Annotated in this window: 94 protein-coding genes, 4 tRNA genes and 1 pseudogene (1 of these 99 running past the window's edge); 53 read left to right on the top strand and 46 right to left on the bottom strand. The window is 62.1% G+C overall.

The features are described from left to right. The first annotated feature begins 174 nt into the window (after positions 1–174). The 4 genes from FZZ90_RS07150 to aroC are packed head-to-tail and all read left to right on the top strand — an operon-like array spanning position 175 to position 3,547. Entirely contained in the window at positions 175–1,155 is a 981-nt protein-coding gene (locus FZZ90_RS07150; RefSeq protein ID WP_226425004.1) for a hypothetical protein, read from the top strand. 44 nt (positions 1,156–1,199) lie between these two features. Next, positions 1,200–1,958 (top strand): aspartyl/asparaginyl beta-hydroxylase domain-containing protein, encoded by a 759-nt coding sequence (locus FZZ90_RS07145; RefSeq protein WP_226425003.1) that lies wholly within the window; start codon positions 1,200–1,202, stop codon positions 1,956–1,958. Further along, positions 1,955–2,413, top strand: coding sequence for a cupin domain-containing protein (locus tag FZZ90_RS07140; RefSeq protein WP_226425002.1), 459 nt, complete (start codon positions 1,955–1,957; stop codon positions 2,411–2,413). Before FZZ90_RS07145 ends, FZZ90_RS07140 begins: the two co-directional genes overlap by 4 nt. A gap of 39 nt (positions 2,414–2,452) precedes the next feature. Then, positions 2,453–3,547: a chorismate synthase gene (gene aroC / locus FZZ90_RS07135; protein ID WP_226425001.1), complete on the top strand. Its 1,095-nt coding sequence runs from the start codon at positions 2,453–2,455 to the stop codon at positions 3,545–3,547. Between the two features lie 19 nt (positions 3,548–3,566). Here aroC and FZZ90_RS07130 read toward each other — a convergent pair whose 3' ends face one another. The 5 genes from FZZ90_RS07130 to FZZ90_RS07110 all read right to left on the bottom strand — a co-directional run bounded on the left by FZZ90_RS07130 (position 3,567) and on the right by FZZ90_RS07110 (position 8,773). Further along, positions 3,567–4,034, bottom strand: coding sequence for a hypothetical protein (locus tag FZZ90_RS07130; protein WP_226425000.1), 468 nt, complete (start codon positions 4,032–4,034; stop codon positions 3,567–3,569). Between the two features lie 62 nt (positions 4,035–4,096). After that, positions 4,097–4,741 carry a bifunctional 4-hydroxy-2-oxoglutarate aldolase/2-dehydro-3-deoxy-phosphogluconate aldolase gene (locus tag FZZ90_RS07125; protein ID WP_226424999.1) on the bottom strand — a complete coding sequence of 215 codons (645 nt, stop codon included), beginning with the start codon at positions 4,739–4,741 and terminating at the stop codon, positions 4,097–4,099. Between the two features lie 28 nt (positions 4,742–4,769). Continuing rightward, complete coding sequence (gene ftsH / locus FZZ90_RS07120) at positions 4,770–6,620, bottom strand: ATP-dependent zinc metalloprotease FtsH (RefSeq protein ID WP_226424998.1); 1,851 nt, start codon at positions 6,618–6,620, stop codon at positions 4,770–4,772. Between the two features lie 44 nt (positions 6,621–6,664). Beyond that, entirely contained in the window at positions 6,665–7,837 is a 1,173-nt protein-coding gene (gene sat / locus FZZ90_RS07115) for a sulfate adenylyltransferase (protein WP_226424997.1), read from the bottom strand. Positions 7,838–7,942: 105 nt separating this feature from the next. Next, positions 7,943–8,773 (bottom strand): photosystem II manganese-stabilizing polypeptide, encoded by an 831-nt coding sequence (locus FZZ90_RS07110; protein ID WP_226424996.1) that lies wholly within the window; start codon positions 8,771–8,773, stop codon positions 7,943–7,945. A gap of 120 nt (positions 8,774–8,893) precedes the next feature. Between FZZ90_RS07110 and FZZ90_RS07105 the strand changes: the two genes are divergently transcribed. Continuing rightward, positions 8,894–9,199, top strand: coding sequence for a hypothetical protein (locus FZZ90_RS07105; RefSeq protein ID WP_226424995.1), 306 nt, complete (start codon positions 8,894–8,896; stop codon positions 9,197–9,199). Here FZZ90_RS07105 and coaBC read toward each other — a convergent pair. Next, positions 9,172–10,458 (bottom strand): bifunctional phosphopantothenoylcysteine decarboxylase/phosphopantothenate--cysteine ligase CoaBC, encoded by a 1,287-nt coding sequence (coaBC, locus tag FZZ90_RS07100; protein ID WP_226424994.1) that lies wholly within the window; start codon positions 10,456–10,458, stop codon positions 9,172–9,174. The genes FZZ90_RS07105 and coaBC overlap by 28 nt on opposite strands. Then, positions 10,448–10,669, bottom strand: coding sequence for a DUF2555 domain-containing protein (locus FZZ90_RS07095; RefSeq protein ID WP_038551345.1), 222 nt, complete (start codon positions 10,667–10,669; stop codon positions 10,448–10,450). The genes coaBC and FZZ90_RS07095 overlap by 11 nt, the downstream gene beginning before the upstream one ends. Positions 10,670–10,714: 45 nt before the next feature. On the opposite strand from FZZ90_RS07095, the gene FZZ90_RS07090 reads away from it, so the two are divergent. From FZZ90_RS07090 to FZZ90_RS07070, 5 genes are all read left to right on the top strand, one after another. After that, positions 10,715–10,787 (top strand) — tRNA-Ala (locus FZZ90_RS07090). A gap of 8 nt (positions 10,788–10,795) precedes the next feature. Next, positions 10,796–10,933, top strand: a complete 138-nt coding sequence (locus tag FZZ90_RS07085; protein ID WP_226424993.1) for a hypothetical protein — start codon at positions 10,796–10,798, stop codon at positions 10,931–10,933. A 44-nt stretch (positions 10,934–10,977) separates the two neighbouring features. Further along, positions 10,978–11,178, top strand: coding sequence for a hypothetical protein (locus tag FZZ90_RS07080; RefSeq protein WP_011363323.1), 201 nt, complete (start codon positions 10,978–10,980; stop codon positions 11,176–11,178). A gap of 224 nt (positions 11,179–11,402) precedes the next feature. Further along, positions 11,403–11,735: a DUF565 domain-containing protein gene (locus tag FZZ90_RS07075; protein WP_226424992.1), complete on the top strand. Its 333-nt coding sequence runs from the start codon at positions 11,403–11,405 to the stop codon at positions 11,733–11,735. Positions 11,736–11,806: 71 nt separating this feature from the next. Next, positions 11,807–13,321, top strand: a complete 1,515-nt coding sequence (locus FZZ90_RS07070) for an NAD(P)/FAD-dependent oxidoreductase (RefSeq protein WP_226424991.1) — start codon at positions 11,807–11,809, stop codon at positions 13,319–13,321. Here the strand turns inward: FZZ90_RS07070 and FZZ90_RS07065 are convergent. Together FZZ90_RS07065 and FZZ90_RS07060 are read right to left on the bottom strand one after the other, a co-directional pair. Continuing rightward, positions 13,261–14,310 (bottom strand): aspartate carbamoyltransferase catalytic subunit, encoded by a 1,050-nt coding sequence (locus FZZ90_RS07065; RefSeq protein ID WP_226424990.1) that lies wholly within the window; start codon positions 14,308–14,310, stop codon positions 13,261–13,263. The genes FZZ90_RS07070 and FZZ90_RS07065 overlap by 61 nt on opposite strands. Beyond that, a complete protein-coding gene (locus FZZ90_RS07060) occupies positions 14,307–14,948 on the bottom strand; it encodes a DNA-3-methyladenine glycosylase (protein WP_226424989.1) in 642 nt (213 codons plus the stop codon). Before FZZ90_RS07060 ends, FZZ90_RS07065 begins: the two co-directional genes overlap by 4 nt. A gap of 28 nt (positions 14,949–14,976) precedes the next feature. On the opposite strand from FZZ90_RS07060, the gene FZZ90_RS07055 reads away from it, so the two are divergent. Genes FZZ90_RS07055 through gatC form a run of 4 tightly spaced genes read left to right on the top strand, consistent with a single transcriptional unit; the run spans position 14,977 to position 17,015 of the window. Then, on the top strand, positions 14,977–15,708 hold the full coding sequence (locus FZZ90_RS07055; protein ID WP_226424988.1) for a queuosine precursor transporter: 732 nt from the start codon (positions 14,977–14,979) through the stop codon (positions 15,706–15,708). A gap of 41 nt (positions 15,709–15,749) precedes the next feature. Continuing rightward, on the top strand, positions 15,750–15,893 hold the full coding sequence (locus FZZ90_RS07050) for a hypothetical protein (protein ID WP_173402180.1): 144 nt from the start codon (positions 15,750–15,752) through the stop codon (positions 15,891–15,893). Between the two features lie 43 nt (positions 15,894–15,936). Further along, positions 15,937–16,725: a creatininase family protein gene (locus FZZ90_RS07045; RefSeq protein ID WP_226424987.1), complete on the top strand. Its 789-nt coding sequence runs from the start codon at positions 15,937–15,939 to the stop codon at positions 16,723–16,725. After that, a complete protein-coding gene (gene gatC / locus FZZ90_RS07040; RefSeq protein ID WP_226424986.1) occupies positions 16,722–17,015 on the top strand; it encodes an Asp-tRNA(Asn)/Glu-tRNA(Gln) amidotransferase subunit GatC in 294 nt (97 codons plus the stop codon). Before FZZ90_RS07045 ends, gatC begins: the two co-directional genes overlap by 4 nt. A gap of 7 nt (positions 17,016–17,022) precedes the next feature. On the opposite strand, the gene crtR is transcribed toward gatC, so the two are convergent. Next, the gene (gene crtR, locus FZZ90_RS07035) at positions 17,023–18,054 is read right to left on the bottom strand and encodes a beta-carotene hydroxylase (RefSeq protein WP_226425045.1); all 1,032 of its coding nucleotides are present in this window, start codon (positions 18,052–18,054) and stop codon (positions 17,023–17,025) included. A gap of 54 nt (positions 18,055–18,108) precedes the next feature. Then, positions 18,109–18,190, bottom strand: a tRNA-Leu gene (locus FZZ90_RS07030). Between the two features lie 54 nt (positions 18,191–18,244). On the opposite strand from FZZ90_RS07030, the gene FZZ90_RS07025 reads away from it, so the two are divergent. Both FZZ90_RS07025 and ileS read left to right on the top strand, forming a co-directional pair. Further along, positions 18,245–18,739, top strand: coding sequence for a Ycf66 family protein (locus FZZ90_RS07025; protein WP_226424985.1), 495 nt, complete (start codon positions 18,245–18,247; stop codon positions 18,737–18,739). A gap of 27 nt (positions 18,740–18,766) precedes the next feature. Then, the gene (gene ileS / locus FZZ90_RS07020) at positions 18,767–21,691 is read left to right on the top strand and encodes an isoleucine--tRNA ligase (protein ID WP_226424984.1); all 2,925 of its coding nucleotides are present in this window, start codon (positions 18,767–18,769) and stop codon (positions 21,689–21,691) included. On the opposite strand, the gene FZZ90_RS07015 is transcribed toward ileS, so the two are convergent. Beyond that, a complete protein-coding gene (locus FZZ90_RS07015) occupies positions 21,676–21,969 on the bottom strand; it encodes a hypothetical protein (protein ID WP_226424983.1) in 294 nt (97 codons plus the stop codon). The genes ileS and FZZ90_RS07015 overlap by 16 nt on opposite strands. Further along, positions 21,969–22,580, bottom strand: coding sequence for a DUF3177 family protein (locus FZZ90_RS07010; protein ID WP_226424982.1), 612 nt, complete (start codon positions 22,578–22,580; stop codon positions 21,969–21,971). The genes FZZ90_RS07015 and FZZ90_RS07010 overlap by 1 nt, the downstream gene beginning before the upstream one ends. A gap of 69 nt (positions 22,581–22,649) precedes the next feature. Here FZZ90_RS07010 and FZZ90_RS07005 point away from each other — a divergent pair, with 69 nt between their 5' ends. Genes FZZ90_RS07005 through FZZ90_RS06990 form a run of 4 tightly spaced genes read left to right on the top strand, consistent with a single transcriptional unit; the run spans position 22,650 to position 26,950 of the window. Then, the gene (locus FZZ90_RS07005; protein ID WP_226424981.1) at positions 22,650–23,945 is read left to right on the top strand and encodes an FIST N-terminal domain-containing protein; all 1,296 of its coding nucleotides are present in this window, start codon (positions 22,650–22,652) and stop codon (positions 23,943–23,945) included. 24 nt (positions 23,946–23,969) lie between these two features. After that, a complete protein-coding gene (trmB, locus tag FZZ90_RS07000; RefSeq protein ID WP_226424980.1) occupies positions 23,970–24,674 on the top strand; it encodes a tRNA (guanosine(46)-N7)-methyltransferase TrmB in 705 nt (234 codons plus the stop codon). Between the two features lie 9 nt (positions 24,675–24,683). Then, positions 24,684–26,000 (top strand): IctB family putative bicarbonate transporter, encoded by a 1,317-nt coding sequence (locus FZZ90_RS06995; RefSeq protein WP_226424979.1) that lies wholly within the window; start codon positions 24,684–24,686, stop codon positions 25,998–26,000. After that, entirely contained in the window at positions 25,997–26,950 is a 954-nt protein-coding gene (locus FZZ90_RS06990) for a BadF/BadG/BcrA/BcrD ATPase family protein (RefSeq protein ID WP_226424978.1), read from the top strand. Before FZZ90_RS06995 ends, FZZ90_RS06990 begins: the two co-directional genes overlap by 4 nt. Here the strand turns inward: FZZ90_RS06990 and glmM are convergent. Next, positions 26,937–28,331, bottom strand: coding sequence for a phosphoglucosamine mutase (gene glmM / locus FZZ90_RS06985; RefSeq protein WP_226424977.1), 1,395 nt, complete (start codon positions 28,329–28,331; stop codon positions 26,937–26,939). The genes FZZ90_RS06990 and glmM overlap by 14 nt on opposite strands. 348 nt (positions 28,332–28,679) lie before the next feature. Between glmM and FZZ90_RS06980 the strand changes: the two are divergent. Continuing rightward, positions 28,680–30,353: pseudogene (locus FZZ90_RS06980) on the top strand (transglycosylase SLT domain-containing protein); the annotation flags it as partial. A gap of 93 nt (positions 30,354–30,446) precedes the next feature. Here the strand turns inward: FZZ90_RS06980 and FZZ90_RS06975 are convergent. Then, positions 30,447–30,950, bottom strand: a complete 504-nt coding sequence (locus tag FZZ90_RS06975; protein WP_226424976.1) for a hypothetical protein — start codon at positions 30,948–30,950, stop codon at positions 30,447–30,449. A 63-nt stretch (positions 30,951–31,013) separates the two neighbouring features. Here FZZ90_RS06975 and FZZ90_RS06970 point away from each other — a divergent pair, with 63 nt between their 5' ends. Both FZZ90_RS06970 and thyX read left to right on the top strand, forming a co-directional pair. Beyond that, positions 31,014–31,589 carry a thioredoxin domain-containing protein gene (locus tag FZZ90_RS06970; RefSeq protein ID WP_226424975.1) on the top strand — a complete coding sequence of 192 codons (576 nt, stop codon included), beginning with the start codon at positions 31,014–31,016 and terminating at the stop codon, positions 31,587–31,589. A gap of 44 nt (positions 31,590–31,633) precedes the next feature. Then, positions 31,634–32,356: an FAD-dependent thymidylate synthase gene (thyX, locus tag FZZ90_RS06965; protein WP_226424974.1), complete on the top strand. Its 723-nt coding sequence runs from the start codon at positions 31,634–31,636 to the stop codon at positions 32,354–32,356. A 12-nt stretch (positions 32,357–32,368) separates the two neighbouring features. Here the strand turns inward: thyX and dcd are convergent, their stop codons facing one another. Together dcd and FZZ90_RS06955 are read right to left on the bottom strand one after the other, a co-directional pair. Next, positions 32,369–32,962 (bottom strand): dCTP deaminase, encoded by a 594-nt coding sequence (gene dcd, locus FZZ90_RS06960; RefSeq protein ID WP_006849961.1) that lies wholly within the window; start codon positions 32,960–32,962, stop codon positions 32,369–32,371. Further along, positions 32,962–33,561, bottom strand: coding sequence for a cob(I)yrinic acid a,c-diamide adenosyltransferase (locus tag FZZ90_RS06955; protein ID WP_226424973.1), 600 nt, complete (start codon positions 33,559–33,561; stop codon positions 32,962–32,964). Before FZZ90_RS06955 ends, dcd begins: the two co-directional genes overlap by 1 nt. A 145-nt stretch (positions 33,562–33,706) precedes the next feature. On the opposite strand from FZZ90_RS06955, the gene rph reads away from it, so the two are divergent. The 4 genes from rph to FZZ90_RS06935 are packed head-to-tail and all read left to right on the top strand — an operon-like array spanning position 33,707 to position 36,841. Next, on the top strand, positions 33,707–34,450 hold the full coding sequence (gene rph / locus FZZ90_RS06950; RefSeq protein WP_226424972.1) for a ribonuclease PH: 744 nt from the start codon (positions 33,707–33,709) through the stop codon (positions 34,448–34,450). Between the two features lie 58 nt (positions 34,451–34,508). Continuing rightward, positions 34,509–35,225, top strand: a complete 717-nt coding sequence (gene ntcA, locus FZZ90_RS06945; RefSeq protein ID WP_006850810.1) for a global nitrogen regulator NtcA — start codon at positions 34,509–34,511, stop codon at positions 35,223–35,225. Positions 35,226–35,252: 27 nt separating this feature from the next. Beyond that, the gene (locus FZZ90_RS06940) at positions 35,253–36,404 is read left to right on the top strand and encodes a DUF3084 domain-containing protein (RefSeq protein ID WP_226424971.1); all 1,152 of its coding nucleotides are present in this window, start codon (positions 35,253–35,255) and stop codon (positions 36,402–36,404) included. Then, a complete protein-coding gene (locus FZZ90_RS06935) occupies positions 36,401–36,841 on the top strand; it encodes a resolvase (RefSeq protein ID WP_226424970.1) in 441 nt (146 codons plus the stop codon). The genes FZZ90_RS06940 and FZZ90_RS06935 overlap by 4 nt, the downstream gene beginning before the upstream one ends. On the opposite strand, the gene FZZ90_RS06930 is transcribed toward FZZ90_RS06935, so the two are convergent. The 4 genes from FZZ90_RS06930 to psbH are packed head-to-tail and all read right to left on the bottom strand — an operon-like array spanning position 36,825 to position 38,154. After that, positions 36,825–37,082 (bottom strand): DUF3146 family protein, encoded by a 258-nt coding sequence (locus tag FZZ90_RS06930; protein WP_226402302.1) that lies wholly within the window; start codon positions 37,080–37,082, stop codon positions 36,825–36,827. The two genes, FZZ90_RS06935 and FZZ90_RS06930, sit on opposite strands and share 17 nt — an antisense overlap. Next, positions 37,082–37,699: an aminoacyl-tRNA hydrolase gene (gene pth, locus FZZ90_RS06925; protein ID WP_226424969.1), complete on the bottom strand. Its 618-nt coding sequence runs from the start codon at positions 37,697–37,699 to the stop codon at positions 37,082–37,084. The genes FZZ90_RS06930 and pth overlap by 1 nt, the downstream gene beginning before the upstream one ends. Positions 37,700–37,713: 14 nt before the next feature. Continuing rightward, a complete protein-coding gene (locus tag FZZ90_RS06920; protein WP_226424968.1) occupies positions 37,714–37,944 on the bottom strand; it encodes a TatA/E family twin arginine-targeting protein translocase in 231 nt (76 codons plus the stop codon). 9 nt (positions 37,945–37,953) lie between these two features. Next, positions 37,954–38,154 (bottom strand): photosystem II reaction center phosphoprotein PsbH, encoded by a 201-nt coding sequence (gene psbH, locus FZZ90_RS06915; protein ID WP_226402308.1) that lies wholly within the window; start codon positions 38,152–38,154, stop codon positions 37,954–37,956. An 84-nt stretch (positions 38,155–38,238) separates the two neighbouring features. Between psbH and psbN the strand changes: the two genes are divergently transcribed. Next, on the top strand, positions 38,239–38,379 hold the full coding sequence (psbN, locus tag FZZ90_RS06910) for a photosystem II reaction center protein PsbN (protein WP_011363291.1): 141 nt from the start codon (positions 38,239–38,241) through the stop codon (positions 38,377–38,379). On the opposite strand, the gene FZZ90_RS06905 is transcribed toward psbN, so the two are convergent. Next, positions 38,367–41,306: a glycoside hydrolase family 38 C-terminal domain-containing protein gene (locus FZZ90_RS06905; RefSeq protein ID WP_226424967.1), complete on the bottom strand. Its 2,940-nt coding sequence runs from the start codon at positions 41,304–41,306 to the stop codon at positions 38,367–38,369. The genes psbN and FZZ90_RS06905 overlap by 13 nt on opposite strands. A 64-nt stretch (positions 41,307–41,370) precedes the next feature. Between FZZ90_RS06905 and FZZ90_RS06900 the strand changes: the two genes are divergently transcribed. Both FZZ90_RS06900 and FZZ90_RS06895 read left to right on the top strand, forming a co-directional pair. Further along, the gene (locus FZZ90_RS06900; protein ID WP_006042333.1) at positions 41,371–41,490 is read left to right on the top strand and encodes a photosystem II reaction center protein I; all 120 of its coding nucleotides are present in this window, start codon (positions 41,371–41,373) and stop codon (positions 41,488–41,490) included. Between the two features lie 137 nt (positions 41,491–41,627). Next, positions 41,628–44,432 (top strand): DUF3769 domain-containing protein, encoded by a 2,805-nt coding sequence (locus tag FZZ90_RS06895; RefSeq protein ID WP_226424966.1) that lies wholly within the window; start codon positions 41,628–41,630, stop codon positions 44,430–44,432. Here FZZ90_RS06895 and FZZ90_RS06890 read toward each other — a convergent pair whose 3' ends face one another. The 7 genes from FZZ90_RS06890 to FZZ90_RS06860 form a co-directional block, all read right to left on the bottom strand. Beyond that, positions 44,433–44,876: a pentapeptide repeat-containing protein gene (locus FZZ90_RS06890; RefSeq protein ID WP_226424965.1), complete on the bottom strand. Its 444-nt coding sequence runs from the start codon at positions 44,874–44,876 to the stop codon at positions 44,433–44,435. It abuts the gene before it with no gap. Positions 44,877–44,940: 64 nt separating this feature from the next. Next, positions 44,941–45,555 carry a 3-isopropylmalate dehydratase small subunit 2 gene (locus FZZ90_RS06885; RefSeq protein ID WP_226424964.1) on the bottom strand — a complete coding sequence of 205 codons (615 nt, stop codon included), beginning with the start codon at positions 45,553–45,555 and terminating at the stop codon, positions 44,941–44,943. Next, positions 45,555–46,973 (bottom strand): 3-isopropylmalate dehydratase large subunit, encoded by a 1,419-nt coding sequence (leuC, locus tag FZZ90_RS06880; RefSeq protein ID WP_226424963.1) that lies wholly within the window; start codon positions 46,971–46,973, stop codon positions 45,555–45,557. The genes FZZ90_RS06885 and leuC overlap by 1 nt, the downstream gene beginning before the upstream one ends. Positions 46,974–46,999: 26 nt before the next feature. Beyond that, positions 47,000–48,259 (bottom strand): competence/damage-inducible protein A, encoded by a 1,260-nt coding sequence (locus tag FZZ90_RS06875; protein ID WP_226425044.1) that lies wholly within the window; start codon positions 48,257–48,259, stop codon positions 47,000–47,002. Continuing rightward, on the bottom strand, positions 48,252–49,394 hold the full coding sequence (locus tag FZZ90_RS06870; RefSeq protein WP_226424962.1) for an MraY family glycosyltransferase: 1,143 nt from the start codon (positions 49,392–49,394) through the stop codon (positions 48,252–48,254). Before FZZ90_RS06870 ends, FZZ90_RS06875 begins: the two co-directional genes overlap by 8 nt. A gap of 115 nt (positions 49,395–49,509) precedes the next feature. After that, positions 49,510–50,799, bottom strand: a complete 1,290-nt coding sequence (gene glyA / locus FZZ90_RS06865) for a serine hydroxymethyltransferase (protein WP_226424961.1) — start codon at positions 50,797–50,799, stop codon at positions 49,510–49,512. A 94-nt stretch (positions 50,800–50,893) separates the two neighbouring features. Further along, positions 50,894–50,967: transfer RNA gene (locus FZZ90_RS06860), tRNA-Arg, on the bottom strand. A gap of 88 nt (positions 50,968–51,055) precedes the next feature. Between FZZ90_RS06860 and FZZ90_RS06855 the strand changes: the two genes are divergently transcribed. The 3 genes from FZZ90_RS06855 to FZZ90_RS06845 are packed head-to-tail and all read left to right on the top strand — an operon-like array spanning position 51,056 to position 51,925. After that, a complete protein-coding gene (locus FZZ90_RS06855) occupies positions 51,056–51,301 on the top strand; it encodes a hypothetical protein (protein WP_226424960.1) in 246 nt (81 codons plus the stop codon). Between the two features lie 42 nt (positions 51,302–51,343). Continuing rightward, positions 51,344–51,634, top strand: coding sequence for a DUF3181 family protein (locus FZZ90_RS06850; RefSeq protein ID WP_226424959.1), 291 nt, complete (start codon positions 51,344–51,346; stop codon positions 51,632–51,634). 27 nt (positions 51,635–51,661) lie between these two features. After that, on the top strand, positions 51,662–51,925 hold the full coding sequence (locus FZZ90_RS06845) for a cytochrome-c oxidase (RefSeq protein WP_114988123.1): 264 nt from the start codon (positions 51,662–51,664) through the stop codon (positions 51,923–51,925). Here the strand turns inward: FZZ90_RS06845 and murJ are convergent. Beyond that, entirely contained in the window at positions 51,912–53,519 is a 1,608-nt protein-coding gene (gene murJ / locus FZZ90_RS06840) for a murein biosynthesis integral membrane protein MurJ (RefSeq protein WP_226424958.1), read from the bottom strand. The genes FZZ90_RS06845 and murJ overlap by 14 nt on opposite strands. Before the next feature lie 68 nt (positions 53,520–53,587). Between murJ and sfsA the strand changes: the two genes are divergently transcribed. The 4 genes from sfsA to FZZ90_RS06820 all read left to right on the top strand — a co-directional run bounded on the left by sfsA (position 53,588) and on the right by FZZ90_RS06820 (position 57,909). Continuing rightward, positions 53,588–54,352: a DNA/RNA nuclease SfsA gene (sfsA, locus tag FZZ90_RS06835; protein ID WP_226424957.1), complete on the top strand. Its 765-nt coding sequence runs from the start codon at positions 53,588–53,590 to the stop codon at positions 54,350–54,352. 103 nt (positions 54,353–54,455) lie between these two features. After that, positions 54,456–55,928 carry an ammonium transporter gene (locus FZZ90_RS06830; RefSeq protein WP_226424956.1) on the top strand — a complete coding sequence of 491 codons (1,473 nt, stop codon included), beginning with the start codon at positions 54,456–54,458 and terminating at the stop codon, positions 55,926–55,928. A gap of 111 nt (positions 55,929–56,039) precedes the next feature. Beyond that, positions 56,040–57,239 (top strand): 4-hydroxy-3-methylbut-2-enyl diphosphate reductase, encoded by a 1,200-nt coding sequence (locus tag FZZ90_RS06825; RefSeq protein WP_226424955.1) that lies wholly within the window; start codon positions 56,040–56,042, stop codon positions 57,237–57,239. Positions 57,240–57,300: 61 nt separating this feature from the next. Further along, positions 57,301–57,909, top strand: coding sequence for a DUF1997 domain-containing protein (locus FZZ90_RS06820; protein ID WP_226424954.1), 609 nt, complete (start codon positions 57,301–57,303; stop codon positions 57,907–57,909). Positions 57,910–57,916: 7 nt separating this feature from the next. On the opposite strand, the gene FZZ90_RS06815 is transcribed toward FZZ90_RS06820, so the two are convergent. Then, on the bottom strand, positions 57,917–58,375 hold the full coding sequence (locus FZZ90_RS06815; RefSeq protein ID WP_226424953.1) for a DUF4079 domain-containing protein: 459 nt from the start codon (positions 58,373–58,375) through the stop codon (positions 57,917–57,919). 54 nt (positions 58,376–58,429) lie between these two features. Further along, positions 58,430–59,992 (bottom strand): bifunctional phosphoribosylaminoimidazolecarboxamide formyltransferase/IMP cyclohydrolase, encoded by a 1,563-nt coding sequence (gene purH, locus FZZ90_RS06810; protein ID WP_226424952.1) that lies wholly within the window; start codon positions 59,990–59,992, stop codon positions 58,430–58,432. 56 nt (positions 59,993–60,048) lie between these two features. On the opposite strand from purH, the gene FZZ90_RS06805 reads away from it, so the two are divergent. After that, complete coding sequence (locus tag FZZ90_RS06805) at positions 60,049–60,621, top strand: alpha/beta hydrolase (RefSeq protein WP_226424951.1); 573 nt, start codon at positions 60,049–60,051, stop codon at positions 60,619–60,621. Here the strand turns inward: FZZ90_RS06805 and FZZ90_RS06800 are convergent, their stop codons facing one another. Further along, positions 60,622–60,990, bottom strand: coding sequence for a DUF3155 domain-containing protein (locus tag FZZ90_RS06800; protein WP_226424950.1), 369 nt, complete (start codon positions 60,988–60,990; stop codon positions 60,622–60,624). It abuts the gene before it with no gap. Positions 60,991–61,330: 340 nt separating this feature from the next. Here FZZ90_RS06800 and FZZ90_RS06795 point away from each other — a divergent pair, with 340 nt between their 5' ends. Then, on the top strand, positions 61,331–62,452 hold the full coding sequence (locus FZZ90_RS06795; RefSeq protein ID WP_226424949.1) for a sensor histidine kinase KdpD: 1,122 nt from the start codon (positions 61,331–61,333) through the stop codon (positions 62,450–62,452). Here the strand turns inward: FZZ90_RS06795 and cobS are convergent. Continuing rightward, positions 62,412–63,182, bottom strand: coding sequence for an adenosylcobinamide-GDP ribazoletransferase (gene cobS / locus FZZ90_RS06790; protein WP_226424948.1), 771 nt, complete (start codon positions 63,180–63,182; stop codon positions 62,412–62,414). The two genes, FZZ90_RS06795 and cobS, sit on opposite strands and share 41 nt — an antisense overlap. Positions 63,183–63,211: 29 nt before the next feature. On the opposite strand from cobS, the gene tgt reads away from it, so the two are divergent. Together tgt and FZZ90_RS06780 are read left to right on the top strand one after the other, a co-directional pair. Then, entirely contained in the window at positions 63,212–64,330 is a 1,119-nt protein-coding gene (tgt, locus tag FZZ90_RS06785) for a tRNA guanosine(34) transglycosylase Tgt (protein ID WP_226424947.1), read from the top strand. 31 nt (positions 64,331–64,361) lie between these two features. Continuing rightward, entirely contained in the window at positions 64,362–64,505 is a 144-nt protein-coding gene (locus FZZ90_RS06780) for a photosystem II reaction center protein K (RefSeq protein ID WP_025362038.1), read from the top strand. Positions 64,506–64,509: 4 nt separating this feature from the next. On the opposite strand, the gene FZZ90_RS06775 is transcribed toward FZZ90_RS06780, so the two are convergent. Beyond that, complete coding sequence (locus FZZ90_RS06775; protein ID WP_226424946.1) at positions 64,510–65,244, bottom strand: WecB/TagA/CpsF family glycosyltransferase; 735 nt, start codon at positions 65,242–65,244, stop codon at positions 64,510–64,512. A gap of 48 nt (positions 65,245–65,292) precedes the next feature. On the opposite strand from FZZ90_RS06775, the gene FZZ90_RS06770 reads away from it, so the two are divergent. Further along, positions 65,293–68,469: a glycoside hydrolase family 15 protein gene (locus tag FZZ90_RS06770; protein ID WP_226425043.1), complete on the top strand. Its 3,177-nt coding sequence runs from the start codon at positions 65,293–65,295 to the stop codon at positions 68,467–68,469. 15 nt (positions 68,470–68,484) lie between these two features. Here FZZ90_RS06770 and FZZ90_RS06765 read toward each other — a convergent pair whose 3' ends face one another. The 4 genes from FZZ90_RS06765 to FZZ90_RS06750 form a co-directional block, all read right to left on the bottom strand. Continuing rightward, the gene (locus FZZ90_RS06765; RefSeq protein WP_226424945.1) at positions 68,485–69,492 is read right to left on the bottom strand and encodes a Gfo/Idh/MocA family protein; all 1,008 of its coding nucleotides are present in this window, start codon (positions 69,490–69,492) and stop codon (positions 68,485–68,487) included. Positions 69,493–69,529: 37 nt separating this feature from the next. Beyond that, on the bottom strand, positions 69,530–70,813 hold the full coding sequence (locus tag FZZ90_RS06760; RefSeq protein WP_226424944.1) for a hemolysin family protein: 1,284 nt from the start codon (positions 70,811–70,813) through the stop codon (positions 69,530–69,532). A gap of 13 nt (positions 70,814–70,826) precedes the next feature. Beyond that, positions 70,827–70,899: transfer RNA gene (locus FZZ90_RS06755), tRNA-Ile, on the bottom strand. A 12-nt stretch (positions 70,900–70,911) separates the two neighbouring features. Next, positions 70,912–71,412: a hypothetical protein gene (locus FZZ90_RS06750; protein ID WP_226424943.1), complete on the bottom strand. Its 501-nt coding sequence runs from the start codon at positions 71,410–71,412 to the stop codon at positions 70,912–70,914. A 56-nt stretch (positions 71,413–71,468) separates the two neighbouring features. Here FZZ90_RS06750 and pyrE point away from each other — a divergent pair, with 56 nt between their 5' ends. Together pyrE and FZZ90_RS06740 are read left to right on the top strand one after the other, a co-directional pair. Further along, positions 71,469–72,041, top strand: coding sequence for an orotate phosphoribosyltransferase (pyrE, locus tag FZZ90_RS06745; protein WP_226424942.1), 573 nt, complete (start codon positions 71,469–71,471; stop codon positions 72,039–72,041). Beyond that, positions 72,038–72,832, top strand: coding sequence for a glycine cleavage T-protein (locus FZZ90_RS06740; RefSeq protein WP_226424941.1), 795 nt, complete (start codon positions 72,038–72,040; stop codon positions 72,830–72,832). Before pyrE ends, FZZ90_RS06740 begins: the two co-directional genes overlap by 4 nt. On the opposite strand, the gene FZZ90_RS06735 is transcribed toward FZZ90_RS06740, so the two are convergent. Next, a complete protein-coding gene (locus FZZ90_RS06735; RefSeq protein ID WP_226424940.1) occupies positions 72,814–74,289 on the bottom strand; it encodes a TM0106 family RecB-like putative nuclease in 1,476 nt (491 codons plus the stop codon). The two genes, FZZ90_RS06740 and FZZ90_RS06735, sit on opposite strands and share 19 nt — an antisense overlap. A gap of 53 nt (positions 74,290–74,342) precedes the next feature. Between FZZ90_RS06735 and FZZ90_RS06730 the strand changes: the two genes are divergently transcribed. The 6 genes from FZZ90_RS06730 to FZZ90_RS06705 all read left to right on the top strand — a co-directional run bounded on the left by FZZ90_RS06730 (position 74,343) and on the right by FZZ90_RS06705 (position 81,305). Next, on the top strand, positions 74,343–75,806 hold the full coding sequence (locus FZZ90_RS06730; RefSeq protein WP_226424939.1) for a phosphoglucomutase/phosphomannomutase family protein: 1,464 nt from the start codon (positions 74,343–74,345) through the stop codon (positions 75,804–75,806). Beyond that, on the top strand, positions 75,803–76,384 hold the full coding sequence (gene rdgB / locus FZZ90_RS06725; RefSeq protein WP_226424938.1) for an RdgB/HAM1 family non-canonical purine NTP pyrophosphatase: 582 nt from the start codon (positions 75,803–75,805) through the stop codon (positions 76,382–76,384). Before FZZ90_RS06730 ends, rdgB begins: the two co-directional genes overlap by 4 nt. A 69-nt stretch (positions 76,385–76,453) precedes the next feature. After that, a complete protein-coding gene (locus FZZ90_RS06720; protein WP_226424937.1) occupies positions 76,454–77,491 on the top strand; it encodes a class I SAM-dependent methyltransferase in 1,038 nt (345 codons plus the stop codon). Next, positions 77,491–78,546 carry a Glu/Leu/Phe/Val dehydrogenase dimerization domain-containing protein gene (locus FZZ90_RS06715; RefSeq protein ID WP_226424936.1) on the top strand — a complete coding sequence of 352 codons (1,056 nt, stop codon included), beginning with the start codon at positions 77,491–77,493 and terminating at the stop codon, positions 78,544–78,546. The genes FZZ90_RS06720 and FZZ90_RS06715 overlap by 1 nt, the downstream gene beginning before the upstream one ends. Then, the gene (locus tag FZZ90_RS06710; protein WP_226424935.1) at positions 78,543–79,733 is read left to right on the top strand and encodes an FAD-dependent oxidoreductase; all 1,191 of its coding nucleotides are present in this window, start codon (positions 78,543–78,545) and stop codon (positions 79,731–79,733) included. Before FZZ90_RS06715 ends, FZZ90_RS06710 begins: the two co-directional genes overlap by 4 nt. 18 nt (positions 79,734–79,751) lie before the next feature. After that, positions 79,752–81,305, top strand: coding sequence for a BCCT family transporter (locus tag FZZ90_RS06705; protein WP_226424934.1), 1,554 nt, complete (start codon positions 79,752–79,754; stop codon positions 81,303–81,305). A gap of 12 nt (positions 81,306–81,317) precedes the next feature. Here FZZ90_RS06705 and FZZ90_RS06700 read toward each other — a convergent pair whose 3' ends face one another. The 5 genes from FZZ90_RS06700 to fabI all read right to left on the bottom strand — a co-directional run bounded on the left by FZZ90_RS06700 (position 81,318) and on the right by fabI (position 86,180). Beyond that, positions 81,318–82,019, bottom strand: a complete 702-nt coding sequence (locus tag FZZ90_RS06700) for an SIMPL domain-containing protein (protein WP_226424933.1) — start codon at positions 82,017–82,019, stop codon at positions 81,318–81,320. Between the two features lie 119 nt (positions 82,020–82,138). After that, entirely contained in the window at positions 82,139–82,702 is a 564-nt protein-coding gene (locus FZZ90_RS06695; RefSeq protein ID WP_226424932.1) for a hypothetical protein, read from the bottom strand. Positions 82,703–83,229: 527 nt separating this feature from the next. Beyond that, entirely contained in the window at positions 83,230–84,699 is a 1,470-nt protein-coding gene (locus tag FZZ90_RS06690) for a carotenoid oxygenase family protein (protein ID WP_226424931.1), read from the bottom strand. A 60-nt stretch (positions 84,700–84,759) separates the two neighbouring features. Beyond that, a complete protein-coding gene (hisB, locus tag FZZ90_RS06685; RefSeq protein ID WP_226424930.1) occupies positions 84,760–85,368 on the bottom strand; it encodes an imidazoleglycerol-phosphate dehydratase HisB in 609 nt (202 codons plus the stop codon). Positions 85,369–85,397: 29 nt separating this feature from the next. After that, positions 85,398–86,180, bottom strand: coding sequence for an enoyl-ACP reductase FabI (gene fabI / locus FZZ90_RS06680; RefSeq protein WP_226425042.1), 783 nt, complete (start codon positions 86,178–86,180; stop codon positions 85,398–85,400). A gap of 83 nt (positions 86,181–86,263) precedes the next feature. Between fabI and FZZ90_RS06675 the strand changes: the two genes are divergently transcribed. Further along, positions 86,264–87,175: an FAD-binding domain-containing protein gene (locus FZZ90_RS06675; RefSeq protein WP_226424929.1), complete on the top strand. Its 912-nt coding sequence runs from the start codon at positions 86,264–86,266 to the stop codon at positions 87,173–87,175. Between the two features lie 14 nt (positions 87,176–87,189). Next, positions 87,190–87,630 carry a hypothetical protein gene (locus FZZ90_RS06670; protein WP_226424928.1) on the top strand — a complete coding sequence of 147 codons (441 nt, stop codon included), beginning with the start codon at positions 87,190–87,192 and terminating at the stop codon, positions 87,628–87,630. On the opposite strand, the gene FZZ90_RS06665 is transcribed toward FZZ90_RS06670, so the two are convergent. After that, positions 87,612–88,130: a hypothetical protein gene (locus tag FZZ90_RS06665; protein WP_186514519.1), complete on the bottom strand. Its 519-nt coding sequence runs from the start codon at positions 88,128–88,130 to the stop codon at positions 87,612–87,614. The two genes, FZZ90_RS06670 and FZZ90_RS06665, sit on opposite strands and share 19 nt — an antisense overlap. Before the next feature lie 57 nt (positions 88,131–88,187). Here FZZ90_RS06665 and FZZ90_RS06660 point away from each other — a divergent pair, with 57 nt between their 5' ends. Next, positions 88,188–88,274, top strand: partial view of a thioredoxin family protein gene (locus tag FZZ90_RS06660; protein ID WP_226425041.1) — the start only. It continues 507 nt past the right edge of the window; 87 of the gene's 594 nt are visible here — the first part of the coding sequence; the start codon lies at positions 88,188–88,190; the stop codon falls past the right edge of the window.

Below are 88,274 nucleotides of genomic sequence, written 5' to 3'. Positions count from 1 at the left end.
TGTGGCTCTGCAGGCTCCTGCCATCGGTTGATCTGGAATCAACCTGTTCCTTCTGGAACAGCCAAAACGATTCAGATCAACTGAATCGGAAAGCCCCCTCCTCGGAGGGGGCTTTTTGTTGGGCTTGCTCTTCCTATCGTTCCAATCTCTTCACAGAGGACTTCTCGATCTGGCATGGAGAACAACGCCAGAGAACTCATCGCCCAGCAGGCTGAAACAGCCATCGCCAATCAACAGTGGAGTCGTCTGCGCTTCATCGGCAATCGTTTTGAACGAGCGGGCTGCTACAGGGATTGCTGGTTGGCGCTGACGCAGGCATCGGAAGCAACCACCCATCACCAACTGCCGATTTGGCCAGGCCCAGATGTGAACTGCGGCGGCGTTCTTGTACTGCCCACCACAAGGGATCTGGGAGACGAGTTGAGGATCCTCAGATTTGTCGGAGATCTCAAGGCACACGTCGATCAGGTCGTCGTCTTGAGCGATCCACGGCTCCACCCACTGCTCAAAAGAAGCTTCCCTGGTGTGGTCTGCTGCGATCCATCGGAAATCCCAGACTCGGAAATCCCAGACAATGCCGAGCTCTCTCACATGGCAGCCCAAGAGCGTTTGGCCTATTGGTTTGGATCCGATCAACAACAGCTGCAGGACGCCTTCCGCCCACTAACAGCACCCATCACCTCAAGGCAGAGCCCCAAGGGCATCGGCATCAGCTGGTTTTCCAAATCCAGAAACAAGACCTTGCCTGCCGTCGAAGACTGGGCATCAGCGCTTAAGAACATCCGCCAACCACTGCAGTCCCTGCAATATCTAGAAAAACCAGCACGCATCCGAGCATTGCGGGAGTTGAGCGGTCAACGCATTCGCTCCTCACAACCCATCGACCAGATGCTCGATCTGGATGGGTTTGCCAGACAAGTCGCGGGAGTTCGTGGAGTGCTCACCATCAGCAACACCACCGCACATCTGGCGGGGGCCTTAGGCATTCCCTGCGTTGTGATTCTCGACAATGGCTCGATCACCAACTGGCCCGATCAGGGTGAAACAACCCCGCTCTATCCCTCAACACGACTGATCCGCCGCGGCAGCGATGACTGGGCCACAACCCTGCGCCGAGGCTGGCGCACACTGAGAGCCTTGATCCCACCCCAGTAGGGAATCAGCATGCAAAGCTCCTCGATCAAAAGAGCCGGCACAGCGTGAGCAGCCCAAAGGCGAAGCGGAAACAACGCAGCCCCATCCAACGCGTGATCCGCTGGGGTCCATGGCACTACCGCTTCTGGCGTGAGGTCGCACGCTGGTGCTACGAGCAATCGCTGCACAACCCTGCGGTCGTTCCAGCGGACGTCGGCTTCCCGGCCCATCGGGAACTGTTGGAGTCGTACCAGCAGATCCGCCAGGAAACCCTGGAAGTAGCCCTCTCGGGGCGCTTGCCCGCTAACCACGAAATCATGCAGCAACAGCGCACGCTGTATGAATTCGATCGCAAGATCTGGGGGATGCTGCCCTTGAGGGGCTATGGCTACAACTACCCCGCCAATCAGGCGCTGATCCCTTCGTTGCGGAGCTTTCTGCAGCATCACCCCGATGTGGTTTCCGCTGCCGTGAGCCTTTTCCCCCCTGGCAAGGTTCTACGGCCCCATAAAGGCCCGTTCAAAGGGGTGTGGAGATATCACCTGCCGTTGTATGTGGAGGATTTTGGAGAGGGGCGCAGTTCCTGCGAACTGACGATTGATGGGCAGAGCTACTACTTGCAGGAAGGTGAAGGATTTCTCTGGGACGACACCTTCATGCACTCCGCCATCAATCGCTCCAGCCAGCCCAGGGTGGTGTTGCTGTTCGACGTCTTTCGCAAGGACCAGCCGTTTTGGCTGATCGGCATGAGCTGGATCTTCCTGTGGGTGGCTCAGATCTGGCAGCACGTGCAGGACATGCGCCAGCGTGCGGGTCTGCAGTGACTCAGGTACAAACCCTGATCGAGCAACTCGGCTTGATGCCCCATCCGGAGGGGGGCTGGTACCGCGAGTTGCATCGGAGCCCAGACCGGGTTCAACGCCACGACGGTGCCGAGCGTTCTGCATTGACGGCGATTCTTTTTTTGCTGCCCGCCGATGCCGTCAGTTGCTGGCATCGAGTGATCGGTGCTGACGAAGCCTGGACGCACATTGATGGGGCAACGCTGGAGCTCTTTCAGTGCCAAGCCGACGGCACAGGGCTGCAACGTGATGCTTTGGATGCATCCAACCCCGTCAAGGTGGTTCCCGCCAACGCCTGGCAGGCGGCAAGGAGTCTGGGTGCTTACTCCCTAGTGAGCTGTTGTGTGGGGACTGGGTTTGACTTCTGTGATTTCGAGATGGCCCGGCAGCAACCCACGACAGAACGCCCGAAATTGCCCCATCCGGAGTTGATCTGAACCGATGGCTTCGTAGCCTCACCACATCGATCAATGGCCATGGGCAGCAGCTTCGGCGACCTCTTCCGGATCAGCACCTTCGGTGAATCCCACGGGGGAGGGGTGGGTGTGATTGTTGAGGGCTGTCCACCACGGCTCAACCTCAGCGTCGAGTCGATTCAGGCCGAACTGGATCGACGCAAGCCAGGCCAAAGCCACATCACCACCCCGCGCAAGGAAGCGGACCAGGTGGAAATTCTCAGTGGCCTGCTGGATGGCGAAACCACGCTTGGCACCCCGATCGCCATGGTCGTGCGGAACAAGGACCAACGACCCGGGGATTACAAGGATATGGCGGTCGCCTTCCGGCCATCCCATGCCGATGCCACTTACCAGGCGAAATATGGAATCCAGGCACGCAGCGGTGGGGGACGTGCATCAGCGCGGGAAACCATCGGCCGTGTTGCTGCAGGTGCGATCGCCAAGCAGCTGCTGAAACAAGCAGCAGGAACTGAAATCCTGGCCTGGGTGAAGCGGATCCACACCATCGAAGCCTCCGGCATCGACCCGCAGCGAGTTCAGCTGAACGATGTGGAGGCCAACATCGTTCGGTGTCCTGAGCCAGCGATCGCCGAGCGGATGATTGAGCGCATCGAAGCCATTGGCCGTGAGGGTGATTCCTGCGGAGGGGTTATCGAATGCGTGGTGCGCCATCCCTCGATTGGTCTGGGCATGCCGGTGTTCGACAAACTCGAAGCCGACCTCGCCAAAGCTGTGATGTCGTTACCGGCCACCAAGGGATTTGAAATTGGTTCCGGTTTCGATGGAACGCTGTTGAAGGGCAGCGAGCACAACGATGCCTTTCTGCCGAGCGACGATGGTCGGCTGAAGACCGCCACCAACAACTCGGGTGGCATCCAGGGAGGGATCAGCAATGGTGAGACGATTGTGATCCGGGTGGCCTTCAAGCCAACGGCCACGATCCGCAAAGAGCAGCAGACCATCGATTCCGATGGCAAGGCAACCACACTCGCGGGGAAAGGACGACATGACCCATGCGTTCTGCCTCGGGCCGTGCCGATGGTTGAGGCGATGGTGGCACTCGTTTTGGCTGATCACCTGCTGAGGCAGCAGGGGCAATGCAGCCTTTGGTGAGCACCACCCTCAAGTCAGATCAAACGGAACCCACCGCTGAACTGGCGTTGGAGCTCAACGCCGCTGCGGCCGATTTCGTCTTTGCCGCGCTGCGGGTCCGGGTGCGGCGAGCGGGCTTTTTGCTGGCCTGAGCCTTGGCTGAGGCTGGTTTCTTGGCAGCCATCGTTTTCTTCACTGTCCGGCGCGCACGACCGGTCGCCCCGCGGCTGCGATGACTCAACACCAGGGCCCACTCCTCGTCACTGAGGGTGGATGGCTTGCTGCCATGGGCATAGGACAGCTTGGCCGCCTTCTCGATGTCCTTGATCAGATTCGTCCAGGACGTGGCAAAACGCTTGTCGGACTGCGATTTCGCGCCGCTTTCCACCAGGGTCTCCACAACCCCTGCAGCCGAAACCTTCTTGCGCCGGCGATTGAAAATCTCTTTCTGAAGCTGAGCGATCAGGGCATCGGCCTTGTCGCTGAGCTTGATCGTGAGCTGCGACATGACGCAGTTAGATAGCTATCTCATCTGTAGCATCTTGGACGCACGTCGACCAGTTGTTGGCATCAGCACTGGCTTGTCGATTGATGCAACCAGTCGAGAAGTGCCTGGAAGGCAGGCGGCGAACCCACCACCCTGCGGCCCAAAGCCACAGCGCCATGCCCAGCCTCCAGCCATACAGGGAGATCGCCCACCTCGAGACCTCCAGCGGCAATCACAAAGGGCAGGGGGCCGAGGGGCGCCTGCAAGCGCCCCCAATACCCAGGCCCAAGGTTGACGGCAGGAAACAGCTTGACGACACGACAGCCAAACTGCATGGCTTGATGCACCTCCGTGGGGCTGAAGACCCCAGGCACCAGCAAGACCCCAAGCTCTCGGGCCTGCTCCACAAGCTCCGGGCACCAGAGAGGCGCCATCGCATAGCTGAGGTCAAGCCGAGATAGGTCGTTGAGCGCCTTGGTGACCATCACCGAGGCCGCTCCCAGATTCAATTCAGGGCAATGGTCCTGCACCCGCTGCATGAACCCCATCCAGCCTGGCTGGTCAAGCCAGGCCACCTCGAGATGTCGCAGTCCTGCAGCATGAAGCTGCTGCACTTGCCCCAACAAGCCAGATCCCGAACCTGACGCCACAAGGTCGTCAGGCTCAGGCCGAATCACCAATAAAAGAGGCTGATGCTGCAGGGATGCCACCAAGAGCTCCTGCCGCACCAGCCAAGGGCTGGAAGACGAATTGAAATCAGACGTATTCGGCGACCCGGACGTCACGTTTGATCAGCAGCTCCTGAAGCTCTTCAGCATCAACAGTCTCCTGCTCAACGAGCATTTCAGCCAATTCATCCAGAACGGCTCGGTTGTCGGCAAGAACCTTGGTGGCGCGCTTGTAGGCCACATCCACCAGCTCAGACACCTCTTTGTCGATCATCGCGGCGGTTTCCTCAGAAAAGTCACGCTCCGCAGCGATGTCGCGTCCAAGGAACATGCCACCTTGCGCACGCCCAAGAGCAACGGGACCCAGTTCGTCGCTCATTCCGAAGCGGGTGATCATCTGACGCGCCGTTGAAGCAACCTGCTGAAGGTCGTTGGAGGCACCAGTGGTGACCTCGTCTTCGCCGTAGACAATCTCTTCAGCCACCCGGCCACCAAGGGCAACGGCCATTTGGTTCTGGAGGTAGGCCCGTGAATAAAGGCCCGATTCCATCCGCTCTTCACTGGGGGTGAAGAAGGTCAGACCGCCAGCGTTACCGCGGGGAATGATGGAGATCTTCTGAACCGGGTCGTAATCCGGCATCAGAGCACCCACGAGGGCATGACCAGCCTCGTGATAAGCAACCAGGCGGGCGCGACGCTCGCTCATCACGCGGTCCTTCTTCTCAGGACCCGCCATCACCCGTTCAATGGCATCACTGATCTCGTCGTTGCTCACTTCAGTGAGTTCGCGACGGGCCGCAAGGATGGCGGCTTCGTTGAGAAGGTTGGCCAAATCAGCGCCGGTGTAACCCGGTGTCCGACGGGCAACCTTGTCGAGATCGACGTCCTTGGCGAGGGTCTTGCCGCGGGCGTGGACTCCGAGAATCTGTAGACGTCCGGAATAGTCAGGGCGATCAACAGTGACTTGACGATCGAAGCGACCTGGGCGCATCAGAGCGGCATCAAGCACGTCCGGGCGGTTGGTGGCCGCCACAATGATGATGCCGGTGTTGCCCTCGAAACCATCCATCTCCGTCAGGAGCTGGTTCAGCGTTTGCTCGCGCTCGTCGTTACCACCGCCAAGGCCTGCTCCACGCTGACGACCAACGGCGTCAATTTCATCGATGAAGACGATGCAGGGAGCGTTTTTCTTGGCTTGCTCGAACAGGTCACGAACACGGCTGGCGCCAACGCCAACGAACATCTCGACGAATTCTGAGCCAGAGATCGAGAAGAAGGGAACACCTGCTTCACCAGCCACGGCCTTAGCCAGAAGGGTTTTACCGGTGCCGGGAGGTCCCACAAGCAGAACGCCTTTGGGGATCTTGGCACCGACGGCCGTGAAGCGATCAGGATTCTTGAGGAAGTCGACCACCTCGGTCAACTCAAGTTTTGCTCCCTCAATGCCGGCCACATCTGTGAAAGTCACCTGAGTGGAGGGCTCCATCTGAACCCGAGCCTTGCTCTTGCCGAACTGCATGGCGGGGTTTCCGCCGCCGCCGCCTTGGGCACGCCGGAAGAGGAAGAACAGTCCGCCCAACAGAAGGATTGGGAAGATCAGGCTTCCGGCAGCCTGCTGCCAGCCAGGGGTCTGACGGGAGGGCTGCACAGCGATATCGACGCTGTGTTCGGTCAGCAAACCGAGCAGCTCACGATCGGGAGCCAGGTTGACCTGGGCACGACGGCCGTCGTTTTCAACCACCTGAGCGGTGCCCTGATCCGGAGAAATCAGCACACGGCTGATTTGGTCATCCTTCACCGCCTCAACGAACTCGCTGTAGCGGATGGTGTTCACCTGGGGCTGGCTACCACCGCCGCCACCAATGAACGCTGGTGCAATCACAACGATCGCCAAGACCAAAAGGGCCCCGAGACCGATATTTCGCCAACGCTTGTTCACAGGTCGCCTCGTAGATGAAGGAATGTTAAACCGGTTCTCAGCCTTCAGGAGGCGCGGAGCACCTCAACCACGCTTTTGAAGGCGAACCATTCGGGAATCTCCTCACCACCGCGAAGCATCTTGCGGAACTGAGTGCCGCTGAGTTTCTTCACGTGCAGGCCACGGGCTTCGGCATGCTCCGCCGTCACATAGCCCTCTTCCTGGGTGTAAACGAGGTTCAGGGAAGGAACCGTCTCCATCGTGAGCTCGGGAGCGCACTCCTTAGCGAAGTTCTGCGCGTCGTAAGGGCCGTAGAAGTCATCACCGGTCAGAGACGATTTGCAGCCGGCCATATCGCGGCCGATGATGAAGTGGGTGCATCCGTAGTTGCGGCGGATGATCATGTGCTGGAGAGCTTCACGCGGGCCTGCCATGTGCATGGCGTAGGGCAGGTAGGCCCAGCGAATGCTGTCGTTGTTCACTTCGGCCGCCAGACGCTCATAGGTCTGGAAGCGAACAGCACCAGGGATGTCGTCCTGCTGGGTGGGACCACAGGTGGGATGGACGAGCACCACGGCCTTATCACTCACGTTCTGTGCATGCAGGGCACGGGTGAACAGTTCGTAGTGAGCGCGGTGAATGGGGTTGCGGCACTGGAACGCCACCACGTCCTCGCCTTCGGGCAGGCCAGCACGCACCTCAGCCGGGGTCTTGCAGGGGAACACCCGCTCGGGCAGAGCAAGACCCTTGAGGCTTCCACCCAAGTAGAAGCACTTGCGCTCCATAGTGATCATCCGAACCGCAGGGTGCTCGATGGAGGTGGTGCCGTAGCAGCCCTTGGCTTCAGCCACTTTGTTGGGTTCCCACTTGTCCTCCACCTCGAGGACCGCCAGATCCTGGCCCTTGTAAGTGAGCAGCAGCTTGTCACCCACCACAACGTCATCGCGGTCGGTGTCCATCACGATCGGCAGACCGAACAGCTGGCCCGCAGCCAGACGATGACCACTGACCACAGCGTCGTAGTCCTCCTGGTGCATGAAGCCACGCAGAGGAGAGAAGCCACCAACGCAAAGCAGCTCCACATCACAGGCGTTGCGATCGGAACACTCGATCGTTTTGGTCGCGGTGGCTTTCACAGCGGCACGATCCGCCTCGGCCACCATCAGATCGACCAGCGTTCCGCCGTAGGGAGCAATCACACCGGATCGCTGGGCGGGAGCGGAAGCACTGGCGGTCATGACTTCAGGGAAAGATCGGGCGATTCTCCCAGATCGCCGGAGGATTGCAATGCGCCACAAAAAAGGGGGCCTGAGCCCCCTTGCAACCTGTTGTGATGAGCCTGATCAGGCCTCTTCAAGGCGGCCGTAGAGATCACCAGTGATCTTGATGTCGACCACTTCACGACCACCCATGTCGGAGTCGGAGGGTTGGATAGCGCTGAACACACCAGCGAATTCACCGGTTTCAGGATCCACCTTGGTGATGGAGAGACTCATGGTTCCCACTCCATCGATGTAGCGCTTGTTGTTGTCCTTCTCGAGTTGCTCGTCATCACCGCCGTGTGCCACAAGGCCTTGGGCGTACTGAACACCGGTGGTCAGAGCCCGTCCCTTGGGATCGATGAAGTTGCTAGTGCGGTAGCTGGGGGTGCGATAGGTGCCTTCAAAATCAGTGCTGGTGGTCAACGCCGAGCCATCAGCAGTTGCATTGAGAGACTTGCTGGAGAAGGTGAAGGGGAACTCCTCGCCACCGGGCACCAAAACGGTGATCGGCTGGAAGTCGATGCCGCCTTTCTCCTGGAATTGCAATCCAGATTCCGTCACCTTCAGATCCCCAAAAACTGAATCAAGGCTGGAGGTGTAACGGGTCAGGATCTTGCCCTCAACAAACTCAGCCTGCTGACGAATGTTCTTGGGCTCCTCCTTCGCATAAACCTGAACGGGGTGCATGCAGATCTCACGCAGCTCGTAGCTGCCACCGGCCGTCAAAGGAATCGAGCCACGAGCTGAGTCCCCAATCGTGGGGCAATCGTTGGCTTTGCCGGTGTTGTGGATGTCGTCGTAGGTGACATTGGATCCACCACGCTGAACGGCTTCACTGTCGCCACTACAGGCCGTGGTGAAGAACGCGAGGCAGAGCGCCAGCACGACGGCCAGCAGAGGACGAATGCGCATGGAAGGAGCCAATCGGCTGAACGCTAATGGGGACGGAATGCCGTCAGATCCGGATCCTACAGGGCGAAAAATGACGTCAGGGCTAGCCTTTTGCAGCTCTCAACAACTTGTCGAAAGCGCGTGACATCCAACGATCCCGATTCGACCCAGGCCCGGATGGCTCCGGCACTGGCCGCCCTGGGCGAGATAGCAGAGGAGTTGAGGGGAAATCCAGAAGCACTCCTCACCCTGCTGCGTGAGCTTGAAGCCCTGCATCGGCACGTTCAGGACGGTCCGTTCCGCCAAAGCCTTCCTGAAAACCGCCAGAAATTGTTCACACTTCTGCAAGGGATGGAGAAAAACGGCGGTTGGCCCTACATCCCCAGGCTTCAGCTGCGCACATTCATCGACCTGCTCGGTCAGGACTCCATCGACGCCGCGGCCTGATCCCGAACCTTCATCAGAGCATCAAGCAACTGATGGGCCAAGGAGAGCTTTGCAGTCACAGGCAGCTCCAGTCTCCAACCGTCTCCCAGCAACCAGCCCCCATTGGGTTGGTTCCCAAAGCCCTGACCGTCACGGTCCACGGGATTCACCATCATCAGATCGCAGCCCTTCGACAGCCGCTTGCTTTCAGCCCGCTCCAGCAAATGGGCGTCACTGCCTGTGAGCGCTGAGAAGCCAAGAACCAACTGTCCAGGACGGCGTTGGCGGGTCAGGTTCGACAGCAGGTCAGGCACCTCGGCCCAACCGGAGGTCAGAGCCTGCTGCAGCTCCAGCTTGGCCAGTTTGCCTGGAAGATCAGCATCCCTCCGCAGGTCAGCGACGGCAGCAGCCATCACGAGCACATCCGATCGGGGCTGAGCCAACTCCAGAGCCGAACCAAGTTCAGCGGCATTTTCCACCGCAGTGCACTGCAGGCCCTCAAGCCAAGCGTCGGGGAGATCCAATGGACCATGCACCAAATGAACGGTGGCACCCCGGAAGCGTGCCGCCTGCGCCAGCAGCACCCCCATTCGACCGCTGCTGCGGTTGCTCAGGAAACGGGCCGGATCAATGGACTCTTGGGTCGGTCCAGCCGAAACAAGAACAGACATCCCCGACCAATCAAGGGTCACGTCGAGAGTGCCCAAGCCGCGGCTGAACACAGACGCAGCCGCCAACTCAATCAACAGCGGATCGGCCATACGCCCATCGCCGACGCGATCGCAGGCCAACAGACCGGACGCCGGCAACAGGGGGACCACCCCAGGAAAGGATTGGATCTGCAGCCAGTTGCGTTGCACCGCAGGGTGGCGCCACATGGCCGTGTTCATCGCCGGAGCCGCAATGACCGGAGCTTCCGTTGCCAAAAGAACGCTGGCGAGCAGCCCGTCCGCTGAACCCTGGCTCCAGCGGGCCAGGCTGCTGGCACTTAGGGGCGCGACGATGGTCAACTCCGCCCACTCCGCCAACTCGATGTGCAGCGGCCTCGACGCAGCCGGGTTCCACTGGTCTGCTTCGAGGTAACAGCGATGACGACTGAGGCTGGCAAGCGCGACGGGGCTCACCAAGGCAGCACCACTTGTGGTCACGAGACAGCGCACCTCAGCGCCGGCCTTGATCAGCGCACTGACGAGCAAAGGCGTCTTAACAGCAGCAATGCTGCCGCTGACGGCCACCAGCACACGCCGCCCGCGAAGTGGCGACCCCTGCTCAGTCTTCATCAAAAGGTTCTTGGTCCACCAAATGGTGGTAAGGAAGGATCAGCTCAGGCCTGTGGATGGCCAGCGCCCGAAGCAGGTGCCAATCCGAAAGGCTGTCGAAAGGAGAGGGGTAGTCGTCCTCTTCGAGACGGCGGGCGAGCTCAGCCGTCGACGCCTCGTCAAAAGCCTCCAGCCGTTCCTGCGTGAGCATCGAGCCGTCCTCAGACGCCATTGCTTGCAGTTTGACGCAGGCCGTGCCGGCTAGCGTTGACTCACCGGGGAATTAGCTCAGTTGGTAGAGCGCTGCGATCGCACCGCAGAGGTCAGGGGTTCGAATCCCCTATTCTCCACTGCGATTTTGCGTCGTCGCCTGCCACTGATTGGCTTATTTGCCCTTGTGGTGTTCAGCACCGTGGCACGACCATCAGCCCTGCTCACCTTCACGTTGCTCGCTGCAGCCGGTGCGATAAGTCGCGCACCATCACGCCGCACCTGACCCACCATGAGGTAAAAGGGGGTTATTGAACTCCCCCGTAGCCGATGTCGCAATCGAAGCGCGAGCAGGTCGTGAGCCACCTGCGCTACATCCGCCAAGAGCTGCGTGAGATGCACCAGGGAGTGATGGAAGACGGCCTTCTTCCCGAAGCAGGCGAAGTTCGGGGAGTGATGGCACAAATGGAAGCGCTGCTGGAGCTCCTCGAAGGCAAAGCGTCCAGAAAGGCGAAAGCTGAGTCCAAATAACTTTCGGCGCAAGCCGTTGTCAAAGCCCACAACTCTGGCTTTGCTTCGCCAATCCCCATCACCTGGCCCGGGCTTGCCCCGGGTTTTTTATTGAAATCTCCTATCCGTAGTGTCTGATGCCTGCAGATTGTCCAGGGGTGGTGTAAACAGGTGATGGCAGGGGCATGGCCGGGTGATGGGGATCACTGGTTTCGACCCTGCCTCTTCCCCCTGAAACCTGTGCCGTGCGACGGCTTCAATCCACCCGGCTGCAAACCAACGTTGGCGCAGCACTTGAAAGGCTGGATCACTGGGCACGCAATCCCTGGCGACGATTGTCCTTACTGGCCCTTGCCGGCCTAATTGGCTTTTTGATCGGTAGCGCCATCACATCAGTCTCAGGCGTTCTCGCGCAGATGGACCCCGTCGCTGCCCTGCTGGTGGTGCTTGGCACTGAATTCACGATTCGGCGACGACGCAGTTCCGAACCATCCCTGAAGTTGCCCCAACAACTGTTGGATCTTGGTCGCATCGGCTTTCTCTATGGCCTCTTTCTCGAAGGGTTCAAGCTGATCTGAAGCAGAACCGTTCAAAACAGCCAACCAAGAATGCAATCCATACCCTTCGGAAAGAATCTGGTGGGCTGCAGATGGCAAGCAACCATTACTTTCTGGAGCTTGAACCGCCAGCGGAGCGGTTGCGTCATGCGCCGCATGTGGTCATCGTTGGCGGCGGCTTTGCAGGGGTGCATGCCTGCAAGGCCCTGGCCAAGGCCGATGTGCGCATCACCCTGATTGACAAGCGCAACTTCAACCTGTTCCAGCCCCTGCTTTATCAGGTGGCCACTGGTTTGGTCTCAAGGAGTGATGTGGCCACGCCTCTGCGCGAACTGGTGGGCAAACAAAAGAACGTGCAGGTGCTGCTGGGGGAGGTCACCACGGTGAACCCCGAGGGCAAACAGATCGTCTTCAATGGCAAGGCCTACAGCTACGACCATCTGGTCCTGGCAACAGGATCGGGGAGCACCTATTTCGGCCACGAAGACTGGCGGACCTTTGCGCCCCCGATGAAAATCCTCGAGCACGCCGAGGAAATACGCCGCCGTCTGCTGATGGCGATGGAGCAGGCAGAGCAGACGCCCAACCCCGAGGCACGCCAGTTTCTGCAAACGGTTGTGATCGTTGGTGCCGGCCCCAGCGGCTGCGAGATGGCTGGCGCTGTTTCCGAGCTGATGCGGTGGGCCTTAAACAATGCCTTCAAGCAGCTGGATCCCCAGAAAACACGAATCGTGTTGGTGGACCCCGGCGACAGGGTGCTCAGAGCAATGCCAGCGGAGCTCTCAGAGGCGGCCCTCAAGGGCCTCGGGCGCGATGGCATCGAATACATGCCTCAGGGTCGCGTCCAAACCATGCGGCCCGGGGAAGTTGTGATCGGTGGGCCCACTGGAGACGTTCGAGTCCAGGCAGCAACGGTGATCTGGACCGCTGGAGTGAAGGCGTCCCATTTGGGGCAGAAGCTGACCGAGGCCACGGGTTGCGAGGTCGATCGCGGTGGGAGGGTCATCGTCAACTCCGATTTCTCGATACCGAACCATCCCGAGATCCGCATCGCCGGTGATCTCTGCAGCTATAGCCACACCGTGAATGGCAAGCCGCTGCCGGGCATGGCAGCTCCCGCCAAACAGGCCGGCACGTTCATCGGCATGGACATCGCTGCGATCGTCGCCAGACGTTCCCGCCCCACCTTCCGCTACTTCGATTTCGGCAGCATGGCTGTGGTGCACGCCAGTGCGGTCGCCGACCTGCATGGCTTCAAAGTTTCCGGACGCCTAGGCCTGCTGCTATGGGCCATCGTTCACCTGGCCTTGATCCCCAACCGAGAGAACCGGATCACCTTGAGCATCAAATGGCTGTACGCCCTGGCGACCCGGCAACGGGCCTCGATTCTGCTAACGGGCATGCCAAGCCAGCATCTGGCCCTTGATGCTGAGGATGCCCACTTCCCGATGGCCAGCGGCAAAGGTCCCTCCATCGCCGAACCCGATGCCGCCCTCAAGGCAGCGATGGATTACTACGCTCATCAACTCAGTGGCCTCCCTCAAACTCAGGAGCTGCTCGACACCAAGGAGGCTTCAGTCGCGGATTCAGAAGCTGCCATCAAATAAAGCAAGGCCATCCGAGTGGGAACACCATTCCTGACCTGCTCTTCCACCAGGCTGACGCGCGGGTCATCCAAGAGCGACCCACTCAATTCGACGCCGCGATTGACCGGGCCGGGATGCAGAACGGGAACGTTCTCACCGCAGAGCTTCATGCGCTCATGGCTTAATCCGAAATCGCGGTGGTAGCGCTCCAGACTGGTCAGCAACTGCTGGCCCATCCGTTCCTTCTGAAGCCGCAGGGTCATCACAGCATCGGCGCCCGGCAGTGCATGCTCCAGGCGCCGCACCACGCTGACCTTGCCCCGTTGCGGGACAGGGTCCTTCAGCAGACCTGGGGGCGGCGCATCCACGAAGCCCGCGAAATCCTCCGGAACCAGGCTGGGAGGACCGCACAACACCACATCCGCTCCACAGGCCGTTAAGGCCCAGAGATTCGAACGGGCCACCCGCGAGTGAAGGATGTCTCCAACAATCACAATCCGGCGTCCTTGCAGGGCCTCCGGCATGGGGTGCTGAGGAGAGAAAAAGCGGGCAAGCGTGAGCAGATCCAGCAGTCCCTGACTGGGATGGCTATGAAGTCCATCGCCCCCATTGAGCACCACGGTGCGCTCACCCATCTGCTGCAGGTCCAGCGCCAGCTGCTGTGGCACACCAGTGGAACGGTGGCGCACCACCAACACGTCGGCCCCCATGGCCACGTAGGTGCGCGCCGTGTCGAGAACGCTTTCCCCTTTGCTGAGCGAGCTGCTGGAGGGTGAAAAGCTCATCACGTCTGCGGACAAACGCTTGGCCGCCAACTCAAAACTGCTGCGGGTTCGGGTGCTGGGTTCAAAGAACAGCGTTGCCACCAAACGTCCCTGCAAGGCGGGAAGTTTCCGGGCACCGGTGATCGGAAGCGAACGAAACCGCTGAGCCAGCTCAAGCACCGCCGCAAAGTCTTCTCGCGCAAACGACGCGAGATCAAGAACGTGACGATGCGGCCAGCCACTCATGACGACGGCTCCTGCGATGGCGACCAGCACTGTGCCCTGGGCGGCATGCGATCACCCCGAGCTCGCCTGCTGACACTGCGACTGCTCCGCAGATACCAGCGCCATGGGGTTGCAGCGCCCTGGGTGATGCCAATCCGCGTGGTTGTCACAAGATCCTGGCTGGCAAACGTGTCTGACCTTGGGGCCATCCACACCTCATGTTCGCCCGTCACCGGACGGCTGTCATCACGTCGATCAAGCCCGAAACGACGTGCCAGCAAGCCGGGCCCTGCCCCAACCCTCTCGGGTTCATCGGGCAGAGCAACGGCACGCAGCAACACACCATTGGCCCAGTCGCCCCGATCGGTGACCACGTTCACGCAGTGGTGGATGCCATAGCTGACATACACATAGAACCGCCCTGGCTCACCGAACAGGGTTTCGTTTTGCGGTGAACGGCGGCGGTAACCATGACAAGCAGGGTCGTCCTGGGAATAGGCCTCGGTTTCAACGATCACGCCCCAGAGCAGGCTGCCGTTGTCTTGGCGTTTCACCAACCTGCAGCCCACCAGATCAGGACCCACGATCTGAGCCGGACGGGCAAAAAAATTGAGCGGAAGCGAGACGAAATCGATGACAGGCTGCCGGCTGGCGGCCACGCTTGTTCCAGCTTGAACTTTGCAGGCTGTGGACAGCAACCTCCAGGCACGGCGTGATGGGGTGTTTCTGGTGCTGGCGGGCCTCTTCCTCGGGACCCTGGGCATGCTCAACATCCTGGGGCTGACGCGCTTCCTTCAACTGGGCAGCATTGGCGGCTGGCCGATCGTTGTGGCTGTCGGCGCACTGCCCTATCCGATCACGTTCCTCTGCACTGACCTGATCAGCGAGATCTGGGGAGAACAGAAAGCCAATCAAGTGGTGTGGGTCGGGCTGCTGCTCAACGGCTGGGTGCTGCTGATCCTTTGGCTTGGGGGCGTGCTGCCCGTCATGGACGGCAGTGACGACAGCACCTTTCGCACGATTCAGCAGCTCAGCTTCGGTTCGATTGGCGCCTCGATGGTGGCTTATCTCTCAGCGCAATTCGTGGATGTGCGGCTGTTTCATTTCTGGAAACGGCTCACCAAAGGCAAAGCCCTCTGGCTGCGCAACAACGGCTCCACCCTGGTGAGCCAGCTGGTGGACACCAGTGCAGTGGTGCTGATCAGCCATTACGGCGCCCATGTGCTTCCTGTACAGCCGGAACGGTCCGTGCTGCCGCAGCTGCTCAGCTTCATCGGCAGCGGCTACCTGTTCAAAGTGCTGGCAGCGCTGACCGACACACTTCCCTTCATCTGGCTCACCGGATGGCTGAGGGAGTGGCTGGAGATTCCCGGAGAAGGACGGGAACTCACAACAGAACCCACATCACCGATGCATTAGCGGTGCATCCACGCCAAGCTGAGCTCAGTTCAGGCCCGGTGATGGACGCAGCCACCTCCAGCTTCAACCTCGGCACAGTGCTTCTCGCGAGCGTTGTGCTGTTCCCCTTGGCCTGCCTGTTCTTCGGAACCCGCGGCGGCTACTACAACACCGATCAGTACGACGGCAACGGCACCGCCCACTGATCGGCTGGAGTTGAGCGATCATCAGGGCATTGGTTCAGCCTGAATGACCGCTGCAACTCCCGGCCCTGTCGACAGCACGGAAGCCATTCGCCTCGCCCTGCGCAGTTGGCCTGAGGTGGAGAGCTACCTCCAAGGCTGCAAGGGGGTGATCATTCCCCTGGGATCCACCGAACAGCACGGCCCCACGGGCGCCATCGGCACCGACGCCCTCACCGCCGAAGCGGTGGCCCTTGAAGTGGGACGTCGCACCGGCGTTTTGGTCACCCCAGCCCAGGCCTTCGGCATGGCGGAACACCACCTTGGTTTCGCGGGAACGATGAGCCTGCAGCCGGCAACGCTTTTGGCCGTTCTGCACGACCTGGTGTTGTCCCTGGGCCGGCATGGCTTCGAACGGGTGTTCGTGATCAATGGCCACGGCGGCAACATTGCGACGGCCAAAGCCGCCTTTGCCCAGGCCCACGGCACCGCCACCACCCGCAATCTCCCCGTTGCCCCGCAGCTGCGTTGTCGGCTATCCAACTGGTTCATGGCCGGTCCCGTGATGCGCCAGGCGCGCGAGCTGTATGGCGACAAAGAAGGCCATCACGCCACCCCCAGCGAAATCGCTGTCACCCTCGCCGTGGAGCCGAGCTTGCAGACCAAGCAGCGACCGCTGCCCGACCCCGCTCCGGCAGGCCCCATTCATGGACCTGACGACTTCCGTCGCCGTCACCCCGATGGACGCATGGGATCCCACCCCTCCTTGGCCACCGCCCAGCACGGTGACGACTTGCTGGAGACAGCCGCCACCGCGTTGAGCGAGGATCTGCGCACGTTCCTCGGCGAGTCATGAGCCAGATTTCCAGCGACGACGTCCGCAAGGTGGCCCATCTCGCCCGTCTTGATCTACCCGAGGACAAGATCGCGACCTACACCGGTCAGCTCGAGTCCATCCTCGAATACGTAAGTCAGCTCCAGCAGGTGGACACCGAAGGCGTTCCAGAAACCACCCGAGCTGTGGAGGTGACCAACGTCACCCGGGCCGATGGAGTGCAACCGACCCCCGTTCGGGAGGACATCCTCAACCAGGCACCGCAAAGGGAGGGTGACTTCTTCCGGGTTCCGAAAATCCTGGCCGACTGAACGCGACTCAGCGGGACACCCAACGCTTGGGCTCGGTTTTGATCGCGATGCGGTCAACGAAACCAAGCCAGTGGCGGCGCAGACCCCGTCCCGGCATGAAACGGGCTGCTCGCCTCATCTTTCCGCTACGGCGCTTGTGGCTGCGCACTCCCACAAGGATGTCGTAGAGGAAGTTGTACCCATCCCGGCGGGTTTCAAAAATGCCCAACCGTTGGGGTGATCCCTTGGAATCGAGCAGAGGCTTGGTGGCCTCGTAGGCCGGTTTGTATTCGAACCAGGGAATGGATGGCCAGAGGTGATGAACCAGGTGATAGTTCTGCCCCATGATCAGCCAATTCATCAGCCTGCCGGGGTAGATGCGGGCGTTCGTCCAGCGGTTGCGAGAGGTGAACGGCCGATGCGGGAGGTAGTCGAAGAACAAACCCAGCGTCACTCCGACCATCAAGGCAGGCGCAAACCAGCAGTTGAAGATGAACGGCAGAAAGTCAAAGCGTGCCGCCGCCAGAACGATCACCAAAAAAATGCTGCGCTCCAGCCCCCACTGCATCAACTCCCAGCGGCGCCAAAGACGACGCTGAAAGAAAAACCACTCGTGATAGAAAAATCTCGGAGCGATCAGCCAGAGCGGCCCGAACGTGCTGACGATGTGATCCGGATCGTTCTTCGGGTCATTGACATGGGCGTGATGCTCAAGATGCACCCGCGTGAAGACGGGAAAGCTGAACCCGAGCAACAGCGCCGAGCCATGGCCCATGGCCTGATTGATCCATCGATTGGGATGGGCCGCGTTGTGGCAGGCGTCATGAATCACCGTCCCTTCTAGGTGCAGCGCCAAAAAGCCCGTGCACAGCAGCAACGGCAGGGGCAAAGCCGCCACAAACCAGCCCCAGATGGTCAGAGCCGCCAGGGCATAACCGCCAAGAAAGAGCCCAACAGTGGGGTTCCAGACGGCCGGTGGATCAACGAATTCGCGCGGAACCGATCGGTAGCCCACTCCAACCGGACGAGGCTGCTGTTGTTGAGCAGTGCTCTGGTGCATCCGGAGGTCAGGCAACAAGTCTGTATAGATCCCGAACCACGGTAGAGAAAGGAATGCCCACCGGGGGACTTGAACCCCCACGACCAAAGCCACTGGTACCTAAAACCAGCGCGTCTACCAATTCCGCCAGGTGGGCAACACCCTGACTTTAGAGATCGCACCAGAATGGAAGCAGACCGCCACACCACGGATGCTTGCGACCCTCAGCGGCGATCTGTGCCTCCTGCTCGGCCTGGCACTCCTGCTGCTTCCCCTTTTAGCCGTTGAACTCAGCCGCCCCCGCGATGGCGTCTGGGGCGCGGTGGTGTTGCTGCTGGGTCTCGTTTTGGTTACCAGCACGGACCGGCTGCGGGGAGCGCCGATGCTTGCTGTTCTCTTCGCCGGCCTGTTGATCGCACGCTTGGGCTCCGAGGTCGGACAGGCCCGCTGGAACAGCCTCAGCGAAACCGAGCAACAGCGGTTCACCTCACTCGATCATTGGCGCACAAGCCTTCAACAACTTTTGATCACCACAGGCCGGGTGGGCGAGGGCATTGGCGGCATCGCCAAACAACTCAAACCGGCCGGGAAATCAGGGGTTACGGGCAAAAAATGGGTGCGTCCCGAGTCCCCTGAAACCACTGACGAAAGCGACGCCGCATCAGCCGAAGCAAACGAGGTCACATCTCCAGAGGGCGAAGACTGATAATCCCGAGGCCAGAGCAGGGACCCCGTGAGCAAGGAGACGCGCGACGCCGCCGCTGAGGAACGTCCCTCCTATAAACCCACGCTCAACCTTCTGCAGACGGGATTTGGCATGCGCGCCAATGCCGTCCAACGGGAACCTGAACTGCAGGCCTTTTGGAAGAACCATGGCATCGACGGCGAGCTGGGCCTGAACAACAGCGGCCCAACCTTCACTCTCCATGACGGCCCGCCCTATGCCAACGGCGCTCTGCACATGGGGCATGCCCTCAACAAGGTGTTGAAGGACGTCATCAACAAATATCAGGTATTGAACGGGCGGCGGGTGCGCTACGTGCCGGGCTGGGACTGCCACGGCCTGCCGATCGAGCTCAAGGTGCTGCAGTCGATGGATCAGGAGCAGCGCAAGGCGCTGACACCAATCAAGCTGCGTAAAAAAGCTGCCGCCTACGCCCGCAAACAGGTGGATGGCCAGATGAAAGGCTTTCAGCGCTGGGGCATCTGGGCGGACTGGGAGCAGCCCTATCTGACCCTGCAAAAGGAGTACGAATCGGCTCAAATTCGGGTGTTTGGCGAAATGGTGCTCAAGGGGCACATCTACCGGGGTCTGAAACCGGTGCACTGGAGCCCGAGCTCACGCACAGCTTTGGCCGAAGCCGAACTGGAGTATCCCGACGGCCACACCAGTCCCAGCGTCTACGCCGCCTTCCCAGCCGTGGAGCTGCCGGCAGCGCTGCAGGATGCCCTCAGGGCAGAAGGCCTGGACCTGCCCACCGAGACGGACGCCCTGGGGCAAGCCCTGCAGGTGGCGATCTGGACAACCACCCCCTGGACATTGCCAGCCAACCTGGCGGTATCGGTCAATGAACGGCTCGACTACGCCCTGGCCGACGACGGCGAAGGCCGACTGCTGCTGGTGGCCGCCGATCTGATCGAGACGCTGAGCGCCACCCTGGGGCTCCGGCTGAGCCGGCGCGCCACGGTGAAAGGCGCCCTGCTCGCCGGTCTGACATACCGCCACCCGCTCCTTGACCGCACCAGTCCTGTGGTGATCGGGGGCGATTACATCACCACCGAATCGGGCACAGGCCTCGTGCACACCGCGCCTGGTCACGGCGTCGACGACTTCCACACCGGCCAGAAGAACGGCCTGCCGGTGCTCTGCCCTGTGGACGAAGCCGGCAACCTCACCGACGAAGCCGGTCCGTTCGCGGGCCTGAATGTGCTCAAGGATGCCAACCCCAAGATCATCGAGGCGCTGGAGTCCGCCGGGGCCCTGCTCAAGCAGGAGGCCTATGGCCACCGCTACCCCTACGACTGGCGCACCAAGAAACCCACCATCTTCCGGGCCACTGAACAGTGGTTCGCTTCCGTGGAAGGGTTCCGTCAACAGGCCCTTGATGCAATCGCCGCAGTGGAGTGGACCCCTGCCTCCGGTCGCAACCGGATCGAATCGATGGTCAAGGAGCGGGGCGACTGGTGCATCTCCCGTCAGCGCACCTGGGGGGTGCCGATCCCCGTTTTTTATCACCGCAGCAACGGCGAGGTGCTGCTGAACGCAGACACCCTGGATCACATCCAAGCGTTGATCGCCGAGCACGGTGCCGACGTCTGGTGGGAGAAAGAAGAAGCGGATCTGCTGCCGCCCGCCTACGCCGACCAGGCCGACCAGTGGCGCAAGGGCACCGACACCATGGATGTGTGGTTCGACTCCGGCTCAAGCTGGGCTGCCGTCGCCAGTCAGCGGGACAAGCTGAGCTATCCCGCCGACCTGTACCTGGAAGGGTCCGACCAGCACCGCGGCTGGTTCCAGAGTTCACTGCTCACCTCGGTCGCCGTGAATGGCCACGCCCCATACAAGCGGGTGCTCACCCATGGCTTCGCCTTGGACGAAAAGGGCCGAAAGATGAGCAAATCCCTCGGCAATGTGGTCGACCCAATGGTGATCATCGAGGGGGGCAAGAACCAGAAACAGGAACCGCCCTACGGCGCTGATGTGCTGCGGCTCTGGGTGAGCTCGGTGGATTACTCCGCCGATGTGCCGATCGGGACAGGGATTCTGCGCCAGCTGGCTGATGTGTACCGCAAGGTGCGCAACACCAGCCGCTATTTGCTGGGCAACCTGCATGACTTCAATCCGGCAACCGACGCGATCCCCATTGCCGAACTGCCATTGCTGGACCGCTGGATGCTGCAGCGCACGGCCGAGGTAATGGACGACATCACAGAAGCCTTCGAAAGCTTCGAGTTCTTCCGCTTCTTCCAGCTGCTGCAGAACTTCTGCGTCACCGATCTGTCGAACTTTTACCTCGACATCGCCAAGGACAGGCTCTACGTAAGCGCCCCCCAGGACCAGCGCCGGCGCAGCTGCCAGACCGTGATGGCCTTGATCATCGAACGCCTGGCCGGACTGATCGCTCCGGTGTTGTGCCACATGGCCGAAGACATCTGGCAGAACCTCCCCTACCCCGTGGAGGAAACCTCTGTCTTCCACCGCGGCTGGCCGACTGTTCCAGCCGAGTGGCGTGATGCTGCTCTCAGCGCTCCGGTTCAAGAGCTGAGGGAGCTCCGCGCCGCCGTCAACAAAGTGCTGGAAGACTGCCGCGGCCGTCAGGAACTCGGCGCATCGCTGGAGGCAGCCGTGCGAATTGACGCCCGCCGTCCGGAACTCCAGACCGCTCTCTCTTGGCTGAGTGAGAGGGGGAATATCGAGGTGGACGGCCTGCGGGACTGGCTGCTGGTCTCACAACTACAGATTGGCGGCGAGCCCTGGGCCGAATTGCTGGCCAGCCAGGACGACGAGCTCGCATCGATCGAGGTGAGCCGAGCGCGGGGAACCAAATGCGAGCGCTGTTGGCACTACGAGGGGGATGTGGGTCAGAACCCTGAGCATCCCCACATCTGCGGACGCTGTGTTGGCGTTCTGGAACGCCGGACTCACCAGTTGGCCTGAACCAGGAGGTCGTTCGGCGGCATCGGTCCAGCCAGCACAACCTCCTGGGTGGGCGACAAGGGCCCCTGCAGCAGCTCAGCCTGATCCAGAGTCGTTCCCTCCGGGAGAACAGAGGCATCGGGGTCAAAGGCGGTTGGATGGGTAGTACTGCTGCTGAACCCACGGAAGATCAGCAGTTCAAACGGCACATCACCCACCTGCCCCCGCAGACGAACAACCCGCTGGGGCTGAACACGCGTTCGCTCCTCCAGTGCCTGAACCACCACCTGATCGTTCATCAGAAATCGCCGGCCACGCGTCCGTAACGGGGCAGACGCACCAACAGCCACTGCAGCAGGCCGGCCAGATAAGCCACCAGGGCGACGTAACCCACAAAGGCGGCAACGGCTTCGGTCCACAGACCACCGAAGAGAAAATTGAACACTGTTGCCGCCAGGCCATGGATGCCCTGAGGGGCCTCCAGCCAGGTGAGGCAGGCCGAGGCCTCCAGCTGTTGCATGCAGCCCAAACCCGTAAGGCTCATGCCCAGGCTGAGGAGACCAAAACCACTGAACGACCAACGCCAAACCTTCACCGCCAGGGGCAGCGGACGCCAGGACGGCTGGTCGGCCAGCTCTTCATTGATGTCGACCCAGAACCACAGGCTGATCACCATCAACACCGGTGCGACAACCGCCATGGCGTAGCCCAGGGGGCGCTGGTCCATCAGCAGCAGCAGGCTGATCGCCATCAGGCTGGCCACCTTCCAGTAGATGCCGAGCAGCCGCAGCACCAACGGCTCGCGACGCCACGCCGACCAGATCAATAGGACCAAAGGCACACCAACGGCAAAGGTGGCGGCCAAGCGATAGGTCAGCCACACCAGAGCGCGGTACGTGAGCTCGTTCACTGGGGACTGTCACAGTGCCGCCATTATCAACGTCCCGAGCTGACCTCCAGGGTTGATAGGGTCCGCTTCATGGCACCGTTCGCACCGTTCAGCTGGTTCCGCTCCGGGGGCGCTGAAGCCAGGTGCCGGACAGGACTTTCCGCGAAAGCGTCCCTGGACGAAGCCGTTCGGGATGTGGTCGAGCAACTGGGCCGATCCAGGGGCGAAGCCGATCTCGCCCTCGTCTTCACCTCAACGAGTTACGCCACCGACCTGCCGCGGCTGCTGCCAATGCTTCGCGCCCAGATCAGCGCGAAGCATTGGATCGGATGCACCGGGGGAGGCGTGGTGGGCACCCGCGGCGACGGCACCGCCTCGGAGCTGGAGCAGACGCCTGCATTGAGCGTGACGGTGCTCTCCCTGCCGGGGGCATCGATCGCCACCCAACACCTGAGCACAGAGGAGCTGCCTGATCTGGATGGAGCCGCCCAGCAATGGCAAGACTGGGTGGGCCTCACCCCCGAGGCTGCTCGCAGCCAAATCCTGCTGATCGACCCCACCAGCAGTGGAATCAATGACCTCATCAGCGGGCTGGACTACGCCTATCCGGGTGCAGAGAAGATTGGGGGCATCGCAGCACCCCACAACAGTCGGCACGGATCGCTGCTGCTGGATGACAACGTCGTCACCGGAGCGGTGGTCTGTTCCATCGGGGGGAGCTGGCGACTCGAAACGGTGGTGGCACAGGGCTGTCGCCCCATCGGCCCGGTCTTCTCAATCGAGCAGGTGCAGCGCAACGTGTTGCTGGAACTGAGTGATGGCGGCACCAAGGCCAGCCCCATCAATTGTCTGCAACGGGTTCTGGCTGACCTCAGTGAACGGGAGCGCGAGCTGGTGCGTCACTCGTTGTTCCTCGGCGTCGAACGCAGCAGCCTGCGGCTGAACGCCAACGGAGCAGCATCAGAAGCGAGTGCCTTCCTGATCCGCAACCTGATCGGAGTCGATCCCAACAATGGCGCCGTGGCCGTAGCTGAGCGGGTGCGTGCCGGCCAAAACGTGCAATTTCACCTGCGCGAAGCCGCCGCCTCCCAGGACGAAGCCCTTGCCCTGCTCAAAGCAGCGACGGCTGATTCAGGCGACACGGTCCATTTCGGACTGCTCATGGCCTGCCTGGGACGGGGCAAGGGGCTCTTCGGTCGTGCCGATGGCGACATCAGCCTGGCCCGCCAACTGATGCCTGACCTTCCTGTGGCGGGAGCGTTCTGTAACGGTGAGATCGGACCCGTCGGCGGGACGACGCATCTGCATGGCTACACCGCCTGCTGGGGATTGCTTCGCCAGGACCCAAAAAGCTCCTCTGGCAGTGGCTCTGACAATCTCGGTTGAACCGAATCGCACCGCCTCGGAACCTTGCGTCAGCACGTCAATCCCCTCAGCAGCTTCTTCCAGTTGCCGCTGGAACTCCCTCCACCCGAGGAGCTGTTTCGCGTTCCTGATCATCCGATCCACCTTGATATCGGCTGTGCCCGTGGACGTTGCCTGCTGGGCCTGGCCGAGCGTGATCCCCACTGGAACCATCTCGGCGTTGAAATCCGCCGGCCCCTCGTGACCTCGGCCGATCGAGAGGCGCTCGCCTCGGAGCACGGCAATGTTCGGATCCTGTTCTGCAACGCCAACATCAGTCTGGAAGGCTGGATGAAGGCCCTGGAGCAGGACCGGCTGCAACGGGTCTCCATCCAATTTCCCGATCCCTGGTTCAAACGAAGGCACCGCAAGCGCAGGGTCCTGCAACCCGCGCTGCTCTTGGCCATCGCAACGGCCCTCCAGCCCGGCCGTGAGCTGTTTCTGCAGAGCGATGTTCTCGACGTGATTGAGCCGATGGTGGCTCTCACCGAACTCAGCGCCTGTTTTGACCGCCCCGCAGAGGATCAACGGCCCTGGCGCGCCAGCAACCCGCTTTCGGTTCCCACGGAACGGGAGCGCTACGTGCTCGAGCAAAACCTCCCCGTCTACCGGGTGCTCTACCGCCGGAACCAGAATCCACTTCCTTCCGTGTCAGATCTGGAACAGCAGTGGCAGGAGATCGATAATCCGGCGGAAGCACTCACCACCTGAAGCCCCACGATGGCCTCTGCGGATGCAACCCAGACGGCAAGCGGTGGTCCACTGTTGGCACGCTGGCAGGGGCTGATCACTCCGGATCAAGCGGTGCTGAAACGCCTTGAAAGGCTGGCGGGACTGCTCCTGCTGGTCTTGCTCACGGGTCTACCCCTGTTCACACGCACGGGCCTGGCCCTGGTGATTACAGCCTGTGGCGGCCTGTGGCTGCTGTGGTGCCTCTGCAGTCCGCCACCACAGAGCATCGGAACCATCTCGCGCTGGCTGATGCTTGTTCTGGCCATCGCAATTGTGGCCACGGGATGTTCTCCGGTTCCAATCGCCGCCAGCAAAGGCCTGATCAAACTGCTCAGCTACCTGGGCGTTTATGCCTTGCTCTGCAAACTGCTGCTGAGCAATGAACGATGGTGGAACCGGCTGGTCGCAGGACTACTGAGTGGCGGCCTACTCAGCAGTGTTCTGGCTTTGCGACAGCTCTATGCCTCCAGCGAGGAACTGGCCGGCTGGGCCGATCCGAATTCCATCAGCGCCGGCACCATTCGGATCTATGGCCCCCTGGGGAACCCCAACCTCCTGGCGGGTTACTTGCTGCCGCTGATTCCCTTTGCAGCGATTGCACTGGTGCGCTGGCGTGGCGTGGGAGCCCAGCTGTTTGCCGGCACCACACTGGTGTTGGCCGGGACAGCCACGCTGTTCACCTACAGCCGCGGCGGCTGGCTGGGGATGGTTGCTGCCGGCGCCGTACTTCTGCTTTTGCTGCTGCTGCGCTGGACACGCCACTGGCCCCCACTCTGGAGACGTCTGGTGCCCCTCGCCGTGCTGCTGGTTGGAGCCGCTTTCCTGGTGGTGACGGCCACCCAGATCGATCCCATCCGCACGCGCATCACCAGCCTGCTGGCGGGACGGGGTGATAGTTCCAACAATTTCCGCATCAACGTCTGGATGGCGGCCATTCAGATGGTGCAAGACCGTCCCTGGCTGGGCATCGGCCCAGGCAATGCGGCGTTCAACAGCATCTATCCCCTGTATCAGCAACCGAAGTTCAACGCCCTCAGTGCCTACTCCGTTCCCTTGGAAATCCTGGTGGAAACCGGCATTCCTGGGCTACTGGCCTGCCTGGGATTGCTGGCCAGCAGCCTGAAGCAGGGCCTCAAGCAGCTCAATGCCGATGGTCCAAGCGCCTTGGCAGCCATCGCCAGCCTTGCTGCCATCGCTGGCCTGCTGATGCAGGGAAGCACCGACACGATCTTCTTCCGCCCCGAAGTTCAACTGATCGGCTGGTTTGCCCTGGCCAGCCTGGTGAGTCGACCCAGCGAATCATGAGGCTGCTCGCTGGATTCGATGCTGGACAGACGCAGACCCGCTGCCGCCTCAGCGTGGTCCAAAAGGGCTTGCACCAGACTGTTGGCGAAGGCGAGGGGCCCGGCGTCAGTCACCTGGATGCCCCCCAGGGTGAAGGACGTTTCCTCGAGGCGATCCGCATCAGTGCACAAAACGCCCTCAAAGATCACCCCGCTGGCGTGATCCAGGCGGCCGTTGTCGGAGCCAGCGGCATCGAACACGGAACAGCGTTGCAACAGCGCGCTGAACGTTTGGTGGGTCACGCCCTGGCCATCGGTGATGACACGGAGTTCAGAAAGGTGCTGGTCACCGGAGACGAACGCACGGCCTTGCGAGGTGCGATCCCTGAGGGTGCGGGAATCCTGGCGATCAGCGGTACGGGAATGATCGTGCTGGGCCGAGACGAGAACGGCCATGAACAACGCTGTGGCGGCTGGGGATGGCTGCTTGATGGAGCCGGTTCAGCCTTTGACCTCGGCCACCAGGGATTGCAACTGACCCTGCGCATGGCCGATGGGCGCCTGCCCGACCATCCTCTGCGCCTGCAGATCTGGAATCAGATGGGATGCGACAGCCACGCAGCGGTGAAAGCCCGGGTGGTGCAGCACGACTTCGGCACAGCGAACTTCGCAGCCTTAGCTCCGCTGGTGGTGGAGGCAGCAGCCCAGGGCTGCTCGAGCGCAGAGGAAATCGTGCAGCGATCAGCAGCAGCCCTCTCCAACTGCATCAGCACCGTGGCCCAGCAGCTATCACTGCGTTCCCCCCTGGTGGTCTGCCATGGGGGAGCTGTTATCCATCTGCCGGGGTTCCGAACAGCCGTGCAACAGGCCATTCGTCAGTCGATTCCCAAAGCCCGCTGGGGTGAGGCCAGGGGCGATGCCTGTGATGGCGCCCTTCTGATGGCAGAGGCCTTGATCCTCAGGCCACGTTGAGATGCTCTTCGGCAACGGCGGCCAGATGCCCTGTCCAATGCTCAACAGCATCGGACTGCTCGGCTTCCACCATCACCCGCAGCACGGGCTCCGTGCCGCTGGCTCGCACCAAAATGCGGCCGGTCTCTCCCATCGACTGCTCTGCTGAAGCGATGGCGTCGGTCAGAGGGGTGCACGAGCTCCAGTTCTTGCGACGTGAACGGTCCATCACCCGCACATTGACCAATTTCTGCGGGTAGGCCTGAAAACTGCGGTCCAACCAATCGCTGAGGCTGATGCCTTGGGCATGGCACAAGGTGGCCAGCTGCACGGCGGTCAGAACACCATCGCCGCATAGCCCATGGGAGGCCGAGAGGATGTGGCCGGATTGTTCTCCACCGAGGGCCGCGCCACTGGCCACCATCGCGGCATGGACATGCTGATCTCCCACCGGCGTGCGATCAAGGATGCCGTCCCTCTGCTGCCAAGCCCGCTCAAAGCCGAGGTTCGACATCACGGTGGCCACCAACCGCTGATCGGGGAGCGCCTGCTGCTCCTGCAGCACGGATCCCCACAGGAAAAGCACATGGTCCCCATCGATGATGCGACCGCGGCCATCCACCGCCAGCATTCGGTCAGCATCACCGTCAAAGGCAAAGCCCATCGCCGCGCCGCGCTCGATCACAGCCCGCTGCAGCGGTTCCAGATGGGTTGATCCGCAAGCCACGTTGATGCGGGAGCCATCGGGTTCCCCATGGAGCACGGTGAGATCAGCCCCCAAGGCACGGAAGGCATCAGCACCACAGGCTGTCGCTGATCCCCAGCAAAGGTCCAAAACGATGGGGACGCCATCCAGTCGCCGTTCAGCCACCGATTGCTGCAATACCTCCCTGTAGCCATCCAGGAGGTCGGCGCTGGAGCGCGCCACACCGCAGCGGAACGCTCCTTGCTCAACCATGGACGTCTGCCCCTTCAGACCGGCTTCCACCTGGGCCTGACGTGGAGCGCTGAGTTTGGCGCCGTCGGCCCCAAACACTTTGATGCCGTTGTCTGCAGGGGGGTTGTGGCTCGCAGACACCATCAGGCCACCAGCCGCCCCCAGCTGGCGGATCAACAAAGGAACCGCCGGCGTCGGACAAAGACCAAGGGTCCACACATCGCGACCGGCCGCCGTCAAACCGGCCGTCAGGGCAGACACCACCATGCTGCCGCTGGTCCGGGAGTCCATCCCGATCAGAACAGGGCCTTCCGCCTGCAGAACCCGGCCAACCCAATAGCCCACCTGAAGACACAAGGCTGGGGTGAGAACGGTGCCGGCGAGCCCACGGATCCCATCGGTTCCAAACCCTGGCGCAGCGTCACCGAGAGCGGGGCCGATCGGAGAACACGCCTTTTGAACCATGGGTCTCAATCGTGGACAGCACCATAGGAAGCACCTCTGACGCTGATTCCCAGGGACGTGACAGGTGCAACTCTGCCCTCCACGGCCCTCAGCTGATCAAAGGCTCGCCAACTGTCTTTGGAGCATCAGAATGCGACCAGCTCCAGGTTGGGTGTGCAGGCAGGGCCGCGAATCGGAACGCTGCTGCTGCTGTCGGTTGCTGGTCTGAGTGGCTTGGCTGCATGGGGCGGGCAGCAACTGCTGAACAAGCAGCATCAGCGCCTCACACCTCAGCTCTCACAGGCAAAGCTGTGGCAGCACTACCGCTGGGCCATCGATCCGCAGACCCGTCGCGAAGCCGCCTTGTTGATGGTGGCCAGGGATGGGGCGCCGGAACTGCTCCATGGCCAAGGCTGGGGGCGCGATCCGATGGCAGCCGTGGTGCTCGAACGGGCAGCCCTCACCGCCGCCGCACAAGGCAAGACATCGGAAGCCGCTCAGACCTGGCAGCTCCTGTTGGATCGCTTTCCCGAAGCACCCGGCTCCGCCTGGGCTCGGTTGGCGCTTGGCAACAACAACCCCATCCTTCATCGGCAGCTGCTCCAGCAGCAACCCGCCCACCCAGCAGCACTGACCTTGGCGACTGGGGATGGGTACGAAGCGCTGGAGAACCATCGAGGCGCCCTGCACCTGGCCCGTTGGAATGCGCGCCGAGCCGGCGCCCTGGAGCTGATGCTTGACGCCTGCCAAGCCACAGGGGCGCAGGCACCGCAGCCCGAACAACGCCAAACCTTGGCGCAGGCACTTGCAAAACGAGGCCATGCCGAAACCGCACTGACCTGCCTTCGGAAGCTCGATGCTGCCCCCGAGACCCAGCTGGCCATCGGTCGTTCACGGCTGCTGCATGGCAACCCTGAAGCGGGCACTGCTCAACTGCTGACGCTGGCGCAGACCCATCCAAACCACCCCGCCAGCCTTGAAGCGGCGCGGATCTTGAGCGAACCGCTCTATCCCGAACCTGGTGTACTGGATGCTCTACCGGCTGCCCTTGAGGAGCGCTCAGCCGCTGTGACCGCGGCCCGCGTGCGACTCGCCGGCGGCGATGGAGCGGATGCCGCCCTAAGCCGCTGGCCCAACGACCCCGACATCTGGCAACTCCAATGGGACCTGGCCCGCAAGGCGTTTCTCGCTGGGGATTGGAATCGTGCCCGCGACCTGCTGGAACGCCGCCACGAGGATGGCCCCCTGCCTCCTCCGTTGGAGGCGCGGCGGCTGTTCTGGCTTGGGCGCAGCCATCAGGAACTCGGTGATGTGGCAGAGGCGGAACGCACCTGGCGCCGCCTGATCAGGGCCTTCCCAGGGGGCTACTACCGATGGCGCGCCATGGAGCAGCTGGGCATCGCCGAACCCCTGGATTTGCGATCCCCAGACCCGCAGCAAGAGTCACCAACCTGGCAACCGCTCAACAGCCATCACAGCCTGGTGAACGAGCTCTGGCGCCTGGGCCAGGTGCACGCCGCCTGGGAGGCCTGGCAGGCCCTGGGAGATCCTGTAATCCCGCCGCCACCCGAGGAACGTCTCGCAGAAGGCAGGCTGCGCCTGGCCGTCGGGGACACCTGGATGGGACTGGATCAGCTCTGGTGGCTCAGCCTCCGCTGGCGTGATCCCAGCTGCCACCAACGCCGTCTTCTCCATCACAGCCAATTCCCTCACCTCTTCGAAGCTGAGATACAGACAGCGGCCAAGCAAGAAAGCCTTCAAGCCAATCTGCTGCGAGCGATCGCCAAACAGGAATCACGCTTCGCACCTGGAGTCGTCTCTCCCGCCGGGGCCGTTGGTGTGATGCAATTGCTGCCTTCCACGGCCTCAGAGATGGCTGGCGCAACCACCAGCACGCCAATGCTGAAGGATCCCGCCAACAACTTCAAACTGGGCGCGCGTTACCTCAACCAATTGCTGGAGCGATGGGAGAACGACCCCTTTCGCAGCATTGCCAGCTACAACGCCGGGCCAGGTGCCGTGGCGGCTTGGACGCAACCCACGGATGCAGACGACTCCGCGCTCTGGGTGGAACGCATTCCCTACCCGGAAACGCGCTTCTACACCAAGAAAGTGCTCGATAATCTGCTCGGCTACCTAGGCGGCAACCAATCCTTCTGCGAAGAGGCTGACGCTGGGGTGCGGCAAGAGCGTTCCGGCGACGATGCCAGAGATCACGACCAAACTCATCAAAACCAGGCAGATCCCAGCAGCGGGAAGAACGCCGATGCGAATGAGATCGAGCCTGGCCAACAACAAGGCTGAAGCCAGGATGAGCACGTCGGTGAGCACATTGAGCTTCAACAGGTAGATGCCACCAGTGATCACCACCAGCAGCGTGACCACTAACGTCATCACCCGGCTTGATGCCATGAGCAACGACACCTGTCTCAACAGCAGATCCGGCATCGTGCAGAACACGACAACCACCTGGGTCTGCAGCAGCACAAAACACCAGAACCAGACCGCACTCACGTCGTAGAGAGACGTGAAGGTGGGCTGAACAATCTGCCAATGGTTGCCGAGCACAACTGCAACCAGAAACAGCACCGTCAGCAACGGCGCTCGAACCGGAAGGCTCAGCAGTCGCAGAATTGGCATGGATGCAAGTTAGCGGCGGCCTTTCGAAGGAGCTGCCAGAGTGACCGCTGCGGTTGAAGTGCGATGACAGGCACCCCGGAGTCTTCGCCCCTGGGCACGGCACAGCGATGGGTGCTGGTGCTGATCGCGGTGGCTCTGGCTTTTGGCTTGGTCATCCTGCGCGGCGGCATTCAGAGCGAAAGCCCGATGGAGCAGCTGGCGAGACGATCCCTCGACCCGCAAACGGCGTTAACCAATGGACGCCCAACGCTGATCGAGTTCTACGCCGATTGGTGCCAGGTCTGCAGGGAGATGGCGCCCTCGATGCTGGAGTTGGAAAAGAAATCGCGGGATCGACTCGATGTAGTTCTGGTGAACGTCGACAACCCCCGTTGGCAAGATCTCGTTGATCGCTACGACGTCAACGGCATCCCTCAGCTGAATCTGTTTAACGCTGAAGGAGAGCCGAGGGGCAGATCTGTTGGTCTGCGCAGCCCTGAGGAACTCCAGCTGCTCACCACAGCACTGCTTGAGGATCAGCCGCTGCCGGCTCTGCCAGGCGTCGGCAACGTCAGCCAGCTGCCAGCCTCCACCTCCGCTGACAACACATTGGCTGGAGCGTCGAGCCAATCCACGGCCGGGCCCCGCAGCCATGGTTGACACGCCTCGCCATGATCACCACAACTCGTCACTCTGACGCTCCCATGGACCGCTTTCGGGTCGATCTGATCGCAGCTACGCCGAACCCGCAGCAATGCGTGTACGCCGCCATGCATCAGGACTACAGCGAAGGGTTCGTGGCCGGAGATCGTGCCAACTGGCCCGATGAGCAGCGAGCTGGAGAGATCTGTGTGAAACGTCTGCTATCTGGAGAACGCGGCCACTACGGCCCGATGGAGCATGCGCAGATCGTTCTGAACGTGGGCTGGTTCCCACACTCGGTGATGCAGCAGGCCCGCACCCACCGGGTGGGGGTGAGCTTCGATGTGCAATCGATGCGTTACACCGGTGAACGCATCTGCCGTGCAGCGGATGGAGCCCTGGACCTGGAAGAGGTGTTTTATCTGCGGCCTGTCGGCGAGTACAGCGATCGGCAGGGCAAGAAATACGCCTACACCGAAGCGCTACGCCAACAGGACCTCGATCTGTGCCGAAGCGCCGCCGAGCGCTACAGGGATCTGCTCAAGGCCGGCTTCTCCGAAGAGCATGCCCGCGGCATCCTTCCCTTCGACTACCGCCAGCACTTTGTGGTGAGCTTCAGCCTGCGGGCGTTCCTGCACTTCATGGATCTGCGAGCCAAGCTTGATGCCCAGTTAGAGATCCGCCAGCTCTGCGATCTGATGTGGCCCCACATGGTGGAGTGGGCCCCTGAATTCGCAGCCTGGTACGAAAAAAGCAGGCTGCACCGTGCTCGTTTAGCTCCCTAATTCAAGAGAGATCTAAACCTTGGCCAGCGTCACCCGTTCCGGTTGGTGCTGGTACTTACCTTGTCGATCGCTGTAGGTGGTAGAGCAGGGATCACCCTCGAAAAACAGCAGCTGACAGATGCCTTCATCGGCATAGATGCGGCAGTCAGCGCCGGAACTGTTGCTGAATTCAAGGGTGAGGTGACCCTCCCAGCTCGCTTCAGCAGGGGTGGTGTTCACGATGATTCCAAGGCGGGCGTAGGTGCTCTTGCCCAAACAGATCACCGTGATGTTGGGGGGAACCCGCAGCTTCTCCAACGCCACACCGAGGCCGTAGGAATGCGCCGGAAGAATGAAGTAGCGCCCGTCTTCATCCTCATGAAGGGGGGTGGGCTCGAGGTTGGCCGGGTTGAACCGCTTGGGGTTCATCACCGTGCCCGGAACATGCCGGAAGATCAGAAATTCCTGAGGAGACAGGCGCAGGTCGTAGCCGTAGGACGAACAACCGAAACTCAGCACCGGTCGCAGCTTCTGCTCCGGCTCGAGGTGACGGACCAAACCGCTCTGGAATGGCTCGATCATTCCCTGACCGGCCTGTTCAGTGATCCAGCGATCGCACTTGAGCATCAGAAACCTCGGCGCAACTCCGTGACTTGATCTGCCATCTCCACCACACCGGCGGGGATTGCAGGTCCAGTGATGATCACATCCATCGAAGCGGGCCGCTGCTCGAGGGCTTCAATCACGTCCGCTTCATCCAGGTATCCGAAGGCCACTGCAAGACCGATTTCATCCAAGACCAGCTGGTCGAGATCTCCCTGGATCAGATGCTGGCGGCAGATGGACCAAACAGCAGCCACCGCCTCAGCGCCACCGGGATGCCCCGGCGAGGAGAGGCAGAGGGGCACTTCCGGCCGCAGCCAGACAAGGCCTCCACAGAGCTGCACCCGTCCTGCAGGTCCCTGCTGAACGCCCCCTTTGAGGAACTGACTGATCAGAACACGACTGCCCAAGCCGGCAGCACGCATGGCTTGACTCAGAACATTGGCGAAACTGCCTCGGTAGGGCGCTGTATGCACTTGCAGCTGCCCTTCTGGAGCCACCAGATGTAGGGGTGGCGGGTCAGAGACAGAAGGTAAGGGCCTGAGGCCCGCCCGCTGCAAAGCCTGCTGATCCCGATCCAGGGAGTTCTGGAAGGCTTGGGGGTCGGCGAGGCTTGTGGTCATCGCGGAAGCATCTGTCCGGGCGATCCCGGCGAGACCTTGAATCTAGCGGCGAGATCACATTCCACAAGAGGATTGACACCACCCATGGTGTTTGGACAGGGCGAGACCCAACCGCCTGCGAGGCTTGACGAACTGCACACCACCGATGAGCCAATCCCTTGAACACCGCACTGATGGCCGTCGCCCGCAGCAGTTGCGACCGTTCTCGGTGACCTGGAATCCCATGGGGTTCGCCTTGAGCTCCCTTGTGGTTCACACCGGTCGAACCGCTGTGCTCTGCAGCGTCTGCTTGGAGGACAAGGTTCCCCGCTGGCGTAAGGGAGAAGGGTTGGGATGGCTCAGCGCCGAATACCGTCTGCTGCCCGGCTCCACCCCACAGCGGCAATCACGGGAGCTGATGAAACTCTCGGGTCGCACCCAGGAGATTCAGCGGTTGATCGGCCGCAGCCTGCGCGCCGTGATCGACATGGAGCGCCTTGGTGAGCGCACCTTGCTGATCGACTGCGACGTGATCCAAGCGGACGCCGGCACCAGGACGGCCTCGATCACCGGGGCTTGGCTTGCCCTGGACCAGGCCTGCCGATCACTGGTGGAACAAGGAGTCCTGGAGCAATCGCCCCTGATCGACCAGGTGGCGGCCGTGTCCGTCGGCTTGGTGGATGGCCAGGCCTTGCTGGATCTGGACTACAGCGAAGACAGCCGAGCTGAGGTGGACCTGAATGTTGTGCAGGCCGGCGATGGACGTCTGTTGGAAATCCAGGGAACTGCTGAGGGAGCGCCCTTCAGCCGCAACCAACTCAATGAGCTGCTGGATTTAGCGGAGCCGGGAGTGTCATCCCTGATGCAGGCGCAACGCCAGGCCTTCAACGAGCACAGCAGCGTTACGTAATAACCGCTACATGGCGGCCACCGCCAGCTCCGTAACTTCGCCTCACCAGGGGGTTGTCATGACCAGTAGCCGAGGTTTCAGCCGATACGCCCCGCAGATGGTGGCTCCAGCTCCCAGCGCAGAGCCGGCCAACCGTTCTCTCCTGGAGATCATCCGGGATCTCGATGGCGCCAGCAGTGAACTGGTTGACCGCAACAAGACCATCTTCTTCCCCGGAGATCCCGCAGAACGGGTGTATCTGATCCGCCGGGGAGCCGTGCGTCTGTCCCGCGTTTACGAGTCGGGTGAAGAAATCACCGTGGCCCTGCTCCGCGAGAACAGCCTCTTCGGAGTGCTGTCCCTGCTGACCGGTCAAAGGTCCGATCGTTTCTACCACGCTGTGGCCTTCACCCGGGTCGAAATGGTGACGGCACCGGCGACCTCCGTGAAGGCCGCCATCGAAGCAGACACCAGCGTTGGCCTGCGCTTGCTGCAGGGTCTCTCCAGCCGAATTCTGCAGACCGAAACGATGATTGAAACCCTGACCCACAGGGACATGTCATCCCGGCTGGTGAGCTTCCTGCTCGTGCTGTGCAGGGATTTCGGCGTGGCAGATGAGCTGGGCATCACCATCGACCTACGCCTGTCCCATCAAGCCATCGCCGAAGCAATTGGCTCAACACGGGTCACAATCACGCGTCTGCTGGGAGACTTGCGTCAATCCGGTCTGGTTCAGATTGACCGCAAGAAAATCACCGTTCTGGATCCAATCGCTCTGGCCAAACGCTTCAGCTAAGCCGGCCATCGACCGACGGGTGCAGCCATGAGCGGCTGGGCACTGATCCTGGTTCTGCTGGTGCTCGGGGGCGTGCTGTCGACCCTGGGCGACCGTTTGGGCAGCCGCGTCGGCAAAGCGCGACTCAGTTTGTTCAGGATGCGCCCAAGGCGCACCGCCGTTTTGATCACGGTGCTGACCGGCAGCCTGATCAGCGCACTCTCGCTTGGCCTGATGCTGCTGGTGAGCCGGCAGTTGCGGGTGGGCCTGTTTGAACTGGATGCCCTGCAGGAGAAACTCCAGGACAGCCGGCAACAGCTCGAGGCAGCCGAGCGGGAACGGGACAAGACCCAAACGGAAACCAAGCGGATAGCCACTGAGCTCAAGCAATCGCAGCAACGGGCCAACACCCTGCGCCTTGAACTGGCTCCTCTTCAGAAAGAGCGGGCCCAACTCGAAGCTGAACGTGAACGCCTCAGCCAGGACATCGCCTCCCGCGATGCGGACATCCAGCGGACGGAAGCCGAACTCAACAGCGTTCGCAGCCGCATCCGTGCCGGTGAGCAGGAACTCAAGGAACTGGAACGCAATCTGGTCGCCCTGAGGCGTGGATCGGTGGTGATCAGCAGCGGACAGACCTTGGCGAGAGCAACGGTTCGACTCGATGCCCCAGACCAGGCGAAACAGGCTGTGGACAGGCTGTTGCAGGAGGCCAATCTCAACGCCTACGGGAAAGTGCGGCCTGGCGAAGCCCCCGAACGCCAGTTGATCCGCGTTCCGCGCAGCGATGTTGAACGCCTGCAAAGCATCATCCGCAAACCAGAGACCTGGGTGATCTCGCTGCGCTCCGCCACCAATGTGCTGCGGGGTGAAACAGCGGTGTACGCCTTCCCCGAGGTGCGTCCCAACCGGCCAGTGGCCCAACGCGGAGACGTGCTGGCCACCACCACACTGCCACCGGATGAACGCACGCCAGAGGGCATTCGCACACGACTGAACCTTCTCTTGGCCTCGGCCTATGCCGAGGTGCAGCGGAGAGGATCGCTGAGCGAGGGCCTTCAGTTCGATGGATCAGCCCTCTCCCAACTGGCCCAGACCCTGATGGAAGGACCCAGCCAAAGCGTTGGATTGGAAGTGATTTCCGCAGGGGTCAGCAACAGCGCCGATCCTGTCGTCGTCACAATTCAGCCATCCCCATGAAACGGGTGGCCGTTCTCGATCCAGGCCGCTGCAAATGTGGTCTTGTGCTGGCTGATCTTCAGCTCGGCCTCGTGCGCGAAGGGCATGTGCTGGCCCCGGACGCTGTGGGACCCTGGCTGGAGAAGTGGAATCACGACCAAGCTCTCGACCGCATCCTGATCGGCGACGGCACGGGCAGCCGAGCCTGGATCAAGCGACTGGAATGGCTGGGCAATCTCACCGTGATTCCTGAACAGGGAACAACCCTGAGGGCAAGACAGCGTTACTGGACGTTGTGGCCGGCTCGAGGTTGGCGACGGATGCTGCCGGCAGGACTGCGCATTCCACCGGTGGATCTGGATGCCGTGGCCGCTTTGGTGATGCTCGAGGAGCACCTGCAGTGCCGCCTGAAATGGCCGGTGCCTGCTCCCACGTTCTCGCTCAGAACCTGGCCCTAACCATGAAGGTGTAGTCACCCCCCGGTTCCAGCCTGTAATCAGAACGCACCAGAAACCGCCGAAGGGCATCCTCAATCAGGGCTCGTCCCAAGGACGGCTCCACCATCAGTTCGCCGCGGTCAAAGGCCCAGGAGAACTGCCACTCGAAGCCTCCAGCTGAGACTTCACCCTCCACGCACTTGGCTTGAAAACACTGGCGGAGCACCCGCAAATGGGCCGTTGTCGCCGGGAGAGCCGGCATCAGTCGACTGGCTCCAGGTCATAGCGAAAACCGTTGATCCAGGTTCCAGCACGCTCAAAGCTCTGGCGCTGAAGACGTTGAATCCCGTCCAGAACAGCATCAAGAACAGCGCCGACACAAGGTTGCTCCACCTTGCTGAACGGGCCAAGAACATGGGACACCGTTCGGGCGCGACGCTCAGCAGGATTCTCAGCTGGTGCACCAATGCCGATCCGCAGCCTGGGAAACGCCTGAGTCCCGAGATGTTGAATGGTGCTGCGCAAGCCGTTGTGGCCACCGGCGCTGCCCTGGGCCCGCAATCGCAAACGACCGAGCGGAAGATCCATGTCGTCCACCAGCACCAGCAGTTGGTGGGGCTCCAGCCCGAACCAATCAAGGGCAGCACGAATCGCGCGTCCACTGTCATTCATGTAGGTCTGGGGCATCAGTAAGCGCAACCGCTGCTCACCCACCCCTGTATCTGCTGCAAGACCATGCAACTTGGCTTGCTGACGAAAACTGAATCCAGAGCGCTCACCAAAAAGCTCTAGGGCCATGAAGCCGATGTTGTGACGAGTGCCTGCATATTTCGCCCCCGGATTGCCCAGTCCCACCACCAGCTTGAGATCAGTGGTCATACCGCTGGAACAACTCAGTCGCTGGGGGGAAGTTCTTCGGCCGGCTTCGCAGCCTCACCGGACACCTCCGGCTCAGCCATGGCTTTGTTGATCTCGCGCTCGAATTCCTTGGACGCGGATTGGAAGCCCTTCAGGGTTTTTCCGAGGGTCCGGCCAAGTTCTGGCAACCGTTTCGGCCCGAAGACCAAAAGAGCAACGGCGCCGATAACCGCCATTTCGGGGAGACCGACGCCGAAGATGTTCATGGGTGCTGATCAGCCGAGGCCGTTCCAGTTCACGTTGATGCCGTCGAGGATGAGGGACTTGTTGTACAGCTGAAGAATCACCAGCAGAAACACAAGAAACAGCACCATGAAGATGCCCATCACCGGAGTGGTGCCCCATCCGGGTACCACCTTGCCGTACTCGGAGTTAAGTGGGCGGAGAAGGTCTCCCAGACGGGTGCGTTGTGCCATGGCGACGCCGGGTCTCGGGTGGTTTGAAGTCTCGATACTGTAGGGGCCGACTCCGGTTCGGGGTTGATCCTGTCGAGAGATGTGATGGAAACGTCGTCCCCAGCCCTGTCCGTCGCCATTGGCGTGCTCGCCGTTTTGTTCGGACTCACCGGATTTGGCGTGTACCAGGCCTTTGGACCTCCATCAAAAGCACTCGACGACCCGTTCGACGATCACGAGGACTGATCAACCACCAGAGAGACGAGTTCTCCCGGAGCGATCACCACGGCATCAGCAGCATTGGAATCAGCCTGCCTGCGGACACTCCACCCCGCACCGGGGGTCCAACAGCAGCGCGCTGACCCCGCATTGAGCAGCTTCAGCAGGCAAGCGTCGACATGGCGCTCCAAGGCCACCGGCGTGAGTTGAAGCGGCAGCGATGGGAACCACTGACGCAGCTCCGCAGGCAAAGCCGCGCACCACCCGGGCTCGCGAAACGCAATTGCCGCCTGCGGCACACCGGCATCACTCCAGGAGCCGGAGAACGGCATAAGGGCCAAACGCTGGCGATGCCACCCCTGATCAGCGCTGGGGTCAGGCCAGGTCGGACCCCGCAGCAGCGAAATGCCGAGTCGGTCTGAAGACCAATCCACACCCTGGGGACCGTCCAGCAACACAGCCATCCCGCCTCCGGGAGCTGGCGACTGCGAAGCGAACCAGGAGATCACAGGGACTTCCCAGCGGGCTTGTTCTCGAGCCGTCATCGGTTCAGCGGGCCGTTCGATCACCCCCCCGCTGGTGTCGGCAGCGATACGGACAGCAGGGGTCGCCAGTGGCAGGTCCAGGCGCAGCAGCTCATGGGTCTGACACCAGTCGACACTGCAGATCAGCTCCAACCAGGGCGTGTCGGCCTTCAGCCGCAGGTCCAGACGCATGCAACTGGCGCCGAGCTGGCGCCGCAGCACCAGATGGGCCACCAGGGGCCCCTGATCGAGCCATTCCACGACATCCATGGACATGACACCCAAGGGCTGGGATCGGTAGTCCGCCGCCAGATCCCAGGCATCCCAGAATTCGCCCCGGTCCCGATACCGCTCCAACTGCAGGGGGGACGACAACTGATTCCGTCCATCGCGATCCCGCAGAGCCAGCAGTCCTGCCGCGGAGACGTCAATATCGATCAGACCATTACCCACGCGCCAAACTCCCGACCCAAGCGACGTGATGACCACAGGCTGACGGGGCTGAGCAGCGCCGGACGCCAACCCTGGTTCTCGCCGGAGCGGCACAGAACAAGTCCCGTGCTGACGCGGTAACTGCACCCAGGTGCCACCACCGGCAGCCGCTTGCTGCGGAAGTGAAACGGCGTTGGCTGACCACGACCCCACCGGAAGACGAACCAGAGGCGACCAGGAGGCCAAGGGCTGCAGACCCCACCAACTCCATTCCGCCGCTGTGCCCTTAGAACGAGGCAGCCTTGCCAGCCGCCGGTCGCGCTCACGGCGGGCCTGGCGCCGGGCCGAGCGCCAAACCGGTTCCGCCTGTTCAAACACCTCCGGGATCGAAGTTCCCGGAAGAATGTCGTGAAACTGCTGAAACAACAGCGGGCGCCAATCGCTGCCACCGCCATCCCGGCCGGCCATGGCCAACAGGGCCGAAACAGTGTCGGCTTCCCGCAAAAGCCGTTCAAGCGTTCGGTTGTGGCGCTTCTGATCGGGACGGCTGGTGGCGCAACCGCGGTGCAACTCCAGGAAGAGCTCATCACGCCACACCGGCCAGGCCTGATCGTCCTGCTCCAGGCTTGTCAGGAACTCCCGCACCGTGCCGGCACGGGCGGGCAGGGCGGCTGCTTGCCCCTCCCAGAGCTCGATCTGCGCCAGCAACTCCTCGGTGGGGCCACCACCGTGATCACCAACGCCCGGAATCCAGAGCGCCGCCTCCAGCCCCGTGGCCTGATGCCATGCCCGCTGCTCTACCAGCATCTCCACAGGATCAGCTCGACGTCCGATCGGCGGCAGCATCAGGCTGCGCAGTTCAGACCGTCCCCGTCCGCGCCAGCGGAACAAACGATGGGGGAAAGGGTTCTCAGCATTCCAGGCCAGCTTGTGGGTGCAGAACCAGCGCACACCGGTGGCTGCCGCCACCGCAGGCAGGCCAGCAGCGAAGCCAAAGCTGTCCGGCAACCAGGCCAGCTCATGGGTCCATTCCGGGAAGCGGCGCCGGCTGTCGTCCTGACCGAGAACAAACTGATTCCACAACGACGCCGTGCTGACCAGCACACAGTCGGTCTCCACCCAGGGGCCGTTGATCGGTTCCCAGCGACCGGCGCGGCTGGCCACCTGGATCTCCGCGAACAGAGCCGGGCGATGTTGCTCCATCCACGCGTAGAGGGCCGGCGTGGAATGGGCAAAGCGCAGCTCGGGCCAGCGACGCATCAGAGCCAACGCTGATCGGAAGGTGCGTTCAGCGGCCTGCCAGGTATCGGCGACCGGCCAGAGCCAAGCCAGATCGAGATGGGCATGACCCAGCCAATGCAACGACCCTCGTGGAGGGTCCACCTGATCCAGGTGCATTGCAACAGCGGCCTGCGCCTCAACACCGCTGGGATTCAGATCCGCCCAATGCGACGGCAGGTCTCCATCCGCCGCTAGATGCAGTTCCAAGGCCGCAGGCAACAACGTGCGCTCGGGATCAGGGCCAGCGGCCTGCGGCTCCAGATCGAGATGGCTGCTGATCAGAGCTCCGTCGTCATGCAAAGGGCTGCAGAGCTCCAGGACAAGATCCAGCGCCGCCCCCTCACGACAAGCCTCAGGCAAAGGCCAGCGACAGGCGGTATCGAACAGATCTCCCTCATGAACCAGCACGCCATCCACCCAGAGCCGCATCTGCTCGGCCCACCAGCTCAGCACCAGCCGAGCACTACAGAAATCACTGGCAGACCAGCCATCAGGCCAGCTCAACTGCTGCTCAAGCCGCAGCCACTGTCGCCCTCTTGGCCAAATCAGCAGACCACGTTTGGCCCAGTCGGGACGATGCCTTGCTCCCCAGCTTTCATCGAGGAAAAACCCAGCCTGGGCGGCACCTGAGCGGCGCCACCCTGCGCGCAGATCACGACGCGAGCGACTGCGAAACGTTTCAATCCACTCCGATCGACCGACCTGATCAGGGTTCATACCCCTGCTGACGCTGTCATGCCCCATAGGATGATGCCCTAGTCACAGACGCCGGTCGGTCTCCATGCTCGCCCTCAAGATCTCCGTTTACTCGGTCGTCTTCTTCTTCCTCGGCATCTTCGTGTTCGGGTTCCTTGCGAGCGATCCAAGCCGCACCCCCAGCCGCAAAGACCTGGAAGATTGATTCACCCCTTCGATCAGACCGCGCCACACACTGGTCTGATCGGACCGTGATTTCTGAAATGAGCTGGCAAGCTCATTGGCCGCAGCAGGATTGCCTTGGCGGCGCACCGCCTTCTCTTTGCATTGACCGGAACCCTGATGACAGGGTCGGTTTCTGTGTTGCCCGTCACGGCCGGTTCAGCTGAATCAACGTCAGAGACAGTTGCTCCAGCGCCGGCGCGCCTGAACGTTCGTGCCGATCGCCAATACACCGACACCAAGTCCAAGGCCACGATCGCCGAAGGCAACGTTTCTGTTCAGCTCGGAAACGCTGAACTACGCGCTGATCGCATCGAATTTGATGCTGCTTATCGCACGCTTTACGCCCGCGGCGCCGTCCGTTTCAGACGTGGCAAGCAATTTTTTCAAGCATCGAGCTTTCGCTACAACCTCGTTCAAAACGAAGGTCAGCTCAATGATGTTTACGGAGTGATCGACCTTGAGGAGCCCCTCACCAATCCGTTAACAACCTCTCGAACACCATCAGCCCCGCCTGAGTCACCCACCCCAGCAAGCGTTGAAGACATGCCTCCTGTGGCATGCCCGCCGCTGCTTCCTCCGGTTCCCGACTGGCATCCGCAACCTTGGGCAGTCACGGCCTGGGGCGGTCAGATGATTGATGCCGCCTTCGGCGACACCTTCCTGTTCAACGGTCGAATGCGTCCCGAAGCCGTGTTGGGCGTCGGCGTGCAGAAACGGATCATGCGCGCTGGTCCATTCGCCATTGAACTTGAGGCCGACCTGTTCAGCCACATCGCCAAGCAGCAACAGGGGGGCGAATTCAACCAGAGCAAGGCCTATGCCGATCTGCCCGCACAGAACTTCGGCGAAGGGGTGCTTGGAATCGGAGCGCGTGTCTGGGTTCAGCCTTGGCTGAGCTTCAGCGTTGTTGAAGGCATCAGCTACAACTCCAACGTCAGCCTTTACGAGAAAACATTCCGCGAGAACTACACCCAACTGTTGAACTATCTCGGCTTCGAGGTGGAGGCAGCAGTGTCCTCCGACCTCTCGCTCGTTGGCCGGATTCACCACCGCTCCGGTGCATTCGGCACCTATGGAGGCGTCACTGAGGGCAGCAATGCCTACTTGCTGGGCCTGCGCTACCGCTGGGGACGGGATACACCCAAGCCGGAGAGCGCCATGGTGCCGCCACTGCCGGAGTGTGACGACCCGGATCGCGGCCAGCGCGTCAAGCCCTCCTCCCTCTCCGAGCGTCTCGACTCGATTGCCCTCGGCGATGGAGGAGCCCCCCAGCGTCATGTGAACGGCGGCGACAAAACGGAACAACCCACGATCTCGCCAGCCGAGCAGCAGGCCATGCGAACTGAGGCGATCGCCAAGATCGACCAACGCATCTCAGACGTCGACCTCCAGGGCAGCTTCAGCATCGAACGGCGCAGTGGCATCCCCGTTCAACGCCTGAATTCCTCAGTCAGAGATGAAAACCGCTTCGGCGTGGTCAAGGTTCCTCAATTGAAGAGCCTGGGAAGCACAAATTTCCTCAATGGCACGATCAGCCGCTGGAGAGTTCAGGCCTCGAAAGTCTTGGTTACAGCGGATGGCTGGCAAGCCGATCGCATGGGCTTCAGCAACGATCCCTTTACCCCAGCGCAAACCAGGATCGATGCAGAAGATGTGATCGCCCGCGAACAAGCCAATGGAGACGTGCTGATCTCGGCGCGACGCAACCGGCTGATCGTCGAAGAGCGGCTACCCATTCCGGTCACCCGTCGACAACTCATCCAGAAGGAAGAGGAAGTTGAGAACCGCTTCGTTGTAGGCATCGACAACAGAGACCGCGGTGGCCTTTTTGTGGGACGCAACCTCAAGCCGCTGACCATCGGCACCAGCACTGAGCTGTCCGTTCAACCGCAGTTCATGGTTCAGCGCGCCATTGATGGCGACTTCAACAGCGCCGCAGATTTGTTTGGCTTGGACGCCAAAATGCGCGGCCGCTATGGGAATTACGAACTGAACGTCGACGCCGATATCAGCAGCTTCGACCCCACGGACATCCTCAGCAGCAGCCGCTACTGGGGAAGTTTCGGCCGGGATATCAACCTCGGTGGTTTGGGTGTGCTGAACACCAATCTTTTCGGGGCTTACCGCTACCGCACCTGGAATGGCTCCCTCGGTGAAACCAACATCCATGCGGCCTATGGCGTTTATGCCGAGACCAAGGGCAGCTGGTCGACAGGCGAGGTTGACCACGACTACCTGATTCGCGGTGCCATCGGCGACTACGACGCCGACCGCTTCAACAGCGACCGCCGTTTGCGCAGTGGGCGTGGCAGCTTGTTCGCCTCCGTCACCAGCAAGATTCCATTGCTGAAAGGCAAGACAGCCGAGCTCATTCCAACAGCGGCCTATCGCTATTCCCCCGTCCCCATCGTTCCGGGGCTGAGCCTGAACACCAACGTCAACACCTCAATTGCGGTGTACGGCGATGGCCGTCACCAGGAGACCCTGAGTCTCAGCGGAGGCCCCACCATCACCCTGGGCACCTTCAGCAAGCCCTTCCTCGATTTCACGCAGATCTCGATCGTCGGCAGCGGATCCCTGAAAAACGGCGACAGCCCGTTCGACTTCGATCGGAACGTCGATCTCGCCACCCTTGGGGTCGGCCTAACCCAACAGATTGTTGGACCGGTCGTTCTGAGCACCGGCGTCAGTTACAACGTCGATCCCGGTTCGAAGTACTACGGAAAAACCGTCAACTCCAACATCGAATTGCGCTGGCAACGGCGCAGCTACGACGTAGGGGTCTACTTCAATCCCTACAAGGGCATTGGTGGCGTTCGCTTCCGGCTCAACGACTTTGACTTCAAGGGCACAGGCGTGCCATTTGTGCCCTACACCCCAACGAACTGGATGGAAACCACCAACGCGGATCGACCCTTCTGATCAATCAGCACCCCCGATGATCAGATCGCTGCCAAACAGTGAAGCTCCGGCGTAGCGCATGCCGGAGGTCTGCACGTTCGGTGCATAGGCATTGATCACCTGAGCCTCCCGCAAATCGGCATTGCGCAGGTCCACGCCAGACAGCTCAGCATTGCTGAGGTTGGCTCCCCGCAGGTCAGCACCTTCCAGCAACGCTCCCGTCAGGTCAGCACCTTCAAGATTCGCCTCCCTCAGATCGGCGCCGCGCAGATCACTGCCGCGAAAATCAGCACCGATGAGATGGGCCTGACGGAAATCCGCCTGGCGGAGATCACAGCCAGGACAGCTGCGATCCAACGGATCATGGGGCTGCACCTGAAGCGGAACGGCCCCAGCAGGAACAACACCGGCAACAACCAAGAGCGGCAACAGGGGCAACAACAACCGCGAAAGCGAATAAGCCATTGAGATCCGACCTCCAAATGCGACCTCCTATCTCTTTCATAGACACAGGAGTCGCACTTGACTGTTAGTCAGAGGCGAACTGGTTGATGTAGGGCAGTGTTTGCATCAATTCCGCAACCTGGGGGCCATGGTCCAGGAGCTGGGACGTCGCATCCCAACGACCACTGCGCAGCATGTCGAGAGGACCAGGATCTATGGACACAGGCCAGCTGGACTCCGCTGAGGTCAGTTGCAAACCGGCGAGATCCAGGTTCCAGGAGCGTCCCGGCTCACGATCCACCTGCTCCTGAATCGCCTTGATCTGCTCCGGGGCTGCCGTTGCACAGGGAATGCCAAGGGCAAGGCAGTTGCCGTAGAAGATCTCGGCAAAACTGACCCCAACCACCGCGCGAATTCCCCAGCGCATCAACGCCTGAGGTGCATGCTCACGGCTGGAACCGCAGCCGAAATTGCCGTTCACCACGAGGATCGAGGCCCCCTGATAACGGGCCTGATCAAAGGGATGTTCACCGGAGAGCTCGAGACGGTCATCGGCAAACACCTGGTCGCCCAACGCCTCGAAACTGACGCATTTGAGGAATCGTGCCGGAATGATCCGATCCGTGTCGATGTCTTCACCGGGGACGGCAATCGCCGTTCCACTCACCTGTTGAACCGGACCAGTCGGGAAGAGAGCCATCACGATGCGGACGGAGAAATCAAAGTACGGACATCGGTCACACGACCGTTAACGGCAGCTGCGGCCACCATTGCTGGACTCATCAACAACGTCCGGCCACTGGCCGATCCCTGCCGACCCTTGAAATTGCGGTTGCTGGAGCTGGCGCTGATCTGACGCCCCTCCAGCCGATCCGGATTCATGGCCAAACACATCGAGCAGCCGGGCTCCCGCCACTCAAAGCCTGCGGCACGGAACACCGCATCCAGCCCTTCAGCTTCAGCAGCCTTCGCAACCTGCTCCGAGCCGGGAACCACAAACGCCTTGATGCCTTCAGCCACCTGGCGCCCACGGGCCACCTCGGCAGCCGCACGCAGATCGCTGAGACGGCCATTGGTACAGCTGCCGATGAAACAAACATCCACAGGCACCCCAGCGATGGCCGTTCCCGGCTGGAGATCCATGTAGCGGTAGGCCTCCTCCGCAATCGGACGCTCCCCTGGATCCAGTTGATCAAGGCTGGGCACCGTTTCATCGATCCCCAGTCCCTGGCCGGGTGTAATGCCCCAGGTCACCGTGGGTGGAATCGCAGCGGCATCAAACACCACCTCGTCGTCGACCGTTGCGTCGGGATCAGTGGCCAAGGAGCTCCACCAGGCGACAGCGCGGCTCCAGGCGTCACCTTCAGGGGCATGGGGGCGACCTTTCAGATACTCAAAGGTGACCTGATCGGGATTGACGTAACCGCATCGGGCTCCCCCCTCGATCGCCATGTTGCAGAGGGTCATCCGCTCTTCCATCGACAACTCCTCGATGGCCGAGCCGGCGAACTCGTAGGCGTAGCCAACGCCGCCCTTCACACCAAGGTGGCGGATTACATGCAGGATCAGATCCTTCGCCGACACACCCTCTGAAAGAAGGCCATTCACCTGAATCCGGCGCACCTTGAGCTTGTTCATGGCCAGGCTCTGACTGGCCAACACATCGCGCACCTGACTCGTGCCGATCCCAAAGGCGATCGCCCCGAAGGCGCCATGGGTGGAGGTGTGGGAATCACCGCAAGCCACCGTCATGCCCGGCTGGGTTAGGCCCAGCTCCGGGGCAATCACATGCACGATGCCCTGCCGGCCGCTGCCGATGTTGTTCAGAGGGATGCTGTGCTCCTGGCAGTTCCGTTCCAAAGTGCTGAGCATCTCCTCTGCCAACGGATCGGCGAACGGCCGTTGCTGAGAGGTGGTCGGCACGATGTGGTCCACCGTGGCCACCGTGCGCTCAGGACAGCGCACCGTCAGGCCCTTGTCCTTCAAAGCCGAGAAGGCCTGAGGACTGGTGACCTCATGGATCAAATGCAGACCGACAAACAGTTGGGTGGATCCGCCGGGGAGCTCCGCCACCCGATGCAGGTCCCACACCTTGTCGTAGAGGGTGCCGGAACTCAACAGTTCAGCCGCAAGAACCGTCGACCCTAAACCTGAGCGAGCAAGCGAAGACGCAGACGGTCCAAGCCACGGATCACGCTCATCTTCTGAATGGCCTCCCGACCCCGCCGCTCACCGAAATGCTGCACCCAGGCCTCACAGCCATCGGGACCAGCCAAGGCCAGATGCACCAAGCCCACGGGCTTCTCGGCACTGCCACCGCCAGGGCCGGCAATACCGCTGACCGCGATCGCCCAGTCGCAGTTCAGGCGCTCCCGGGCTGCCCGAGCCATCGCCTCAACCACAGGCTGGGAAACAGCACCATGGGCCGTGAGCAGATCCCGCGACACCCCAAGCAAGGCCTGTTTCACCGCATTGCTGTAAGCGACGACGCCACCCTGGAACACCGACGAGGAGCCTGGAACAGCCGTAAGGGCTGCCGCCAATCCACCACCGGTGCAGGACTCCGCCACCGCCATCGTCTGGTGCCTTTGCTTAAGCAGGTCGATCACCACCGACGCCAGGCTGTCCTCATCGATGCCGTAGCAGTTGTTCCCTGTGCGACGGCGCAGCTCAGCTTCCAGCGGCACCAACAGCTGAGCGGCGGCATCGGCAGTGGGAGCACAGGCCGTGAGCCGCAATTTCACATCTCCGAGAGAGGCATAGGGAGCAACCGTTGGGTTGGCGGACGCCAACAAATCGGCAACGCGCTCAGCCAGATCGGATTCACCAATGCCACTAAAACGGAGCTGACGGCTCACGTACACCCCGGAAGTCCCAGCATTGGCTTGAAGCCAGGGGGCGGCCGTTTCCGTCCACATCACCCGCATTTCCGCAGGCACCCCCGGGAAGGTAAGGATCGTGAAATCAGGTCGGGGCGACCAGATCATTCCCGGTGCCGACCCCTTTGGATTTGGAAGAACATCCGCTCCACGGGGCAGATAAGCCTGGCTGCGGTTGCTGGGAGCAACCGGCCGGCCACCCGCCGATAACTTCCGCTGGATCTCCAGCCAGAGTTCGGGCCGCTCCTCCAGGGGAGTCTCGAAAGCAGCAGCAAGGGCCTCTGTGGTGAGGTCATCGGGGGTTGGGCCCAAACCTCCTGTCGTCACCAGAACCCTGCAGCGCTGCGATGCCTCCCGTACGGCAGAGATCACACGATCTTTATTGTCGCCAACAACGGTTTGGCGGTAATGCGGCAGCCCCAGGCCTGCCAACTGTTCTGCAATCCATCGGGCATTGCCGTTGAGGATGTCGCCCAACAACAGCTCTGTACCCACGCACAGGATTTCAACACCCGATTCAGCCACGCGGTTCGCCAAGGGCAGCGGGATCAGCAGGGGTGGGACAGGGGTTGGTGTTCATCAAAGCTCGCTCGTGCTGCAACTGGCGACGGCTGATAACCACCGTGGCCACGAGGATGGCCGTGGCCAAAGCCAGCCAGAGGAAGCGCATCTCAGCATTGGCCACCACAAGGGCCAAGGCAGCTAGCCACTGGGTGAAGACGTAGATCAGCAGAACCGTGCGCCGATGGCTGAAGCCAGCGCGCAACAGTCGGTGATGGAGGTGACGGCGATCGGGATAGAAGGGGGAACGGCCTTCCCGCAGACGGCCCATGATCACAGCCGACATGTCGGCCAGAGGCAGCGAGAGAATCAGCAGCGGCAGCAGCAGGCTCACCGTCGTGAGCCCTTTGGCAGGTCCCACGATGCTCACGGCAGCGAGGGTGAATCCCAGGAAGTAGGAGCCCCCATCCCCCATGAAGATGCGGGCAGGGTTGAAGTTGTGCCGCAGGAAGCCGAGGCAGCAGCCCGCCAGCGCGGCGGCGAGGAATCCAGCGGCCACCTGATGCAGCGAAAAGCTGACGGACACCAGCCCGACAGCGGCAATGCCAGCCACTCCCGCAGCAAGGCCATCAAGGCCATCCAGCCAGTTGATGGCGTTGGTGATTCCCACCAGCCAAACAACAGTGGCCAGCAGGCTGAGGGTGTCGGGCAGAGCAATCGGACCGGCTGAAGCGGTGAACCAGGGAAGATCGATCGCTCCAATCCGAACGCCCTGGCTCCACACCGCACAAGCCACGGCGACCTGTCCAGCCAGCCGCGGCCAGGGGGAGAGGGCGAAGAGGTCGTCCGCCAGGCCGATCAGAAAAAAGCAGAGCGAACCGGCCAGGGTGCTCCAGATCAGTTGATCCCGGGCCGGGGCAAGCAAGCCAAACCCCCCCACGGACCACACCGCCCCCAAAGCCAGGGCAAAACCCAGGACCATGGCAATGCCCCCCAGCCTCACCATTGGAGTGATGTGCTGCTTGCGCTCATCCGGTTGATCGGTCCACCCGAAGCGCAAGCCCAGCCGGCGCACTTGGGGCACCAGCACCATGGTGGTCACCGCGGCCAGAAGAAAGCTGACCGAGGCGACCGCGATAGGGCTGGCCAAGAGGTTCACGCAGGCTCCAGCAAACAGACGATCCCCAGGTCAGAAGGAGTGGCTCCAATCCTAAAGAGCCTGCAACCGATCAACCAGGCACGGCCGAGGCTCGTTCGAAAGCCAAGGCCAAGCCTCAGGCCAGAACCGGCTGCTTGCTGTCGGCATAGAGAGGGAAGCGCTCACAGAGGGCGGCCACCCGGTCGAGGCAACGCTGGCGAATCGCATCATCCTCAGGATTGAGAAGACGGTCGGCAATCACATCAGCGACCTCACGGAAGGCCTGTACGTCAAAACCACGGGTGGTAAGTGCGGCTGTTCCCAGCCGCAGGCCACTTGTGACAAAGGGCGATTCGGGGTCGAAGGGAACGGTGTTCTTGTTCGCAGTGATGTGCACATCACTCACCAACAGATCAGCCACTTTTCCAGTCATGCCGATGCCACGCAGATCCAGCAGCACCACGTGGTTGTCGGTGCCACCGCTGACGACATCGATGCCGCGGGCGATCAGCTGTTCGGCGAGGGCTGCCGCATTGGCAACCACCTGCTGGCTGTAGGCCTTGAACGAAGGCTGCAACGCTTCACCGAAGGCCACAGCCTTGGCAGCAATCACATGCTCCAAGGGGCCGCCCTGACTGCCAGGGAACACGGCTTTATCGAATTTCTTGGCGAACTCAGCATCGCGGCAGAGAATCAGGCCACCGCGGGGGCCGCGAAGGGTCTTGTGGGTGGTGGTGGTCACCACATCGCAATGGGGCACCGGGCTGGGATGCACACCAGCGGCCACGAGGCCGGCGATGTGGGCCATATCGGCCAGCAGATAGGCACCCACTTCATCAGCGATGGCGCGGAAGGCGGCGAAGTCGATGGTGCGTGGATACGCGGAATAGCCACAAACAATCAGCTTCGGCTTGTGCTCCAACGCAAGCTGGCGGATCGCCTCCATGTCCAAGCGTTGGGTCTCTTTGTCGACGCCGTACTGGACGACGTTGAACCACTTGCCGCTGACGTTGACCGGAGAACCATGGGTCAGATGCCCGCCATGGGACAGATCAAGACCCATGATCGTGTCGCCGGGCTGCAGCAGAGCCAGGAAAACGGCGAAGTTGGCCTGGGCACCGCTGTGGGGCTGCACATTGGCCCAGTCGGCACCAAACAACTGCTTAGCCCGCTCGATGGCCAACTCCTCAATGGCGTCAACGTGCTCACAACCGCCGTAATACCGCTTGCTGGGCAGACCCTCGGCGTACTTATTGGTGAGCACGGAACCCTGGGCCTGCATCACCGCACGGGAGGCAAAGTTCTCCGATGCGATGAGTTCTAGGTGGGTTTCCTGACGCTGCCGTTCTTGATTGATAAACGCGGCGATATCCGGATCCGACTGAGCCAGATCGGCGTCGATGGCGCGTCCAGATGCCTGGCCCATGAAATGTCAGTAAAAATTTGCCCAATCGTAAGAAATCGCAGCGATCAGCCCGACCGATCAACCAAAAAAAAACTGCCCGTGGGGGCAGTTGAAACGCGCCTGGAGAGATTCGAACTCCCGACCCTCTGATCCGTAGTCAGATGCTCTAATCCGCTGAGCTACAAGCGCTTGCGCTGAACCATCAGACCCCATCGAGGGTCCGCTCGTCAACTGGGCCCGAGCCGCGTCAGGATTCAGGGGTTTCTGAGCTCGAGCAATGCCGATCCGCTGGTATGGCCCCGCTAACCCTGAGGATCCGACCTACCGGCATTTCGAGCGCATCGTGAACCTATGCCTGCACGGCGGCATCTTCGCCGCGGTGAACAGCGGCGGTTGGTTCCTGCAGGAGATGCGCCATCCCTTCCCTGCGGGGAGCCTGCCCTGGATCACGGGCCTCTGGGCCACCCTGTGGCTGAGCCAATTGATTTGGGTGATTCGTCAACGCCCCAAGCCGGAGGAATAAAGCCAACATGGATGAAATCCTTTCCTCGATCATCCTGGGCTGATGTCCCTCTCCGCCAGCGACCTAAAGGACCTTCAGAGTGCTCTGGCGGATCGCCTGTACGTTCAGATCAGCGGCTGGCATCTGTACCTGGGCGACGCCGATCTGGCCTCAGCCTTAGCCATCGAATGCAGTGCACGTGTCAATCAAGGCGCTGAAGTGGCGGCGCGGCAGGCACTCGATGCCGTGAAAGTGCAGCTGGCTGGGGGTGCTAGTCAGCTGCCTCTCGCCAAGCTGATCCCCCCCAGCCAGCTTCGTGATCTCGAGGAGATCCTCGAGCCGTACTGCGGATAAGGTTGCAGTCCATCCGCAGCGGTTGGTGTGCTGATCATTGAAGTCACCAACTCAAGAGATTTGGTCCGCCAACGCATTGGCCGCTTGGGTGAACGGCTGATTGGGCGCGTGGTGGATGCGGAGGCTCAAGTTGAAAAAGCTCTGATTCAGGAACTGGAAACCGCCTTCAAAGAGTTCGGCATTGAGGCAAGGATCGTGTCTGTTCAAGGTCCACAACTCGTGGGTCGCGAACAGCTGGAACTTCCCATTCAAGTGCGTGAAGAGCTCGATGTTCGCCTCAGCGAGCCCTGAATCGGCCCACCACCAACTGCGCGATCTCACGCACCTCCGGCACCTTGAGTTGTGCTCCGATCAAGGCGAACAGAACCAGACCCAGCAAGCCAGGTGCAGAGACCTGCAGCAGCAGGCCCACGAGCCCTGAGGGCCAGGGCACGACGGTCACCAGGATCCCCGCGCCCCCCGCTGCCAGCACACCGGCGATGGCCAGCCGCAGCAGGTCCATCCCCCAGCGCCGCAGTGGCAACCCTGAAATCCGTTGCTGCAGAACCAACAACAGGGCAAGGCAGGTGAACAGGTTGATGGCAACCGTCGCGAGCACCAGCCCAGGTGCACCGAAATTGAATGGCGACTGATTCCCCCAAGGTGTCGGGCCACCCACCAGCAGCCAATCAAAAATCACGTTCAAACCAATCCCCGCCAACGAGAGACGAAAGGGCGTCGTCCCATCTCCGAGGGCGTAGAAGACACGCACCAGCACATCCCGGCCGAGATAGGCCGGCATGCCCAGGCCGTAGGCCATCAATAGGCCCGTCACCAACTGGGCGGCGGACGCATCGAAGGCACCACGCTCGTACACCAAGGCGACGATGGGGCCGCCCAAGGCAATGAACAGTCCCCCCAGAGGAATCATCGATGCGGCAGAAAGCATCAACCCCTGCCGAATCCGTTCGATCAGCTGCGGACGATCCGACGGCGCCGTGAGCCTGGCGAAGGTGGGCAGCAAGGGCACCAGCAATGCATTCGAGATCAAGCCCAGGGGCGTTTGCACCAGCAAATTGGCGTACCCCAGACCCGCCGCCGCACCGACGATGCCGGAAGCAAAGAAGAGATCCGTGAACACATTGATCTGCAGCATCCCGGACGACAGCGTCGCCGGCCCCATCACACGCCAGACCTCGCGCACCCCCGGGTGCCGCCAATCCCAGACCAGTTGAAAACGGGCCAAACCCTGCCGGATCAATGCTGGTAGTTGGATCAACCACTGCAGCAAGGCCCCCACAAACGTGGCCAAGGCCAACACCACACCCCCGGTCATGGCCGCGGACGGCAAGACGATGTCAGCGCCGAGCTGCCACCAGAGCAGTCCCACTCCAAGGATCAAGGCACCGCTGGACATCAGCGGGGAAATCGCAGGAATCCAGAATTCGTCCGCAGCGTTGAGGGAGCCAAAGCCCAGCCCAATCAGCCCGGCCAGCAACGCCATCGGGGCCATCACCTGCAGCTGAACCCGAGCGATGGCATGAAGCTCGGGGGCAAGGCCAGGGCCCACCAGGGTGATCAGGGGATCCGCCGCCAACACCAAAACGATGGTGACCAGTAGCAATAGTGCGCTGACGCTGGTGTTGAGCGCCGCAAGGATATGGGCTCCTTCCGCCCGTGGGCGACGACTCAGCACACTCACCATGGCGCTGTGGAAGGGGCCATTGATCCCCCCGAGCAGGATCAGCAAAAATCCAGGCAGCACATAGGCGTAGTTGTAGGCGTCATAGGCCGCGCCAACACCGAAGGCCGCCGCAATCACCAGCTGCCGAATCAGGCCACCCACCTTGCTCAGCAGGGTGCCGAGGGTCACCACCAGTGCGATCCCCTTCAGTGAACGCGCCATTCGCCCCACAGCATTGGGCGCATTGTGGAGGCACCACGCGAGACCATGGGCCAATCTCGGCTGATGCCATGACTGGCCTTCCCTCTCCGGGCGATGCCCTGCTGCGCTTTGAACCTTTAACGGAGGGCGTGCTGCTGAAGCGCTACAAACGTTTTCTGGCCGATGTGGAACTGAGCAGCGGCGAGACCGTCACCGCCCACTGCGCCAACACCGGCCCGATGTCCGGGGTCTTGATCCCTGGCCAACGGGTGCGTCTGCGCCACGCACCCTCCCCCAAACGCAAGCTGGCCTGGACCTGGGAGCAAGCCGAAGTGCCAGGCGCCGATGGCCAGCCTTGCTGGGTTGGCATCAACACGGCCCTGCCCAACCGCCTGATTCGCGCAACGATTGAAGCGGGGTGCCTGGAGGCCCAACTCGGCGCCATTGCGGGGATCCGCGCTGAAGTGGCCTACGGCACCAACAAGCGCAGCCGGATCGACCTCCTGCTGACGCCAGCAGCACAGAACCCCGATCAACGACCGATCTACCTGGAGGTGAAGAACACCACCTGGACCGACGGCAGCACGGCCCTGTTCCCCGACACGGTGACCGAACGGGGGCAAAAACATCTGATTGAGCTGATGGGGGTGCTCCCTGACGCGCGGGCGATGCTCGTGCCCTGCCTTAGCCGCCCGGATGTGAATTCCTTTGCACCGGGCGACAGCGCCGATCCGCGCTATGGAGAGCTGTTTCGCCAGGCGACCAATAGCGGCGTGGAAGTTCTGCCTTGCTGTTTCAGCTTCAGCGCTGATGCGGTGCACTGGCAGGGAACACGCCTAGTCGACCTAGATTGATTTTTTGTAGCAGATCGAACATAGAAAGACGAGATTGACGTGCAGCGTGGGCTGGTTCGCCTAGTTACAACTGGGCGTGTCACGCAGCTCTGCACCCTCGTTCATGACAACTGCATTCCACGCGCCACCGCAACAGCGGCGCAAAACCCTTCAGGAGGCCAGCCTCCTGGAAGGCCCGATGCTGCTCCTAAAGAGCATCCGGGGCTTCAGTTCTAACCGCGCCATGACCTGGCTCGCCTGTGCGCCCCTGGCGCTCATGGGCCTTGGCATCTTCACGCTGTCGGCCAAAGCCGAAGAGCTGCCTGAGCTCTCCGCAGCTTTCCTGGCCAACAACCTCTGGCTTCTGGTCGCCACCATCCTGGTGATCTTCATGAATGCCGGCTTCGCCATGGTCGAAGCAGGCATGTGCCGGCAAAAGAATGCCGTCAATATTCTTTCCAAAAACCTGTTTGTGTTTGCCCTTGCGGTAACCGCTTACTGGTTTGTGGGCTACTCCTTCATGTACGGCGATTCCGTCATCGACGGTTGGCTGTATTTCTCAGGCCTCTTCTTCGATCCAACCGTCACCGCTGAGACCATCAGCGATGCCGGCCTGGTTCCCACAGTTGATTTCCTGTTCCAGGCGGCCTTCGCTGGAACAGCAGCCACGATCGTTTCCGGTCTTGTCGCTGAACGGATCAAGTTCGGCGAATTCGTGATCTTCGCCCTGGTCCTCACCGCCTTCATCTACCCAGTTGCTGGCAGCTGGGAATGGAACGGTGGCTGGCTCAACAGTGTTGGCAGCGTCGAATTCATCGACTTTGCTGGATCCTCGATCGTGCACTCCGTCGGCGCTTGGGCCGGCCTCGTCGGCGCCATGCTTCTCGGACCCCGCATCGGCAAGTACGTCGATGGCAAGGTTCAGGCCATTCCTGGCCACAACATGTCCATCGCCACCCTTGGCGCTCTGATCCTCTGGATCGGCTGGTACGGCTTCAACCCGGGCTCCCAGCTCGCCATGGACCAGTGGGTTCCGTACGTGGCCGTCACCACCACCCTCGGCGCAGCCGGCGGTGCCATCGGTGCCACGGTGATCTCCACGATCACATCCAAGAAGCCTGATCTCACCATGATCATCAACGGCATCCTGGCCGGCCTGGTGAGCGTGACTGCCGGTTGCGGCAACCTCACCCTGACGGGTTCCTGGGTGGCTGGTCTGGTCGGCGGCATCATCGTCGTCTTCTCCGTTGCAGCTCTCGATGCCGCAGGCATTGACGACCCGGTCGGCGCCTTCTCCGTGCACGGTGTGTGCGGCGTGTGGGGCACGATCGTGATCGGTCTCTGGGGCTACGACGTCCAGGGCGACGGCTCCGGTCTCGGCCTTCTGGTCGGCGGCGGTATCGACCAGCTCGGCATCCAAGCCCTGGGGGCAGCTGCCTACGCCATCTGGACCGTGGTCACCTGCTTCATCGCCTGGCAGATCATCGGCTCCCTCTTCGGTGGCATCCGCGTCACCGAACAGGAAGAGTCCGAAGGTCTGGACATCGGCGAACACGGCATGGAGGCCTACGCCGGTTTCTCCACCACCAACAACTGATTCCATTCCGAACTCAGCTGTTGATTTCGAGCCCGGCCAACTGGCCGGGCTTTTTTACTGCCTGAAGTGTTGCTTCAGGCCACATAGAGTTCCCCCACTCCAGCGCCCTCCATGGACACCCACGCCTTCAAGCGCTCCCTCCACCATTCCGAGCGTTACAACCGGCGAGGCTTCGGGCGCGCTGAGGAAGTGGCGGAAAGCCTTGAGCAGGCTTACCAGAGCGGCCTGATCGGCACGATCCGGGACAACGGCTACCGATTGGAACACGGCCGGCTCAACGTCCGGCTTGCGGAAGCCTTCGGGTTCTGTTGGGGTGTGGAACGGGCCGTGGCGATGGCCTACGAGACCCGCAGGCATTACCCGAGCGAGCGTCTCTGGATCACAAACGAGATCATCCACAACCCCTCAGTGAACGATCACCTCAGGGAGATGGATGTGCAGTTCATCCCTGTCGAACAGGGGGTGAAGGACTTCTCAGGTGTTACCTCCGGTGATGTGGTGATCCTGCCGGCCTTTGGTGCCACCGTTCAGGAAATGCAGCTGCTAAATGAACGGGGCTGCCACATCGTTGATACGACCTGTCCCTGGGTCTCCAAGGTGTGGAACACCGTGGAGAAACACAAAAAGCACACCTTCAGCTCGATCATTCACGGCAAGGTGAAGCACGAGGAAACACTGGCCACCAGCTCATTTGCCGGAACCTATCTGGTGGTGCTCGATCTGGAGGAAGCCCAGTACGTCGCCGATTACATCCTCGGCAAAGGTGACCGCGATGAGTTCATCAAACGCTTTGCCAAAGCGTGCTCTCCAGGGTTCGATCCCGATCGGGACCTCGAACGTCTGGGCGTGGCCAACCAGACCACAATGCTGAAGAGCGAAACGGAAGAAATCGGACGCTTGTTCGAACGCACGATGTTGAGCAAATACGGTCCAACCCAGCTCAACGACCACTTCCTGGCCTTCAACACCATCTGCGACGCCACCCAGGAGCGTCAGGACGCCATCTTCTCCCTGGTGGATGAACCGCTGGACCTGATGGTGGTGATCGGTGGTTTCAACTCGTCCAACACCACCCACCTGCAGGAAATTGCCGTCAGCCGCGGCATTCGCTCCTTCCACATCGACACGCCCGAGCGGATTGACGTCGGCAGCAATTCGATCGAGCACAAACCACTGGCGGCGGAACTCTGTCGTGAAGGCGATTTCCTGCCTGAGGGGCCCGTGCGGGTGGGAATCACCTCCGGCGCCTCAACTCCGGATCGAGCGGTGGAAGAGGTGATCGAAAAACTGATGCAATTGAGCGAAAACTGAACCGCGGAGAGCTTTACATTGGTTCATCTTTAATCCGCCCTTCACCGGCAGCTCCCCATCCGTGACGGTCTTGTCGCCCACTGAAACCGACAATCAGCTTCACGGTGCAGACCCTCAGGTGCGCTGCTACAGCAGCCACTTCGAGGATTCAATGCAGATGCTGGCGCCCCAAGCGGTCGTAGCTCGCTACCTGGATAACCATCAGAGCTGGTTTGAACGTTGCGCCAGCCCGATGCAGGTCGAGGCCATCGATCGGCAGTCCTACAGCCTGACCCTGGGGCGGTTCGGCAACTTCGGCTTCGAAGTGGAGCCCACGATCGCTCTACGACTGCTGCCGCAACAGGAAGGGATTTACCGGATCGAAACCATGCGGACCGTTCCACAGTCCCTCGCCCTGCGCCATCACTACGACGTCGACTTCCGCGCGGGAATGCATCTCATCCCCGAACAGGAGAACACCTCCGTGCAATGGGACCTGGATCTCAAGGTCTGGATCCGTTTGCCCAAGGTGATCACCATGCTCCCGGATCAGTTGGTCCAGAGCAGTGGTGATCATCTGCTCAAGCAGATTGTCCGCCAGATTTCGCGACGGCTCACCTGGAAGGTCCAGGAAGATTTCCATGCCGCCCATGGCCTGAGCTGCCCACCCCGTCAGCGGGCAGCCTTCTGAAGGTTCTTCAGCGGTTGGTCCAGATCTTGTTGACGATCTCCATACCGCTGACGGCCTGCCAAAGGAACAGCGTGAGCATGCCCATGTTCAGGCCCACATGAGCCTTGCGCGCGATCACATTCCCACGCTGCATCAGGGGTGAGAGCGACGCGGCAACGGCGATCATCCCGGTCATCGCCAGACCCACCAAAAGGTGCGGACCGACGAACAACTTGCCATTGTTCAGATAGGTGACCGCCATGCCACCCAGCGTGCCGAGCGTCATCACAGCAAGCAGGATGCTGCCCCAGAGGTAATGGCGCTGGGCGAACTTCTTCGGCACCAGCTCTTTGCGCTGTTCTGGGGAGCCGGTGCGAGTTTTCTTGACCTTGATCCCCAGGTACAGAGCCCAACCACCAACGGCGAGCAGGCTCCACTCCGCGAGGGGGTGAGCGAAATTGAGGCTGAAGGGGAGGGTGGCGAGCATTGAAGGGGACTCTTCAGTGTCGCGAGGCTAGGGGGCCGGCGGCCCCCACCAGCATCAGTGCAGAAAATGGCGGCGCCCCGTGAGCTGCATCGCCAGGCCAAGCTCATCGCAGGCCTTGATCGAATCGCCATCGCGCATGCTCCCTCCGGGATGAATCACGGCGGTGATGCCGTGGCTGGCAGCCAGACGCACTGTGTCGTCAAACGGGAAAAATCCATCACTGGCCAGAACGGCTCCCTGGGCTTTCTCACCTGCCGCCTCCAGGGCAATCCGGGCTGAGCCCACGCGATTCATCTGCCCGGCACCCACGCCAAGGCTCTGCCCATCCTTGGCCACAACGATGGCGTTGGAGCGAACATGACGCACCAGACGCCACGCAAATTCAAGGTCCAGCTTCTCCTGCGGTGTTGGCGGCCGCTGGCTGGCCACGCTCCAGTCGGCCGGCGTGATCACCTGGTCATCAAGATCCTGAACCAGGAGACCGCCAAGGATGCTCCGCACGTGATCGGGGCCGGCCGCATCAATAGCCTGCGGAGCCAGCTCCAACAGGCGCAGATTGGCTTTGGCCGCCAGCACCTCCCGCGCCTCGGGAGTGAAGCCCGGTGCGACGACACACTCCAGGAACAGGCTGGTGAGCTCACGGGCCGCCGTGGCTTCCACCACACCATTCACGGCGATGATGCCGCCGAAGGCACTCACCCGATCGGCATCCAGGGCCCGCGTTAGTGCTGCAGGAATCGAAGCTCCAATCGCCACACCACAGGGATTGGTGTGCTTGACGACCACGGCCGCAGGTTGCAACGCCGGCACGGAGCCGTCAACTCCATAGCCGAACTCCCGCACCGTGGCGAGGGCCGCCTCGAGATCCAGAAGGTTGTTGGTGCTCAGCTCCTTGCCCTGCAGCTGAATGGCACCACCCCAACCCTGTTTGGGATGGCTGAACCAGCGCGCTTTTTGGTGGGGATTTTCGCCGTACCGCAGGGTCTGCCGCAATGGCACCGCCTCCAACCAAGGGCTGTCTTCCGCGGCGTTTTGCTCGGCCATCCAGCGGCTGATCGCGGTGTCGTACGACGCGGTGTGCTGGAACGCTTCAAGGGCGAGTTGGCGCCGCAGCTCTGAAGGCACACTCCCGCCCGTCTCCGCCATGGCGGTCAACAGACGGTCGTATTGGTCAGGGCTGGTGAGCACAGCCACATCGGCATGATTTTTGGCAGCCGCCCGCACCATGGCGGGGCCACCGATGTCGATGTTCTCGATCGCCTGATCCCAGGTGACGTCAGGCCGAGCAATCGTTTCGCGGAAGGGATAAAGGTTGACCACCACCACATCGATGGGGGCAATGTTCTGCTGCTCAAGATCGGCTTGGTGGGACGCGTCACCCCGCTTGGCCAAAATTCCGCCATGCACCCTTGGATGGAGCGTTTTCACACGACCGCCAAGAATTTCTGGGGCCCCGGTGTGCTCTGAGACACGGGTCACTGGAAGACCTGCCTGCTCGAGCACCTTGGCCGTGCCCCCACTGGAGAGCAGCTGATAGCCATGGGTCCGATGCAGGGCCTCCGCCAGGGGCACCAGCCCGGACTTATCGGAAACACTCAGCAGAGCGACAGGAGCCATCGAAGGGTCGTGACTGGGTAGTGAGCCAACCTACGCAGCAGTGATCTTGATGACCTATGGATGGCCGGCTTGTGCTGCTCCACGGCTGGGGAGCCAATGGAGAGGATCTCAAGCCCCTGGGCGATCGCCTGGCGCGCGAGTGCTCAAAAACCCTTGATGTGGTTTGCCTTGAGGCCCCTGAACTCCATCCCGACCAACCTGGAGGACGCCAGTGGTATGGCCTATTCCCAGCCCAATGGGACGCCGTACCCGCGGCCGTTGAGCGCCTCAAGGCTCAACTTCAGAGCCTGAACAGTTCAGGCCTTGGACTCGAACGGACGGTGGTTTTCGGCTTTTCCCAGGGGGGTGCCATGGCTTTGGAGAGCGGCTGCGTCCTGCCCATCGCAGGGCTGATCAGCTGCAGCGGCTATCCGCACCCGAACTGGGCTCCACCCCAGCAACACCCCCCTGTGTTGCTGATGCATGGTTCAGATGATCCGGTGGTGCCGTTCCAGGCCATGCCAGCGATCGCTTCGCAGTTGCAGCCCGATCGCTGTCAGACGCTTCCATTCAAAAACGGCCACACCATCCCTGATGAGACGATGCAGCCGATCCTGTTGTTTATTGAACGTGTTCTAGAGAACGCCTGATCAAACGAAGGCGTATTCGTACTCCTCCATTTCCTCCCAATCATCAGCGCCAAGCTCGAGGCCTTCAAAGAGCTTGTCTTCACCGATGGAATCAACAATCGTGCGCAATGACGGGAAGAGGAAGTGGTTCTCTTCGGCGTATTGGGCACTGAACAGACCCTTCTCACCCCAGAAGAAACGGTCGGTGGTGTGCTCGTTGCGGCGCACGTTCAGCAGAGCCGGAGGCACCATGGACGCTTCTGCGATGTAGCGGCGAGCGGCCGTAACAGGCTTGTACTCACCGGTCTCAAGGTGATGGGTTGGCACATGGGCCAGGACCCGCTGACCTGCCAGACGACGACGGCTAATGCGCTTGCGCTTCTTGGACATGGAAGGGCTCCGGTACGAAAGGAAGAACGGGGTGGATCGTCAGAACAAACAGGTGCCGTCGGCGCGAAAACGCCAGACGCAAGGGGAGCGTCAAGGCAATTGCAGACACACCACAATCACCGGCAGGACGCCAACACCCAAGCGGGAACCAGCGGAGGACACTGCAACCTCTGCTGTAGCTTTGGTCGCAAAGCAATTGCAACCTTTGTGAGGGCTGGCGGACGTCTGTTCATGATGAACAGCGTCTCGGTCGATAAGAGGATCTTAAGACTTTTCCCAGATTTTTCAAGTCCCCCTGGCGCAGGCTTGCCCAAGCACCTGAATTGATCGTCCGGAACTGATGCAGCTCACCGATCGATTCTTCGATTTCACCGATCAACAGCTGGCTGATCTAATCGCAGAAGAAGGCATTCAGCATCTGGGGCTGTACGTCAGTGCGCCACCCAATCAGCAAGGCCCGCCCTTGCTGCTGATCCGGCAATGGTCTGCCAATAAACGATCTCTTCCCCCTGCCGACGCAGACCCGAACCTGCGCCTGCCGCACGAGAGTCGGCGCTGGTATCCCCTCCAGGATGCCGGCCTGATCCTGGGAGCACTGCGCGCCGATCTGGATCCGCGACGGAGTTGGACGCTGACCCTGGACCAACGGATGCGGCGCAGTGCTGCCGCGATCAGTCACGCCCTGGGGCGAGACCTGGAATGCCTGCAACTGCGCCAGGAACTCAGCCAACAAAACGATCAACTGCGCACCCTTGTGCACCAGTTGCGCAATCCACTGGCGGCCCTGCGCACCTACGCCCAACTGCTGCTGCGGCGGCTGGAACCAGACAGCTCCCACCGTGCACTTGTGGAGGGAATGCTCTCGGAGCAACGCCAACTCGGCCAGTACATCGACGTGCTCGATGGCCTCGGGCAGCAACGTCTCCCGCAACAGGAGTCCCTTGGCCCCACCTTGCTGCCCCCCGGCCCTGCCGAAGGCGAGGCAACCATGCAAACGCTGCTGATGCCTCTGCTGGAGCGAGCGGAAGCGACGGCAAGCCTGCAGGGCCGCCCCTGGCAGGGTCCGGACCTGTGGCCCCAGTGGATTCATCAGCCATCCCAGGACGGAACGATCGCAGAGATCGTCGCCAACCTCCTTGAAAACGCCTTCCGCTACAGCCCAGCGGGATGCATCGTGGGCCTGTGTCTGTTGCCCGACGGGCTCTGCGTCTGGGACGACGGGCCGCCGATCCCCCTGGAGGAGCGCGACCTGATTTTCGAGCGGGGAGCGCGGGGGTCCACCGGACAGGACCGAGCGGGCACCGGCCTTGGACTCGCCCTTGCACGCTCCCTGGCGGAGCAGCAGGGCCGCAACCTCACGCTCTGCGTGGAGCCTGCCACGATCGCTCCGGATCTGCCCACTCAGGGCAATGCCTTCGTCCTCAACTGGCCGGCAGAAGCAAGGCCAAACCCAACAACGTGATCATCTCGGTGAGCACAAGCACCGCTCCATAACTGTCACCGGTGTGCCCACCCAGGCGTCGCCCGAGGGTCTGGGCGACAAGGATCGCCACAACGCCCCCCAGGAAAAGGGGCATGGGCCCCACCAAACCAGCCAACACAACCACCACCAACAACGCGGGCAAGGCGTCCCAGAGCGGCCTGCCGTGATCGCGATGAAACGCAGCAGTTCCATCAGAGCGGAGGTAGTCGAAACGTGCCATGGCCCAGAGCGGTGCCACCCGAGCCCAGAACGCAGCCAGGCAGAGCCCGAGCGGGGCCTGCCCCCCTAGCTGAATTAAGGCCCCAACCTGCAACAGCAGCACCATCACAAGAGCCAGCACGCCACTGGCGCCCACCCGGCTGTCCTCCATCGCCTCGAGCCGCCGCTCCGCTGGAGCCCCGAGGCCATCTGCCGTGTCGATTAAGCCGTCGTGGTGCAACCCACCACTGAGTTGGATGCCAAGAGCCACCACGCAGGGGGCACAGGCAGCCAGAGGCCAACCAAGCCTGGACAAACCGATCCAGAGCACCCCCTGGAGCGCACCGATCAGCAGCCCCATCCAGGGGGCGAAGCGGGCAATGCGCTGAAACGAGGGCTGCGGCCAGGGCCATGCGGGCAGCACTGTGTAGAAGATCCAGGCTCCCGCCAGATCAGAAAGCCAGGGGGGAACGATCCTGGGAATGGCGCGATGGATGCAATCGGCCCTCACCGTAGGGTCATTACAGGGGCGGATCAGTCGTGTTCGGCTTCGAGATCAACGCGCATTGCGCCAACACATCAGCACGGTGCGGCACCTTTGAGACCCCGCATGGGCCGGTGCACACACCACGCTTCATGCCGGTGGGAACCCTGGCCACCGTCAAGGGCATCAGCACCGAACAACTGGGGCGCACAGGGGCCCAGATGGTGCTCTCGAACACCTACCACCTGCATTTGCAGCCCGGCGAGGAGATCGTGGCAGCGGCCGGAGGCCTGCACCGGTTCATGGGCTGGGACGGCCCGATGCTCACCGACTCCGGCGGCTTTCAGGTGTTCAGCCTGGGGGACCTGAACAAGATCGATGACCGTGGCGTGGTGTTCCGAAACCCTCGCGATGGACGCACCATCGACATGACCCCGGAACATGCCACCCAAATCCAAATGGCCCTTGGGGCGGATGTGGCCATGGCCTTCGACCAATGCCCGCCCTATCCGGCGACGGAGAACGACGTCATCGATGCCTGTCGCCGCACCCATGCCTGGCTCGAGCGCTGCGTCACCGCCCACACCCGTGAGGATCAGGCGCTATTCGGCATCGTTCAGGGCGGTTGTTTCCCGCATCTGCGACGGGAAAGTGCGACAGCCGTCGCCTCATTTGATTTGCCGGGCATCGCCGTCGGTGGCGTCAGCGTCGGGGAGCCCGTGGAGGAGATGCATCGCATCGTGCGGGATGTCACACCCCTGCTCCCCACACAAAAGCCCCGATACCTGATGGGCATCGGCACCTTGCGCGAGATGGCGATCGCCGTGGCCAACGGCATTGACCTGTTCGACTGCGTCTTGCCCACCCGACTCGGCCGTCACGGCACCGCCCTGGTGGGCGGCGAACGCTGGAACCTGCGCAATGCCCGCTTCCGACACGACCACACCCCCCTGGATCCGAGCTGCTCCTGTGTGGCCTGCACCGGCCACACCCGGGCCTACCTGCATCACCTGATTCGCAGCGAGGAGCTTCTGGGCCTCACCTTGTTGAGCATTCACAACATCACCCATCTGGTGCGTTTCACCTCGGCCATGGCACAAGCCATTCGAGACGGCTGTTTTTCAGAGGATTTCGCTCCCTGGGAGCCAGACTCTCCAGCCCATCACACGTGGTAGCGTCCAGCCCAACGCCTTTTTGATGCAAGGGATGGCCGCCTTCACCCTCGACCTGCTGGCACAGCTGCCCGAGGCCTATCAGGCCTTCTCTCCGCTGATCGACATTCTTCCGTTGATCCCGGTCTTCTTCCTGCTGCTGGCCTTCGTTTGGCAGGCCTCAGTGGGCTTCCGCTGAAGCTTCAGCCCAACCGGATCACCTTCAGAGCAAACGCTGGCAGCGACAGCATGCGTCGCCAGCGTGAAGGTTCCTGAATGAGCCGGTATAGCCACTCAATTTGCATCCGGCACATCCAGCCGGGGGCACGTTTTTTGATGCCGGCCCAAACGTCAAAACTGCCGCCGACACCCATCCAGAGTCCAGGCTGCCCTGACGCCACGCGTTCCGACCAGATTTCCTGGCGCGGCACCCCCAGAGCCACCAAAACGAGATCCGGCTTCAAAGCCTTGAGCTGATCCTCAAGGCCCGGCCAAGCCTCAGGAGCTTGATAACCATCCACCGCGAGCGCCAGGGTGAGGCCACGGATGCGTTGCGGCAACTCCGCACGCAGCGTTGCCATCACCTCAGGTGATGCGCCCACCAGCGCCACGCGCCATCGATGGGCTGCGGCGTACTCCAGCAAGGTCCAGGCCAGCTCAATTCCCGCCGTTTTGACGACCCGGATCTTCTGACGGCCCAGGGCCCAAACCACTCCCGCTCCATCGGGGATCACCAGATCAGCCGTTCCGATCGCCTGACCCAGAGCGGCATCGGCCCGAGCCGACATCGTCATCTCAGCGTTCAGGGTGACGATGCGTCCGCCGCCCCGGGCATGCAGACCGAGGGCTGCAGCACAGACATCACGGCAGGCATCCACCGGCACCCCGAGCACCTGGCAGCGGCGACGGTCATCGGGAGCGGTGCTGACAGAGTCCATGGCCGTGGGGCTGCGATGGAGAATTTAGAGGCGGTGATGCATGAGGGCATGGTTGTGACGACGACGGAAACCCTTCCGCAGAACCACGCCACAACCCTTCAGCGGCTGGATCAATCCATCCAACGGGTGGTTCTCGATCGGCAGGACCCGATCAGCGGCCTGCTCCCCGCCAGCACCGCCCACACCATCCATGGCAACTACGGCGATGCCTGGGTGCGGGACTGCGTCTATTCGGTGCAGTGCGTTTGGGGACTGGCCTTGGCCCACCGCCGTCAGCAGGGGCAGAACAGCCTGCGCTCATGGGAACTGGAGCAGCGGGTGGTGGCCCTCATGCGCGGGCTGATGCGTTCGATGATGCGGCAGGCCGCGAAGGTGGAGCGCTTCAAGGAGAGCCTCAACCCCCTCGACGCCCTTCACGCCAAGTACGACAGCTGCACCGGCGAGCCAGTGGTGGCTGACGACGCCTGGGGACATCTACAACTCGATGCCACCTCACTGTTCCTGCTGCAGCTGGCGCAATTAACCAAGGGCGGCTGCGCTGTGGTGCAAAGCCGTGACGAAGTGGATTTCCTCCAAAACCTGGTGCACTACATCGCCAGGGCCTACCGCACCCCCGACTACGGGATCTGGGAACGGGGCGACAAAGGCAACCATGGCCTGCCGGAGCGCAATGCCAGCTCAATCGGAATGGCCAAAGCCGCCCTAGAAGCACTCGATGGGCTCGACCTCTACGGCCCCCACGGCAACGGCAGCTGCATCCTGCTGATTCCCCAGGGAGCCATAGTGCGCCTCCGTCGGGCCCTGCAAGGGCTCCTGCCACGGGAATCCGCCAGTAAGGAAGCCGACAGTGCCTGCCTCTCGGTGATTGGTTATCCCGCCTGGGCGGTGGAGGATGCCGCCCTGGTGGAGCGCACCGGCCGTCGGATTCGACGGGAACTCGGCGGGGCCTACGGCTACAAACGCTTCCTCCGGGATGGTCACCAGACGGCGGTGGAAGACGTCAACCGCCTGCACTACGAACCGGAGGAGCTCGCCGCCTTTGAAGGGATCGAGTCGGAGTGGCCGTTGTTTCTGGCCTTCGAACTGGTCACTGCATGCTGCGAAAGGCGCTGGGACGAGGCCCGGCGCCTGCACAGCCAGCTCAAGACACTGGCCGTTGAACAGGACGGCGAACGTCTCTATCCCGAGCTCTATCAGGTCCCGGCCAGTGCGGTCGATCAGGAACGGCTGAATCCAGGCAGCCAAGAGCGGGTGGCCAACACCAACCTGCCGCTGATCTGGACCCAGAGCCTGGTGTGGCTCGGGGAAATGCTGATCGACGATCTGATCCGTCCAGAGGACATTGACCCCTGTGGCCGCAGGGAGCCGCAGCCGCTTGGCGCCGAAACCGTTCTCGTAGCGATGGCTGCTCAGACGGATGCCGTGCGCCAGGAGCTGCTGGCTGCAGAGGTGCCGATCGATCCGACCTCAGTGATTTCCGTGCAGTCGTCCGACGAGCTGAAGCAACGGTTGAAAGCCGCTGGCACCAATCCACGGCTTGAGCTCACTGGGCGCCCCGGGCACCGGGTGGAAACCGAGGACACGGCTCGGGTCTATCGCCAGGACGGCGCCATCAGTGTGTTCACCCCGTCGGTGCTGGAAGACGTCAGCAGCTATCTGGCCGATGACCCGGAGGAACTGCTTGAGACCGTTGTGGACGAGCTGCATCTGCTGCAACGGCACTGGCGCGGCATGGGACGTCCCCTGCTGGTGATCCCCATTCGCGATGCGGCCCTCCAGCAGCATCGCGACGTGATCCTCAAACTGGCCCGGCAACTCGGCAGGGGCGTCATTGAAAGCATCCCCGTCCGCTTGGGCTGCCTCAGTGAGCTGGTGGATCAGGCGCAGGAGGTGCAGCTGCCGCCGCTCCAACAGAAACCGGTGCAACGGTCCGAGCCACCCCAGCCGCTGCTGCGCGACGCCACTGATCTACGGGATCTGACCGCCGCAGAGGAGCAAGAGCTGGATGACACTCCAATCGAACAACTTAGCCAGCGCCTCTGGAGCAGTGGGCTGCTGCATGAACAGGCCGAAGTGCTCGAGTTGCTGCAACGGCGCCTCGGCCCCCAGGGAATTCAACGCAGCCCCGAGGGCCATCCGGTGGCCCTGCACACCCTGCTTGAGGAGGTCTATCAACGGGGCTTGCGTTGTGAAGACTGGAACGTGGTGCGGCGCTGTGCTGGCGCCATGGGGATGGTGCATCCCCAGTTGGAAGATGCCCTCACCGACCTTCTCGTCCGCCAGAAACAGGTGGTGGTGGGGCGCAACTACACCGGCGACTCTCGGCTTCGTCAACCGTTGGACAGTGCCGCCATCGCCCAACGGATTGAAACCACCAGCGGGATCGACGGCCGTGAACGAATGCTCGAACAGGAACTCCTGCTCGCCCTCGACAGCGTGGCGCGGCGGGAGCCAGCTCTGCTGAAGGGCAGCCTCACCCTGCAGCTGGGGCAGCTGTTGCTGCTGCTGACATCAGAGCTAGCCGTGGAGAAAATGCTCAGTCAGGACGAAGCCTTTGAAGCCCTCTGCAGCGAAGCACCCCACGCGATTCGCAAGCGCTTGCGCGCCGTGCTCGCCGATGTGGACCATGCCAGAGCAGCCCTTCAACGCGGCGAACAGCTGCACGTAAGCGGCCGAGTGCAGTGGTCAGTGCCTGACCCGTTAGAGGAAACACCGGGGGGTGGGGACTGGCTTCAGCACCGCATCCGCCTGGGGTCCTTCCAAAAAGTTCCCCGCGATTTCTATGCCGGGATCTGGTCGCTGCTGCAGCACTGCCGCGGCCTGGTGATCGGCGACAAGCTGGAGCGGCGCAATCGGCTCAACAGCCGCCTCATTCTTGAAAAAACACCAGGGGAGCGCAATTTCGCCGCCCAGGTCGACCATTTGCTCAGTCGGATCAAGGCGCCGGAATACCGCCAACTCTGCAGCGAATGCCTGCTCTCGCTGATGGCCTTCGTCGAAGCCAATCCAGAGGTGCGCTTCGAGGATGACCTGGCCCTCGACGTGGTGATCGGTCATGCCGTCCGGGTGGGTTGGCAACAGAGCCATGCCTCCCTCCGACCGGAGAACTACCCGCAACACAAGGCCCAGGCCTGGGGGCAGTTCTATCGATCCTCACCCGGTGACTGCCGCCGCTGGCAGGTCACGGCGTTGCGAGAACTGGCCGAACAACAAGGGCTGGTCTGATCCGAGCGGTAGCACTCAGATCGGTGCGCATAGGGGCGCTCCCGTATCCGGATGTTCAACGGCCTGCTCGATCAGGTCTGCCAGCTTGAGGGCACGCGAGGCCTGAAGGCCATCCACCGCAGGGATTTCCCGGCCGTGCACGCACTGAAGAAAGTGCTCGAGCTCGGCATAGAGCGGTTCGATCGAGGTGGTGCTCACCTCCTCGATGAAGCCGTCATTTCGATACAGCAGCTCACCGTGATCGGCGGAGTACCACTCATGGGCACGGCGATGGATGTGCAAGGTGTGGTTGAGAAAGTCCGTCTCCACCAAGCTCGAACGGCAATGGGCACTGAGGCTACGGATTTTGCGGTGGCTCATCTTGCTGGCCGTGAGGCTGGCCACTACACCGTTCTCGAAACCCAACGTGGCGTTGACGTAGTCGATCGGGCCTTCGGCACTGCGACCACCGGCAGCGGCAAGCCGTACCACGGGTGCCTTGGCCAATTCCAGCACGAGGTCGATGTCGTGGATCATCAGATCCAGCACCACGGAGACGTCATTGGCCCGATCGGAGTGGGGGCTGTGGCGACGCGCCTCGAGAACCACCACCTCCTCGTTGGCCACCACCTTGGTGAGCTCACGGAAGGCAGGGTTAAACCGCTCGATGTGGCCCACCTGCAGCAGACACCCCGCCGCTGAAGCAGCCTCGATCAGCGCAGTGGCTTCGTCCTGACTGGCTGCAATCGGCTTTTCGATCAGAACATGCACACCCGCACGCAGGCAGGCCAAACCGACGGGATGGTGCAACAGGGTGGGAACCGCGATGCAGACGGCCTCCACCTCCGAGAGCATGGAGTTGTAGTCGGCGAACCAGCGGCAGCCAAATTGCTCGGTAGCGAGCTTTCCACGATCAGCATCCGGATCCGCGACCCCCACCAGATCGGCATCCCGCAGAAGACTGAGCACCCGAGCGTGGTGCCAACCCATGTTGCCGATGCCGATCACCCCGACCTTGACTGGGGCCATGGGATCGGGAGACATCAGCAGAGGCGCTCGATTGGGGGAAGACTATCGGCCTTCAGTCGGATTCATCCTCTGAGCTGGGGAGAACAAGCCGGACCCGCTCGATACGCGGCCCTGCCATGGCTGTGATCTCGAACTGAAGGCCGTTGAAATGAAGCCCTTCCCCCGCGGATGGAATGTGCTGGAGCCGCTCCAGCAGGAAGCCCGCCAGGGTGTGATGGTCATCGGCCTCAGGCAGATCGAGATCGAGCTGTCGGTTGAGCTCGAAGATCTCCAGATCTCCGGCCACCAGCCAGGCACCGGGGCAGTCCTTCTCTTCGAGCAGATCCGGTTCGTCGGTCTCGCCGGGATCCTCATCGCCAACGATTTCTCCAGTGAGATCCGCTGCGGTCACCAGACCCTCGGTGCCGCCGTGCTCGTCCACCACCAGCAGCAGCGGCTGACCGCTGCGGATCATCGGCAGAAGCTCCGCCAACGTGCAGGTCTCCAGCACGGGCACCGCAGGCTGGAGGTAGGGCTCGAGCAGCGAATCGGCCTGGAGCTCCCCCCGTGCGATCGGTTCAGCCATCTGACGGAGATCCAGAACGCCGCGCACGTCATCCAGCGACTGGCCGATCACCGGGAAGCGGGCGTGACGAGTGTGATGGACGGCCTCCATCATTTCCGCGAAACGGACCGTGGCCGGCAGGGTGACCATCCCTGAGCGCGGCACCATCACCTCACGCACCTGGGTGTCCCGCAGAGCAAAGACACCTTCCAGGATGTTCTTCTCATCGGGGAACAATCCAGTCACTCGACCGGATTCCACGAGGGTTTCCAGCTCTCCAGCTGAAAGAGCTGGCACCAGCACATCCCATTGGGGAGCAAGGCCGAGCAGGCGCATCAGCAGCCCGGCCAGCGCCTCGAGCAGGTTGAGCAGTGGAGCCAGGCAGCGCATCACCACCTCCAGCAGCGGCACCAGTCGAAGCGCCGAGGCTTCGGGACGGTTCAGCACCCAGGCCTTGGGCAACAAACCAGCCACCAGTGTGGCCAGCAGCACGATGCTGAGGAACAAAGCTGTGTCGCGCCAAGCCACACCCACAGACCCATCCGACCAGAGCCGACCGCCCAAACCGCGGCCAGCCCAGCCAAGAGCCACCAGAGCGAGGGTCGCACCCAGTTGAGACACCAGCAAAGCGCGCCGCAGGCGTCGCTGGAGACGCTGGATGGAACGGGCCCCGGCCTGCTCCTCCTCCACCAGCACTTCAACGCGGCTGGGGCGTAGCCGAAGCAGGGCCACCTCTGCAGCCGCAAAGAAGGCCGGCAGAACCAACAGAACAGCCAGCAGAAAAAGCCGCATCAACAGGGGGAAATGGGGGTCGCGAGGATCGAACTCGCCTTAGGCGAATTATGAGTTCGCTGCATTCACCAGATTGCTAGACCCCCTCGAACAGAGTGTTACCACAGGGGAGTCACGTCGGGGAAGTGATCCGCTGTGGGCGCGTCCGGCACGGCTTCGATGGCTTCGGTGGCCGCCAGGCTGCCGTTGAACCCGCTCGAAATATCCAGAGTTCGCATCGGCAGCGGAGGACTCTGCTCCTCCAGCAGAGCTCCCGTCGTGTTCTGCAGTGCAGACCCATCCCAGATCAGCGTCTGGTCGGGGAAGCCGAAGCCCATGAACCGGTTCCCCTCGATGCCGCCAACCGCAATCCCCAGAACATCGGTCAATTGATGCAGGGGGTCCACGCCCCGGGCCATGGGCGAGGTCCAGGTGTAAAAGCGACGGTTGATCAGCTCAGTGGTGGTCTCCGTGGGATGGCACACCGTCACTTCGACGGGAGCGGAACCACTACCGGGCGGAGGAGCCTCAACGCTGGTGGTGCACACCAACGGACCTGCCAACACCGATGGACCAGCGAGCAGGAGCAGGCTCGAGCGAAAGAACGACCGCAGCAGCACCGGATGAAACAGCTCTACACGCAAACTAAGGACATCTGCGAAGCGCGGCCAGTCCCATGCCTGAATCGTCGAGTGTCCCGACTGAGCGGGAGCAACTGCTGAACCGTCTGGCCACCCTGGCCTACCGACGTGGAGACTTCACCCTTGCCTCAGGCCGCAAAAGCGAGCACTACGTGAACTGCAAACCCGTGAGCCTGAGCGGTTCCGGCCTGGCCCTGATCAGCAGGGCGATGCTCACCCACGTGGAACCGAATGCGGTGGCCGTGGCTGGTCTTACCCTCGGAGCAGACCCACTGGTCAGCGGTGTTGCCATGGCCGCCGCCGATCGAGGTCGGGAGCTTGATGCGCTGATCGTGCGCAAGGAAGCCAAAGGCCACGGCACCGGAGCCTGGCTGGAGGGTCCGCTACCAGCCCCCGGGGCCCTGATTACCGTGCTGGAAGACGTTGTCACCACAGGAGGTTCCTCTCTCAAGGCGGTCCGGCAGCTGCGCGACGCTGGTTACAAGGTGAACCGAGTCGTCACCATCGTCGACCGGGAGGAAGGGGGAGACGCCGCCATGACGGCTGAAAATCTTGAGTTGATCAGCCTTTACAAGCTGTCTGAGATCGCCGCCTTCACGCCGGCATGAGCAAGTTATTTTGGGACGCCCAGATCCCCTGGCTGCGGTTGAACGGCAGCGGAGCACGCCAGTTTCTTCAGGGGCAGACCAGTGCTGACCTCAACGCACTCAAATCCGGCGATCTGCTTCAGACCTGCTGGCTGACGGCAACGGGACGCTTGCGGGCTGTACTGGAACTTCGTTTCGATGCAGAGGGGGCCGATGTGATCGTTCTGGCGGGAGAGCCCTCTGCCGTTCACGCTGGATTCGATCAGGTGATCTTTCCAGCCGATCGGGTTCGCCTCCAACCCCTGGCCCAGTTGCGCCGACTGCAGTGGCTGGAGCCCAACGCTGCAGCCGTGTGGTGCGATCCGGAGGCGGCACTGCCAGAACCCTGGGCATCAGGAGAACCAGCCACCGCGAAGGCTTTGGAGCACTGGCGGCTCCAAAGCGGATTTCCCCCGGGGCCCGGTGAACTCAATGGCGAGACCAACCCCCTGGAACTGGGACTCGACGCTCAGATCAGCACGGAGAAAGGCTGCTACCTGGGTCAGGAGACCATGGCCAAACTCATTGGCCAGGCGGGGGTGAAACAACAGTTGCGCTGTTGGAGCTGCCCCAGTCCGCTGGCAGCCGCCACCAAACTCACGCTGGATGGCATGCGAGCCGGGGTGATTACCAGTGCTCTCGAATGCAACGGCACTTGGCTTGGGCTGGCCCTAGTGCGACGCCAGTGCCTGGCCAGTCCAACGCTGGAGGGACCTAACAGAGAACAACTCCAGATCCGCAAACCTTGGGCTTTTCAGGATCCCGACGCCTGATCTTGTTCAAGCAACCAAGCGGCAACGGCCCAGGTGGCCAGGCAGTCGTCACGGTTGTAATCGAAGATCCAGCGCAGGCCGTGACTGTTGCCGCGTCGACCAGGTCCCTCGCCCTGCCACTGCCGCCACCACAGCAGGGCGCGGGCGCCGTCCACACCTGCCTGACTCCAGTGAAACCCCCGCCAACCGGCCACGGCCTTGAGGCCATAACTGGCCAGGGGCAGGCGCCAGTGATGCCGCACCCGGGCATGCACATCCACCAACCGCTGACGAAGCTGCAGCACCTCGGCCTCAGCGGCACCCTGCCGCTCGGCCATACGCCTCAAGGCCAGGCTTTCTGTCTCCCCGTAATGAAGGATCGGCCAACCCCGATAGCGATTCAACAAACGTTGCAAACGGAGCCAGCATCTGGCTTCACCGTGCTCCGCCAAGGCCAGGATCGGGTGGTACGCCACTGTCTCCAGATCCCAGTCCCCGCTTTCGCTTCTGGGTAACACCAGGAAACCGTGAAGGAAATCGTGACGGGCGTCGGGATCTGATTCGATGTCGTAAAGCAGCACACCTGGGCAGTCCTGCAGTTCCGGAAGCACCGGTGCGGCGTCCAAACGGTCCACCCGTCCATCGCGCTGCGCCCGGGCCTGGGCCACCAGGGATGCGGCCACCTCACCGTGCTGATCTCCAAAGCGTTGCAGCCGCTCGGCGAGCTGCAACGGATCAGCCGCGGCCAGATCGGAGAGGCCGCGAATCCCAAGCTCCAGCAACATCTCGCGCCGCTTGGCCCCGATGCCGCTGACCTCACTCAAATGCCCTTCCTCATCCGCCACGGCATTGCAGGCCAGCCGCCAGCTGCAAAGTGAGCACTTGCGCCGGTCGGCGGCCAGAGGAGGCGGGTCTGGCCGCTGGAGATCAACACTCAGTTTCCGCAGCGCTTCGGACAACTGTCGGCGCAGGCCACTGGAGAGATTCAGCCGCTCCTGTTCCAAGCGCCGGCCGCCACCGCCGAGGACCAGCATGGACGGAACGTCACCCTGCTGCTCCTGCTCAAGCAGCAGAGCCATCAGCGCCAGAGGCAATTGATGTTCCCGGGTGGTGCGGCGGCCCTGACGAGCGAGCACGGGTTGATAGGCGAAGTCGCCCCAGCGGCTCTGGCCTTTGACCCGCCGCAGCAGTGGAGGATGCGCCTCCAAACGCTCACCGGATGAGCCAAACCCCTTCAGGCGCAGACCCACCACGGCCTCGGCACCGGCAGCACAGGCGGCGAGGCCATGGCCTGGCTTACGGGGCATCAAAGCCACAAAACTGCGCTGCTGGTCGTCCAGCAGCAGATTGCGATGGGCCGTCCAGCGCCGCTCGGCTGGATTCCCGTGGCGATCGAGCCAGGCCTTGCGACGGCAACGCAGCCAACTGCGCAGCAACCGGTCGGTGAGGGCGTTGTCGGCAGGCGGGGTGTCACCCATCCGCCGACCCTACGGCTGCCAGCTGCTAGATCCTCTGAAGTGCAGGCTGTGCCATGGCATCGGCTCCCCTCCCTCTGAGTCCAGCTCCGATCAAGTTCGGCACCGATGGCTGGCGCGGGATCACCGGCGTCGACATCACAGTTGAGCGGTTGTTGCCCGTTGCCGCTGCCGCGGCTCAGGAGCTTGCCCATCGCGCCCCCGAGGGTCTCAACAGCCGAACCGTGGTGATCGGTTACGACCGGCGCTTTCTGGCTCCCGAATTGGCGGAAGCCATCGCGGCCGCGGTGCGGGGCTGTGAACTCGAACCCCTGCTCACCGACACCGCTGTACCCACGCCGGCCTGCAGCTGGGCCGTGGTGGAGCGCAAAGCACTGGGAGCGTTGGTGATCACCGCCAGTCACAACCCGCCGGAATGGCTGGGGCTGAAAATCAAAGGGCCCTTTGGTGGATCGGTCGAAGGAGACTTCACGGCCGCTGTCGAACGACGCCTGGCCGCCGGCGGCATCACGGCACCGATCAAAGCGGAAGTCCCCCGGTTTGATGGGCGCGGCGAGCATCTCGAAGGGCTGCGCAGCAAGCTGGATCTGAGCGCCCTGGTGCATGGCCTCAAGGCCATCAACCTGAAGGTGATCGTCGATCCGATGCACGGATCAGCAGCCGGGTGTGTGACAGAGCTGCTCGGCCCTGCAGCTGCTGGCGTTGTGGAGGAAATCCGCAGCGAACGTGATCCCTTGTTTGGCGGTCATCCGCCGGAACCCCTGGCGCCCTACCTCGGGGAATTGATCACAGCGGTGAAAGCCTCAACCGCCGCCGGAACTCCTGCTGTGGGACTGGTGTTCGACGGCGATGGTGACCGCATCGCCGCCGTGGATGAAACCGGCCGGTTCTGCAGCACCCAGCTGCTGATGCCCCTGTTGATCGATCACCTGGCCCGGGCCCGCCAGCTGCCGGGCGCCGTTGTCAAAACCGTGAGCGGCTCCGATCTGATGCGGCTGGTGGCAGAGGCCCAGGGGCGCAAGGTTCTGGAGCTCGCGGTGGGCTTCAAATACATCGCGGCAGAGATGCTGGCCGGGGATGTGCTGATCGGCGGCGAAGAATCCGGTGGTGTCGGCTTCGGCATGCACCTGCCCGAGCGGGATGCCCTGTTCGCGGCGATGCTTGTGCTGGAAGCCCTGGTGGAAGGAGAGCAACCCCTTGGCGCGCGGCTGGATGCACTCCAGCAACAGCACGGAGGCAGCAGTCACTACGACCGACTCGACCTGCGCTTGGCCGACATGGAGGCGCGCCGACGGCTCGAGACGCTGCTGGACCAGAGCACGCCCTCGACCGTCGCCGGAGCCGAGGTGCTGGAGGTGATCAGCACCGACGGGATCAAACTGAGGATGGGACCGAACCACTGGTTAATGCTGCGCTTTTCCGGCACAGAACCGCTGCTGCGGCTCTACTGCGAAGGGCCTGATGCCGATCGAGTGAACAAGGTGCTCGCCTGGGCCAGACAGTTCGCGGAGGCCGCATGAAGACACTGGTGATCGCCAGCGGTAACGCCGGAAAGATTCGAGAATTCGAGGGCTTGCTGCAGGCCCTGCCCGTCACGGTGCGACCCCAGCCTGAAGGTTTGGAGGTCGATGAGACAGGCACCACCTTTGCCGCCAATGCCCGGCTCAAGGCTCAAGCGATTGCGGCCGCAACAGGGGAATGGTCTCTGGCCGATGATTCAGGCCTCAGCGTGGATGCTCTCAATGGCGCTCCGGGGGTTCATTCCGCCCGCTACGCCCCCACGGATCCAGAACGGATTGCCAGGCTGCTGAAAGCCCTGGACGGTTCAGACCAACGCCAGGCCTATTTCTGCGCCGCGCTCTGTGTCGCCGCTCCGGACGGCGCCATCCTGCTGGAGGTGGAAGGCCGTTGCGACGGCTTGATCACAGCCGCACCCCGGGGAGATCAGGGTTTCGGCTACGACCCGATCTTCGAAGTCGCTGGAACCGGCCGCACCTTCGCCGAGATGCATTTGGCGGAGAAAAAGCAGCACGGCCACCGCGGCAAGGCCTTCAGCCTCCTGGAACCCAAGCTGCGCCAGTTGCTCGGTGCATCCTGAAGAAGAACCACGGATACAAAGGCTCCTGGAGCATGGTCTGTACGGTGAAGCCTGCCGCTGACGAGGTCCATGGCCATCGCCATGACCACGGGTTACAGCGCGCAGACCGAGGGCGCTCTTCTCTGCATCGAAGCCGCCTCGGACTGGGCCTTGACTTGTGTGAATCAACTGGCTGTCGCAGACAGCCATGTCCTGATCGATTACGGAGCTGCCGACGGCGGAACTGCTGTAGGGCTCTGGAATCAGGTGCTGGATCGCCTGCATGCCAACCAGCCGAGTGCTCATCTGACGCTGATCGGTAACGACTTACCGAGCAACGACAACCTCGCTCTGGCAGAAAACCTGGCCCTGCAGATTCCCCGGGATCCGAAGCCAACAGTGCTGGTGAGTGCCCGCAGCTTCTACGAGCCCTCCGTGGCTCCGGACAGCGTGAGCTTCGGCTTCTCCGCAACAGCCATGCACTGGCTGAGCACCTCCCCCGGACCACTCGATAGCCACACCCACGTGCTGGCCTCCGGAGATGCCGATGCCCTTCAGCGTTTCACCGCCCAGGCGATGAAGGACTGGAACCACATCCTCGAACTGCGTAGTCGCGAGCTGAAGGTGGGCGGGCGACTGCTGACCGTGAACCTCTCACGCGATAACGAAGGACGCTATCTCGGTCATAACGGCGGCGAAACCCGCAATGTGCACGACCAATTGCACCAGATCTGGCGCGGCATGGCGGAAGAAGGTCTGATTAGCGCAGAGCAATACAAAAAAGGCACCGTTCTGAACTTCTACAAGTCCCCCGAGGAGTTCATGGCTCCGCTGAAGGACGCGAGCAGCGCCGCTTACTGCAACGGACTGCGCCTCGTGGACGAACGAACGGTCTATGTGAAGTGCCCGTACAGACGCCGCTGGAACGACAACGGTGACACAACCGCTTTCGCCGCCGGCCTAATGGCGACGATCCGCAGCTGGAGTCGCCACAGCTTTGCCAATGCTGCCGGAGACGCGGCTGCAGACACGGTGTACGAGCGTCTGCAACAGCGCATCGCCGAAACCCCCAGCGAGTGGAGTCTCGACTACGTCGAACACCACCAGATGATGGAGAAGGTGGCCTGATGAGCAGCGACAAGAAAACAGCGCCGACCGTGTCGGTACTGGCGGAACACGTCTCCGACCACCTCTCGGTGTTTGTCGTAGCGGAAGACACCGACGCCAAGCGCCCCGCCAACGGGGGCCTGCGCTTGCTCAATTACCCGAGCGACGAAGCCTGCATCGCTGATGGACAGCGGCTGGCGGGGTTGATGACCCACAAGCACGATCTTTACGGCACCGGTTTCGCTGGAGGCAAGATCGTTGCCCGGGCAGCGGAGCCCGATGCGGTCAAGGATGAACTGATCAGCGTCACCGCCGAGCTGCTGGAGTCGCTTGATGGCGCCATGATCACCGGCTGCGATCTCAACACCAGCCTGGAGGACATGGAGCGTCTGACAGCGCTCACCCCCCATGTGCTGGCGGCAGTTGGCAGCCCCGTGGATGCCAGTGCTGCCACCGCCCACGGCACCCTTGGTGCCGTGGAGGCCGTTCTGGACAAGGACCTCAACGACGCCCATCCCGGCCGGGCCCTCGTGCATGGCTGCGGTGCCGTTGGTGGCACCGTTGCCCGCCATCTCGTCGAGCACGGTTGGACCGTGTTCACCGTGGATCTTGATCGCGAGAGAGCCAGTTTTCCCGGCGCGACGCCGCTGCCGGACAGCTGCGCCTGGTGGGAGTTAGATCTCGACCTGCTGCTGCCCTGTTCCATCTCCGGGTTGATCAATACCGAAATGGCGACGGCCTTGAAGACCCCCGCCGTGGTTCCTGCAGCCAATGCCCCCTTCCAGCAACCGCAGTTGGCAGACGACCTGCGTCGCCGCGGTGTGCGTGTGCTGCCGGACCCTCTGGTGAATGCTGGTGCCGTGATCGCCGATTCGATCGAGCGGTTCTCCCCCGATGCCTGGAAGGACGCAGGCGCCACGGACGTCTATGCCTTCGTGCGCGATGAGGTGCGCCGGCGGGCCAGTGACTATCTCAATCAGCGCGAACAGGGTTTGTCGGTGGGGGCCGCCCTTGAGGAGGTGGCAGCGACACCCTCCACCGAACCCATCGGCCTCAGCTTTGGAGAGAGCGAATGAGCACGCCCTCCTCACTGCCCAGCCGCGCAGCGGTCGTGATCGTCGGCGGCGGCATGGCGGGCCTGAGCTGCGCTGCATCCCTGGCCCGCCGCGGCGTGCGCGATGTGGTGCTGCTTGAAGCCAAGACTCTGGCCCACGCCAAGGCCAGCAGCTACGGCGAAACCCGGATGTTCCGGGAGATGTATTCCGACCCGGTGCTCTGCCGTCTGGCCCAGGAGGCCAATCGCCTTTGGCGGGAAGAGGAAACTCACGCCGGCGAGCAGCTGAGAGAGACCCACGGCCTGCTCTTCTACGGCGAAAGCTGGGATGAGGAAACGATCGAGGGATCGATCCCCGGGGCCCGCCGGGTCATGGACGATCAGGGAATCCCCTATGAGGCCCTCAATGCCGAACAGATCGCTGCCCGTTTCCCGCTGAAGCCAAAGACGGGTTTCACTGGCCTGTTCGAACCCACCGCCGGTGCCGTGCGCAGCGACAAAGTTGTCACCCACTGGATCAATACCGCCCGTAACGCCGGCCATCAGCTGATCGAGCACTGCCCAGTGGCCGGACTCGATCCCGATGGTGGAGGCGTCACCCTGCAGAGCGGCGAGCACATCGCCGCAAGCCAACTGGTGGTGGCCTGCGGGATCTGGAGCCAACTGTTGCTGGCCCCCCTCGGCTTGGCACCGAAACTGGAGGTGTGGCCGATGCTTTGGGCCCACTACACCGTCAACCCAGCACTCGCTGATCGCTACCCCCAGTGGTTCTGCTTCCAGCAAGAACGAGGCGACGATGGTGGCCTGTACTACGGCTTCCCCGTGTTGAGCCAAACGGCGGATGGCCGACCCCGGATCAAGGCCGGTATCGACTGGGCCCCAAAAGAACTGCGGGTCGCCGCACCCAACGCCATGGCCACCGAGCCACCAGCCCGACTGGTGGAGCTGCTCGACACCTTCCTGTTCAACGAATTGGAGGGAGTTCAGGAGCGAGTCGAGACCGTGATCAGCCCGTACTCCATGGCCAGCGATGTGAACTTCGTGCTGGATCGGCTCACCCCAAAGCTGAGTCTGTTTGCAGGGGGATCCGGCCAGGCCTTCAAGTTCGCTCCCCTGATTGGTGATTCTCTGGCACGCCTCGCCAGTGGTGAACAACCTGCAGTGGATCTCTCCTGCTGGAGCCACCAACGCGACGCCGTCCGAGCCTGACCTTTCACCCCTCATCCGATGTCTGACAACCCCGCAAACCAGCGTTCCTGGTGGCAACAGCCCCCTCTTTGGGTCGGCGCCATCCCCCTGCTGATTTTTCTGTTGGTCTCGGCCGTCGACCTGGCTCTGGCAAAGCACTTCACCGAAGCCGGCAAAGCCGTGATCAGTGATGCCCTCGGCGGGGTCTGGCAGTGGATGGTGATGCTGCTGTTTCTGATCGCACTGATCCTTGCCATCAGCCCCATCGGCAAACTCCGGCTTGGGGGAGCGGACGCCAAGCCGAGCTTCAAATTCTTCGATTGGTGCGCGGTGCTGATCTGCACCCTGCTGGCGGGAGGTGGTGTGTTCTGGTCCGCTGCCGAACCGCTGTATCACTTCCAAACACCATCACCGGTGTTTGAAGGGATCGAGCCCAGCACAGCCGCAGCGGTGGATCCCGCCCTGGCGGTGAGTTTTCTGCACTGGGGTTTCCTGGCCTGGGCTCTTGTAGCCACCACCACCACGATCACCTTCTCGATCCTCGAACGACGCGGTGAACCCCTTCGTCCCCGCACCCTCCTGGTGAACATCGTGCCGCGCTCCTGGGTGGATGGCCCGATCGGTCACCTGGCGGATGGTTTTTCCGTGGTGGCCGCGATCGCGGGCACCGTTGGCCCCTTGGGCTTCCTCTCGCTGCAGCTCAGCAATGCCGCAGGGCAACTGCCCTGGCTCACCGACAGTGCCGGCCTGCAATCCCTGGTGGTAGTGCTGCTGACGGCCGTCTTTGCAACATCCACCGTCAGCGGCATTCAAAAAGGCATCAAGTGGCTTTCGGAGCTCAATGTGTGGCTCACCCTGGCCATGGCGGCGGGCCTGCTGCTGTTGGGCCCAGGCCTCTGGCTGATTCAGCACTTCTTCAGCGGCTTCATCACCTACCTAATCCATCTGCCGCAGATGGCCCTCACACCCAATGCCGTGCCGTCGAACTGGGTGAATGGCTGGACGGTGTTCTACTGGGGCTGGTTCCTGGGCTACGCGCCCTTGATGGGGCTGTTCACCGCCGGCGTCAGCCGAGGTCGCAGCATCCGTGAACTGGTGCTGGCAGTAGCCATCCTTTGTCCGATCGTGACCAACCTTTGGTTCACCCTGCTGGGAGGCACCGGATTGCATCTGGAGTTGGCCGGAGGCGGCATCAGCGAAGCACTCGCCCAAAACGGAGCCGCCGCTGCACTGCTGACCATCCTCAGCCAGCTGCCCCTGGCCGGCCTGCTGATTCCGATCGGCCTGCTGCTGGTGGTGCTGTTTATGTGCACCAGCGCCGACTCGATGAGTTACGCCGCGGCCATGGTGGTGAGCGGCCGCAACGAGCCCCCTGCGCTACTTCGCCTGTTCTGGGCCTTGATGATCGGCAGTCTCACCTTGGTGCTGCTGCGCATCGGCACGGGCCTGGGGGACAGCACTTCCATCGACGCACTTCAAGCCTTCATCGTGATTACCGCGGTGCCGGTCACCCCGCTGGTGCTGGCCACCCTCTGGAGTGCGCCAAGGCTGGCCTGGAAAGAATGGCGGCGGGGCACGGTCACTCCGCAGTGATCCCGATGCCAATCAACGCAGGCAGTAATCCAATTTGAGGGTGAGGCTCTGACTTGGCTTGGGAGCCTCCGCAGGCTTGAAGCTTGCCTCCCCCATGCGTGCAGCCATCGCCATGGGCCGATAGGTCGATCCACGCTGGTCAATTAGCAACAACTCCACCTTGCGCAGGCCGAGAGACCCTGCTGTGGCCTGGGCGCGACGTCGCCCCGTGTCCAGAGCTTGCTTCAGCAACTGATCCGCCAATGAGGCACTGCTTTCGCTCGACGCCAAGGACGTCATTCCCTGCAGTCGAACACCCGGCAAGCGACCGGCGGCCTGGATCAACGCGTCGTAATTGTCCCGGCTCACCTCGCCCGTGATGTTGGTGCTCGCCCGCTCCAGCCGTGGTCCCGAAGTGCCTCCCCCAATGGAGTAGCTGCGGGGTGCAGGGATCGTGAGCCGGCCCATCGCCAGGGGCTGAATGACCTGACGCGCCCCTGCCAACCGGGCGTTAAGGGCGCTCATCGCAGCGTCCTTACTGGCATGTTCAGCGTCGAGCCCGAGCGAAAAGCGAAAGCGATCGCTACGGCTCGTTCCACGCTCATTCACCTGGATCTGAAGCAGGGTGCCATTGCAAACGCGCTCCGCAGCCCTCATGGGGGATGGCGCAAAGACACTGAGGCCGAAGAGGACGGGCGCGGCGACCTTGACAGCGCCCCAGAGTCGATTCGTCATGCCGAGCCTTCCGTGGGATCTCCATGCTGGCGAGCCTGGAGCCACAAACCCTGCTCAACCATGACCGGCCTGTGTCAAGCCGTGACTGGCCCGAGAGCAAAAGGGTGAAACAGTCGTGCTCAGACGGTTGCGTCGTAGAGGGAGAAGAAACGCCGCCGCAGCCGCCAGGGGAAACCCAACTCCCGCAGCACACGAACCATGAGAGATCGCATCTCCTTGCGTTCCGCCTCGGTTTGAGGACCCGCATACACCCGTTGCGCGGCAGGCCGAACCGGGAAAAGACTGTTCCAACTCACACCCCAGTGCTCCTGGGCAAACGCTTCGTTGGAGCTGGCGTAAAAGGCTGAAACCCGATCTTGAAGCGGTTGATCGAAGCCATCAAATTTCTCGCCATCCCAACCGCGCTCGATGGCGAGATCACGGATGACCTTGCCCTTCCGCTTGAGCACTTCCGGGTCGAAACCCGTTTCCACCATCAAGCGACGGCAGAGGGCAGACATCCAGATTCCCCGGGCCCCGGGCTGGATGTTCTGCTTGGAGGAACGGCCCGCAAGCCAGCCCTGTTCACCCGCAGGAGTGTCCAGATCAAGGGCCTCAACAAGGGCCAGGAAGGGATCACTAATCGCAACCTGCTTGGACAAAGGAAGAAACAACGTCGCAATCGCTGGGAAGCGACTCAGCACGCGAAATTTGGATGGATAAGCAATATTCCATGAATCAGAATCGTGCATGATGTAATCACAATATTGCTCAAAATTGGGGGTTTCACGAAACCTTCGCACCCGGTGCGCGTAAACCGAATTCAACCAGGACTGCTGGTCACGGACGAAGTAACTGACGCCTAATTTGAAGCCTTGTCGTTCAACCAAATCCTGCAATTTTCCTAAGACAGTTCGACTAAGGATGCGGTCATCCAAAGAGGAGCTGCTGAGCAAAACCCTGTTCAGCGAAGAAGGCAGCGTGGCAAGTGCCTCCTCAACTGGTTCATAGTTTTTTTCTGCAATGGCATTGGCGAGACGGTTGTTATCGCCATCCATCAACACACCCTGAGCAGCCAGATGCTCCCTGTTTTGACGGAGCCGCTCGGTGACGTAACTGCTGGCTGCCTTGTGGGGACCAGCATGGATCCACAGCATCCGCTCGTCACGATTGATCTGCGGACGCGTGAATGACGTTGGCACCCGTGAGGCCTGCGAAAGGCCTCAACGTATCAGCGTTGGGGTGCCCAGCTCCCGTGCAATCCATGGGGAACAGCCAACGGCAGCTCCAGCACCGCCACCTCAGTCAGATCACGGGCATCGAGGATCACCAAGTCGGATGCGGAGCGGGCCCCGTTCCACACCAGGTCCAGCACCCAGCCGTCGTCTTCGGCTTCAGCACCGGGACGACGCACCATCAACGGCTCACTCACAAAGCCCCTGGGCGCCGCACTCCAGGTGTGGGTCGCCCCGGAGTGCAGATCAAGTTTCTGGATGGCCTGCAACGGATCGTTGCCCGTCTCCCGCTCAGCCACCGCCATCCAGGCGAAGCAGGCGCTGCGGCCCTGACGCTCGGGGTTGACCATGGCGAACTCACAGGTGCGCTCGCTGATCCGCTCGGTCTGCACCGATTCACGACTGAGATCGAGGCGGCAACGGTGCAGGATCCCCTCCGGAACCGTGTCGAAATTCACCTCAGCGAAATCCTCATCGGGGCCGATGGACGGGAAATCGTCGTAGACGATGCTCTCCACCACAACGTGATCACCGTCCTCGAAAGCGTTGAGGTGATGGAAGACGAAGCCGTCGGGGGCTTCGAGGATGCGGGGCTTCTGGCCAGCGAAACGACCGGAGTCGCGGGGGATCAACCAGAAGCGCCCCTTGCCACCGGGTTGGGATGCCAGGCACTGGGCCGCGCCCTTTTCGCCGGTCACAAACGGCAGGGGATTGAAGGCGATGGCGTTCTGGAGGAACACCGCCCAGTTGGGGGTGATGGCGAAATCGTGGAGGAAGGCGAAACCGGGGAAGCTGTCGGAACGGTCGTGCAGCAACGTGCCGGCCTCAGGGCCATCGGTGGCGAACTCCATCAGGCGGATGGTGCTGCGGGGCCCGGTCTTGACCCCGAAGGTGACCATGCAGGGTCGGCCGTTGTGGCCGGGGTCGAAGCGGGGGTGAGCACTGAAGGCCTCGCCCTTTTTCAACACTCCATCGAGGCGTGAAAGGCCGCGGGTCTCCAGGCTGCGCGGATCGAGCGCATGGGGTTCCGCCGCCTCCCAGAGGGCCAACAGCTGATCGCCCAGACGCACCACGTTGGTGTTGGCGATGTTCTTCAAGCGCAGGTCAAAGGCGTTGGCCAGCCGACCACCGGGCTTCTGGCTGCCGAAAACCCCGCGGTAGAGCACCTTGCCGGCCTTCTCCTCCGCCAGCCAACCCTCAGTGCGTACAAAACGGTTGCTGAGGGAGACGCTGCCGTTCTCAAACCGCATCGCCGCGATCATGCCGTCGCCATCGAAGGGGTGGTGCACCCGATGCCCATCCCGCTCAAGTCGTCCAGGTCCATTGCGATAGAACGTGCCCTGAAGCTCCATCGGCACCGTTCCACGCACCGGAGTCAGCGCTTCGTCAGTCAGTTCCTCCTCAACATTGACAAAGGAACTGGCCCAGTCGCTGCGGTCGTAGCTGCGGGCGGGGGCAACGGTCACGGGCGAACGATCAACGTCCGCCCATCTTCTCGGAACGGACTGTGAAGCGCGCGGCCGACCTCAGCTGGCGCCGGCCTGCTCCAACACACCTTTGCTGCTGGGGATCGCGCCGGCACGGCGGGGATCCACCTCCGTGGCCATGCGCAGGGCCCTGGCAAAAGCCTTGAAGCAGGCTTCAACGATGTGATGGGAATTGACGCCGTCCAGCTGACGGATGTGCAGTGTCAGCCCGCTGTTGTTGACCACCGCCACGAAGAACTCCTTCACCAGCTCGGTGTCGTACGTGCCGATCTTTTGGCGGGGAATCTCAAGGCTGTAGCTGAGGTGGGGGCGACCGGAACAATCCAAGGCCACCTGAACCAGGGCCTCGTCCAGCGGTGCCACGAAGTGACCGAAGCGGTGGATGCCGCGCCGGTCCCCCAGGGCCTGGGCCAGGGCCTGCCCCACGGCAATGCCCACATCCTCATTGGTGTGGTGATCATCGATGTGGGTGTCTCCCACCGCCTTGATCTCCAGGTCGATCAGGCCGTGGCTACTGATCTGATGAAGCATGTGGTCGAGAAACGGCACACCGGTGCTGGCCTGGCACTGGCCGGAGCCGTCCAGATCCAGACGCACCTTCACATCGGTTTCACCAGTGACCCGATGGATGTCTCCCTGGCGTGCCATCACTCGACCTTCAGTTCCCTCATCGTGCCTCACATTCCCGTGACGCAGTAGCCCGCATCCACATAAATGGTCTGGCCGGAGATTCCGCTGGCCAGGTCACTGAGCAGGAAGGCAGCGGTGCCACCCACCTCCATCTGGGTGACGGTGCGGCGCAAGGGAGCCTTTTCCTCAACGTTATGGATCATCTCGAGGATGCCGCCGATGGCTGAGCTGGCCAGGGTGCGGATCGGGCCAGCGCTGATGGCGTTGACGCGCACTTGCTTGTCGGGACCCAGCTCTGCCGCGAGGTAGCGAACGGACGCCTCCAGAGCCGCCTTGGCGACACCCATCACGTTGTAGTTAGGGATCGCCCGCTCAGCACCGAGGTACGAGAGCGTGATCACGCCAGCCTTCTCGCTGAACAGCGGCTTGGCATGGGCACAGAGGGGAGCCAGGGAATAGGCGCTGATGTCGAGGGAACGGGCGAAGCCTTCAGCGGTGGTGGCGCTGTAGTCACCGATCAGCTCTTCCTTGCCTGCAAAGGCCAGGCAGTGCACCAAACCATCAAGAACGCCCCACTTCTCCTTGATCTCGCCGAAGACCTCAGCCATCTGGTCGGCATCCTGCACATTCAGAGGCAGGAAGAGGCTGGGCTCGAGGGGCGCGGTGAGTTCACGCACCTTGGCCTCAAAGCGGCCCTTGTCGTCGGGCAGGTAGGTGATGCCGAGTTCAGCACCGGCCGCCTTGAGCTGCTGAGCAATGCCCCAGGCGATCGAACGGTTGTTGGCGATGCCGGTGACGAGAATCTTCTTGCCGGTGAGATCAAGCAGCATCAGGACAGACCGGAACGGGTTGAATTCGCGCGATTCTCCCCCATCCCCCGCCAAGATCACCGCTCCTTTGCTGCCAAAGGCCGGTGTCCAGCGCTGCGTCACCCCCGATCAACGGCGACCTGCCACGGCAATTCGCCTCACGCGATGCGCTGAATACCCTGTTGGCGCAGGAGTTCCCAGGGGCGGAGGGGGAGCTCAGCCCGATCCGTGGTGGGCGTGAGGCAGCCGAAGAGAAGCTGCGGCGCATTGACGCAAGGCGCTACGCCAAAAGCCGAAACCACCTCAAGGGCGCAGTTACCGGGCTGTCGCCCTACATCCGGCACGGCGTGCTGAGCCTCGCGGAGGTACGCGATGCCGTCTTTGCACGGATCCGCAACCGCGATGAAGGCGGAAAGCTGATCAACGAACTCGGTTGGCGCGACTTCTGGCAACGGATGTGGCTCGACCTGGGTGACGGGATTAACAACGATCAGGAACCGTTCAAGACGGGCCATGACGCTGGTGCCTATTCCCAGGAGCTGCCGGCCGATGTGCGCGACGGGAGCACGGGGCTGGCCTGCATGGATGGCTTCCGCGATCAACTGGTGAGCACCGGCTGGCTGCACAACCACGCCCGCATGTGGATGGCCTCCTGGCTCGTGCATTGGCGACGGGTGCACTGGAAAGCCGGTGCCGACTGGTTCCTGGAGCACCTGCTGGATGGCGATCCGGCCAGCAACCATCTGAGCTGGCAATGGGTGGCCAGCACCTTCAGCCACAAGCCCTACTTCTTCAACCGCGGCAACCTGGAGCGCTACAGCGACGGGCATTACTGCGACGGCTGCCCCAGTGCCAACTCCTGCCCCTTCGAGGGCAGCTACGACCAACTGGAGAACCAGCTGTTCGCTCCGATGCCAGCCATCCGAGACAACGGCAACGACCGAAACCAGCAACGCAACCGCCAACGCCGGAACAGCGGGGGCGCCAGTGCCGCCCTGGACCGTCCCAAGCGATAAGCAGGAGATCCTCCATGACGTTTCAACGCCCCATCCTCTGGATTCACGAGGAGGCTCTTGGTCCTAACAACCCAGCACTGCAGGCCTGGCCTGATGCCCCAGCGGTGTTCGTGTTCGACACCCGCTGGATCCAAAACGCACGAATCAGCCGCAAACGGCTTGGTTTCCTCTACGAAAACGCCCTCGACCTTCCCCTCACCTTGCGCAAGGGGGATGTGGCCGCTGAGGTGCTGGCCTTTGCCCGTCGCCATCTGGCCGATGGTGTGATCAGCAGCAGCACGGTGGATCCACGCCTGGAGCGGATCGGCGAAGCCATCGATGCAGAACTGCCGCTTGAACTGCTGGAACCCGAACCGTTCGTGGAGCTTCCGCGGCCACCCCGGCTGGGGCGATTCAGCCGCTACTGGCGCGCAGCCGAAGCTGTGGTGTGGGAGGGCTACTCACCAGCCCGTTGATCCCTCAACAGCTGCCGGGCCCGCTTCAATTCCTCCACGGGATTGGTGAGCAGGTCTTCCTCTTCGAGTGAGGGCAGCTGCACAGGAACCACCTGATCGTCGCTCCGGGGCGGCTCAGTCCACTGCCAGCGGTCCTCAGGGGCGCGTGCCTGGCACAGAGCCTCCAGCTCCTTCTCCAACAGAGCTCGCACATCGCGCCGGGCCACGGCATCGAAAAACTCCTGACGGGTCGCCAGCCCGGAACTGAACGGAGTGGCTCCATTGCCGTTGAACAAGCGGGCAGGATCCGGCAGCCATCGAGGACGACACACCCCCGGGAAGCTGGTGTCTGTCTCCAGATAGATGTGGAGCCCATAGCCATCGGGCTGGTTCACCACAGCCACCCCGTCATGTGGGGAATGGCGCTGCAGGGGGTACAACCGCCAGCTGGGTGGTTCCTTTGGAGCACCGCAGGCCCCCAGCAGCAGGGCAAATCCCCAAAGCAGACGCAGGCGCGGCATCCATCACCACCGGAGGTGGCCATCCTGAAGCAGATTCGCCGCATCTGCCTGCGCGTTATGGCCCTGACACCATCCACGATGCTGGCGCTCAGCACATGCCTTCCTAGTTTTGATCTTCCCCAGGTCACCGGCGGCCGGCTGAGC

The organism is Synechococcus sp. MU1617 (assembly GCF_020514235.1).
GTDB lineage: Bacteria > Cyanobacteriota > Cyanobacteriia > PCC-6307 > Cyanobiaceae > Parasynechococcus.
Note: the sequence above shows the minus strand (reverse complement) of the source record. Positions and strands in the feature narration are given on the sequence as shown.

Excerpts from the sequence above, each read along its gene's own strand:
- sfsA (WP_226424957.1), top strand. The coding sequence starts at position 53,588 with ATGACTGGCCTTCCCTCTCCGGGCGATGCCCTGCTGCGCTTTGAACCT.
- FZZ90_RS06935 (WP_226424970.1), top strand. The coding sequence starts at position 36,401 with ATGAAACGGGTGGCCGTTCTCGATCCAGGCCGCTGCAAATGTGGTCTT.
- FZZ90_RS06995 (WP_226424979.1), top strand. The coding sequence starts at position 24,684 with ATGGCCTCTGCGGATGCAACCCAGACGGCAAGCGGTGGTCCACTGTTG.
- FZZ90_RS06815 (WP_226424953.1), bottom strand. The coding sequence starts at position 58,375 with ATGCTCGCCACCCTCCCCTTCAGCCTCAATTTCGCTCACCCCCTCGCG.
- FZZ90_RS06920 (WP_226424968.1), bottom strand. The coding sequence starts at position 37,944 with ATGAACATCTTCGGCGTCGGTCTCCCCGAAATGGCGGTTATCGGCGCC.
- FZZ90_RS07015 (WP_226424983.1), bottom strand. The coding sequence starts at position 21,969 with ATGAACGATCAGGTGGTGGTTCAGGCACTGGAGGAGCGAACGCGTGTT.
- FZZ90_RS06740 (WP_226424941.1), top strand. The coding sequence starts at position 72,038 with ATGAGCAAGTTATTTTGGGACGCCCAGATCCCCTGGCTGCGGTTGAAC.
- FZZ90_RS06990 (WP_226424978.1), top strand. The coding sequence starts at position 25,997 with ATGAGGCTGCTCGCTGGATTCGATGCTGGACAGACGCAGACCCGCTGC.
- hisB (WP_226424930.1), bottom strand. The coding sequence starts at position 85,368 with ATGGCACGCCAGGGAGACATCCATCGGGTCACTGGTGAAACCGATGTG.
- rdgB (WP_226424938.1), top strand. The coding sequence starts at position 75,803 with ATGAAGACACTGGTGATCGCCAGCGGTAACGCCGGAAAGATTCGAGAA.
- coaBC (WP_226424994.1), bottom strand. The coding sequence starts at position 10,458 with ATGAAGACTGAGCAGGGGTCGCCACTTCGCGGGCGGCGTGTGCTGGTG.
- FZZ90_RS06735 (WP_226424940.1), bottom strand. The coding sequence starts at position 74,289 with ATGGGTGACACCCCGCCTGCCGACAACGCCCTCACCGACCGGTTGCTG.
- glyA (WP_226424961.1), bottom strand. The coding sequence starts at position 50,799 with ATGGGCCAGGCATCTGGACGCGCCATCGACGCCGATCTGGCTCAGTCG.
- psbN (WP_011363291.1), top strand. The coding sequence starts at position 38,239 with ATGGAAACGTCGTCCCCAGCCCTGTCCGTCGCCATTGGCGTGCTCGCC.
- aroC (WP_226425001.1), top strand. The coding sequence starts at position 2,453 with ATGGGCAGCAGCTTCGGCGACCTCTTCCGGATCAGCACCTTCGGTGAA.
- ntcA (WP_006850810.1), top strand. The coding sequence starts at position 34,509 with ATGACCAGTAGCCGAGGTTTCAGCCGATACGCCCCGCAGATGGTGGCT.
- FZZ90_RS06895 (WP_226424966.1), top strand. The coding sequence starts at position 41,628 with ATGACAGGGTCGGTTTCTGTGTTGCCCGTCACGGCCGGTTCAGCTGAA.
- FZZ90_RS06900 (WP_006042333.1), top strand. The coding sequence starts at position 41,371 with ATGCTCGCCCTCAAGATCTCCGTTTACTCGGTCGTCTTCTTCTTCCTC.
- purH (WP_226424952.1), bottom strand. The coding sequence starts at position 59,992 with ATGGCTCCTGTCGCTCTGCTGAGTGTTTCCGATAAGTCCGGGCTGGTG.
- FZZ90_RS06885 (WP_226424964.1), bottom strand. The coding sequence starts at position 45,555 with ATGGCTCTCTTCCCGACTGGTCCGGTTCAACAGGTGAGTGGAACGGCG.
- FZZ90_RS06940 (WP_226424971.1), top strand. The coding sequence starts at position 35,253 with ATGAGCGGCTGGGCACTGATCCTGGTTCTGCTGGTGCTCGGGGGCGTG.
- FZZ90_RS06780 (WP_025362038.1), top strand. The coding sequence starts at position 64,362 with ATGGCCGCCTTCACCCTCGACCTGCTGGCACAGCTGCCCGAGGCCTAT.
- FZZ90_RS06825 (WP_226424955.1), top strand. The coding sequence starts at position 56,040 with ATGGACACCCACGCCTTCAAGCGCTCCCTCCACCATTCCGAGCGTTAC.
- FZZ90_RS06700 (WP_226424933.1), bottom strand. The coding sequence starts at position 82,019 with ATGACGAATCGACTCTGGGGCGCTGTCAAGGTCGCCGCGCCCGTCCTC.
- FZZ90_RS06715 (WP_226424936.1), top strand. The coding sequence starts at position 77,491 with ATGAGCAGCGACAAGAAAACAGCGCCGACCGTGTCGGTACTGGCGGAA.
- FZZ90_RS06955 (WP_226424973.1), bottom strand. The coding sequence starts at position 33,561 with ATGACCACAAGCCTCGCCGACCCCCAAGCCTTCCAGAACTCCCTGGAT.
- FZZ90_RS07045 (WP_226424987.1), top strand. The coding sequence starts at position 15,937 with ATGACCGCTGCAACTCCCGGCCCTGTCGACAGCACGGAAGCCATTCGC.
- FZZ90_RS07150 (WP_226425004.1), top strand. The coding sequence starts at position 175 with ATGGAGAACAACGCCAGAGAACTCATCGCCCAGCAGGCTGAAACAGCC.
- crtR (WP_226425045.1), bottom strand. The coding sequence starts at position 18,054 with ATGCACCAGAGCACTGCTCAACAACAGCAGCCTCGTCCGGTTGGAGTG.
- psbH (WP_226402308.1), bottom strand. The coding sequence starts at position 38,154 with ATGGCACAACGCACCCGTCTGGGAGACCTTCTCCGCCCACTTAACTCC.
- glmM (WP_226424977.1), bottom strand. The coding sequence starts at position 28,331 with ATGGTTCAAAAGGCGTGTTCTCCGATCGGCCCCGCTCTCGGTGACGCT.
- FZZ90_RS06905 (WP_226424967.1), bottom strand. The coding sequence starts at position 41,306 with ATGAACCCTGATCAGGTCGGTCGATCGGAGTGGATTGAAACGTTTCGC.
- pth (WP_226424969.1), bottom strand. The coding sequence starts at position 37,699 with ATGACCACTGATCTCAAGCTGGTGGTGGGACTGGGCAATCCGGGGGCG.
- FZZ90_RS06730 (WP_226424939.1), top strand. The coding sequence starts at position 74,343 with ATGGCATCGGCTCCCCTCCCTCTGAGTCCAGCTCCGATCAAGTTCGGC.
- FZZ90_RS07095 (WP_038551345.1), bottom strand. The coding sequence starts at position 10,669 with ATGGCGTCTGAGGACGGCTCGATGCTCACGCAGGAACGGCTGGAGGCT.
- FZZ90_RS07050 (WP_173402180.1), top strand. The coding sequence starts at position 15,750 with ATGGACGCAGCCACCTCCAGCTTCAACCTCGGCACAGTGCTTCTCGCG.
- FZZ90_RS07065 (WP_226424990.1), bottom strand. The coding sequence starts at position 14,310 with ATGAGTGGCTGGCCGCATCGTCACGTTCTTGATCTCGCGTCGTTTGCG.
- FZZ90_RS06970 (WP_226424975.1), top strand. The coding sequence starts at position 31,014 with ATGACAGGCACCCCGGAGTCTTCGCCCCTGGGCACGGCACAGCGATGG.
- FZZ90_RS06805 (WP_226424951.1), top strand. The coding sequence starts at position 60,049 with ATGGATGGCCGGCTTGTGCTGCTCCACGGCTGGGGAGCCAATGGAGAG.
- gatC (WP_226424986.1), top strand. The coding sequence starts at position 16,722 with ATGAGCCAGATTTCCAGCGACGACGTCCGCAAGGTGGCCCATCTCGCC.
- fabI (WP_226425042.1), bottom strand. The coding sequence starts at position 86,180 with ATGCTGCTTGATCTCACCGGCAAGAAGATTCTCGTCACCGGCATCGCC.
- FZZ90_RS07080 (WP_011363323.1), top strand. The coding sequence starts at position 10,978 with ATGTCGCAATCGAAGCGCGAGCAGGTCGTGAGCCACCTGCGCTACATC.
- FZZ90_RS06800 (WP_226424950.1), bottom strand. The coding sequence starts at position 60,990 with ATGTCCAAGAAGCGCAAGCGCATTAGCCGTCGTCGTCTGGCAGGTCAG.
- FZZ90_RS07070 (WP_226424991.1), top strand. The coding sequence starts at position 11,807 with ATGGCAAGCAACCATTACTTTCTGGAGCTTGAACCGCCAGCGGAGCGG.
- FZZ90_RS06705 (WP_226424934.1), top strand. The coding sequence starts at position 79,752 with ATGTCTGACAACCCCGCAAACCAGCGTTCCTGGTGGCAACAGCCCCCT.
- FZZ90_RS06975 (WP_226424976.1), bottom strand. The coding sequence starts at position 30,950 with ATGCCAATTCTGCGACTGCTGAGCCTTCCGGTTCGAGCGCCGTTGCTG.
- FZZ90_RS07130 (WP_226425000.1), bottom strand. The coding sequence starts at position 4,034 with ATGTCGCAGCTCACGATCAAGCTCAGCGACAAGGCCGATGCCCTGATC.
- pyrE (WP_226424942.1), top strand. The coding sequence starts at position 71,469 with ATGCCTGAATCGTCGAGTGTCCCGACTGAGCGGGAGCAACTGCTGAAC.
- rph (WP_226424972.1), top strand. The coding sequence starts at position 33,707 with ATGAGCCAATCCCTTGAACACCGCACTGATGGCCGTCGCCCGCAGCAG.
- FZZ90_RS06855 (WP_226424960.1), top strand. The coding sequence starts at position 51,056 with ATGCCGATCCGCTGGTATGGCCCCGCTAACCCTGAGGATCCGACCTAC.
- sat (WP_226424997.1), bottom strand. The coding sequence starts at position 7,837 with ATGACCGCCAGTGCTTCCGCTCCCGCCCAGCGATCCGGTGTGATTGCT.
- FZZ90_RS06850 (WP_226424959.1), top strand. The coding sequence starts at position 51,344 with ATGTCCCTCTCCGCCAGCGACCTAAAGGACCTTCAGAGTGCTCTGGCG.
- FZZ90_RS07005 (WP_226424981.1), top strand. The coding sequence starts at position 22,650 with ATGGCACCGTTCGCACCGTTCAGCTGGTTCCGCTCCGGGGGCGCTGAA.
- murJ (WP_226424958.1), bottom strand. The coding sequence starts at position 53,519 with ATGGCGCGTTCACTGAAGGGGATCGCACTGGTGGTGACCCTCGGCACC.
- FZZ90_RS06765 (WP_226424945.1), bottom strand. The coding sequence starts at position 69,492 with ATGTCTCCCGATCCCATGGCCCCAGTCAAGGTCGGGGTGATCGGCATC.
- FZZ90_RS06760 (WP_226424944.1), bottom strand. The coding sequence starts at position 70,813 with ATGCGGCTTTTTCTGCTGGCTGTTCTGTTGGTTCTGCCGGCCTTCTTT.
- FZZ90_RS06775 (WP_226424946.1), bottom strand. The coding sequence starts at position 65,244 with ATGGACTCTGTCAGCACCGCTCCCGATGACCGTCGCCGCTGCCAGGTG.
- thyX (WP_226424974.1), top strand. The coding sequence starts at position 31,634 with ATGGACCGCTTTCGGGTCGATCTGATCGCAGCTACGCCGAACCCGCAG.
- FZZ90_RS07110 (WP_226424996.1), bottom strand. The coding sequence starts at position 8,773 with ATGCGCATTCGTCCTCTGCTGGCCGTCGTGCTGGCGCTCTGCCTCGCG.
- FZZ90_RS06770 (WP_226425043.1), top strand. The coding sequence starts at position 65,293 with ATGGTTGTGACGACGACGGAAACCCTTCCGCAGAACCACGCCACAACC.
- FZZ90_RS06930 (WP_226402302.1), bottom strand. The coding sequence starts at position 37,082 with ATGCCGGCTCTCCCGGCGACAACGGCCCATTTGCGGGTGCTCCGCCAG.
- FZZ90_RS06795 (WP_226424949.1), top strand. The coding sequence starts at position 61,331 with ATGCAGCTCACCGATCGATTCTTCGATTTCACCGATCAACAGCTGGCT.
- FZZ90_RS06665 (WP_186514519.1), bottom strand. The coding sequence starts at position 88,130 with ATGCCGCGCCTGCGTCTGCTTTGGGGATTTGCCCTGCTGCTGGGGGCC.
- FZZ90_RS06890 (WP_226424965.1), bottom strand. The coding sequence starts at position 44,876 with ATGGCTTATTCGCTTTCGCGGTTGTTGTTGCCCCTGTTGCCGCTCTTG.
- FZZ90_RS07025 (WP_226424985.1), top strand. The coding sequence starts at position 18,245 with ATGCTTGCGACCCTCAGCGGCGATCTGTGCCTCCTGCTCGGCCTGGCA.
- FZZ90_RS06670 (WP_226424928.1), top strand. The coding sequence starts at position 87,190 with ATGACGTTTCAACGCCCCATCCTCTGGATTCACGAGGAGGCTCTTGGT.
- FZZ90_RS06710 (WP_226424935.1), top strand. The coding sequence starts at position 78,543 with ATGAGCACGCCCTCCTCACTGCCCAGCCGCGCAGCGGTCGTGATCGTC.
- dcd (WP_006849961.1), bottom strand. The coding sequence starts at position 32,962 with ATGCTCAAGTGCGATCGCTGGATCACTGAACAGGCCGGTCAGGGAATG.
- FZZ90_RS06720 (WP_226424937.1), top strand. The coding sequence starts at position 76,454 with ATGGCCATCGCCATGACCACGGGTTACAGCGCGCAGACCGAGGGCGCT.
- FZZ90_RS06830 (WP_226424956.1), top strand. The coding sequence starts at position 54,456 with ATGACAACTGCATTCCACGCGCCACCGCAACAGCGGCGCAAAACCCTT.